This window comes from Cesiribacter sp. SM1, assembly GCF_020178975.1.
GTDB lineage: Bacteria > Bacteroidota > Bacteroidia > Cytophagales > Cyclobacteriaceae > Cesiribacter.
On sequence record NZ_JAHXBU010000092.1, the window covers coordinates 57,672 to 173,014 of the forward strand.

Below are 115,343 nucleotides of genomic sequence, written 5' to 3' on the forward strand. Positions count from 1 at the left end.
GTATTGTTTCGCATCAGGTAGAGCTGGTTGCTATTCCCGGCAAAGCCAACTACCAAATCGGCCTGTGATGAATTTAGCAGGGAGGAAAGCCGCTGTACATTACCAAACATATCATCGGCCGTGGCCGTGGCTACCCATGCATCGGCCCTGTCTTTACGCCCGCCTGCACTGGTGGGGTGATTGCTTCTGCCAAAATATAAACGGCTTCCATCAGGAGAAACCACCGGCTTCAATTCATTATACTTAGTATTAAGGCTGGTATCTGCAGAAAGCACCGGAGCTTTTTTACTTTGTGCCGGTGCACTCGTAGCCACCATTCCCACTGCCAGTGCAGCTAACCAGAATTTAGTATGTTTTGCTTTAAACAGCTTCATTTCATGTAAGATTGAACCCAAAAATAAACATATCCGGCATATCACGCCTTATTTTCCTTTATTAATGATTAAGGTGCCGGAATATTGTGAGGGGTGCAAAATCTGTTCCAGATAAAAAGTCTTTGCTTACTGATGGCTGATTCCCGAACTTTGGTTATTCACTATCAGCACATTCATGAAGTTTACCGGAACAAAATCATATATAGCAGGGCGCGATCTGCAGGTAGCGGTAGAGGCAGCCATTACCCTGCAAAAACCTTTACTGATAAAAGGGGAACCAGGCACCGGCAAAACACAGCTGGCTTATGAGATAGCAGCCGCGCTTGGCAAAAAACTTATCACCTGGAACATTAAATCTACCACCTCTGCGCAGCAGGGCCTTTATGAATATGATGCGATCAGCCGCCTGCGCGATGCGCAGCTGAACAGTGAGCGGGTGAGCGATATACGCCACTACATCCGTAAGGGTAAACTGTGGGAGGCATTTGTGGCAGATGATGCACCGGTGCTGCTCATCGACGAGATAGATAAAGCTGATCTTGAATTTCCCAACGATTTGCTGCAGGAGCTCGATAAAATGGAGTTTTACTGCTATGAGCTTGACGAAACCATTTGTGCCAGGCAAAGACCCATTGTAATCATTACTTCGAACAATGAAAAAGAGCTGCCGGACGCTTTCCTGCGCCGTTGCTTTTTCCATTATATCAGCTTTCCCGATGCTGATACCCTGCGCAAAATAGTGGAGGTACATTATCCTGCACAGGAGGAGCAGCTGATCAGCAAAGCCATTGCATTATTTATGGAGGTAAGGGAAAAGCGCCAGCTGAAAAAGCGCCCCTCAACCAGCGAGCTGATTGATTGGATAAAGCTGTTACTGGCCGGCAGCATTGGCACTGCAGAGCTGGAGCGTATAGATCTTCAGGAGCAGCTGCCTCCTTTTGCCGGTGCCCTGTTGAAAAATGAGCAGGATCTGCAGGCAATTCTTTTTGGTTCACGCCACCGTAACAGCTACTACTCCTGATGTTCATACAGTTTTTACTGGCCTTGAAGGAAGCCGGCCTGCCTGTTGGAACCAGGGAGTTGCTACACCTGCAGGATGCCCTGCAGCAGGGTGTGGTGCAGCATAGCACCAACGACTTCTATTTCCTGTGCCGCTGCCTGTTTGTAAAGCGGGAGCAGGAGCTTGATAAATTTGACCGCAGCTTTTCTGCTGCCTTTGGTAACTTAGCCTCCCTCCCCTTCGATCCTGTAGCCGCCATACCTCATGACTGGCTCCGAAAAAATCGGGAACTGTTAGTGGCACCCGATGAGGAAAGCAGCCAGTACCGGCAGGACTTGCTGGAGCAGCTTCAGGAGCGTTTTCAGGAATTGCTGAATGAGCAGAATGAAAGGCATGAAGGAGGCAACAAATGGATTGGTACCGGCGGCAAATCTGCATTTGGTGCCTGGGGCTATCACCAGCAGGGTTATCGCATAGGACAAACCGAAGGCCGGCATGGAAAGGCTGTAAAGGTGTGGGACCAGCGCCAGTTCAAGGCACTGGATGATAATCTTCAGCTTGATACCAGGCAGTTTCAGATGGCACTGCGCAGGTTAAGACTGCTAAGCCGTGAGGGAGCCCCGGATGTTTTTAGCATAGACGAAACTGTACGGCAGACGTGCCATAACGCAGGATTACTTAAAGAGGTGTACAGACCGGAACGAAGCAATGGCATAAGGCTGCTACTGCTGCTGGATGTAGGCGGCTCCATGGATGAATATGTATACCTCTGTGAACAGCTTTTTTCCGCTGCTAAACATGAATTTCAGCACCTGGAGTATTTTTATTTCCATAACTGCCTCTACGAAAAGATCTGGAAAGATCCCAGGCGACGACGTTATGACTACATCAGTACCCAAAGCTTATTCCATACCTACTCCCCTGCCTACCGGGTAATAGTTGTTGGTGATGCCAGTATGTCGCCTTACGAGCTATATTATAAAGGTGGCAGTGTAGAACATGCAAACGAGGAACCGGGTGCTGTATGGTTGCAGCGGCTACGGGAGCATTTTTCGCATACGGTATGGCTGAACCCGGTGCAGGAAAGAGAATGGTCGTATACAGAAACGATTGGAGAAATCAGCAAACTTTTTGAAGGGCATATGCACCCACTCACACTTAAAGGGCTGGAGGCAGCTGTTAAAGTGTTAAAGCAAAGATAACAGGCCCGTAAAATTGCCCAGTGAGCAAATGATGCAAATGAACAATTTAGTAAATTTGCACCCTTAACCGGAGTAAAGATGAAGTCGCATACCATGCTGACACCTGAAAACAAGCTGAAGAAGATTATCATTATAGGTGACAGGGTGCTGATACGCCCAAAGAAGGATAATGAACGTACAGAAAGTGGACTGTACCTGCCTCCAGGAGTGCAGGAGAAAGAGGTGGTTCGTACTGGTTGGGTTATGAAAACTGGTCCCGGATATGCCATTCCCTTTCCTGCCGACGGAGAAGACGAGCCCTGGAAAGAACCAGAAGAAAAAGTAAGCTATATACCCCTGCAGGCCCGTGTTGGCGACCTGGCCGTGTACCTGCAAAAAGGCAGTTATGAGGTGCTGATCAATGGCGAAAAGTACTTTATTGTGCCTCAGGCAAACATACTAATGCTGGAGCGCGAGGAAGATTTGTTTGATTAAATAGGTGCCCGGCACATCCAAAGCTGCTGTTTTAGCGTAAAGCTCAGTACTATGCTACTCCGCTATGCTAAAATAGCCCCTCTTACGATGGTTTTGATGTTGCTGGGGCTTTCTTCCTGTCTTTATACCGTTGAAGAAACGGCTTCATTCGACCTGCAGAACAATGGAGACACTGTTCAAGGTCCAGATTCAGGTATGCCTGCACCCGATTCAGATCCTTTTGTGGCACTGGTCGGCCAGCTGAACCACATAGGCTATTATCAGCAAAAGCAGGATTGTTCCTATCCTATCGAAAATGGCTTTTACTGCCTTATTCCACCAGTGGAAAACGCCATAAGCAAAAGAATTGAAGCTGTTAACAGTGATTTAGATTCCGGCAGCTCCTCTCTGGCTCCTGAACAGGAAATTACTGTTGTAAATATGGAGGGGCTCCTGGAAATTAAATCATGTTTTCTTCTGGCAGATTATGAAGTGGCAGCAAACACCTACCCCCGCGCAACCGTGGAGGAATGGACATTTGATGAGGAGCTTTCTGCAGAAAAGGTAGCCGAACAATTAAGCAGCTTAACTGAAGAAGAGTGGTACTACCTCTCTGAATCGAAGATCAGCTGGTGGAGAAAAAACCATAAACTCTATTTCATTTTCCCGGCAGGAAATCTGATGCTATCGGAAATAGCAAAGCTGCAGGAGAAAATGCAGGAGATTATGTAGTTTACAAAAATACCCGGGCATGGTCCTGGGTGAATTGCTTTAGCGTAATGGGCTTTCGGCCGGTAATTGACTCTACATCCTGTGTTATGTCGCTTCCCATGCTTTGTGCGTAGATCAGGTTTAGCTGCGACAGATCCTTTGCCAGCCAATCGGGCACACCTGCATGTAGAAGAGTTTCATAACTTTGCGCCGGGTCTACGGTAATCAGCTTAATATCACGATCAAGGGCCAGTTCAAGGGCATCTGCTACATCTTTCATACTCACTGCTTCAGAACCGGTAAGCACATAGGTTTTGCCAGCATGCCCCTCTTCCGTAAGTATTTTTGCTGAAACCGCTGCCACATCCCTGGCATCTATCGGAGCATAGCGTCCATCTTTGGTGAAGGAGTACAGCACACCGAAAGTTCGCACCTGGTTTACATAATTTAGCCAGTTTTGCATAATTGTATGTGGGTGCAGAAACGTCCATGAAAGGCCGCTGTTACGTATGTGTTCTTCGGTTTTGGCATGCATGCGCCCCAGCTGCAGGGGAGAGTCGGGATAAGTGCCCAGTGCAGATACCTTTACAATATGCTTAACGCCTGCCTGAATAGCGGCGTCTATGGCATTGCGCTGTAGTTCTACCTGCTGTTCTGAGGGTGTGCTTAGCAGGAATACTTTTTCCACACCCAGCATGGCTCTTTTCAGTGAATCAACATCACTCAAATCGCCCATGGCAACATTATAGCCCTTTTTTTGCAGCAGTAGGGCTTTTTCACTACTTCGAACCAATGCCCGAAAGCCTGCATTACGCTTCTGCAGCTCTTCCAGCAGGTGCCTACCTATGGTGCCTGTAGCACCAATTACCAGGATGTTAACGATAGTCATAAAAATTCAGTAAAGGTGAAAAAGGAATGATGTGCGTACACTAAGGAAAATTTAAAAAAAATTCCTGATTAATCACCTCATCAAAACACATATTATGTAATATGCAAGTGATCTGATTTACAGCTGTTGTTAAAAACAATTGCACCGTTCATATCTGTTATCTACAAAAAAGCGTAGACATTGAGGTTGAAAAAATTATCAATACTTGCCCAGCCTGATGATTCCACCTGCGGGCCAACCAGTTTACATGCTGTTTATAATTATTTTAAGTATGATTTAGGGCTGGATGAGGTAATCCGAAGCGTGAACTACCTTGAAGGAGGCGGTACACTTGCAGTTTTTCTCGGGCTTGATGCGCTAAGTAAAGGCTTTAGTGCCCGAATGCACACCTCTAACCTTACCATGTTCGACCCCAGCTGGCGGGAGCTGCCGAAGGAGGAGCTGCTGAAAAAGCTGGATGCCCAGCTGAAATACAAAAAAGGCAGGAAGTTTACGCTGGCAACTGCAGCTTACAAGCAGTTTTTGCTCAAGGGTGGCGAAATACATCTAGATATGCTCGATGAGTCGTTATTGAGGAGCTATCTTTCTAAAAACATTCCCATACTGGCCGGGCTTAGTGCTACCTACCTGTACCAGACTAAACGTGAATATGCCGACGAACAGGATCGGTCTATTTTTGATGATCTTAAAGGAGAACCAATGGGCCATTTTGTTGTTCTCACCAAGCTGGAGGGAGAATACCTGTGGGTGGCCGATCCATACAAAGAGAATCCCATATCCAGCACCAACTATTATAAAATCGAAACAAATCGGGTAATCAATGCCATTCACCTGGGTATTCTTACGTACGATGCCAATATCCTGATTGTATCGCCGAAGAATCTGATATGAAGAAAATAATTGTTACGAATACGCCAAACCTCTTTCAGATGGATCTGAATGAGATTGAAGTACTTACACCAAAAGCATACCTTACACAAGCTGAACTCAGTAAGCTGCAAAACACCAGGGTTTTTAACCTTTGCAACGACTATCGATACCAGTCTAAGGGTTACTATGTTTCCCTGCTTGCCGAAGCCAGGGGCCACAAACCCATACCAAGTGTAAAAAGCATACAGGACCTGAAGGCCCCTGCTTTAGTAAGAATTGTATCTGAAGAGCTGGATGATATTATCCAAAAGACGCTGAAGAACCTGAAATCAGAGGAGTTTACGCTGAGCATCTATTTCGGCCACAATGTTGCCAAGCAGTATGAAAAACTCTGTAGGGAGCTGCACCGCCAGTTTCAGGCACCCTTTTTAAGAGCCCGCTTTACCTATAATAAAAAGTGGCTGCTGCAAAGCATCAAGCCTATTTCTCTATCTGAAATACCGGAGGATCACCTGCCTTACGTGCAGGAGTTTGCTAAAAATTACTTTAGCAAAAAGCGTTATGAGAGCGTACGTAATACCCGCTACCTCTACGACCTGGCTATTCTGCACAATCCTGCAGAGCACTCGCCGCCATCAGATAAAAGGGCGCTGCAAAAGTTTGTGGAAGCTGCCGAAAAGAATGGTTTTTATGCAGAACTGATCACAAAGGAAGACTACGACCGGCTTGCCGAATTCGATGCCCTGTTCATCAGGGAAACCACTACAGTTAACCACCACACCTATCGCTTTGCCAGCCGCGCACAAACAGAAGGGCTGGTGGTGATGGATGATCCCAACTCAATTTTAAAATGCACCAATAAGGTGTACCTGGCAGAGTTGATGGAGCTAAATAAAATACCTACGCCCAAAACCCTGGTGGTACACGGCGAAAATAAGAAGGAGGTTGGTAAGAAGTTAGGTTTTCCCTGTGTACTCAAGTTGCCGGATTCTTCCTTTTCCCAGGGTGTAACAAAGGCAAAAGATGAGAAAGAGCTAAGCCAGCAGCTTAATAATATGCTTAACCAGTCGGAGCTGGTAATTGCGCAGGAGTTTTTACCAACAGATTTCGACTGGCGCGTTGGTGTGCTGGACGAGCAGGTATTGTACACCTGTAAGTACTACATGGCTAAAGGCCACTGGCAGATCTATAACTGGGAGGATAAAAAGGAAACCACAGGCAGGTATGAAACCCTCCATCCTTCTAAAGTGCCGCAACAGGTAATTGATGTGGCGCTTAAGGCTACCAAACTTATTGGTAACGGCCTGTATGGAGTAGATATAAAGGAATCTGGCGGAAAGGTTTATGTGATCGAAATCAATGACAACCCTAACCTTGATTCTGGTGTGGAAGATAAAGTACTGAAGGATGAGCTTTACGACCGCATCATGAAATCTTTTAAGAAACGAATCGAAAAGTTGCTCTCTTAACAATGGCTTACTCTCTGTTTGAAGTCTATGGTGTGGAAATGGAATACATGATTGTAGACCAAGCTACACTTTCGGTAAAAGCAGTGGCCGATGAGCTGCTTAGGAAAATGGCAGGCCAGTGGGTTGGTGACTACGAAAATGGCACCATCGACTGGTCTAACGAGCTGGTGAACCACGTGCTGGAAATTAAAACTCACAAGCCTGAAGCTTCCTTAAGTGGCCTTGATAATCACTTTCATACAAATATACAGGAGATAAACAGGCAACTGGAGAGTTTAGGTGCCATGCTCCTGCCCACCGGGGCACACCCGCTCATGGATCCCTTTACTGAAACACGGCTGTGGGAGCATGAGGCAAGCGAGATTTATAACCTGTACAATCGCATATTTGATTGCCGTGGGCATGGCTGGTCTAACCTGCAAAGCACACACATAAACCTGCCCTTTTCAGGTGATGAAGAGTTTAAAAAGCTGCATGCGGCTATCAGGCTGCTGCTGCCCATTATTCCTGCCCTTAGCGCCAGCACTCCTATTTTAGACGGTAAGTTTAGTGGCTACCTCGATACCAGGCTGGAGACCTACCGGCACAATCAGAAGAAAATTCCTGTAATTGCAGGCAAAGTAATTCCAGAGCGTGTTTTTTCTAAACAGGCTTATTATGAGCAGATCTTCAATCCAATCAGCAAAGCCATAGCGCCCTACGATACTGAAGGGGTATTAGACAAACATTTCCTTAACTCCCGCGGGGCAATTGCCCGCTTCGATCGGGGTGCCATCGAAATCAGGATCATAGACATACAGGAGTGCCCATTGGCAGATATTGCTATACTGTCAATCATCTGCGAATGCATAAAGGCCCTGGTGAACCAGCAGTGGGCTTCAATTGATGAACAAACAGCCTGGAGTGAAGATAGCCTTGCTGCCATTTTTCTGGAAGTAATCAGGAGTGGCGAAAATACTGTGATCAGTAACCAGCAGTACCTGCAACTTTTTGGCTTACAACAAACTTCTGCTCAGGCCAGGGAGCTTTGGCAACACCTGCTCGAAAAAGTTTCATCAGGCCTGGAGGCACCATACATAGCTGTTGTTGAAAAGCTTTTAAAGCAGGGCTCGCTGAGCTCGCGTATACTCTCCTCCCTGAACAAGGATTACAGGCCAGAAGCCATCCGGGAGGTATACAGGCAGTTAAGCCTTTGTCTGCAAAACAACCAGCTTTTTATATGAGTGTGCGTTGGGTAATTACCTGCGAACATGGTGGCAACGCTATTCCTGGTGCTTTTGCATCAATATTTTACGATGCAGAAGCACAACATGCCCTCAACTCCCACAGAGGCTGGGACCCCGGTGCACTGGAGCTGTTCAAAATCCTGGAGCCGTTGGCAGACTATTCCAATGCTGTTACTGTAAGCAGGTTACTGGTAGAGCTGAACCGGTCGCTGCATCATCCCAAGCTGTTCTCGAAATTTACAAAAGGGTTACAGGAACAGGAGCGTGCATTGATTATCGATAAATACTATACTCCCTACCGCAAAAATGTAGAAGCTGCTATCAAGCAATTTATAGGAGACGGGCATCAGGTCTATCACCTAAGCATACACAGCTTTACACCTGTACTGGAGGGCCAAGTTCGCAATGCTGATATAGGCTTACTCTACGACCCCTCCCGCCTGCAGGAAAGGGAATTGTGCAACCACTGGAAAAATATATTTCTTAGGCTTATCCCGGAGGTAAGAATTCGTTTTAACTACCCGTATAAGGGTACTGCAGATGGTTTTACAACTTACCTGCGTAAACAGTTTCCCGCTGACTATGCCGGCATAGAGTTTGAGCTAAACCAGGAATGGGCAAACGATCAGCAGGCTTACAACATTATTTACAGCTCAGTGAAAGAATTAAAGCAGCTTAATGAATAAGTGCAGGCTGCTTCATCTGACCAGTATTTGTGTGCGAGCTTCCTTTTTCGGGCAGAGTGAAGATAAACCTGCTGCCCATACCCTGCCTGCTTTCTGCCCATATCCTTCCGCCGCAGGCCTCTATAAATTCATGGCATAGCGCTAATCCCAGGCCGGAGCCCTTTTCATTAGAAGTACCCCTTTCCGGTGAATCCTGGAAAGTAACAAACAGCTTATCGAGCTTAGCTTTATTCATACCTATGCCGTTGTCGCTTACTTCTATCTGGTAATAGCCCCGTGCAAACCTGGCTGAAACAGTGATAGTACCACTGTTATTTGTGAATTTAACAGCATTTCCAATCAGGTTGCGCATAACCAGGTGCAGTATATCTGCATCTGCTACAATAATTGTATCAGGAAGTACCTTATTTTCAATGGTGATATTCTTGAAATTAGCCTGCGACCGGTACAGGATCAAAATTTCTTCAATGGTTTGGTAGAGGCTAATGGCAACAGGCTTAACCTCCAGTCCTTTCAGCTGGTTTCGGGTCCACAAAAGCACATTATCCAGCATGTGTACCTGCCACTTTACCTGCTGATTCAGCTCTTTTGAAAAATGCTGAAACTCCTGCTGGTCTATTTGTCTTTCGCGTAAGAGGGCAAGCAAACCCGAGATAGAGCTAAAGGGTTGCCTTAGGTCATGAGATAGTACAGAAAGCAATTTATCCTTTAGTTGGTTTAACCTGCTTAATTCCTCTTTTTGATGCTCAATTGATTCTTTTTGTGCGGTAATGTCATTGGTGCGTTCATTGATCAGGCTTTCCAGCTTTAGATTTTCCAGACGTAGCTGGCGTGTTCGCCAGAAGTAGAGCACTACCAGCAGCAACACAACCAGGCAGAGCATGGCCACTTTAAACCAGGGGTTTTCATAATAGTACGCTTCCTGTATTATTTTAAAAGCAGCCTCCTCCTTACTCCAGATACCATCTTCATTGGTTGCCCGCACTTTAAAGGTATAATCACCGGCTGGCAGGTTTGTATAATAGGCTACCCTTCTGTTTCCGGCTTCCTGCCATTCTTTATCAAAACCATCCAGCATATAGTAAAAGCTGGTTGCTTTAGGTGCGTAATAGTTGAAACCGGTATACTGAATTTCGTATTGTTTGGTGCCCGCAGCAAAGCGTACTTCACTGGCAAGGGGGTATTCATATTTATCACCGGTAACCCTTTCTATTTTAACCAGTGGACTGGTAGGGTTAGTACTGATCAGTTTTGGGTTAATAGCACTTACTCCATTTAGGGTAGCAAACCAGAATAACCCATCGGAAGACAGGCAGCTTCTGGAAACAGCAGCTATTTCACTGCTGCGCATGCCGTCGGCTGTGGTAAACTGTTTATAATTCCGGAACTGTGCATTTTTATTATCTGTCACAGATAATATTTCACTTCTTTTTACCACAAAAACACCCCTGTTTGTTGTTAGCCACAAATTATCCTGCTCATCATTTAGGATCTGGAAAATGGTATTGACAAACAGGCCCTGCTTTTCATTGATGTTGTGCCAGCTGTTGTTTTTGTATATGTGCAAACCATCGTTGCTGCCCACCCATATAATGCCCTCTTTGTCTTCCCAAACATCAAACAGCACATTGCTTGTTAATCCCTGTTCATAGCTGTGCTGGCTGAACGAAGTGCCATCGTAGTAATACAGGCCTTTACCGTTGGTAGCTACCCATAAATTACCTTTGGAATCAACAAAGAGAGAGAGAATAAATATACCATACAATTCATCCACCACCCTTACTTCTTCAGGTCTTTCCGGATTACTCACAAACAGGCCATTGCGGGTGCCAATCCAAAGCCTTCCCTCTTTGTCTTCTACTATTCTGCGTATTTTATCAGACGACAGGCCAGAACCTCTTTTAAAGGCCCGTTCAAATTTGTTTCCCTTTAGCCTGAATATTCCATCATTAGTACCCACCCACAGTACGCCTCTGGAATCCCTGAATATTTCCCGCACCCTGTTTGCTGCAGAATTATTATCCAGCCTGTAAACCTGTTCCACACCTTGTTTGAGGAAAGCCACTCCATCATTTGTGCCTACCCAAACGGCATCCTCTTCCGACCACACTACATTTACAACCTCATTGGGTAAGCCCTCTGCACGGGAGTAATTATTGAATTTACCATCTCTTAGGCGCAGCAAGCCTTTGTAATAGGAGCCTATCCACAGGCTGCCTTCGCCATCGGAGTATAACTGCTGTAACTCGTTTGAGCCGCCTTCAGTATCTGTCAGTAACCATTCAAAAGTATTTTTTTTATACCGCAACAGGCCTTCATTGGTCGTGAACCAAAGTGTACCGTAGGCATCCTGATGAATATCATTGATAAAAGCTGCGAACGTTTTACCAAATACAGGTACCTCGCGTATGCGGCCATGCTCCATGATATTGATGCCCTCTTCGGTACCAATCCACAAACGTCCTTTCTGGTCTTCAAAAATAGATCTGATGGAGTTGTTTGTCAGGCCATGGATGTTGGTGTAGTGCCGTAGCAAACCATTATGTAACTCCCAGAGTCCATCTCCCACCGTACCTATCCATAAGCTTCCTTTTGCATCATGGTAAAGGCTAAAAATATGCAGGTTATGCAGCCTGTTCAGCTCGGGGTACGCTACAAATACATCATCCCTGATCAGGCCCAATCCACCGCGCGTTCCCACCCAGATTTGCCCCTGCTCGTCCTCGGCAAAAGCTGTCACCGACTGGTTCGGAGAAAATTCATTCTCCTGGATAACAGTAAAAACCTCATCTCTCATTTTTACTACCCCACCCCCGTTGGTTGCAATCCAGAGGTTGCCTTTTACGTCTTCGTGTAAGTCGAAAAGGCTGTTGGTAGGTATCTGTGGGTAAAAGCGCTGAGTATAGTTTTTGAACTTGTAGCCATCGAAGCGCGATAAGCCATCGTAGGTTGCAAGCCAGAAGTAACCACTTTTTGATTTCAGGTGCGCCATCACAGAGTTACTTGGCAGGCCGTCTTCCATCTGCCAGTTGTCCAGTGTAAACTGGCTCAAAGCCTTGGCTGTATCCAGCGCCTGAACTTGTGGTGCCTGGTTGGCTACCAGGGTAAAAGGCAGGATAAGGAATAGTAACCAAATTTGGATAAAACACAGAAATGAAAAGTTTGCAAAGTATGCTTTCTGTAGATTTGCACTCATGTAGCAGGGATATCACTTACTAGTTTAAGTGAATTGAGGCAAAATATAAAACATAATTCTTCAATTTATGTTGCGTATTTCACAATGTGGGCAATTTAACAATACACTTAACATTTAAAGCAGTAGATATAATTGCTGGCCTTACTCCTGAAATTTAAACCACGCTACCCTTACGCTTACAAGCTATATTATGGGGCTTTTAAAACTAAAAAAAGGTGATAGCAATATATATAATTATTCCAATATCTTTTCAGGGTGCCTGATGCGTGAACCTGCTGGTTATGGCTAAGGCAACTGCTGCAAAACTTTTAGCCAGGCACAGTCAGCAAGGATATTTTTGATAATAAGCAGTGAATACGTAACAGGCGAGCTTGAGCAATCAAAAACAAGTTATCGATAGTGTAACTAGAGCTTGGGAGTCTGCGATTTGAAGTTGCCTGCATGAGTTAACGTTTCTCACAAGCTGTTGTGGGTGAGGATTAACTCCTTTGCCGCTGAATGATGAAGCGATCAGTCAGGTTGCTGACGATACTGATGATACTCAGCTGTTTCTTTCGAAGACTCTGTTTTTCTTCTGCTGATTTTGGCCGGCTTTTTCTGATTGTGCTGCCAGTATGCGCTTCCATATTTCTCCACATCATTGCCAATCAGGTCCTGCCACCAAATACGGATATCATGAAAAAATACACGCAAAATGCCACCTTCTATAAACCGCCGGCCAGAGGTACGCACAGGCGGATGGATAATGGCGAGCTTGCCATGCTCCTGCAGCTTTTTGCAAAAGTAAGCGGCTTCCATCAGCTGGCGTTCTGGCCAGCCCCCGCTAATGGTATAGGCCGTTCTGCGAACAAATATGCCCTGATCACCATAAAAGCGCCTTCTAAAGCGATAGCGAATCCTGTTAACATAGGTAACCAGGCTCAGTAAGGGAGATTTTTCAATAAAAGAAAATTCAAAAGCACCCCCCATTACCCTGTCGTTCAACAAAGCATTCGCAATGGCAATGTCATAATCCGGAGGCAGCAGTGTATCGGCATCTAAAAAAAGAAAAACATCTCCCTGTGCCAGACGGGCGCCCAGACGTAACGAAGCCCATTTTTTACCAAGCAGCATTGGGTTTGTAACAACCACAACAGATTTTTGCCTGATAATTTCAGTAGTGCCATCAGTAGATCCACAATCAATTACCAGAATTTCTATACCATGTTTTCCCGAAGCATGATTATGTGCAGCATTGAGTGTTTTCTGCAAATAGTCTTTTTCGTTACATGTAGGAATAATAATGCTGAGCTTCATGAGGGGGCATAATCCAACTCTTCTATACGACAGTTAAAACAAAGGGTTTGAAAAAATGTGTAAAAAACTACTTCAGCTACGGCAGGTCTGCATGCCAGTGAGTAATTGCTGAATATGGCTTTGTAGACTATATTTTTTTAAAAAAGGGTTATCAAAAAATAGATCTTCTGTGAGTTGCAGAGCTTAATCTTCTGCCGATGTTAAATGATCTTCTAAGAAGACCAGCAAGGGGTATTCACTGAAATAAGTAATTTGCTTGAATACACTTTTTTCGAAGAGGCGCTGTAAATAATTACGCTGATGGGTAAGCAGTACCAGCAAAGCGCCTCCTGTCTGCTGCATATATTCATCCAGTCCCTGGTATGGTTCATCATCCCAGTCGAACAGGTGAAAACGAAGCTTTTCATAACGCACATAACTGCGGATCATTTTTTCGTGCGCCAGCCACTTATCACGTGTGGTACTGGTCCCTTCTCCAACATATACAACATCTATACTGCTGTTAAAGGGGTGGAGAAGGGTAATCAGGCGCTGCAGACAATCCGGATCCTGCTGCTTCATGCGGCTGCCATACACAACTTTTGCAGGAACTTCAAAAGTAACACCTTCCGGTACGCAGAGCACAGGACAGGGCGATTGCTCAATAACCTTAACCGGATGATTACCATCCATAGCTTCTGTAATGTTATGGACACCATGTGAACCCATAACAATAAGAAAACTTTTTAAGATTGCTGCTTCTTCCAGTATAGTGCTGATGGTGCTGCCATGCCTGATCACCGCAGAGCAGCTTAGGCTTGGATCTGCCTCCCTTAATGTATCACACAAAGCACCCATTGACTGTTGCAGTGATTGCTGATAGGCATCAATTCCATCCAGATCGCCGTCGCCAAGTGCATCTTCGTACTCTTTTTTGGTAAATACATGCAAAAGCACCAGGTGTACCCTGTGAGCAGAAGCCAGTTTTGCTGCGGCTTCCAGTGCATTTAAGGTATCGGGCTTCAGATCAACAGGGCACAATATTATTTCCATATCAATATCCGGCTGTGCGATCAATTTTATTTAAAAGTGGTTTATTATGCAACATGCGCACATAGTTTTCAGCAACCTGCGGAATGGCTGCATCCGGGTTGGTTACACTAGCAATGTGTGGAGTAATGAACACCTTTGGATGATCCCAGAAGGGATGTTCTTTTGGCAATGGCTCCTGCCGGAAAACATCAAGGGTTGCGCCAGAGAGCAGGCCCTGGTCCAGTGCAGTGATCAGGTCTTCCTCTACCAGGTGGCTGCCACGGGCAACATTGATCAGGTAGGTGCCTTTCTTACACTTCCTGAAAAACTCAATATTCAGGTAGTCCCTGGTATTTTTGGTTAGCGGCAGCAGGCAAATGAGCATGTTTGTCTGCTGCAGAAATGTTTCCAGCTCATCTTCACCGGCATAGGTAGAGATCCCCATGATATCTTTTGGTGTGCGGCTATAACCCGAGACTTTAAAGCCAAGCCCTTTAAGCTTTAGTGCAATGTCTGTTCCCAGCTCTCCCAGACCCAGTATACCCGGCTGCAGTTCTACTTCCGGGGTTTCTGAATACCCCCAGCTATGTGTTTTTTGCAGTTCGTAGTAGTGGTACATCTGCTTGTGATAGTTGAGAACGGCAGCCAGGAGGTAGTTGCTCATACCACGGGTTAACTGTTCATCCACAATGCGTACGATGTGCCAGTGCAGGGGCAGGTGCTCATCTTTCAGGATGTGATCAACCCCCGCTCCCATAGAAGAAACTACTTTTAAATGCGGATAGGCATAAAGGCTCTCCTGCGGATGCTTCCAGGTTACGGCCATCAGCACCTTATCAGCGTTTTCCACCTCCGGCCATATTTCCACTTTTACATCTTCGCCCCTGGCTTTTAGTTCCTCTTCCAGTCGTTTCTGCCAGTAGGCTTTATTATTCTTGCTTGGTGCTATTATTACTAAACTCATAATTTGCTTTTGCCCTGCTTACCCAGGGATTATTTCGAATGCTAAAACGCCATGGCAATAAGGCATCTTCTTTTGCATAGGCAATTCCTACACGGGGCCCTGTTATTATATCCCGATCGGGAATGTTTAGGTTTTGATCTTCAAGCCATATTTTATTTCCCTGCAGATCCTCCCCGTAATGTTCGCGCTTAATGCCTAAGGCCTGGCACAATACGCCGGGGCCGGCAGTAAGCCTGTATTCCGGCTTATCCAGCCCTCTCCTAAGCATCATTTCTTCTATGCCCTCCGTAGGCTCTATGGCCCTTATCAATACTGCGTCTGCTTTGCCTTCTTCATTCGTTACTATGTTAAACAGATGGTGCATGCCGTATGTAAAGTAAACATAGGCCACCCCGCCCTGCCGGTACATGATCTCTGTTCGTTTTGTACGCCTGCCCAAATGGGCATGGCAGGCCCTGTCGGTACGGCCATTATAGGCTTCTGTTTCTACTATAATGCCGCCAGTGAGTATGTTATCGATCTTTGTAAACAGGTTCTTCCCCAGCAGCTCCCGGCTTATCTGTACCGGATCGGGACGTGTAAAAAAACTTTGTGGCAGTTTGCTCATGCACCCTTTCTTTTAGCAGGTATACGGCCCGTCCCCGGGCTAAGATTTTATCCTGGCCTTTGTGCTTCCCACTCATTTGTCAGCATGGCCTTTACACATATCACTAAGTAGTAAACCCGGCACCTGCTGAAATTAACCACTTTTTGCATTACATTCAGGTAGCTGGGTACATCAAACATAGTGGCAAGAAAATTGATGATAAAAGATCAAGATAACCTAAAATGAACTTAAATTGCCACTTTAAATCGTCACTTCTTTAACTTTTGTCTGATATGAAACACCCAGTTATGCGTTATGGCATGTTTATGTGCCTGATGTTCAGTGCATCTCTTGGCTTTGCACAATTAAAAATGCCACAGGCCAGCCCTGCAGAAAAAACCAGCACTACAATAGGGCTTACTGATGTTACCCTGGAATACGCCCGACCTGGTGTTAAAGGCCGTGAGCGTAACATCTTTGGTGGCCTCGTACCCTATGGTGAGGTTTGGCGTACAGGTGCCAATGCATCTACCAAAGTTACTTTTTCAGATAGTGTTAAAGTAAAAGGCCAGTGGCTGCCAGGCGGTACCTATGCCCTTTATACCATTCCCGGGCAGGATGAGTGGACGGTAATCTTTAACAAAAACCTGGGCCTCTGGGGTTCTATGGGGTATAAGCAGGAAGAAGATGCGCTAAGGGTAAAAGTTAAGCCTGTTAATATTGGTGAACCAGCCGAAACATTCACCATTAATTTCTCTGAGTTTACAAACAACACGGCCAACATGAATATTCTTTGGGATTTTACCAAAGTAAGTGTGCCGCTGGAAACTGAGGTTGACTCTAAAGTAATGGCGCAGATCAAGGAAACCATGTCGAAACCAGTAGAAAATGGTGGTACCTATTTCCAGGCAGCTAACTACTACTACCGCAATGGCAAAGACAAGCAGCAGGCCCTGCAGTGGGTAGACAAAGCCATTGAAAAAGAAGACCGCTACTACATTCACTACCTGCGTGCGCTTATTCTGGCTGACTTAAACAAAACTAAAGATGCTATTAAGGCTGCAGAACGCTCCAGAGAACTCGCCAAAAACGAAAATCCGGAGTACGTAAAGATGAATGAAGAACTGATTGCCCGTTTGGGAAAATCAGGCAGCACTAAAAAGAAATAAGGACAACTAAGTTTCAGATACAAATCCCCGACCAGCTAACTGGCCGGGGATTTATTTTTATCGACCACAAAGTTACAATAATCTACATTATGTTAATCTGAATAAACAGGCATGTTGCTTCTTATCCTGCCAGCTGCTCCTGTTGTAGAAAAGCAATGCAGTCAATGAGAAATAAACTATAGCAGCCCGAGGCTTGTTATAATGTAAATTGTCAGTATTTTTATGAAAATTGTCAGCTATGGGATTGCCTCTGTTTAAAAACCGCTCTTTAGATGAGCTAATACAGCTTAGCCGCGAAGGCCTGGATGCCCAGACCTTTGAGGAGATTGTAGAAAGGCTGCCGTTTAGCCTGCAGGAATGGGCACAATTTCTGGGCGTATCTGAACGCACCTTAATTCGGGTAAGAAAAGAAAATAAGTCATTGGGTACCTCTGCCTCTGATAAGGTAATCAGGATAACCCAGCTTTACCAGAAAGGTACCGATGTGTTCAGGGATGAGCAAAAGTTCTGCCAGTGGTTAAATGCCCGCATTATGGCTGTGGGCGGTGTAGCACCTAAAACACTGCTCGATACCAGCTTTGGTCTTGAACTCGTAAATGATACACTGGGTCAGATAGAGTTTGGTGTATTTGCATGATCCTCTACCGCTTTAGCCGCAAGGAATGGGGCGGAGATCTGTCCGGCAAAGGTGCCGAGCTCTATGGCGGCCGCTGGAACAGCAAGGGCATCCCAGCACTCTACTGCTCTGAAACCCGCGCCCTTGCCATTACCGAAATTATAGCCTATACCCCACCAGGTTTTATTCCGGAAGGTTATGTGCTGAATATTATAGAAGCTCCCAATGATGCGGCATTGCTCCATGAAATCAGTCCCGGGTTACTTCCGGATGGCTGGAACAGGTATCCGCATGGCAAAGAAACCAAAGCAGTGGGCGATGCCCTGCTAAAAGAACAAAAATACCTGATGCTAAAAGTGCCCTCTGCGCTGGTGCAGGATGAGCATAATTACCTGATAAATCCCCTGCATCAGGAATTCTCACAAATAAAGTTACTGGAGGTGCTGCCATTTAACTTTAATGAGCGCCTGTTCAAGTAAAGGGCGTTACATAAAAAAGCCCTCCTGAAAAAATATCCGGGAGGGTTATGAAAATTGCTGTTTCTTTCTCTATTCCACAATCAGCTTACCTGTCATGCCTTTCTCCTTGTGGTTATCTACAGGGCAGTAAATGGTGTAGGTACCTGGCTGATCAGGTGCTTTGAAACTTAGGCTTGCACTAGCCCCGGGCTCTACCGGGTTTTCCAGCTCCTGCTCACCATCAGGTAATTCAAATTCAATATTGTGGTTTTCATTACCCCTGTTAACAAGTGTAATTGTTAGTTGCTGGCCAGGGCTTACCCTTATCTCATTTGGCTTATACTCCATATTTTCTGCCACAACTTCAATGTTCCTGGCATTCTGGATATCGTCCTCCATATCTACTGCTTCTTCTGTCTGCACAAAGGTATCCTCATCCACATTATCCTGATTAGTTCCTGTTTCGCCGCAGGAAAAGAAGAGGCTTGCAGAGCATAGTACTGCTAAAACTGATATACTGATTTTCATAGCTGTAAATTGGTTGAATCTATAATCAATACTTCCTGTCTGGCAAATTTGTTCGATAATTGATTCGATACCTCTTAAAACAGAAAAGGAGCAAACCGACTGTTGCTCCTGCTTATTCATCAATTATTCAACCACCAGCGTACCCACCATACCACGGCCTCTGTGATTTTGCAGCGGGCTGTAAAAAGGGTATGTACCAGCTTTTTGAGGAGCCATAAATATCAGGCCTGCCCTTCTGCCCGGCGGCACTTCTGTTCTTAATTCCTGTTCACCATCGGGCAGTTCAAATTTAAGACTATAGGGTACATCTCCCCTGTTTAACAGGATAACCTGTATGCGCTCACCGGGCTTAACCTTTAGCTCACTGGGGCTAAACTGAAGGTTCTGCCCTACTATTTCGTATTTAGTAACGTCAGCTTCCTCTTCGTTGGCACCCAGGTTCTGTACCTGCTCCTGTTCCATTTCTTCCTGTACCTCCAGCTGGTCTGCAGCCGCTATTTCATTAGGAGTACGTTCAGTTGTGGAGGTGTTATCGCATGATATCAACAAAGCGCTCCATAGCATGGCGCCAGCTATATATTGAATAGTTTTCATGTTCTGATTATTGGTTACTTCTAAATATTACAAAAGGTCGTGCTGTTTTGTTTCCTGAATGGAAAAGGGCTATCTGCTTACTTTCTGCTACTAAATACTCCTGCCTGCTGGAAAATCCAGCTTAAGGCAATTACTAATATGCAGCTGAAGTTGTACCAGAGGTACTCTATGTCCCCAAAGAAATGTATAGCCAGTACCGTAGCTTCAGATATAAGCGCAGCGTAGAAAACTTTTGCACCTATGATGCGCCTGAAGAAAAAGCCCACCAGGAAAATACCCAGAATGGTGCCATAGAACAGGGAGCCTATAATATTGATAAACTCAATGAGGTTCTCGAACTGACGGGCCGTAAGTGCAAACAGCAACGCCAGTGCACCCCAGGCCAGGGTAAAACCTTTGGATGCCAGCAGATAGTGGTGATCACTCCCCTCCTGCCTGATTACCCTTTTATAAAAGTCCACCACAGAAGTAGAGGCCAGGGCATTTAATTCACCAGCCGAAGAAGACATGGCCGCTGAGAAAATCACGGCCAGTAACAAGCCAATAAGGCCATGCGGCAGGTAGTTCAATACAAAGGTTATGAATACATAATCGGCATCTTTCACATCAGTGTCGGGATTGGCGGTAGTAATCACATCCCTTACAGACTGACGAAGCGTTTTCTCCTCCTCCTGCAGTTGTTGTACCGGTTCCCAGCCCTCTTCGCCAGCGAGGGCAGCATCTATTGCCTCCCGCTTTTGCTCAAAAAGCCTGTTGAACTGCTGCTGATACTGGATCAGCTCCTGCTGTGCTTCTGCAGTCTGTACCTTCTGCAGATGGGGCTGATTATAATATACCGGTGGCTGGTAAAACTGGTAAAACACAAACACCATGGCACCAATAAAGAGGATGAGCAGCTGCATGGGTACTTTAACCAGGCCGTTCATGAGCAGGCCAAGGCGGCTCTCTGCTATCGATCGGCCGCCCAGGTAGCGCTGTACCTGGCTCTGGTCTGTACCAAAATAGCTCAGTGACAGAAAAAAGCCACCGAGCAGGCCGCTCCACAGCGTATAGCGGTTGCTGAGGTCAAAATCTGTATCGATCAGGTTAAGCTTACCCATATTTCCAGCCACAGCAACAGCATCTCTAACTCCTACGCCTTCTGGTAGCTTGGCCAGTAAAACCAGCAGTGCCACCACCATACCGCCCATCATTACGGCCATTTGCTGCTTTTGTGTCTGGCTAACTGCGCGGGTACCCCCTGATACGGTGTAGAGGATCACCAGCAACCCAATGATGAGGATGGTAAGGTTCAGGCTCCAGCCTAAAATAGTGCTTAGGATGATGGAAGGAGCATAAATGGTGATACCCGCTGCAAGCCCCCGCTGTATCAGAAACAGGAAAGCAGCCAGTAAACGGGTCTTCAGATCGAAGCGCTTTTCCAGAAACTCATAGGCAGTATACACCTTCAGGCGGTAATACAGCGGTATTACCCAGATACACAATACCACCATGGCCAGGGGCAGTCCAAAATAGAACTGTATAAAGCCCATTCCACTCTCATAGGCCTGACCAGGCGTAGACAGGAACGTAATAGCGCTGGCCTGGGTGGCCATTACGGAAAGTCCTATCGTCCACCACTTAAGGCTGTTGTCGCCCATCAGGTAAGACTCTATGTTCTGGCTTCCCCGTGTTTTATAAATACCGTAAGCAACAATGAATAGCAGCGTGCCAAGCAGCACCAACCAGTCCAGTAGGTTCATACACTTATTGCCAGTAAATCGTTAACCAATAATAGAGCACAATTTGCACCAGCAAAAAGCCCAGCACCAGCAGGTAGAGCGTACGCCATGGGTAACGATTTTTTTCAGTATCGGAAGAATCCGTCATAGCAGCTTTATTCGTAGCTTAAAGAAAGGAAAAAAGCCTGTCATGACCAATGTTTCCGGGTTAGAATAGCTGAGGAATGAACCTATCCTGCTCCTGGTTTTGTTTAAGAATAAAGAATTATCATGGCACAATCTAAACTGTTACTTCTGCTGGCAATGCTCATGATCAGCACGTTAGGCTCCTGCCAGTCGGGATCAAAAAATGAAAAACCTAAAGCCAAAGCCAGCATGACCTACAACATCAACAAATCAGAAGCAGAGTGGCGTAAAGCGTTAACGCCTGAACAATTTAAAGTTTTACGCCAAAAAGGTACGGAACGAGCCTTCTCAGGTAAGTACAATAAACACAAAGAAGAAGGTGTCTATACCTGTGCTGCCTGTGGCCAGGAGCTTTTCAGCTCTAAAACTAAATTTGACAGTGGCACCGGGTGGCCCAGCTACTTTAAGCCTATCAGCAAAGAAGCTGTAGCTGAAATAACAGATACTGAATATGGCATGGTACGTACTGAGGTGGTCTGCAGCAATTGTGGCGGACACCTGGGCCATGTGTTTAACGATGGTCCCAAGCCTACAGGCTTACGTTATTGCTTAAATTCCGTTTCCCTCGGTTTTGTTGAGAAGGAACAGTAATTACCTGCTGCCATAAGGCCAAATAAATAGTGTTAATAAGGGAGCAGCCATTTAGCTGCTCCTTTTTTGTTTGCTGAACCTACCGTAATCCGGTTACTAATCTTTTACCCATCGCTTAAAAACCTGATCCAGGTCATTCGCAGCTAATATCAAACTACTATCTTTGCCCCGATATGAAAGGGCAATTAACAATCATTGGCGGAGGTATTGTTGGCCTGGCTACAGGCCTGCAGCTGCTGCGCCGCAACCCGGGCCTGCAGCTACGGATACTGGAAAAAGAAAATATTCTTGCTGCTCACCAAACCGGGCACAACAGCGGGGTTATCCATTCGGGCATCTACTACAAACCCGGCAGCTTAAAAGCACTCAATTGCATAAGGGGCTACAATATGCTGCTGGAGTTTAGCCAGCAGGAGCAAATACCGCATGAGCTGTGCGGTAAAATTATTGTTGCAACCTCCCCCAAAGAACTGCCGCAACTTGATATGATCCTTCAGCGGGGTACTCAAAATGGGCTGCAGGGTTTAAGAAAGCTGCAAGAACAGGAGCTAAAAGAGCACGAACCCCATGTTGCAGGCATTGCCGGCATATTGGTGCCCCAGGCTGGTATTATAGACTATAAAACCGTTGCCAATAAATATGCTGAAAAGATACGTGAGGCCGGCGGTGAAATTCTGCTGAACCAGAAAGTTACCGGCATCCGGCCAAATGGTAAAAGCACCCGCATCACTACCACCACCGATGAGTTTGAAACACAGCTGCTCATCAACTGTGCTGGACTTTATTCTGATAAGGTGGCAAAAATGACAGGCCAAAAGGTAGATCTTCAGATTGTACCCTTCCGTGGCGAATACTACGAGGTAAAACCGGAAAAGCAGTACCTGGTGAAGAATCTAATCTATCCGGTGCCGGACCCTAACTTTCCCTTCCTGGGTGTACATTTTACCCGTATGATAGGCGGTGGTATAGAAGCTGGTCCTAATGCGGTGCTGGCTTTCCGCAGGGAAGGCTACAAAAAATCACATTTTCATCCGGGAGAGCTTTTCGAAACCTTATCCTGGCCGGGCTTTCGGAAAGTGGCAGGTAAATACTGGCGTACCGGTCTTGGAGAATACTACCGTTCCTTCTCCAAGGCAGCTTTCACCAAAGCCCTTCAGAAATTAATGCCTGAGATCCGGGAGCAGGACCTGATGCCGGGTGGTGCAGGCGTACGGGCACAGGCCTGTGACCGCAATGGTGGCCTTATCGACGATTTCCTGATCCTGGAAAGCAAAGGGGTGGTAAACGTATGCAATGCCCCCTCGCCCGCTGCCACCTCATCACTCTCTATAGGCTTAACCGTAGCAGAACTGGCGGAGAAACAGCTGGATTAATGGGCTATTGCTAATACAGTAATGTGCTGTCTATTCTGCTGCAGATGATCGTACTCTTTAGTTGTGCTTTTGATGTAAAAAGTAATACTAAAGCATCTGATATCTACAGATAACGATTAGCATATTGATTGCAGCGGGAAACCATCTGCACTCAGCACATTAAATCCTCTCCTCCATCCAGGCCACTGCCCTTTCTTCGGCCCAGGTAGGTTTATCCTTACCTTGCCAGAAGCCCACGTGGCCTCCGCGTTCGGGCATCTCCAGGTATACATAGGGATGACTGCTGGCAACTTCTACCGGAAAGCAGCTAAGGGGCAGCATAGGATCGTTAAGTGCATTTACCAGCAGTGTGGGTACTTTTATTCCAGGAATATACTGACCGGCACTAGCCTGTGCATAAAAATCGTCTGAATCTTTAAAGCCATGCAGCGGTGCTGTGTAGCAGGTGTCAAATTCAGCGAAGTCTTTTATTTCTTTGAAGCGGGTAAGATCAATGGGAAGGTCGGGCTGCTGCTCGAGCTTGGCCTGTAGCTTTTTGTACAGCTTGTCCATAAAGCGCCTGCGATATATGGTGTTATCCCAGCTGGACAATGCCCTGGAACTGCTGCCAAGATCACAGGGCACAGAAAACACTGCTGCACGGTAAATTTCTTCTGGTAAATCACGGCCGCCTTCACCCAGGTATTTTAAGGTTAAGCTCCCCCCCATGCTAAAGCCTACCATAGCAATGCGCTTATAGGCATATTTTGCCAGCACATGATTTACAACAGCCTCCACATCATCGGTAGCTCCATGGTGGTACATGCGGCGGGCAAGGTTCATTTCTCCGCTACAGCTGCGGCAGTTCCAGGCCAGCACATCCCAACCCTTCGCCAGAAAAGCCTTTGCCATTCCTTTGATATAAGGTCTGTCGGAACTGCCCTCCAGGCCATGCGAAAGAATAACCACATCCTTAGCACCATTCCTGATCCAGTCAAGGTCTAAAAAATCAGCATCAGGCGTCGGCAGTCGCTCCCGCTGGTATGGGGGCAGCGTTACTTTGCGCAATGTGCTGGGTATTATGGTCTCCAGGTGACGATTAAAAAGGTAGTATGGTGCTTTATAGGTAGAGGTTTCTAGTAATGGCATAATATGAATTTACACAAATGGTATGAGCTTAACAGTTAGGAAGCTTATTTTTGTTCAATGAGAATGATTATTCAGCTACTGCTTCTCTTATTGCTTCCGCAGCTCTTAAGCTTTTCCGCAGCTGCACAACAAGTACAGGTAATCGATAAAAACAGCCGTGCCTCTATCCCTGGTGTAACCATTTTAAATGAAAGCAAGAGCAGGGGTATACTTACCGATTCTGCAGGCATGGCAGACATCAGCCAGTTCTCTGGCGGAGCATCACTTATTTTTCGCCATTCTTCCTACCTGGAAAAAAGACTAAGCAGGAAAGAGATAGAGGCAATGAATGGCCTTGTTGAGTTGGTAGAAAATGTAGTTCAGATACAGGAGGTGGTGGTATCTGCCAACCGTTGGGAACAGCAGGAGGAGGAAGTCCCCAATGATATCATGTCCATCAGCGCCAGGGACATTGCTTTGCAAAACCCACAGACTACGGCAGATATGCTGCACCAGAGCGGTGAGGTGTTTGTGCAAAAAAGCCAGCAGGGCGGCGGCAGCCCTATGCTCAGGGGCTTTGCTGCCAACTCTGTGCTGCTGGTGGTAGATGGCGTGCGCATGAACAATGCCATTTACAGGAGCGGAAACCTGCAGAATATTATTACACTGGATGCCAACGTACTTGAGGGTGCCGAGGTAATCTTTGGGCCCGGCAGTGTTATGTACGGCAGCGATGCCCTGGGCGGGGTAATTGATTTTCATACCAAAAGTCCGCTGCTGAATACCGGCAGGGGTTTAAGGACAGAGGGCAGTGCCATGGCCCGCTATGCTACGGCTAACCAGGAAAAAACAGCGCATGCAGATGTATCGCTGGGCTTCAATAAAATTGCTGCCATTAGCAGTATCACGCTAAGTGACTTTGGTGATTTGCGTGCAGGTAAAAGGGGTATCGAGAATTTTCCAGCCTATTTTCTGCGCACTGAGTATGTTGAAAGGATCAGCGGTGAAGATGTGGTGTTACCAAATGCAGCACCTGAATTACAAATCGGCAGTGGCTATGAGCAGCTTAACCTTTTGCAAAAGATCCGCTATGCGCCAACAGAAAATGTAGACCTGCTCTATAGCTTTCATTACAGTACCTCCTCCAACATACCTCGTTACGACCGCCTAACGCAGCGAAGTGATGATGATGGCCGTAGCGGAGCCTTACGTTTTGCAGAATGGTATTATGGCCCACAGAAATGGATGATGCACAGCCTGCAATCTTCCTTCTATAAAGATCGGAAACTGTTTGAGCAGCTACGGCTAACTGCTGCCTACCAGCAGTACCAGGAGAGCCGGCACAGCCGCAGGGTGGGCCAGCACTGGCGGGAAAGTCAGCTGGAAGAAGTAGATGTGTTTACCCTTAATGCAGATTTTGATAAGCCCCTGCCGGGGAACTCAAGGCTTTTTTACGGAGCCGAGGCTGCCCTTAATTTTGTTAGCTCTACAGCCAGTGAACATCATATCCTTACCGGAGCACAAAACCCTATAGCACCCCGCTATGGGGATGGTGATAATGAAACACAATCTTTATCGGCCTATGGCAGTATTCAGCATTCCTTAAATGAGTACCTGATGCTCAATGCTGGTGCCCGTTATACCCATTTCCAGCTCCTGAGCAGCTTTAGTAACACATACTATAATTTTCCCTTTAAGGAAATCACCATCAATACCGGCGCCCTCAATGGAAACCTGGGGATTGCCTATGGAAAAGGAGCGCTTCGTTATGATTTTCTGATATCTACAGGCTTCAGAGCACCTAACATCGATGATGTTTCTAAAATATTTGATCCGGCACCAAATACCGTAACCGTACCTAACCCCTATCTGCGGCCCGAGTACAGCTACAATGCAGAAAGCACCATTGGCTGGGAAGGCCGCAGGTCCAGGTTTAGCCTTACTGCTTATGCCAGCCTGCTTAAAGATGCTATTGTACGCAGGCCCTTTCTCTTTAATGGAAGGGACTCGATCATGTACCAGGGGCAACAAAATGCAGTGGAGGCACTGGTAAATACAGGCAGGGGTACAGTTGCAGGGGCCAGCTTCAACATCAGGCATAAGCTTACCGATAAGCTGCTGCTAAGCTCTGTACTCACTTATACCTGGGGAGAAGACAGGGAGAGCGGCGAACGCCTGCGCCACATACCGCCCCTGTTCGGACAAAGCAGCCTTACCTATCAGCGCAAAACCTGGTCGGCTATTTTACAGTTGCGGTACAATGGAAGTATAAGCTGGCAGGATTTGCCCATGGAAGAGCAGAGCAAAGGAAATTTATATGCCCCGGAGGGTGCCAAAGCATGGATTGTTGCCGATATTAGGGCTAACTGGAAGCCTGTTCGCTTTCTGGAGCTAAGCAGCGGTCTTGAAAACATCCTGGATACTCATTACCGCACATACTCCAGTGGCATTAGTGCCGCAGGCCGCAATTTATACGTAAGCCTTAGAACCTACTTTTAATGCTATGAGTACTAACTACGCCGATTTACGCAAAGATTACACCCAGGCATCACTGGATGTTTCCGATACCCTGCCCAACCCTGTTGAGCAGTTTCAGAAGTGGTTTAAGGAGGCACAGGACGCCCAGGTGCTTGAGCCAAATGCCATGACCCTCAGTACTGTATCGGCAGAGGGGCGGCCTGTTGCCCGTATTGTGCTGGTAAAAGATGTTGATGAGCAGGGATTTACTTTTTTCACAAACTACGAAAGCCGTAAAGGCAAAGACCTGGAAAAGCACCCCTATGCTGCCCTAACCTTTTACTGGCCCGAGCTGGAAAGACAGGTGCGCATAGAGGGAGCAGTGGAAAAGGTAGATAAGGCTGTCAGTGAACAATATTTCAGCAGCCGCCCCAGGGGTAGCCAGATTGGCGCCTGGGCCTCACCACAGAGCCAGGAGATTCCAAACCGTGGCATACTGGAAACCCGCCAGCGCGATTTTGTAGAACGTTTTGATGGAGGCGATGTGCCCCTTCCCGGACATTGGGGTGGTTATGCCGTAAAGCCAGACCACATAGAATTCTGGCAGGGACGGGCAAGCCGCCTGCATGATCGTATTGTTTATCAGAAACAGGCCTCCGGAAGCTGGGAGCGTAAACGTCTGGCACCCTAAGTATCTAAAACACCCTAAAGAGAAAAGCCACTGCTAAGTAGCAGTGGCTTGTTTTTATAAGAGACTATCAAGACTTTTCAAACCTATTTGCCGGGTTACGGTAAAGCCTTCTCCATAATCAACGCCGATAGACTGGCCAAACTCACGGGCACGTGCTTCAACAAACTTCCAGAACTTTTCTGATGAAATAAAGGTCTGCGGCTCATCCCTGTCTGTCTCCGGGTTATAGAATTGTGATCCGAAGGCCCTGATGGAAGCCAGCTTACGTTCCCAGTGCGCAGATATGTCAATCACCACATCGGGCTGTATATAATTGCTCTGAATAAAATGCAGCAGCAAACGGGGCCTCCACTCCTGCTGTATTTCATTGTTCAGGCTAGTTTCTACCTTGCGCAGGCCGGCAATAAAAAATGCCTCCTTTACCAGTGCAGCGGCACGTCCATGGTCGGGGTGGCGGTCTGTCACAGCATTGGTAATAACCATTTCGGGCCGGTACTGCCTGATTTTTTGCACTACCTGTAAAATATGAGCACGATCTATCTGAAAGAATCCATCGGCCATTTCCAGATTTTCGCGTACGCTAATGCCCAGCAATTTTGCAGAAGCTGCTGCTTCTTCTTTACGCAGTTCTGCTGTGCCCCTGGTGCCCAGCTCCCCGCGGGTAAGGTCTATAAACCCAACTTTTTTACCGGCAGCAATTTCTGCTGCTACAGTACCACTGCAACATAGTTCAGCATCGTCGGGATGTGCAGTTATTACTAAAAGATCAAGCTTTTGCATCATAACACTAATGTACTCTCAGGCGCTGCCCTACCCGAAGCAGGGAGCTTTTGCCCATTCTATTCATACGCCTTAGCTGGCTTACAGACACACCGTATTTTCTCGAAATACGCGACAGTGTATCGCCGGAACGTACCCTATGGTAAACAACCTTCTGGGTTTCTGCCAGGTAGGAGAAGTTTGCAGAGGATATCATAATTGTTTCACTCTTCAGCGCATTCCGGTTAAAATCGTAGACATCTCCCGGATTAAGCGCAGAACCCATGTACCTTGTTTCGAAGTGAAGGTGAGGACCGGAGCTGCGGCCAGTGCTACCACCCAGGCCAATTACCTGCCCGGCTTTTACTTCATCGCCAACGTTTAGAATCTGTTTGCTAAGATGCCCGTAGAGTGTTTCAAGCCCGTTTTTGTGCCGCACCACAATGTATAAGCCATAGCCGCTGGGGTCATTCTTCCTGATCCTCACAATACCATCGAAAACTGACCTGACCGAATCTCCGGTGTTAAGGCCAATATCAGTACCATAGTGCCAGCGTGGCGAGCGGTAGCCAAAGTTTGAAGTTACCCGGATGTTCTCCAGCGGTGGCGACCAGTTTTCTCCCGGCGGAACGTACAACACCAGTGATACCGTATCCTTGAATTTACGGGCATCTATGTTGTAGGGGTTAATATTACGGCTATCCCACACAGCATAGTACTCATGCAGGGTAAACCATTCTTTATTGATCATGATCTGCTCCGATATTTCCACAAGGTTGGCAGAATCTGCCTCTATGCCTGTGGTATCTTCAGCAACCAATGATAATTCTTTTTTTAGATCCTTTGGCTGAAATGCAGGCAGTGGTGTTTGCCGGGGCTCTGGTTTTGCAGCTGGCTGGAGCGAAACGCTGTCTGCCTGCTCCATGTCAAAAGCAACTGTATCCGGTTTAGCAATAATCATTTCAGGTTCACGTACCCTGAAAATGTCTCTCAACACGCCCTTTTTGCGCTTTTGCGCCTCAGCCTCATGCCACCCCAACAGGTTGATGAACAAGATCAGGAATACTAGTCCTATTTGCTTCACTCTGCTACTGCAATTTCTTTGCTTGCCAAAAAGCGCTCTGCATCCAGAGCTGCCATACAACCCGTTCCGGCAGCGGTTACTGCCTGGCGGTACACAAAATCCTGTGCATCGCCAGCGGCAAATACGCCTTCAATATTTGTTTTGCTGGTACCGGGAACGGTCAGGATATATCCGCTCTCGTTCATATCCAGGTAGCCTTTAAAAATATCTGTGTTTGGTTTATGACCTATGGCCACAAAGAAACCCTGTGCTTTGATTTCTCTTTCTTCACTGGTAAGAATATTTCTCACCCTTACGGATTCCACCTCATCCTCTCCTATGATATCCACAGTTTCGGAGTTCCACAGTACCTCTATATTCTGGGTGTTAAGCACACGCTGCTGCATAATGCGCGAGGCACGCATCTCATCGCGGCGTACCAGGAGGTACACTTTTTTGCAGAGCTTGCTAAGGTAGGTTGCTTCTTCGGCTGCAGTATCTCCACCACCCACAACAACAACCTCCTGATTACGGAAAAAGAAGCCATCACATACGGCACAGGCCGAAACACCACGTCCGTTCAGGCGTTGCTCGCTGGGAAGGCCAAGCCATTTTGCAGAAGCACCGGTACAGATAATTACTGACTCGGCTGTGATTTCATGCTTGTCATCTATGACTACTTTATGCGGGTAGCCACTAAAATCAACTTTGGTCGCCAGACCGGTGCGGACATCAGTGCCAAAACGCTCTGCCTGCTCCTGAAAATCAATCATCATCTGGGGGCCATTGATCCCCTTCGGATAACCGGGAAAGTTTTCAACATCGTTGGTAATGGTAAGCTGGCCACCAGGCTGATCTCCCATATAGATTACGGGTGTCATGCCGGCGCGGGCTGCATATATGGCGGCTGTATAGCCTGCCGGTCCTGATCCCAGAATTAATAGTTTTATATGTTCCTGTGTCATGGCTGAATACTATACCTTTAACTACTTTTGAAGGGCAAAATTATAGTAAATAAACAAAAAAAGGCCTCTGATGAGACCTTTTTAAACAAATTTTAATTTTTCGGGCCAGGCCTGCGAGATTAACCCAGGTATGGTTTTAATGCTTTGCTGCGGCTGGTGTGGCGCAGGCGGCGTATTGCTTTTTCCTTGATCTGACGCACACGCTCGCGGGTAAGGTTAAACTTCTCCCCTATTTCTTCCAGCGTCATGCTGTGCTCGCCATTAAGGCCAAAATAAAGGGCAATAACATCTGCCTCACGCTGAGTAAGCGTAGAAAGTGCACGCTGTACCTCACGACGAAGAGAATCATTCATCAGCTCCGCATCGGGAGTTTCTTCCATGTCATTCTCCAGTACATCGAGCAGGCTGTTTTCTTCACCCTGAACAAAGGGAGCATCCATAGATACGTGGCGGCCGGAGATACGCATGGTGTCTACTACCTCGTTGGTAGAAACTTCAAGGCTTTCGGCTAATTCTTCTGGTGATGGCTCACGCTCAAATTTTTGCTCCAGCTCAGAAAAAGTCTTGGAGATTTTATTCAGTGAGCCTACACGGTTGAGGGGAAGACGAACAATACGGGACTGTTCTGCCAGGGCCTGCAGAATAGACTGACGAATCCACCATACGGCATAAGAAATAAATTTAAAGCCACGGGTTTCGTCAAAGCGCTGAGCGGCCTTGATCAATCCAAGATTACCTTCGTTAATAAGGTCTCCTAAAGAAAGCCCCTGGTTCTGGTACTGCTTGGCAACGGAAACTACGAAACGCAGGTTGGCTTTGGTTAATTTCTCCAGGGCCATCTGGTCGCCTGAGCGAATACGTTTCGCAAGCTCCACTTCCTCATCGGGTGTCAGCAAGTCTACCTTACCGATCTCCTGCAGATACTTGTCCAGCGACTGGCTTTCGCGGTTGGTAATCTGTTTGCTGATCTTAAGCTGTCTCATTCAGTAAAGTCTGGTTTATAAGCTAAAATTTTATAAGCTGGTACTAGGTGCACTGTTTGGGTAACAGCAGGGGCCAAAGCTAAAGTTCCGGCCCCTGTTGTATTTACCTCTATATTTTTTTCTACCTGCGGTTGTTGCGGTCAGATCTGTCGTCGCGCCTGTCATCACGGCGATCGTTTCTGCCTTCGCCACGGTCAGATCTTCTCTCACTTCTTTCTCCTCCTCCTTCGCTAGCACCTTCAGCACGCTCCGGCTTGGGAAGCAACACTTTTCTGGAGAGGCGGTATTTTCCTGTTTTGCGATCAATTTCGATAAGCTTAACAGTAATTTCTTCACCTTGTTCTAAAACACCCTCCATATTTTCCAGGCGCTCCCATTTAATTTCAGAAATATGGAGCAGACCATCTTTGCCAGGCATGAATTCTACAAAGGCACCAAATGGCATGATAGATTTTACTTTGCCTTCGTACACGCTGCCAACTTCCGGAACGGCTGCAATATTGCTCACACGCATGCGTGCAGACTCTACAGACTCGCCATCTGAACCAAAGATGCTTACGTGTCCCATATCATCTTTTTCTTCGATGATGATGGTAGCACCGGTTTCGCGCTGGATCTCCTGGATTACTTTACCGCCTGGTCCGATTACGGCACCAATCATATCCTTAGGAATGGTGAGTACCACAAAGCGAGGCGCATGCTGCTTGAATTCAGCACGTGGCTGTGCAAGCGTTTCCTTCATCTTGTTCAGGATGTGCAGGCGTCCTTCTTTTGCCTGAAGCAGTGCTTCGCGCAATACATCAAACGAAAGACCATCTACCTTAATATCCATCTGGCAGGCAGTGATACCTTCGGCAGTACCGGTTACTTTGAAGTCCATATCACCTAAATGGTCTTCATCTCCCAGAATATCGCTAAGAATTGCATAACGACCGGTTTCGGCATCTGAGATCATACCCATGGCAATACCCGAAACAGGTGCCTTGATCTGCACACCGGCATCCATCAGGGCCAGTGCACCGGCACAAACGGTAGCCATAGAAGAAGAACCATTACTCTCCAGGATGTCAGATACAATACGGATGGTATATGGGTTCTGGTCGTGGGCCGGAATTACGGCTTTAAGCGCACGCAGGGCCAGGTTGCCATGGCCTACTTCGCGACGGCCGGGGCCGCGGTTTGGTTTTACCTCACCGGTAGAGAAACCCGGGAAGTTGTAGTGCAGAATAAATTTATGTGAACCTACCTGCATGGCACTGTCGATGAGCTGCTCATCCAGCTTGGTACCCAGCGTAACGGTAGTAAGCGACTGGGTTTCGCCACGGGTAAATAATGCTGAACCGTGAGCGGCTGGCAGATAGTCTACTTCTGACCAGATAGGGCGAATTTCGTTATACTGGCGGCCATCCACACGTTTTTTTGCATCAAGGGTAAAATCACGTGAGGCCTTCCAGTGCATTGCACTAAAGTAGCGGTTGGCTACAAATTTATTAACGGTATGATCTTCAGGCAGGCTGTTGAAATACTCGTCCTTAATAGCCTTATATTTTTCTTTACGATCGTTTTTATTGTCAGAGATATCTGCAATAGCGTCGTAAATGCGCTTGTAGTAGGTATCGAACAGGTACTGGCGCAGTTCAGGATCATTATCCTCGTGGTTATACTCACGCTTCTGGGTTTTGCCAGCTTCCTGCATAAGTTCTACCTGTACCTGGCATTGTTGCTTAATGGCACGGTGAGCGGTGGCAATAGCCTCCAGCATTTCGTCTTCAGAAACTTCTTTAGACTCACCCTCAACCATCAGGATGTTATCGATGGTACCGGCAACGATCAGGTCCAGCTGAGCCTCGTCACGCTGCTGTGTGGTTGGGTTAACAAGATATTGTCCATCGAGCTTAATTACCCGAACCTCTGAGATAGGTCCGTTGAAAGGAATATCTGAAACTGCCAGTGCAGCAGAAGCAGCTAGAGCAGCAAGGGCATCAGGAAGGGCTTCTTTATCTGCCGAGATCAGGCTGATGTTGATCTGGGTATCGGCATGGTAATCGTCGGGGAACATCGGGCGGATGGCACGGTCAACCAGGCGGCTGATCAGGATCTCATGATCTGAAAGTCTGCCTTCGCGCTTAAGAAAGCCACCAGGAATGCGGCCGGCTGATGCAAATTTTTCCTGATAGTCTACAGAAAGGGGAAGAAAATCCACTTCGGCTTTGGCTTCTTTGTTGGAAACCACTGTAGCCAGCAACATGGTATTCCCCATGCGCACAACAACGGCGCCATCGGCTTGGCGGGCAAGTTTTCCGGTTTCGATTGTTATCTCGCGTCCATCTTCGAGCCGAAAAGACTTGGTGATAATATTAGATTGCATAGAATTTGACAAAATGAACTATAAATAAAAAAACGACAGAAGCGTTTTTTGTTTGATAAAAAAGGGGGGAATAAAAATGAATAAAAGAGGGTAGCCAGCGGCCCCCTCTTTTATTAATTGCTTATTTACGAAGATTAAGTTCTGCGAGAATAGCTCTGTAACGCTCAATGTCACGATCATGAAGATAGTTCAGGAGTCTTCTGCGCTTACCTACCAGCTTGAGCAGACCCAGACGGGTGCTGAAATCATGCTTGTGCTGCTTGAGGTGTTCTGTTAAATGATTGATGCGGTAAGAAAACAGGGCGATTTGTGACTCAGCTGAACCAGTATCGCTTTTTGCTCTCAACCGACCATGATTTTCAAACAGCTCTTGTTTTTTCTCTGTTGTTAAATACATGCTTAGTCGAATAAAATAATTAATTGAAAAAAACCGGAGGCAAAGTTAGGCAAATTTGCATTAATTTACAAGTTGTGCTTTTTAGTTACGTGGCCAGCGAAAGGTTCTCTTTAAAGCATCGGTCCTGCGTACTTTTTCGCCGATAGCACCACGGAATCGGGCTATGATAACACTGTAGAAATCTGACTCGAACAAACGTGCGTCGTTACGGGCCTGGCGCAAAAAGAACAGACCAAAGGGCAGCAACAGCAAGTTGGCCGACCATATGCCTAGTTCCGGGCTCACGATCCCCTCACGTGCCCACTTATCGCCAAACATAGTCAGTACATAATACACGATAAAAAAGGCAATAGACACTATAACTGGCACACCCAGGCCACCCCGCTTGATGATGGCACCCAGTGGTGCACCAATCAGGAACATCACAAGGCAGGCAACAGCCTGTGCTATTTTCTTATGAATTTCGATCTGCCACTGGTAAATGCTGCGCTGCAGTTCATCAGCACGCCCTCCATATACCTCGTAGTTATTTTTAACATAGCGTAGCTGGCCCACTGCAGATCTGTAAGCTTCCAGCTCCTTAGGCTTGTTCAGGCTGGCTTCTACCGGGTTCAGCAGGCTGGTGTCGGCCAGGCTTGGTTCCAGGCTTGCTACCTTTTTTGACTTGCCGGTAGCGGCGTTCATGGTATATTCAGAACCGGACTCTTCCAGGGTCATTACCTGGCTCCTGGTCATGAGGTTTTCCCGGGTGTATGGCAGCCCTCCGGAAATAGGTCCTGTAGAAGCAGAGTCGCCATACATCTCCCTCATTTTTACACGGTTTAGAGAGTCTACTACTTTATACTGCTCCTTTAAGTTTTCAGGAACTGTAACCCGTGTTTTGTTAATATAGGGGTTATAGTTTTGAACATTACTGTAGATGGTATAGCGCGCTTCTATGATCTTGTTCTCCATGGAGTCAATATCAGCCGATAACTGGTTGACATTCTTCATGATCTTATTTTCTGCAAAGTAATCCTGCGGAGTCTGGCTCATGCCAAAGGATTCCATGCTGAATATAAGCCTGGACTTGCTGAATTCGTTGCGCATAAATTCGGCCGGTTTTCCATTAGGCGTAAAGCCAGCCTGTTCGGGCTTTGGTTCTGAGTAGTTGATGCCGTTGTACAGCTCAAACATCAGGTAGCGGTCGTTTCCGAAGGTATACATACGGCCGCTGTCTGCCAGAATAACATCTGTGTTACCCCTGCCCTTTGTATGGTCGTAGATGATAAGGCCTTTCAGAGATACCTCATCCGGGTATTTCTTATTGACTTTAATGCTGTAATTGGGAATTCCGTTATAGAAGGTGCCTTCCTGCAGGGAGAGGGATGGTTTGGTTTGCCTGATGTCGTAAAGCAGGCTGAAAGCCTTCAGGTTTACCTTGGGTACAATACGGTCGTTGTTATAAAAGGCAAAGACTGTAAGAAAGATTGTAAAAATGAAAATAGGAAGCAGGGTGCGTACCAGCGAAATACCAGAGCTTTTGATGGCTGTTAGCTCAAAATGTTCGCCCAGGTTACCAAAGGTCATCAAGCTGGAGAGCAACACCGCAAGTGGCAGCGCAAGGGTGGTCATGGTAACGCTGAAAAAGAACAGCAGCTCCACATATACCCAGGGCTCCAGCCCTTTTCCAACTATTTCATCGAAATACTTGAGAAGGGTCTGCATCAGAAGAATGAACACAACCACCAGAAAGGTGAGGATAAAGGGCCCCAGGAACGCCTTTAGTATAAGTTTGTCGAGTTTTTTCATAAGGGCTTCTCTGCAAAGAAACGCAAAAATGATGCAGAAAATTTATTGAGCCCCCGTTTTTTCCTTAGCCGCCTACTAATTCACGTAAGTTACCCACCAGACTTTCCCAAATCTCGCTTAGTTCATCGTCCCCGGTATCTTCTGATGAACAATCACGGATGCGCAGAAATGTGGAGTCGGTGAAATCATTTTTCTCAAGAAAGAACTCCAGGTAATCAGGATCGTCATCTCCGTTGTCGTGGCCATTCTCGGGCAGGTATTCAAAGCGGATGTACTGGTCTCGCCTGGTTGCGGCTATTTTAGCTTTGTGAATTTCACCGTCAACATGAAAAATAAAGTTTTTATCATAGTCGATGGTAACATTATCGGCAAACCACTGGGCCAGCCCCCCTGCCGTATTCAGATAGGGGTATAAAATCCGCAGTGAAGCATTGATTTCATATTCGTTTTCGAAACAACTTTTAGCCATAGAAGGAAAAAATGATTTGTTGGCTGCTATGTGAATTATTGGCTGCACATCAATATAGGAAGTTTTGTTTTGTAGTGCAACAAATATTTTCGTTCCAGTCGTTGGTAAAATAAATTCAGGCTTTATATATTTGCACTCCCAATCAGAAACCCACAAGGGAATTTGATTAAAACCTCTGGCGAGGTAGCTCAGTCGGTTAGAGCGCAGGATTCATAACCCTGAGGTCACGAGTTCAACTCTCGTCCTCGCTACTTTACAAGCCTTGTAACAAATTTTGTTGCAAGGCTTTTCTTTTTAAAGCCCATCATCAGTACAAGACTGCTGCATCTTCAGATAAAATACTGATACTCCAGGACGATATTTTTGACGGACAGAGAGCTTCTCATTTCTATTTCATTTCCGGAACGTTCACATTTTTTACATGCTCTGCACAGGGGCATTTCAAACAAGAATCTTCAAGCCCGGTTAATCAATTTTGTAAGGTTAATTTTTTAAACTTCAAACAACCCAGCACATGCAACAACCTAATAATGATAACAAGAATAAGAACGTTAAGAAGTCATATCAAACCGGATGTATCATTGCAGTTGTGGTATTAGTCATTATTATGGCCATCTACCTTTTTGGGTTTATAGGAGGTGCCTAGTGGTAGTACCTGTTCCAGATGCCTGAACCATCATTAGCTCTGTTACAGCCCTATTTATGTATTGCTGTTTAGGACAGGGCAGGCATCTTTAACCAAAAGGGCGTTTCTCTAACGCTACTATCTTTCGTAGTATTTGTAGTTGGTGAGCAGGTAGTTGGCAAGAGCTATGCTAAAGCAGGAAACAAAATAACGGCGTGCATTTCGCTGTTTTAGCGCACCTGTTAGCCAGGGAAGCAGCAAAGCGGGCACAAAAGGGGTTTCAAGCTGTCCGTGTACCCGAAATGGCACCAGCGGCCTTATCGCCAGTGGCTGATTTGTAAAGACATTGAGTGCTCCCTGCATAATGCCAAATGTGTAGCAAAGGCTTCTGGCTGTTCCTTTTAGTCGGAATAAACTGGGGCAAGCATCTGCAAGCTAAAAAAGCCATAATCGATAGCTCCGTGTGCCTTAGGTCCTATAGGTTTTATGCTCATACTTTATTGTTTTCACTGAAAAACCACGAAAAGCATTATGCGGGTTTGTTTGTAGGGCTGGCCAGAAAAGCACCGGCGAAATTATCATTAGCGTATCAGCTGTAGAGAAAAAAGGCACATCCCCTGTCGGGAACCCAGCCGTTTGATAGCAGCCACCTGTTATCAAAGAATAATGGATCTATGGACAGGCCCTACCCCTGCTTCCACCATGAAAGCCAGTCTCCACTTTCAATTCTGCTAAAACCTTTGGGACTTAGCTTATACACATAAATCCACACCCCTTCCTCCTCCAGGTATAGCCTGTCATAGCTTTCGCCCTCATAAGCATCCAGTTCAGGCCATATCGAATCAGGTAATTCCACTACATCGCCGATGATCTTCCCTGATTTGTCATTTACCGCCAGCGGGTACCAGCCGGCGCTGTACAGGGAGTACCCCCTAAGCCACACTCCCTCTTTTAATACCGCTGCCCCTTTTAGCAGGTGGTGTGATACGCCGCCTTTGCGCAGGGTTCCATAAACGAATAGTTGGTGCATCTGCCAAATCTGCCTTATCTTTCCCGCAAGTTCAACTCCATACATGAAAAAACTGTTTATTTCCCTGCTGCTCCTGCCCGGAGCTCTTTTTACTGCCTGCACCTCTGTGCCGGAAAGCCAACAGCCACAACACGTAGATTACATGCTCACCAATGGTACTATTTACACAGTAGATAGTAGCTTTTCCGTTAGCGAAGCCATGGCGGTTAGCAATGGTGTTATTGTTGGCACTGGCACCACACAGGATATCAGCAGCCGTTTTAGTACCGACAGCCTGGTAGATCTGAAGGGTCAGGTGGTTTATCCCGGCTTTATTGATGCACATTGTCATTTTTACCGCTACGGACTGGGCCTGCAGTGGGCCGACCTTACCGGCACCAGCTCCTGGGAAGAGGTGCTGCAAAGGCTGGAGGAGCAGCGTCGCCAATATCCCAATACCGACTGGCTGCTGGGGCGCGGTTGGGATCAGAACGACTGGCCTGTTAAGGAGTTTCCAACAAGGGCCGATCTGGACAGACTCTTTCCCAACGTGCCTGTGCTGATTACGCGTGTAGATGGCCATGCCGCACTTGCAAACAGTAAAGCCCTGGTACTTTCTGGTGTAACCGCTGCCTCTAAGGTAGAAGGCGGCAGAGTGGTACTGCAAAATGGCAACCCAACCGGTCTGCTCATTGATAATGCCGTTGACCTTGTAAGTACAAAAATACCGGCTCCAGACCTGCAGGAACAAACTACTGCCCTGCTGGAGGCGCAACGAAAAGTATTTGCAGTAGGCTTAACCACCGTAGATGATGCCGGTCTGGATCTTTCTACCGTTAATCTCATTGATTCCTTACAGGGAGCGGGATCTCTGCAAATCCGGATCTACGCCATGCTGAATCCTACGGAAGAAAACATGCTGCGCTTTTTTGAATCTGGCCCACTGAAAAAGGATCGGCTGCATGTGAGCTCTTTTAAAATTTACAGCGATGGTGCCCTGGGTAGCCGTGGTGCCCTGCTGCTGAATCCTTATTCGGACGATCCGCATAACCATGGTCTGCTCTTAAGCCAGCCTTTTTATTTCGAGGAGATGGCTAAAAAACTCCATGCCAATGGTTTTCAAATGAACACCCACTGTATTGGTGATTCTGCCAACCGCCTGGTGCTGGATACCTATGCAGGTGTACTGGGTGAGCATAATGACCGCCGCTGGCGCATTGAGCATGCCCAGGTAGTAACCCGCGAAGACCAGCAGAAATATAGTCGTTACAACATCATTCCATCTGTGCAGCCTACGCATGCCACCTCCGATATGTACTGGGCTGGCGAGCGGCTGGGCCAGGAACGTGAACGTACCGCTTATGCCTATCAGGATTTGCTGAAGCAGGCCGGTTTGCTCGCCCTGGGAAGCGACTTCCCCATTGAAGATATCAACCCCCTCTATGGCTTTTATGCTGCCGTTGCCCGCCAGGATGAAAAGAGCTGGCCCGAAGGAGGTTACCAGGCAGAAAACAAGTTAAGCCGTGAAGAGGCTTTGAAGGGCATGACCATTTGGGCTGCATATTCAAACTTTGAGGAGCAGGAAAAAGGCAGTCTGGAAGCTGGTAAGGTAGCAGACTTTGTAGTGCTCGAAAAAGATATTATGAAAATACCTGTTAGGGAAACCCGCGATACCAGGGTACTGCATACCATTGTTGGAGGTAAAAAAGTTTATTAGAACAAGTAGTTGTCTTTTAGTAAGTTGTGATACTTTTCAGACAAAAGACTGAAAATATGTTTGCAGCTTAAGAGAAATACTATAGTTTTGCATCCGCTTCGGGAATAAAAATCCAGGGGCTTTGGCAAGATGGGGAGATTCCAGAGCGGCCAAATGGGACGGACTGTAAATCCGTTGTCTTACGACTTCGAAGGTTCGAATCCTTCTCTCCCCACTAAAAAAAGGACTACTCAACAGAGCAGTCCTTTTTTATTTTCATCAATCTGATATCTCTTTTTACTTTCTTTCAATCTTATAACCGGCATCCTGCACAGCCTGTAGCACCTGTTTTTCATCTACTTTATCTCCCTCTACTGTAAGAACTTTATCTTTGGTAGAAGTATCAACTTTCCATTGTTCAACAGAGTCTGCTTTTTGCAGGTAAGGGGTAACTTTTTGAATACAGCTACCACACATAATATTTGTTTTAAATTCTAGCTTTTTCATTTGTCATTCATTTATTAAATCGGGGGCCAGCATTCAAGCGTCTGGATCATTCATATTCCCGAATATTCTTTTCTGCTGACTTCAATATTCCGGAGCAAACCTGATACTTACTTCCTGAATCCTGGATCCTGATCTGTTTTTTACAACTTTACGTTTTTTAATCTAAGACTGTTGAGTACAACAGACACTGAGCTCAGGGCCATAGCGGCTCCTGCAATCATCGGATTCAGTAAAAAGCCCGTGAAGGGGTATAAAAGTCCGGCTGCAATGGGTATACCAATAAGGTTATAGATAAAGGCCCAGAACAGGTTTTCCCTGATAGTCCTGACTGTTTTTTTCGAGAGCGTAAAGGCTTTTGGAATGTGGTTAAGGTCTGAAGAAATGAGCGTCATTTTAGCCACATCCATGGCTATATCAGAACCTTTGCCCATGGCAATACTAACATCGGCCTGTGCCAGTGCCTGTGAGTCGTTTATACCATCGCCCACCATGGCCACTATCCTGCCCTGCTGCTGCAATTCTGTTATATATGCGGCTTTATCAGTTGGCAGAACTTCAGCTTTGAAATGCTCCAGTCCCACTTTTTTGGCTACAGCCGCGGCTGTGTTTTCATTATCGCCGGTAAGCATGTGCACCTCTATTCCCTGCGACTGGAGTTGTCTGATGGCCTCGGCAGATGTTTCCTTGATGGTATCTGCTATTGCCAGTATGCCTAAAACCTCCTGGCTGTTGGCAAAGTAAATAACTGTTTTTGCCGCCTTGCGTAACTGCTGTGCCTGCTCCTCAAGTCTGGCATTAAGCCCTATCCCCTGCTCCTGTATTAGTTTCAGGTTACCTGCAAAATACCTTTCTCTTCCGTAGCGTGCTGTGGCGCCTCTGCCGGTAATGCTCTCAAAGCCCGACACCAGCAAGGCATTAACTTCTTCTTCGTACAGGCTTTTTACAACTGCCTCTGCAAGCGGATGTTCTGAACGCTGTTCCAGCCCCAGTAAAATTTCCTTAAGCACGGGGGCTTCCTGCTCACGCAGCCACAGCCAGTCTGTTACCTGGGGCTTTCCCTGGGTAATGGTGCCTGTTTTGTCAAGAACTACTGCATTTACTTTGTATGAAGTTTCCAGGCTTTCGGCATCCTTGATCAGGATACCCTTTTCTGCTCCCTTACCTATACCTACCATAAGTGCTGTTGGAGTAGCCAGGCCAAGGGCACAAGGACAGGCAATCACCAGCACCGTTACCAGGGCAAGAATTGCCTGTGCCAGCGTACCACCTGCCAGCAGCCATGTAATAAAAGCCAGTACGGCAATGCTGATTACCACTGGAACGAATATGCCTGCAATTTTATCGGCCAGTTTTTGCACCGGGGCTTTGCTGCCCTGCGCCTGCTGAACCATTTGCACTATATTAGCCAGCATGGTATTGGCACCTACCTTTTCTGCCCTGAATACAAAGCTGCCTTTACCATTGATGGTACCAGCAAAAACGGATTCGCCCTCTTTCTTTTCAACCGGCAGAGGTTCGCCGCTAATCATGCTTTCATCTACAAATGAGCTGCCCTCTGTAACCTTGCCATCTACAGGAATTTTATCTCCCGGACGCACCAGTATACTGTGGCCTACTGCAACTTGCTCCAGTGGCACCTCCTGCTCCTTACCATCTACTAAAAGCCGAACTGTTTTGGGCTGCAGGCCCATTAGCTTTTTGATGGCAGAGGAGGTGTGGGCCTTAGCCCGCTCTTCCAGCAGTTTACCAAGTAAAATAAAAGCCACAATCACGGCTGCAGCCTCGTAGTACACATGCGGGTGTATGCCCTGGCGGTGCAGCACATGCGGAAAGAAGGTATTGAAGGCACTATAGGCAAAGGCAATCCCGGTACTTAAGGCTACCAGGGTATCCATATTTGCCCTGCCATGGCGCGCCTGCTTGAAGGCATTAACAAAGAAATTACGGCCAAAGAAGAATAATACGGGCGCAGTAAGTGCCAGCATTATGTAATTGGCATAAGGCATGTCCATGAGAAACATGCCAATGACTACAACAGGAACTGACAGCACTACAGACCAGATGGTTTTGTGGCGCAGTTCGGCCAGGTGTTCTGCACGTGCCTCTTCCTGCAGTTCCTCTCCTTTTTCTTCTTCAACAATCAGGTCGTAGCCAACATCCTGCACCGCTTTTTGCAGCTCCGGCAGGCTAATCTGTTGCGGGTCCCACTCTACCTGTACTTGTTGCGTGGCGTAGTTAACACCGGCTTTTATCACCCCTTTCTGCTCCAGCAGTGTAGATTCAACACTTGCCGCACAGCCGGCACAGGTCATGCCGGTAACGGGTAGTGTTTTTTTCTCCAGGGTATTTTGTGTTAGCGTTTCCATAATGAATGTACTCTTGTACTAAAAATCTATACACAAAGATACGGATGCAGGCTGCGGGGCGCTTTACACAATTTTGTAAAGGATGTATATGTTTTTGGAGAAGTGCTGTGAGGCTCCAGGTATGGAGTTTTAGGTGTGAGTGATAAGGTGTGGGTATCAAAATACCACTCCCTGCTGACTGCTTTCACGGAGCACAATTACCATAACTTATCTCAAACCATACAGGATTTTCTGCCAATCACTATTGCCCTATTCCATCAAGGGGTTTGCGTTTATCTTCACCAATTTTTTTGAAATGGCTTGGGGTAAGGCCGGTTATCTTTTTAAACTGCGAAGAGAGGTGATGAACACTGCTGTAGCCCAGTTTCCAGGCAATTTCGCTAAGGTTAAGCTCGTCGTATACCAACAGCTCTTTTACCTTCTCTATGCGTTGCATAATGATGTATTTCTCTATGGTGATCCCCTCCAGTGAAGAGAATAAATTGCTCAGGTAGTTGTAGTCCATGTGCAGTTCCTCTGCGATGAGATCTGAAAAATTCTCATGCCGGCGTTCATCACTGTGGTGAATTTCACGGATAACTACATTTTTGATCTTTTCAACCAGTGCTGCTTTCCGGTCGTCGAGCAGTTCAAAGCCATCCTGCTGCAGCACTTCTTTCAGCTGCTGCTTTTTCTCATCGCTGATTTCCTGTTTTACAACCATCTCACCCAGCTTAAGGCTCTCTACCTCCAGGCCCAGCTGTTCGGCATCTTCGCGCACCACTTTAATGCAGCGGTTGCAAACCATATTTTTAATGTGTAGGGTTGTTGACATATATATTCTGAACTTTAATGGATGATACTGGCTGCTGCCTGAGCCACTTCTATATATAAGTTAGAAGGTTTGGTTGGTACAAGGTATATTGTATCTGGAAAGCAGGATCGATTTTTTGATAAAAAATACAGGCTGCAGCGATACCCCACTGTACTACCTCATGCCGCTGGCCCGAAATCTCATAGCCCTTTAATACAAAGAACTCCACAACTTTCGCTGTGGAGTTCTTTTATACCGATACCTAAAAGTGATTTATTTAACTTTAGTTACAATGGCGGTGAAAGCCTCTGGGTGGTTCATGGCCAGGTCGGCCAGTACCTTACGGTTCAGGGTGATGTTAGCAGCTTTAAGGCTACCCATCAGTTGTGAGTAAGATAAACCGTTCAGGCGGGCACCAGCATTGATACGCTGAATCCAGATTTTGCGGTATTCGCGTTTTTTCTGCTTACGGTCGCGGTAAGCATAAGCCATACCACGCTCAACAGCGTTTTTGGCTACAGTCCATACATTTTTACGACGGCCAAAATAACCTTTGGCGGCCTTCAGGATTTTTTTTCTCCTGGCTTTAGATGCTACGTGATTTACTGATCTTGGCATAGTACGTGTTGTTTTCGGCTAGAGGCGCTTCCGGAGAAGCCTTGCGTGCAAAGCGCAACCCATAATCCCGGTAAAACTTGTGTTTAACCTTGTTATTTGAAATTTTATTAGATGTTAAGCAGGTCGCGTACGCGGTTCATGTCTGACTCGTGTACAAGGGCCATTTTAACCAGACCACGCTTACGCTTGGTTGATTTCTTGGTCAGGATGTGGTTTTTAAACGCATGCTTGCGCTTAACTTTACCAGTACCTGTTAGCTTAAAACGCTTCTTCGCTCCCGCGTTCGTTTTTACTTTAGGCATTGTTATATAATTTACAGTATCGGTTACTTCTTTTTAGGGGCAGCAGGCTTTGGTGTGAGCATCAGAAACATCCGCTTACCCTCCAGCTTTGGCAACTGCTCTACTTTGGCTAGTTCTTCCAGGGCCTGGGCAAACTTCAGCAGCAAAATCTCTCCCCGCTCTTTGAAAACAATGGTACGGCCTACAAAGTGAACATAAGCTTTGATCTTGGCGCCTTCCTCGAGGAATTTCTTGGCGTGATTCAGCTTAAATTCAAAATCGTGGTCGTCGGTATTAGGACCAAAGCGGATTTCCTTGATAACGGTTTTGGCCGCATTTGCCTTAATTTCCTTTTGTTTTTTCTTCTGCTCGTACTTGAACTTGGAGTAGTCAATAATACGGCATACAGGCGGATCGGCCTTGGCTGAAATTTCTACCAGGTCTAATCCCTGATCTTCGGCCATTTTAAGTGCCTGATCAATCCCGTACACGCCGGTTTCTACGTTTTCTCCAACTACCCGTACCTGGGAAGCTCTGATTTTGCGGTTAACTTTGTAGGGTTCTTCTTCGCGAACCCTAAAGTTAGTTCTAGTAGGTCTTCTGATGTTTACCTCCCTTATTTATGGTTGAACATAAACCATAACCGGTTACTGCAACTATACAGTAGCCGGATTTGGTCGCAAATATAACTTTTTTCAAATTCTTATAATGCCCTGCTTCGGTATTTTGTTTGGGATCAGCCCAAATAATCTTTGATTTCTCCTTTAAAACGATCAACAAACTCATCAAGGCTTACACTTCCCTGGTCGCCGGCTCCATGGCGGCGAATGGAAACCACGCCCTGCTCCTGCTCTTTTTCACCTACAATCAGCATGAAGGGTACCTTCTGCACTTCTGCATCACGGATCTTTCTGCCAATCTTTTCATCGCGGTGGTCAACAGAGGCAGTAATTTCCTGCTCCTGCAGTTGTTCCTTTACCTGGTTGGCATAATCGGCATATTTTTCGCTGATCGGTAGTATGGAGACCTGATCCGGCGACAGCCAGAGCGGGAAGTTACCGGCACAGTGCTCTATGAGTACAGCTACAAAACGCTCCATGGAGCCAAAAGGTGCCCGGTGGATCATTACCGGACGATGGCGCTGGTTGTCGGCACCTACATACTCCAGCTTAAAGCGCTCGGGCAGGTTGTAATCAACCTGTATAGTACCCAACTGCCAGCTGCGGCCCAGTGCATCACGCACCATAAAGTCGAGCTTGGGACCATAAAAGGCTGCCTCGCCCTGTACCTGTACCGTCTGCAGGCCGCGTTCGTCGGCTGCTTCAATGATATCGCGCTCTGCCCTGTCCCACAGCTCATCGCCGCCAATGTATTTCTGCTTGTTGTTTGGGTCACGCAAGCTTACCTGTGCAGTGTAGTTCTCGAAGCCCAGGGCCTTGAATACATACAATACCAGGTCAATCACCTTCTTGAACTCTTCTTTCACCTGGTCGGGGCGGCAGAAAATGTGTGCATCATCCTGTGTAAAGCCACGTACGCGGGTAAGGCCATGCAGCTCTCCGCTTTGTTCGTAACGATACACGGTACCAAACTCGGCCAGGCGAAGCGGCAGGTCTTTGTAGCTGCGCGGCTTTGCCTTATAGATCTCGCAGTGATGCGGGCAGTTCATGGGCTTCAGCAGAAACTCCTCACCTTCGTGCGGCGTGCGAATGGGCTGGAAGGAGTCTGCTCCGTACTTTTCGTAGTGGCCACTGGTAATGTAGAGTTCCTTATTACCAATGTGTGGGGTTACTACCTGCTCATAACCAGCTTTGCGTTGTGCGCGGCGCATAAACTGCTCCAGGCGCTCGCGCAGCATAGTACCTTTAGGTAACCAGAGCGGCAGGCCCATACCTACTTTTTCACTGAAGGTAAACAGCTCCAGCTCTTTTCCCAGCTTGCGGTGGTCGCGCTTTTTGGCTTCCTCTATCATTTTCAGGTACTCCTGTAGCTCCCCTGCTTTGGGGAAAGAAATACCGTAGATACGGGTAAGCTGTTTGCGTTTTTCATCGCCACGCCAGTAGGCGCCGGCTACGTTCAGCAGTTTTACTGCTTTGATGAAACCAGTATTGGGAATGTGCGGTCCGCGGCAAAGGTCGGTGAAGTTACCCTGCTTGTAGAAGGTAATGCTACCATCTTCAAGACCTTCCAGCAGCTCCAGCTTATACTCATCACCTTTTTCTTCAAAATATTTAACAGCATCTGCTTTGGCCATAGGCACGCGCGTAAACTCGCTCTTGCACTTTGCCAGCTCTGCCATCTTCTCTTCTATCCGGGCCAGATCTGCTTCACCCAGGGTTTTGTCACCCAGGTCAATATCATAATAAAACCCATTTTCGATGTTTGGACCAATGCCAAACTTAACGCCGGGATAAAGTTCTTCCAGCGCTTCTGCCAATAAGTGCGCACTAGAGTGCCAGAAAGCAGCTTTGCCTTCCGGATCGTTCCAGGTGAGCAGCTTCAGGGCTGCATCCTCCTCAATGGGACGGTGTGCATCCCAAACCTGTCCGTTCACAACTGCACCCAAAACGTTGCGGGCAAGGCCTTCGCTTATGCTTTTGGCCACATCTAAACCAGTGCTGCCTTTGGGATATCGTCGTACGCTGCCATCGGGCAGGGTGATGTTAATCTGTTCCATCTAAAAATTATTGTTCTACTGCTTTAGGCTTAACGGTATTGATTTCCGGTAAAGCCTGACGTTGTGCCTGCTGTTGCTTCCAGCGTTCAATACGCTCAAGTGTAATTTCTACTGACTGCAAGCCCTGCCGTGCCTCCTGGTAAGTGGTATCGATCAGTAAGGCATTGCGATATTGCTCGCGTGCTGTATAGTACTGGCGCTTTTTGTCATAGAGCTTGCCAAGCCAAAAGTAAGCCTCTTTGGAACGGCTGTCAAGTGCCAGGGTGCGGTTGATATAATATTCGGCAGAATCAGCCCTGTTTTGTTCCATCTGAAGTCTTGCAATAAGCAGCATCAGGTCTGGCTTTTCTCCTCTTTTGCGCTGGATATCAAGCAATACCACCTGGGCACTGTCGGGCCTGCCTGCTTCCAGTAAAATTTCTACTATCTGCATGGGCAGTTCCTCTTTCTCGGGCTGCAGGCTGGCACTCTTGCGCATATAGGCTAGTGCCTGCCTGTAGTTCTTTTCCTTGCGGTAAATATCAGAAAGTATTTCGTAAATCTCGGGCTGATTGCTAATATTTGGCAGGTTTTGCTCTAAATGAGCTTTTGCCCGGGCTGTATCGCCCTGCATCATGTAGAGCTTGCCTTTCTGAAAAACCAGCTGACTGTTGTGGGGCTCTGCCTCCAGCGCCTTGTTCAGAAAGTTCATTGCCTGTGCATAGCCACCCTGTTCGGCATGCACCTGCGTTAATATGGCAAGGGTGCTTGCAGTGCGGTCGCCTAACTGCCAGGCAACCTGTACAGATTCTTCTGCTCTTTTATGCTTTCCCGTTGCCAGAAACAACCTGGCCAGCTCCTTATGATACAAGGTATTGCTTGAATCGAGCTTAACAGCTCTTTTCAGGCTAAGGATGGCATTGTTTTTATTCCCGAGTGCCTCCAGGATACGCGCCTTCTGGTAATAACCGTCAGGATTATTAGGGTACTGGTCTATGGTTTCGCTTACAGCCTGTAAGGCATCCTGGTAATACTGAGAACTACTGGCCGGAACGGCATGAATCTTCTCCCCGGTTTCTTCCGGATTGCAGGAAATTGCTACAAATAATACAATTGCCAGCAGGCAATAATATTTATAAAGTCTGTTCATTACTATAAAAGTAACTAAGCATCATGTAAAGTTCTTAGTCTGCGGATAAAGTTTTACCGTGCAGCAGGTAAGATTCCTGCATTATTGTAACATCCGGAGACGTATATGGCAGGACTTGCTCTGTGTGCTTAAAGAGTCTGCTGCTTTTTAAGAAGCTTTGCATCCATTACAAAGGTACCGAAGGGCACAAGTGATGCAGCAAATGCCAGGAAAACCGTAACGATCGACCAGCGCATCTTTACTGCGGCCTCCAGTAAGGTTACTACATAAAGTACAAAAAGAAAACCATGTGCCCAGCCGGTATATTTTACAAGCATTGGCATGTCTGCACCATATTTCAGGGGCATGGCAACAAACAACAGTATTATAAACGACCAGCCCTCCAGCAGGGCTATGGTTCTGAAACGGCTAAGAGCAGAATCGAAGTATTTCATTTTATGTTCGCTGTATTTTCCTTTATCCAGACAATGATTTCCGGGGCTAAGTTCCCTAAAATTAGATGCCGGAACAAGTAGATTAAACGCTCATAACCACACTTTAATTATATTTCAGATACCTGGCTTTTACCCCTGCCGGTACAGCATCGGCAAGCATAAAAAAAACCGGGAGTGATCCCGGTTCTGTGTATGTTTTCCTAGTTTTCTTAGGCGATTGCCTCGTTCATGCTTGGCGTTTTACCAAAGCGCTGCAGTGTGTTGATGTGAGATTTCAGCGCATCCATGAAGGTGGGGTTTTCCATATAAGGTATGCCAAACTCTTCGGCTGTTTCTTTTACAATACCAGATATTGCAGGATAATGCACATGGCAAATCCTAGGAAATAAATGGTGCTCTACCTGGTAGTTCAGGCCACCAACATACCACGACAGCCATTTATTATGCCTGGAAAAGTTTACGGTTGTGTTCATCTGGTGTATGGCCCAGCTGTTTTCAATGGTGCCGTGCTCATCGGGAAGCGGATGGCTGGTGCCTTCTACAGTGTGAGCAAGCTGAAATACAACGGTGAGAATAAGACCGGCAGCAAAGTGCATGAGCAGGAATCCGCTGATCACATGGCTGAAAGGCAGTCCGAATACTAAAACCGGTACTACCAGCATAGCAATCAGGTATATTGCTTTCAGTAAAATAATTTTTGTAAGTATAACAGCATTTTGCCTGGGAGTATTCGTATTTACGCCATTTCTGGTATACTTGAAATACTGCACAAAATCTTTCGCAACCACCCAGTATAGCGTTAGCACACCATAGAACAAAAAGGCGTATGCATACTGCAGCCTGTGTACGCCTTTTACTTCAGTGTGGGGAGAAAAGCGCAGCACCAGTTTATCCTCTATATCATCGTCCATATGCACCACATTGGTGTAGGTATGGTGCAGTACATTATGTTGCAGTTTCCAGTTAAAAACGGCTCCCCCTAGTAGATTCAGAGAGTACCCTACCCATTCATTTACTTTTTTATTGGAAGAATAAGCACCGTGATTGGCATCGTGCATCACACTCATGCCAATGCCGGCAACACTGATGCCCATCAGAAGCCAAAGCCCCATAGACACCCAGAAACCCGGCTGAAGTGTAAGAAAGAGTGCAAAAGGCAGCAGATAGGCGATGAACAGTACGATGGTCTTCACTACCATGGTAGTGTTGGCATGTGAGGAAATATTATTCTGGATAAAATACTGGTCTACCCTCTGGCGAAGGGTAGCAAAAAAAATGTTTTTGTCTTTGTCTTTGGAAACAAACCTGATTTGTGATTTTCGTGTCATGTGTCTTTAGCTGAAATACCTAGTTGATCAGGAAATTTTTATAAGGATGCCGGATAGATACATTGCGTGTGTTAAGGCAGGCAAATAGATAATGTCAGGCAGAAGAACTTCTCTAAATCAGCCTAAATATAGTAAATAATATGTGGCTTAAGCAGATTACATAATATATTGATATATGGTTTCATTTTGAAATATTGTTTTAACAGATCCCTACAGATATTATTATAATTTGATTTTTACAAAATTGTTAAAACAGTTGATTATGTTGGCAATTATTTTTGATGTTTGATTTCTCCCGCAGAGCATTTAGCTATATAAGCGGCTTCCCTCCCACTGGATCAGTGCATTACAATTTATGCATGGAACAGCCCCGGCAGTAGCTATACCGTCTTCTGTTATCAACCAAAGAAAACCGGGCAGCAACGGTTATTAGAATCATTCAATTTAAGCTTCCGGTCTGAAAACCTGGAACAAATCTTTCGTAAATATAGTATACAACAACTCAGTAGAAATAGACTGGCTGTAAAGGTGTATCCTAAGCGCACCCTCCGGCCTCCCTGTCTTTGCCTGTATCCTGCTCATGCCTGTTATATATAGTATTGACAGAAGGAAATAACCCTATTTCTATTTAAGCAGTTAATAAGAAATACATATGACACTAACGGAAGAACATAAGAAGGAGGCAAATGCTTTCTATAAGGAAGCGCTCACTTTACTGAATGAAAGTGGGGCTCGGTATATGCTGGGCGGAGGTTTTGCCATGTTTCACTACACGGGTATTTACCGCGATACCAAAGACCTGGATGTGTTTTGCAAATCCAGCGAATACCCCAAGATCATGAAGCACTTCTCCGAACATGGGTACCGCACCGAATTAACAGATGTGCGCTGGCTGGCAAAAGTATTCAAAGGCGATAATTTTATAGATATCATCTTCGATACTGTTAATAATATTTGCACGGTAGACGACAGCTGGTATGAAAATGCCAGTGAAGGTGTGCTCTTTGATGTGCCTATTAAATACATACCGGCAGAGGAACTGCTGTGGTGTAAAATATATGTGCAGAACCGCGAACATTTCGATGGCGCCGATGTAAACCACATACTACTAAAATGGGGTGAAAAGCTGAACTGGAAGCGGGTCATGTTCCGGCTCGATCAGCACTGGCATTTGTTACTGGCCCAGTTTGTCATGTTCCAGTTTATCTATCCTGCAGATTATCACAGGATTATTCCGAAAGAATTATTTGAGGAGCTGATGGAAAGGGCACGACAGCAGTACGATTTGCCCCCTTCGCAGGAAAAGGTGTGTCGCGGGCCAATTATTGACCAGACCCAGTATGCGATTGATATCAAAGACTGGAATTATAAAGTTACCACCATTAAGACTGTTTAAACTCTCTATGGAAGAAGAAACCAAAAAAACACGCATAGCAGCCGTAGGCGATATTCACGTTAAAGAAACAGATTCAGGCAAATGGGTAGAATTTTTTAAGGAAGCTTCAAGAAAGGCAGATGTGTTGCTGCTTTGTGGCGACTTAACCAATACAGGCGATGAAGTGGAAGCCCAGGTACTGGCCGAAGAGCTGAAAGCCTGTACAATACCTGTGATTGGTGTGTTAGGCAATCATGATCATGAAAAGGGCCGTCACAAACTCATACGCCATACGCTGCAGAATGAAAATGTGCATATCCTGGATGGTGAAGCTTATGTGGTTGGCGATGTTGGTTTTGCTGGTGTAAAAGGCTTTGGAGGAGGCTTTGATAAATATATGCTTTCGATGTTTGGCGAAGGAGCCAATAAGGCCTTTGTGCAGGAGGCGGTAGAGGAAGCTTTACACCTGGAAAGAGCCCTCTCCCGCTTGGATAGCGAATACAATAATCTGAAAAAGATTGCCGTACTGCATTATTCGCCAGTTGTTGATACTGTAAGAGGGGAACCGGAAGTAATATTTCCATTCCTGGGCTCATCGCGCCTGGCAGAACCGCTGAACAGGAAACAGGTTATTGCAGCCTTTCACGGACATGCGCATATTGGCACCCTCGAGGGTCAGACCAACGGTGGTGTTAAGGTATTTAATGTTTCTAAACCTGTATTATTGAAAGCAGGCTATGAGACTCCTTTTTTTGTATTTGAAGTTTGATCTTCTATTTTGAAGAAATAATCTTTCAAACGACAACATGAATCATCTTGAATTTTTAAGGAGCTAGCATTCCTAATAGAAGTGGCCTCTGGAAATCTCCAGAGGCCACTTCTATTAGCAGTACAGTCTTTGCGAACGCAGCGAAGCGGAGTGCGGAGGCCGCCCCGTGGCAATCTGGCTTCTATGCGCGTAGATGCCAGATTGCCGCAGCGGCGGACCGTTTCGTCGTGCCTCCCGGGCCTCGGTGGTTCGCAAAAACTAGTACCTTAAAGCAAAAACAGCCTTGGAATAGCATCCAAGGCTGTTTTTGCTTAATTTATCCCAAATCAAAATTCGGGATGATTCATGTTTGTTTATAGAAGGTGAATCCTATTGTTTGTAAAGGTCTATGTTGTAAAACAAGGATACATTGATGGTAGGGTTTTGTTCATACTGGTATCCATTTGCCTTGCGGATTACCTGGTTCATATATCCGGCCTGCAGGTTGGCCAGAGGGCTAAACTGGTAGCCCAAGCCTATATAAATCCTGTTCTGCTGAAAATTGCTTACCATAAAATTGTTCTCCAGATTAATAAACAGCTCATCCCAGGCAGAAATAAACAACTGCTTTGCACCTTCTGCCGCTGTATGTAGCGGTAGCCTTGCAAATATGCGGTACCGAAAGCGCTGAGCATAACTGCTGCCACTTATTGTAGCCCTGCCTGCTAAATCATCCTGTATCTGTCCTATCCAGCGTTCTTCCAGCCGGTACCGGTGAGAAAGACCAACCTTACCGATTGAATGGCGCATGTGCAACTGCTGCCACAGCTGATTTTCCGGCACTATTGTTCTTAGTGGCTGTTCCCCGTAGGGAAAGCTCCTGATGTAGGTATAGCCAAAACCAAAATCCAGTGCAGGGGTAATCCGGTAGTTTATGGCAGGCCTTAGCAAAACCTGCTGCCAGTCCTTAAACACATCTGCTCTGCGTAAATGTAGTTCTGTCGTTAAGAACCACTTAGGGCTAAACCTGAATTCATTCATCAGCAGAAACCAGCTGTTGGTGCTGCTGGAAACTTCTTTTTGCTGCTGTGCCTGCGCCACTCCTGCTCCACACATCCCTATGAAAGCTACAGTTACAAGTACTCTTTTTAACATCTGTTTTTATTTTATTCTATGATTATAGAGGCTTCAGTTTCCCTGATTTTTGAATTCGCTAAATGCTGTAAACATTGAGGCTGTTGGCTGATACAAGTTTCTTCATCATTCAATGATTGTACAGGGAGTGATTACTGCGAATGGTTACCACCATATGATGAAAGCTTCGCTGCTTTTTTACCAATGTACAGCTATCGGTTACGTCCGTAAGCTTCGTGGCTGCTAACCCAATCGGCCGAAGAGATTGCTGCTGCCAGTGAAATTTCCCCTGCAGCTACTACACCTGCCACAATCTCTGCCAGCTTTCTGGCTTTGCCTTCGCCATAGCAGCCCATCAGCTCAAGGCACTCCCGCTGTGTTCCAAGACCGGTGCCACCGCCATAACTTGCCACAATGAGCGAGGGTAGCGTTACTGAGGCATACAGATCTCCGTTTGGCTTTACTTCTGCATGGGTAACACATGCTGATGATTCTGCAACATTGGCAACATCCTGCCCGGTGGCAATAAATAGTGCAGCAATTGCATTTACAGAATGCAGCCCATTATTGTTAGTGCCAGAAAGCATGGCTCCTATGTTGCCTACTGCACGATGATAATCCAGCTGCTGCGCCGTAACATGTAGTTCCCGTTCCAGTACTTCTTTTTTAAAGGTAATTTCGGCTGTTACACGTTTCCCCCTGCCAAGCAGGCTGTTGATCAGCGATGGTTTTTTATCGGTAGCCATGTTGGATTCCAGAAAAAAACGCTCGGGTTTGTAGGGACAATTTTCCAGAATCCACAAGCAGCCTTCATAAGCTGCTTTGGTTACCATATTTTGTCCGGCAGCATCGCCTGTGCGGAAGTTTAATCGCAGAAAAGCAAAATTGTTAGAGAGAAAGCTTTCCACAAGAATTAGCCTTGCAAAACGAGAGCTGGTACCAGCGTGCTGCTGTAACTCATCAAAATGATCATCCACCCAGTTTTTAAAGCTAAGGGCCAGACGGGCACTTGAGAAAGTAAAAGCAGGGGCACGCTGCATTACATCATCGGCTACAGTAGTGGTTACCCCTCCGCAAAGGTTTATTACCTTAATTCCCCTGTTGTACGATGCTACCAGCGTACCCTCGGTTGTTGCCAGTGGTACCAGGAACTCTCCACGTGCAAACTCACCATTGATTTTAACAGGGCCCGCAAGCCCTATGGGAACCTGGGCGGCGCCAATAAAATTCTCGCAGTTTCCCTGCACGCTTGCAGGGGCTATGCTGTGTTTGCCCAGTGCAGTTAGTTTTACGCCTGCATAGGCTTCTGCAAACTTTAGCCTTTTATCAATAATGGCTGGCCCGTAATCATTGCTTTCATCTCTGGGTATTTTTAAGCGCTCTTCCTGGCTATCGGTGCTGTTCACGCTATCCTTGAATTTTAAAAGTAGTTTACCAAAGGGATTAGCCATGAATTGTATCGCAAATTCAAGACTATCTCCTTCATTAACAGCTAGTAGTACTTCTACATTTAAAGTTTTCCTTAAAGGGAAGTCTACAGGATTGTTTTGACTGATCTCCGAAGGATTCAGGGGCTTTTCCCTGCCATCATGCAACATAATAACATCGAGGGACACAGCTTCACCATTGATGGTTACAGATTCAACGCTTGTTAAGGTGGCATTCATCAGGCGGTTTTTAAGGCTTAGCTTTAGTCCGTTGCCTGTTGCCTGTAAACTACCCCTTGTGTAGAGTGTAGCAATAATATGTTCGGGAATGAACCTGGTAAAAAACATCTGCAGTCAGGGGGAAATGTGAAATGTAAGTTCAGTTGGCTACGCCAACACTTATAATTACATACACACTAACGCTGCCTGAGCAAAATTGTCTAAAAATATTTAAAATTATGATCTCACTATAGATTAACGGTTTGTTTAATCTATAACTGATACTTGTTCAATATAGGGCTATACTCTGAAATAGGGCTACTTAAACTAATACATTAAGTCATGCATTGAAAGCCGAGCATTTATTTGGGCTGACTAAAAGCTGTAAAGACTTTAAACCCTTCGCTATTATTCACGTAGCTTAATAGGAATGGGATTAAATTGTTAAACTAATTTTTTAAGTTATGAAACACACACTTTTACTTACATTTGCTTTTTTGACTTTATCAATTGCCGCAAATGCACAGACTGAAATTAACACACCACAAGTAAAAGCACCTGTTGCCGGTGAGGCTATCTCACAGGGAAACTGGCTGCTGGGTGCCAACATTGGTAATCTTGGCTTCAATTTTAAAAGCGAGATGTTTCAGTTGGGTATAGAGCCAAAGGCAGGCTATTTTATCAGCGATAACGCAGTAATAGGCGTTCAGACATTATTAAACCTGGAGGTGTATGATGGCGGCGAAGCTTTTCATTACGGAGTTACCCCTTTTGTAAGATACTACTTTCCTGAAGGTGCCCGGGCATCTGGTCGCTGGTTTGGTGAAGCACTCATTGGCTTTGGCGGTAGTTCCACAGAAGACAGCGAGGAAGATGCTGCACTCTCCCACGTATGGGGTTTCAAAGGTGGCTATGCTCACTTTGTAGGCCAGAACGTAGCACTGGAAGGTGTATTAGGATATGTTCGTACCAATGCTGATTTTGATACCGGACATGGCATTACAGGATTGTCAGTAGGATTTGGCTTTAACATCTACCTGCCTGCAGGTAACAGAACAGTTACTGTAGGAGAATAAACACTTTTCTGATATATTCACTAAGCAAACCCTGACTGATCTGGTCGGGGTTTATTTTTTAAAGCGGCTTAAGATCAGCTTCAAATCTTCAGGTATCTCCATTGGCTGCAAAGGATCAACATTTGCTCCACCAGTGTTACCAGTAGGAATCACGCCTACAAACGACTTTACGCCTCCTACTAACAGGCGGAGCAGCTGCCCTCTTACTTCTGCCTTGCTTTTTATCCTGATGCCAAACTGAAGCATCTTCCAGTGAGCATAGGTATGTTCTGCAGGATATGCCTGTCCAAGAATGTGCGCCCGCTCCAGGTGATACCATGCCTTCGCCAGTCTGCCAGAGTGAAGTGCATTGGCTGCAAGCTCCAGTTCATGATCAAAATAGCGCTTCAGGCCTGCCGGAATCTGTAAATTAATCTTCATGAGGCTGTAGTATGAACTATTCAAAATTATGAAGTGGTTACTGAATGCTTTTTACATAATTCTTTGAACAGTGTACATGATTTGCTGGTACAGCTGAAAAACAAGTTAATTGAAACCACTTCATTATCGATGATAAACAGTTTAAAGTAATAGCTTAAATTAAAGCTTTATTATGTTGCTGTAAATTGTTATAATACAGATATATAACCTCTTTTATTTAAAGAACTACTTGAGCTATAATATTGCCTGAAAAGTGCAGACTGTATCCGAGAACAATCAGGTGAACGTGAGTTACGGATTAGCAACAGCCTCAATTCCTCCTGGATCGTCATCCCCCTGCAGGCGGGGATCTGTCAGCTAAAAACAGGAATGATGATTCTACCTGTAAAAGCAAATATCTCCCTCCTCAGGGGAATGACAGCTTGAATCTGATGCCAGAAGATGATAACAGCTAGAGTATCAGTGGCTTTCATCCTTAATGCACGTAAGGTTAAAAAAGAAGGGCTACAAACTCAATATTCTGTAGCCCTTGCCGGTGTTAATATGTAAGAGAATTTTAATTGTAATCTAGATTTACACTGCCGCCGGAGGTGGCCATTACAACCCGTACGCCGCCGCCATTGATGCTTCCTACAATCTTATCTTTTTCTACCTGGCCATCAAAATTGGTGAGTTGTGTATTCACTTTGTTTCCTTTCAGATCCAGATCCATCCCTACACCTTTAGGTACCACGGCATGAATACTGCCCCCGCTTGTTTTTAGGGTCAGCTGGCTATCCAGCTCCAGAATGTTAGCATTGATACTGCCACCGCTGGTACTTGCCTGCACCCTTCCGGCTACATCATTCAGTTTAATGCTGCCCCCTGAGGTACTTACATCCAGATCACCGGTAGCTCGCTCCAGGTTAATGGTACCGCCACTGGTTTTTGCCTGCAGCGCACCGCTAAACTGCTCTATGTTGATGCTTCCGCCTGAGGTTTTGGCTTCCATCTCTCCCTCTATGTTCACAATATTGAGGCTGCCGCCGCTGGTATGCACTTTCTGGCTACCGTTAACACCTGAAATTGAGATGGAGCCTCCGCTGGTGTCTAAATCACAGGCCATATCAGTAGGCACATAAACCCTGAAAGAAACACTGGTATTATTATTGCCAAACCAGCCGCTGCCTTTGCTTTTAGCTATGGCGTAAACTGTATTGGAAGATTTGCTGATGTTAAACTCATAGTTCTCTAATGCATCCTGCGCTTTAGCATCTGTAGAATCGATGCTCCTGCCCCTTACTTTTACATGCATTTCCACCCTTACCTTATCTCCCTCATGCCCCTCTACCGTTATGCTGCCCCCAGAGGTCTGTACCTCCAAACTACCTGGCTCGTTCATTGAAAACTCCCTGATCCAGTACGGTTCATTATGAAAATCATTGGTGGCAGCACAGGAGCTGCCAGCCAGCAAAAAAAATAGTATAAATGCCTGTAAAGGGTTGAATGAAAATTTCATAAGGCTAAAATAGGTTAATGGTGAACAGTTTAACCATTAGATGCCCCAAACATGGGGTTGGTTGCAGAGGGTCACTGAAAAAAATTTCACTTTATTTTATCCCTGGAAATAGCAGTTGCTAATGTATTGAAAATGAAAACGTTCTGCTGATAAACATCAACAGAACGTTATCTGTATATAATAGAACTTATAATTCAGGTATATTAAAACAAGTCGGAGCTTAAATACCTGTCACCCCTGTCACACACAATAAAAACGATCAGTCCCGACTCGAGTTCCTGCGCTAATTGATAGGCTGCATAAAGCGCGCCGCCACTGCTCATGCCAGCCATCACGGCTTCTTCTTTGGCCAGTCTGCGGGTCATTTCTACAGCATTCTGCTCACTAACATCCATAATGCGGTCTACCCGCTCTTTATCAAAAATCTTGGGCAGAAACTCCGGCGACCAGCGCCTGATCCCGGGAATGCAGGAGCCATCTGTTGGCTGCGTTCCTACAATCTGCACATCAGGATTTTGCTCTTTCAGGTAACGGGATACGCCCATGATGGTGCCGGTTGTGCCCATGGCGGAGACAAAATGTGTTACTTTGCCATCGGTATCACGCCATATTTCCGGGCCTGTAGTCTGGTAATGAGCCCAGTAGTTATCTGGATTTCCAAACTGGTTTAGCATTATGTAGCCCTGATTGCCCGACATCTCCTCTGCCAGCTCGCGTGAATACTCTATGGTACGTTCTGCAGGCGTAAGAATAACCTCTGCTCCATAGGCACTCATGGATCGCACACGTTCTGCTGTGGCATTATCAGGCATAATCAGCGTCATGTGCAGATCAAGGGCACGTGCAATCATGGCCAGTGCTATGCCTGTATTGCCGCTGGTAGCTTCTACCAGTTTATCTCCGCGCTTTACTTCCCCACGATCCATAGCACTTTTGATCATGTGGTAGGCTGCACGGTCTTTAACACTCCCGCCAGGATTCTGACCTTCAAGCTTTCCATATATCTTCACCCCTTTATTAGGAGAAAGGGTTTTCATTTCTACCAAGGGGGTATTACCTATTAAGTCTACGATTGTCATGCTGTTGCTTGCGCTTATAAAAATACTGCTGCTAATATAGGGCAGCTTTTAACATTCATTATTAAAAAGGGGTATCAGGCAAGTCTTTTCAGACTGATAGGCGTCTTTTTCTTTTTCTGCGGCAGCCTGATGCCATGCAGGTTCTGCTTTACAAAATCTTTGGGAAAACTTTCCACGCCCGGAAAACCAAGTTTTATGTCTTTGCCTTCATAAGGAATATAGCTGGTACCAAAAAGATAATCCCAGAGGCTAAGGCTAAGGCCAAAATTCACACCCTCCTGCCTGTCATGGGGCAGTTCATAGGCATGGTGCCAGATATGCATCTGGGGGTTATTAAATACATACTTCAGCACCCCAAGCTTAAGCCTGATGTTGGAATGGTTGAAATGACCCAACGCCAGGGTAAAAATATGGATGATGAAAAAGTCACGAAGGCCAATACCTATGAGTGCCAGCGGGATATACTCAAGGCTGCGGTATACAACATTTTCCATCCAGTGGTAGCGAAGGTGCGCAGCAAAGCCCATCTCTTCAACAGAGTGATGCACCTTATGAAACTCCCACAGCCTGGGTACCTTGTGCAGTAAACGGTGTATCCACCATTGTACAAAATCACGCACAACAAAGCCAAGCAGCAGATGTGCCCAGAGCGGCCAGCTCATTACCTCAAATGCCAGCAGGTTAGGAATGCCAATGGCAGCCAGTGCATTATTGAATACATGCACTACCACATTAGAGGCAGCATTGTAGATGATCAGTGAGAAAAGAAAAAAATTGAAGAACATGTAGAACACATCCAGCCAGAAATCTTTGCGAAACGGGGGCTGATCTTTTCGCCAGGGCCGAAGCCACTCAATTCCAAAAAAGAAACCTGAAATACCGACTAACCAGTAGAGGTAATTGTGCCACGAAGGATTACTGATCTCTTCCCAGAGATAGCCGCCGTAGCCAGCGTAGGAGTCGATGATCAGTTGTAGGTATTCCATCTTGCAATTGCTTAACAACGCAGCGCCGCTAAGCGTTTCTTTATCTTGTCTGAATATTTTCCAGTTCTATGACAGACAGCACCTCAAGAGAATCCTGCTTGTAAAGTTCAGCCAGCGTTTCCAGGGCTACTTTTTCATTTTTAGGTTTGTAGTTGATGTAATCCTGGAAAAGAATTCCGCCAACACGCCTGGGGTTCACTGCTTTTCTGAAACGTAGCCCGCCCCCTTCGGTATGATAGCTGTAGGCCAGGTAATCCATGGTGTTCGATTCTGTGTTAAACCAGTAAAGAAACTCGTCTTCAAAGTCCTGCCCACCCCCTTCTTCCGAAAAAGTAACTTTTACCAAGTGATAGTTACTGCCGGCTATTTCTGTTTCACCTAGGTATTCCTTTTGCACGGCTGCATCGTTAAGCCCAAAGGGCAGCATGGCAAAGTATATAACGGAGTTCACAGAATTGCTGTAGGCAGTTTTACGCTCCTCTGATACGTCAGCAGTTTCGCCATTCACAGTTCTGCTGAAACCCTCATTGTTCAGCTCATCTTTTACCTGCCCTGTACTGTCACTAAATTCACGCGTGTAAGTATAAGTGCCGCCATTGCGTGTGTAGGTGTAGTGGCGATCCCGGAAGTTGAAAGAAAGGGCTGCCTGTTCATATTGTTCCCCTCCATGCGTCTCTATGGCCATGTCTACAATTTGTTCAGCTCTGGTTCTTGTTTTACAGGATTGTATCCATAGCAACAAAAATACTATTGCCAGAATGAAAAGGAGATTACGCATAAAATAGGGAAATGCTGCCGCAAATTAATCAGGAGAAAACGCTATTCCAAAACTCGGCACTCTCTACCTGAAGTGCTGTATATGTCAGAACCATGCTTAAAACTTATTGAGGGCTTCTGCAAACAGCCGCAGGTCCTGGAAAAGCTCCTTAAGCTTTACGGGTGTATAATGAGCATTTAATCCACTCGGGTTAGGCAGTACCCACAGATGCGTATTTTCTATTGGCTCCTCCTGCAGTCCTACCCTAGCATCTGTTATGTTAAAAGCAGCTTTATACACTGTTAAACCAAGTATAGCCAATACTTTTGGCCGGTACTGCTTTACCTTTTGCTGCAGCTGTAGTGCGCCTGCTGCTATTTCTGCTTTGCTTAATTCTGCTGCAGCTGTGGTAGGTCTGTCTGCTACATTGGTAATACCGTAGCCACACTCCAGCAGCCGGTACTGCTCCTGGGGTTTCAGTACCTGGCTTGTAAAGCCTGCCCCATATAAGGCAGGCCAGAAACGGTTTCCCGGCCGTGCAAAATGATATCCGGTTGCAGCACTGTAAAGGCTGGGGTTAATACCACAAAAAAGTACCTTGAGGTTAGGTGCAATCAGGTCGGGCAGCAGTGTGTTTTCTGCTGCCTTGAGGGCTTCGGGTGTTGGTTTATGTATTTTATTGGATGCCAAGATTTCAGTAATATTTTTAGGCGGTCAGGGTAAAAGTTTAGAGCTTTCTCATGATAACCAGATGTTCCTGAAAGCTGTTTCCGCTCCTTCTGTTCCCTCAGTAACAGGCAAGGGCACTGTTAAAATTTTCCTTCCCTTTTACTCAATCGAAAACATTATATTTACGCTCTTTTTCAGCCGATGCAAAACATGAATTTAAGAAATTGTTTAACCATAAGCTTTCTCCTGATCTTACTTTCTGGCATAAACCCATCCCTGGCCCAGGTAAGCCAGGTAGTGCGAGGGCAGCTCTTGCAGGAGAGCACTGGCAGGCCTGTAAGCGGTGCTGAAGTAGTTCTTGAAAATGTTGACCAGCGTTACCAAACCGTATCTGATACAGCCGGAAACTTTGTATTGAACGAGGTGCAGCCAGGCCATTACCGCCTTCTGGTACAGCATGTAAATTATGCTGCTTACCTGGAACCAGAGCTGCTGGTAGAGGCCAGCAAAAGTATTTACAGAAGGGTGCAGCTGCAGGAAAGCATACGCGCACTGGAAGAGGTGGAGATTGCAGCAGCACTGCCTCCTGCCCCGCTCAACAAACGTGAGTTTACAATTGCGCAGACGCAACGTTACCCTGCTACATTTTTCGATCCTGCCCGGCTGGTGCTAAGCCAGCCGGGAGTTACACAATCTAACGACCAGGCCAATCACGTAGTGGTGCATGGATTATCACCTGTTGGTATACAGTGGCGGCTGGAGGGTTTGCCAATCCTAAACCCGAACCACCTGGGTAATGCCGGTACCCGCCGCGACAGAGCCTCTGCCAGCGGCGGAGGTGTGAACATGCTAAGCGGGCAGCTAATGGCTAATTCTTCGTTTCGGACTGGTGCCCTCTCCCCACGTTTTGGCAATGCAGTAACAGGTGTTTTCGATATCAATCTCCGCCCGGGCAATATGCAGGAGCGCGAGCATACGTTGCAGGCAAGCCTGCTTGGGATAGATCTTGCCACCGAGGGGCCTATCAGCAGGGGCAACAGCTCATATGTAGCTAACTATCGCTACTCAACGGTGGGCCTGCTGGGCCATATGGGTGTTGATTTTGGCGGTGAGGCAATTCAGTTCCAGGATCTTTCCGCAAGCCTGCATTTCGAAAATACCCCTGTAGGACAGGTAAACTTTTTCTTTTTAGGCGGCACCAACAGCAACAGGCGTGCTCCGCTTGATGATGAAGCCCTGTGGGAAGAGGACAAAGATCGCCAGAAAATTGACTACACTGCCCGGCTCGGTGCTGTAGGCATTACACAGGCTGCCACCCTGGGTCTCTCCTCAAAATGGCAAAATGGTGTTGCTTTTAGCGCGCAGGAGAATGAGAGAAGCGAATCCTGGACAGGCCCAAGCCAGCCTTTACAAAATCTGCTGAAAGATGAACACACTGCAATGCAGCTCAGTGCCTTTTCCAGACTGAATCACTTCTTCAGCAATTGGTTAAGGGGCGAAGCAGGGGTACAATTTATCAAACGCCATGCTGATGTTTTCTCAACCCCTTACACTATTGGTTTCGGCATGTTAGACAGAACCATCAGTTACAGTCTTACACAACCCTATCTGCAAGCAGAAATAGCCCTTTTACCAGAACTGGAGATGGAAACAGGCCTACGCATGTGTTACCTGAACAGGAGCAAACATTTGCAGCTAGAGCCCTTCGGCAGGCTCAGCTGGCAACCTAACTCCAGGCAAACCTGGCAGCTGAGCTACGGTACCCAAAGCCAGACCTATACCGATCAGCTGATGGCACATCAGTCTGAGCAGCCCCTCTCCTTAAGCGGACTTGTGAACAGCCACTACACAGGCCTGGGCTGGGGTTACCGGCTAAAACCTCACACAACCCTAACGGCTGAGCTTTTCTATCAAACACTAAAAAGGCTGCCCGCGAACAGCTCAGACCTAAGCTGGAACTATATGTCGGATCCATACTTCCTGGTTACAGGAGAAGGTAGTGCAGTTACATATGGTATTGATCTGAACCTGAACAGGAATTTTCACAATGGCTGGTATTACCAGCTCAGCACCTCCCTGTTTGATGCCAGCTACAGTGGTGTTGATGGTGAGAAACACTCCTCTCCCTTCAACAGCCAGTGGTCTGCCAGTTTAACAGGGGGTAAAGAATGGACCAAAGCTAAAAATGAGGGTGAACGTACGTGGGGAGCGCACCTGCGCCTGCACAGCAGAGGTGGTTATTGGTATACCCCCATTAATTTAGCTGAAAGTTTGCGTATGCAGGTAGAAGTTGAGGAGGCTGATGCACCTTTCAGCATGCAGCTGCCTACCTATTATACAGCAGATATTCGCATCAGCCACACCAGGCAAAAGCAGGGATATACCCGCATTTGGTCACTGGATATACAGAACCTGACCAACAACCGAAACCTGGGCTGGTACTACTTCGATTACCTGCAGCAGGATATCAATGCTGCAGAGCAGCTGGGCATTATACCCGTGCTGGCTTACCGGATACAGTTTTAGTTTTAGCCCTTGAGCGCCACCCAAAAAAGGCCGCTACAGATAATATAATTGCTACAATGAGAAGCCCGAACGATTCCCGGGCTTCTTCCATGCTCTGGGTTTTCATGGAAAGATCCTGCTGCTCCAGCTCCTGCTGTACCCACTCACCTATACCACCGGGATACATATACACTGCTCCGGCCAGGCAGGCAACAATTAGAATCAGCAGCACGGACATTGGATAGTGCCCACGTGCAGCCATGCCACACAATACAGCTGCTCCGCCATAAAGTGTCATCCAAAGCCAGGGATCGGGATCATTCCACTGCCAGAAAGCAAAAAGAACAAATAAAAGGCACCAGATCCCGAAGAAGATGCGGCGAAACCAAAGCATAGGTAATGGATTTAATAAGCGGAAGTTAAATTTTTATCACTGATAATTCAATGGTAAACATTGCTTTTGTTGAAGTGCGGGCTGTGGAATAGCTATTTTGCTAAACGTTTTCTAAGTGTAAGCATCAAACCATCCAGTTCCAGCTGCTTTAATTCCTCCGCCCCGATAATCTCTTTCAGCTCTTTGCCTTCGGCTACCATCACGGCAGGGTATTTTATTTTCAAACCTGGATAATAGCGCCTGAACTGATTCCGGTACAGAAACTCCACCGGGAACGATAAACCGGAGATATACTCCTTCCATTCATTTTTGATGGTAAAGGTGCCGTAGGTGATGGCACACAGGCTGCATTGGTATGTAGAGGGGCTAATGGCCTTGTGCAGAAAATCGAACACCTGGTGCTCCAGGCTGCTGTCGGCATTATATACAAATATTATTTTTTTATTTTCCATTTTCTTCACTGTAACCACTTCTTATAACATCAATCACCACTGCCAAACATCAATCGGTTGCGCAAACCTTATATACCTCTTCCCCCCAAAAAAAATAGGATTTCCCGAAGTATACCCCCTTTTAGAGACCTGTTCAATATCTCTTTTCAGCATGATTATTATCATTTTTTAGGGGACTGCCCTGCGCTTCTTTTGTGATACAAATTTAGTACCGCCCTGGCATTAAATCATCCTGCATATTAACAGTGAAATTTCGGGCAGGGCTATTGTACAGCATTGAAATAAAGTAATAATATATCATAAAGTATCATGGCAAAGGAGAAAAACAGGTGGCTAGTAGCTGCATCAGCCGTAGGGATTCATATCTCCATCGGTTCTGTTTATGCCTGGAGTGTCTACACCAAACCCCTGATCGATCAGTTTGGCTGGGAGCTGAAAGACACCCAGTTTACCTTTAGCCTTGCTATTTTCTTCCTGGGTATTTCGGCAGCATTCCTGGGACACTTCCTGGAAAAACACGGCCCTAGGAAATCTGGCTTATTAGCTGCTCTTTTCTTTGGGCTGGGCATTGTAGGCTCTGGTTTTGCCATTAAAATGGAATCGCTGCCCCTCCTATACCTATTTTATGGTGTTTTTGGTGGCATTGGGCTTGGGATTGGCTATATAACCCCAGTTTCTTCCCTGATCAAATGGTTCCCCGACCGGCGTGGTTTAGCCACAGGACTGGCCGTTATGGGGTTTGGGTTTGCAGCGCTTATCAGCAGCCCCATCATTGTAGCGCTCATTTCTGCTGTTGGTATTGCCAACACTTTCTTTATCATGGGCAGTGCCTACTTTCTGATCATCTTCAGCTCATCACATTACCTTGCCGCTCCCCCGGAGGGTTGGGTGCCTGCCGGTTTTAAGGCTGGCGCTGATGCCGGTAAAATTAAAATAAGCGAAGATTTAGCACAGCTAACAGCCAACGAAGCAATAAAGACCCCTCGGTTCTGGTACCTCTGGTTTATGTTCTTTATCAACATTACCTGTGGTATTGCACTCATTTCTGCTGCTTCGCCAATGGCCCAGGAATATGCAGGCTTTACAGCAATAGCTGCAGCTGCCATGGTAGGTTTTATGGGCTTGTTTAATGGTGCAGGCCGCATTGGCTGGGCTACACTTTCCGATCAAATAGGCAGGCCTAATATGTTCACTGTTTTTTTTGTAATACAAATTGCTGCCTTTTTACTGATACCGGCAGTAACAGATGCAATACTTTTCCAGGCACTGATCTTCACCATCATAAGCTGCTATGGCGGAGGCTTTGCAAGCATACCAGCTTTTATAGGAGATATATTCGGAACCAAGCAACTGGGTGCTATTCTGGGCTACATCCTTACTGCCTGGGCCGCTGCCGGAATGGCAGGACCACTCTTTGCTGCCTGGACCCGCTCTGTTACTCAAAATTATAATGGAACGCTATACTGCTTTGCTGCTTTGCTGGTGCTGGCACTTGCAGTCTCTTTCCTGATGAGGTGGGAAATCAAAAAGCTGAAATCAGCCAAAACTAAGGATGCCGGAAGCTTTAAGCCAACACTGGAGCTTGCCCGCCAGCACTAAAACAAGCTTCTGCATCATTAGAAAATTAAATCATTATCCTATACAAAGTACACAGTACTGTAAATCGAAAAGATCATGATAAATCTGGTAGAACAACACAATTTGTCATTCAAAAGGGGCACCTGGAATGACCGTATTGATGTGAAAGATTTTGTCAGAAGGTTTATCACCCCTTACTATGGTGATGCATCCTTCCTGACTCCGGCTACTGACAGAACAAAAGAACTGTGGCAAATATGCCTGCAGGCCATGAAGGAGGAGCGCCAGAATGGCGGATGCAGGGCAATTGATACTGAATCAATCTCCAGCGTTACCAGCCATGGACCTGGCTATATCAATAAAGAGCTTGAGGTTATTGTTGGTCTGCAAACAGATGAGCTGCTGAAACGTGCCATGAAGCCCTTTGGTGGTATCAGGGTGGTAGAAAATGCTGTTGCTGAAAAAGGACTGGATGTTTCTGCACGTGTTAAAAGGGTATTCAAATATGCAAAAGATCACAATACTGCTGTATTCTCTGCCTACGACCAGGAGATCAGGGAGTATCGCTCCAAAGGTATTTTAACAGGTTTGCCTGATAACTATGCCCGTGGACGCATTATTGGTGACTACCGCCGTCTTGCCCTCTACGGTGCCGACAGGCTGATTGCTGCAAAAGAAGCAGACAAGAAAGCTATTGAAGGTGAGCTTACAGAGCATCAGATCAGGCTTCGTGAAGAAGTAACAGACCAGATCATAGCACTGCAGGACATTAAAAAGCTTGGTGAACTGTATGGTTTAGACCTTAGCCGCCCTGCAGAAAATGCAAAAGAGGCCGTTCAGTGGGTGTATATGGCCTACCTGGCTGCCGTTAAGGAGCAGGATGGTGCCGCCATGTCGCTGGGTAACGTTTCTTCCTTTCTTGACATCTACATAGAAAGAGACCTGGCTGATGGGCTGATCGATGAATCTGAAGCACAGGAACTGATTGACCAGTTTGTGATGAAACTGCGCATGGTACGCCACCTGCGGCCTGCCGCTTACGACGAACTGTTTGGCGGTGACCCAACCTGGGTAACCGAAGCCATTGGCGGACAGCTGGAAGATGGCAGAACAAAGGTTACCAGAACCTCTTTCCGCTTCCTGCAGACGCTATACAACTTAGGTCCATCTCCGGAACCAAACCTTACAGTACTCTGGTCACAGGCACTCCCGGAAGGTTTCAAAAACTTCTGTGCCCGGGTGTCTATTGATACCTCCTCTATTCAGTACGAGAACGACGACCTGATGCGCGAGGTGCGCGGCTCTGATGACTATGGCATTGCCTGCTGTGTATCCTACCAGGAAATTGGTAAACGCATACAGTTCTTTGGTGCACGTGCCAACCTGCCCAAAGCCTTACTGATGGCGCTTAATGCTGGCCGTGAAGAAATAAGCGGCGCACAAATACTGGAAGACATTGCACCTGTAAGCGGGGCTTATCTCAATTACCACGAGGTAATGGAGAATTTTAAACAGGCCATGAAACAGGTAGCAAGGGTGTATGCCAAAACCATGAACATCATCCACTACATGCACGATAAGTATTATTATGAAAAGGCCCAGTTCGCTTTCATAGATACTGACCCGGGCATCGATATGGCCTATGGCGCTGCCGGTATATCCATTATTGCCGACTCACTTTCTGCCATCAAATATGCAAAAGTGCGCCCCATCAGAAACGAAGACGGACTGACTGTAGATTTTGCCATAGAAGGTGATTACCCTAAATTTGGTAATGATGATGACCGGGTGGATGAAATAGCCCGTACTGTAGCTCAGTTCTTTTTTACAGAGCTGAACAGGCACAAATGCTATAAAAATGCAGTGCCTACCCTATCGCTGCTTACCATTACCTCTAACGTAATGTATGGCAAAAAAACCGGTGCAACCCCCGATGGTCGGAAAGCTGGTGAGGCATTTGCTCCTGGTGCGAACCCTATGCATGGCCGTGATACGCATGGTGCTGTTGCATCGCTTAACTCTGTTGCCAAACTAGATTACCGTTACGCACAGGATGGTGTTTCCAACACCTTTTCTATTGTGCCTAAATCACTTGGCAGCAGCCCTGCAGATCAGGTGGAAAACCTGGTTGGCCTCCTGGATGGATACTTCAGTAAAAAAGCCCATCACCTGAATGTTAACGTGCTCAACAGGGATACCCTGCTGGATGCCTACAACCATCCGGAAAACTACCCGCAGCTTACCATCAGGGTATCAGGTTATGCGGTTAACTTTATCCGCCTGTCTAAAGCACATCAGCTGGAAGTAATTGGTAGAACCTTCCACGAGAGAATGTAAAATGTTTGGCCCACCTCCGGTGATTTTCTCAATCTGCTAACCATATTGAACATTGCCAGGGTGTGGGCCCTTTTATTACCATCATGATCACAACCAAACTGTTGGTGCAGCAGCATTCAAACCTACCAGAGGGAACAGACAGAAAGCGAAAGGCGCTGAGCAAATCAGCCCCTGATGAGCTGCGCATACACTCTATTGAGACTTTTGGAACACACGATGGTCCGGGAATACGCATGGTCGTATTTGTGCAGGGCTGCCAGTTTCAATGCCTCTACTGCGCCAACCCCGATACCATTGCAATCAAGGGTGGCGCCTTTATCAACATAGAGGAGCTCGTACAGCGTGCTATCCGGCAAAAGCCTTATTTTGGAAAAAAAGGGGGCGTAACCGTTTCGGGTGGTGAGCCGCTGTTACAAAGATCAACCCTCATCCCCCTGTTCAGGCGGCTCCATGCAGAAGGCATCAATACAGCCCTGGACTCAAACGGCAGGTTACTTGATACTGAAACAAAAGTGCTGCTGGAGGAAACAGACATACTGCTGCTGGATGTTAAACACATCAACGACGACTGGCACCACAAGCTTACCGGCGTATCCAACACTGGAACTCTAAAGGTGGCAGAATACAGAGAATCTACCGGCAAGCCTATGTGGTTGCGCTATGTGCTGGTTCCGGGCTGGTCTGATCAGGAAGAGTACCTGCATGAATTGGGTGCTCACTTCAAAGATTATACATGTATTGAGAAAATCGAGATTCAGCCGTACCACAAACTAGGCGTGCATAAATGGGAGGCACTTGGGATGCCCTATAAGCTGGAGGGTGTGGAACCACCCACTGCAGAGCAAATCGCTAAAACAGTCGCCATTTTCAGCCAGTATTTTCGCGAAGTAAAAGTGAATTGAATGGACTGATGTAAGTAGATGATCTTTGTTTTAACCTCCCCTATTCATTAGCTGTCTTTCAGTTATTAAGGTAAAAACTTTACACCGACAACACTCATTAAACCAAGCCTAAACAGTTTTAGAGAATTCTAAAGCTGTTTTTTTTTGATATTAGCCTTTGCTGAAATAAAAAGCTAACCCACAGCTGAAGCCAGGGCTAATCAAATAAAGGTGAGTTATGGATACTACCATTCCACTTAAGTTCTGCAAAATCCTTCCTGGTTGGCCCCCGCCTGCGCGGAGTTGACCGGTAGGGAGCACCTAACACTGATTCTAAATCAGATTTCACGTTCAGTGAGTATTAGATCTCCTAATTCAGAAAAATTAGTATTGATTCTGATGAAGCTGGTGAAAGCCCTGCATAAAATAGTACGCCGTTAACTGAATTCCTGCTTACATCAGCAAAAAAAACGGTAGCACTTAGGTTTTCACCAAGGTACTACCGCTTTCCGAACAGGATGTAAACAGATGTATGTATGAAAAGGTGTTATCAGTTGTTGATCAGTGCAGTATCAAACTGGGCTCCCTCCAGCATGTTTATCAACATGCCATTGTAGGCACCATAATATGCTGCGCCCAGTAAGGCTGTGTGCGGGTTTAAGATGATGTTTACAGGCACACCTTCCAGTAGCTCTCTCATGCGGCCTCTGGGAAAGAAATCAGGCATAAACCTTTCTTCCGTAAGGAGTGGCAGAATTTTCGGGGCAATACCTCCACCCAGGTAAAGGCCTCCCGTTGCTTTCATTTTCAGCACCAGGTTAGCAGACTCTTCCGCCAGGTAATGCACAAACAGGGTCATCGTTTCTCTGCAAATGTCACACTCTGTATTTAGCGCGGCCTTGCTGATTACGCCGGCAGGGTCTCCGGTTTTGATGTTTTCTGCCAGCCAGTCTGGTACCTCCCGATGCATAACATCGCGCAGAAAGAGAAATATATTGTAGATGCCCATGCCTGATACTACCCTCTCCCAGCTTACATGCCCGAACTGCTTTTGCAGATAACTGCACAAGGCAATATCAAGTTCTGAACGGGGGCTAAAGCTGGCATGGCCGCCTTCTGTTGGAAAAGGATGGTAATTTTCACCATCCCAGAACAAGCCTGCCTCACCAAGGCCGGTGCCTGCTGCTATGATAGCGGCATTTCCTTTTACCTGGGGTTTTCCTCCATGCAGGCAAATAAGGTCTTTAGGCTGTAGTGCTGCCAGTCCGTAGGCATTTGCCTCCAGGTCGTTGATCAGGAAAACATAAGGTATGCTGAGATAGCGGCGAATCTCCTCACCATCTACCATCCAGGCAAGGTTGGTGGTTTTTACCCTGCCGTTCAAAACAGGTCCGGCAATGCCAATGCACATTTTATCAGGTATTGCCTGATCGACCAGGAACAGCTTAATGATATCCAGCAGCGATTGATAATCCTTGGATTTATAGGTGCAGATTTTAAGGCTGGTAAAACATTCATCCTTTACCTCGAAAAGCTCAAGGATTGTTTTTGTACCACCTACGTCAGCTGCAAGTATCATTTGTCTTCTGTTGATCCAGGTAGCAACATGAGGAAAATAGATAGGTAATAACATTAAATCGTTGGTTAGTTGAGTTTAATATTCCCGGAGTACATACCATCGTAATTCAGCAGGATATACTCCCAAGGACAGAGCGGTGCCTAGACCCGGGCATTGTAGAGTTCCCGGGGCTGCAGCACTATTTTTTAACATTGGGTAAGGCCAGTAAGGGAACGTGGGTATTGACGGCCATTTTGCATGTGTTGCTTCTTTCCAGCAGGGCATCCCAGAAGCTGCACTTATGCGGTACCATCACCAGCAAATCAGCTTTAAACTCTTCTACCCCCCTGTCAATACCGCGTATTATATTATCTTCTCCCAGGTATTTATACTCGTGCTTTACATTAGAAAGCAGCGGATCCAGGTTAACAGAACCCAGCATTGTGTTATACCTACTGCCTTCATTATCCATGGAAACCGCACCCACTGGCACCAGTTCTTCTTCGGCTTTTTCTACATGCAGAACCTGAACGCGGGCATCAAAAGCTATTGCCAGCTCGTGCATAAGCTTTAGCCTGTTATTCGCTGCCAGTGATTTATAATCGCATGCAAACAGTATTTTTTCTATACCTGTGAAGCTGGCTTCTTCTGGCACCACCAATACAGGATATTTAGCATGACGAATAATGGTAGTGGTGCTGTTGCCAAATATCTTTCTGTCTTCAGAACTACCCCGCATGCCCATCACCACCAGGTCGGCATCCAGCAGCTCTACCAGCACATCCAGTTCTTCGGTGATGTAGGAGAAATTAGTTGACCAGCCAACCTGTATGTTGTACAAACAAGCTGTCTGTTCGGCAATTGCTTTTAAGCGTTCCCGGTTTTCAGCCAGGAATCTTCCTTTTCTTTCTGCCAGAAACAGCGCATTGGCTGCAGGAGCTGGTAGTTGAAAAGAATTGAACAATACAATTTTAGCCTGCCACTGCCTGGCTAAGGCAGCAGCATAAGCAAGAGCATTGCAGGAGGCTCTTGAATAATCAGTTGCAACAATTATAGTTTTCATGGCTCTCTATTCCATTTTTATACCACGAAACTAGCCACAGCACAGCCGCTTATCAATGATTGTTGTCTGCTGAAAACATGATATTGGTCAGCTAACATGGCTGGATGAACACAACAGCAGCATTAAGCAGGGAGCAAAAAAAAAGCCCTATCCTGCAGGATAAGGCTCTTATGAAAAACGATGCTGAATTTATTTCAACTCAGGGCATCCCTAATGCTAATTTCAGCTGAATTACCTCTTGAGGAGGGCAGCTTACACGAATGACTTAAGCAGGTCAATTTTGGAAGTGGCACGCATTTTTGCAAGTGCCTTTTCCTTTATCTGCCTTACGCGCTCTCTGGAGAGGCCAAGCTCTTCGCCAATATCTTCCATAGACATGCTGTATTCCATGTCTATACCAAAAAGTTTCTTCAGGATCTCCTGCTCACGATCAGAAAGGGTAGCCATTACACGCTCCAGTTCTGCACGCAAAGAGCCTCCCTGTACCAGGGCTGCATCTGTTTCAATGGCATCCGGGCTAATCATCACATCCAGCAGAGAGCCATCTCCATCTTCTCCGAAAGGTGCGTCGAGCGACGACTGCCTGATGGAGGCTTTTTTGGTACGCTGAATATCTTCTACATCAACCCCCATGAAATCTGCCAGTTCTTCGGGGGTTGGTTCACGCTCAAACTGCTGCTCCATGGCAGATACAGCTTTGCTGATCTTTGAAAGGTCGCCCAGTTTGTTGGAAGGCACCCTTACAATACGGGCATGGTCGTCCAGCGCCTTCATTATAGACTGGCGGATCCACCATACGGCGTAAGAAATAAATTTAAAACCTTTTGAGGCATCAAACAGCTGAGCTGCTCTGATTAACCCAACGTTACCTTCGTTGATCAGGTCGTTGAGTGGCATGGTACCATTGTGGTATTGTTTAGCAACAGACACCACAAAACGTAAGTTAGCCCTTACAAGCTTATCCAGCGCCAGCTGGTCGCCCAATTGAATTCTGCGGGCTAATTCTACTTCTTCATCCAGAGTCAACAGGCCTTCTTTGGAGATATCGTTAAAATACTTTTCAACGGTATTGCTGTCCCGGTTGGTGATCTGGTAGGTTATTTTTAACTGTCTCATCTCTTCAACTCTTCACAATATTCTTATACAATAGGTATTTTCCTTGAATAACAGTACAATGTCTTAACTGGAAAAGGCCGCTGGATCAAGAGAAATCTACTTCGAAAATTACAATATCCTGATTTGCAGAACCCCATTAACGCTGTCACTGAGGCTTATATTGCTGGCTTCTTATAATAAAGTATTATCGCCCAGTAAATTAAGATTTTGCACTGTAGTATATACAACTTCCATTCAAACAAAGTTCTCGCTCACCTAAATAAACCTATATGTTTTTTAAAGCAGGCAAATAGGAATTATACTAAATCATGATCAGATAAACCGGGCAAGATAAAGGGCCCCTGTTCTTTGTAGGCTGTTCTGCAGAATTGGCCTTTTCCGATATCAACTTATTAAGTAGTACTGTTATTTATATAAAAGGGTGTAACTGGCGCTGTAGTTTAATGACCGGGTTGTTCAGCCGTAAGATGATATGTCTGGTACCTGAATTGAATGAACCTCTTAACAGCTGACAGGGGTGTGATCGCACCACCCTGTATGTAAATGAGTCATCACTGAATTAAAGTTTAAACCCTGAGTAAAGCTTTCCGGCCTGCAAAGATAAACAGGCTTATGAGAATTTAAAGATGATTGCTGCTTTATAGAAAGATTTTCTACAGTTCGGTAGCAATTTTAAAACAAATGACCCTTGTGTGACGAGGGTAAAACTATATTTCAAGGAAAAGTAAATTTCTGGCTTCTACTTACACTTATACTCCGGTAGAAGGTTTGCGCCAATGCAGTTCTGTTGAACACAGCTAAAGTCTGGTTCAACATTCAGTAAAACCAAGGAAGGGTTATTGCTCGTAGAATTCGATAGGTAAATTATCTGGGTCAGAGATAAATGTGAATTTTTTACCTGTTATCTCGTCTACACGAACAGGCTCAGCTTCTATGTCCATCTTTTTCAGGATTTCAGTTGTCTGCTCCACATCATCAACCTCAAAAGCCAGGTGCCTTAAACCTGTTGCTTCAGGCCTGCTTACTCTGTGAGGTGGATCCGGGAATGAGAATAGTTCAAGAACATAGCTTCCATGAAGGGTAAGGTCAAGCTTGTAAGAATTTCTTTCCTCTCTGTAGGTTTCTTTTAAAATTTCAAAGCCTAATACATCCAGGTAAAATGCTTTAGACTTTTCATAGTCAGAACATATAATGGCAATATGATGTACGCGATTTAACTTTATCAATGCTGCTTAATTAAATTATAATGTGTGACTGCCGGCTGCGCCTCCTTATCTGTAGCAAGGCAAGCTAATATGCCTGCTGAACAGGAACAGCCAGTTTAATATTGCCGTTAATTTCGCAATAACTGCTGATCTATCGTTGTGTTAGCTCAAAAAAAAGAGGAGCCTTTGCTCCTCCTTTTTGTTCAGCTATGTTTTTCATCAATTAAAAGCGATCTGATATTTCGGCTTTGCCTGCCGGACGAAAATGGGTGGCCTGCTTGATTGTTTTTTCTTTACCATTCGGGTCCTCGTAAGTCCGCTCTTCCACTTCAACAGAAAGGATCTTGCCCTTCAGTTCTTTGGTGTTGAACTCTTCTTTCTCCACTCCTACAGCCTGTAGAAACGAAGCCAGGATTGGCTGCCCGGGTTCACTCAGGTAGAAGCGCTGGTTAACGAAACCATCTTCATTTTCGAGTCGGCAGTTGAAAAAAGGAACATCCTTATGCTCGCTTTTACCATCTTCAATTTCTGTTATCTTCACTGTATGTCTGCCATTATCTAAAAATGGCTTTTCATGTATGTTCACTTTCATAATATGATCAGCTTGGTTTATTAAGTTATACGGCAGTAAAAAAAGAGGGTTTGATGAAAACTAAATATTTTAGTAATTAATACTAATAAATTTAGTATCGTATTCATTGATCATTTAAATCAGCTGAACATCCCTTCTCCTGGCCTGTGCCGGAGAAATAAATAATCAACCTCATTATATGCAGACCGGATGTAAGGTAGATGTTCTGCTTTCATCTATTGATTTCCCAGATAAGGGCACTGTTCTGAAAATAAGACCTCCAATGGCTTATATATCAGATAAATAGGTCATATATCCAGTAGAAAAGCTGCACCAGCCAATGTAATATTGATCTCTATTTCAGCCCCTACTCCCATCAGGCATTTAAGTAACTTTACTCCTGCTGTACGCTTGCTACAGCTCATCCAATAATGAATAATCCTTATATTTCTCTGATACGCACTGCCTGGCAATTCGCCCGGCGTGAGCGAAAACGATTTGTGCTGGTGTACGCCATGTTTATAATGGCTTGCATTATGGTGGCCATGCACCCGCTGCTGTATGGCTGGTTTATCGATTCCCTGCAAAAAGAGGGTGTGGATGCCCTTGGTCATGCCTGGATCTTTGGTGCCGCTTACATAGGCCTCAAACTTCTGGAGTGGGCATTTCATGGTCCGGCCCGCGTGATGGAACGAAAGCTTGCCTTTAACTTAAGCCGAAATTTTCTGAATGAACGTTATCATCAGGTACTGCACCTGCCGGTGAAATGGCACCAGGACCACCACTCCGGCTCTACCATTAACCGGCTGCGTAAAGCCTATGAAGCACTAAAGGAATTCTTTCAGCATGGTTTCGTATACCTGCAGGTAATGGCCAAGCTTGTTTTTTCCCTGCTTGCGATGGTGTACTTCTCTCCCCTGTTTGGCGCAGTGGGTGTAGCAATCGGCATCTTTACCATCTGGGTAATTTTTCAGTTCGATAAACCTTTTGTAAAAGCACTGCATGAGCAGAATGAGCGTGAACATGCTGTATCCTCTACGCTTTTTGATAGCCTGTCAAACATCATTACAGTCATAACCCTGCGGCTTGAAAAGAGAATGCAGTCCAGTGTGCTTAAAAAGATCAAGCATGTTTACCCGCCCTTCAAAAAGCAGATAGTTGTAAATGAATGGAAATGGTTTACTGCTACCATGCTTGTAGCGCTCATATATGTGGTGGTTGTGGTTGGTTATGTGTACCAGCACTGGCAGCCTGGCGAAGCTTTTATGATTGGTGGCCTGGTGACCCTGCTGGCTTATGTAAACCAGTTTACCAGCGTGTTTTATGATGTGGCTTACCAGTATACTAAAATAGTGCAGCACAATGCCAATGTTGAGGCAGCCAAAAATATTGATGAGGCCTACCAGCAGCAGCACAGGCCAACGCTCGCAGATTCTCTGCCGGAGCACTGGAGGAGCCTTGAGATCAGTAAGCTTAGTTTCAGCCACCAGGCTGCCGCATTGGAGAAGCGCACAGGGCTGCATGAGCTGCAACTGCGCATAAGGCGGGGCGAACGTATAGCACTGATTGGTGAAAGTGGTAGTGGTAAAAGCACCCTCCTGGCACTTTTGCGTGGCCTGTACATGCCCGAATCTGGGGTGGTGGCTACAGCAGATGAAACCTCAGCTATCGATTTCAGCCATATTGCAAATACAGTAACCCTCTTTCCGCAGGAGCCTGAAATATTTGAAAACACCATTCGCTACAACATTACGCTTGGATTGCCTTTTACAGAGGAAGAGATCCGGCAGGTTTGTGAAACGGCTCATTTTTCAGACGTAGTCCTGAAGCTGCCCAATGGATTGGATTCCAGTATACAGGAAAAAGGTGTTAACCTCTCGGGTGGTCAGAAACAACGCCTTGCGCTTGCCAGGGGTATTCTGGCCGCCCGCAGTAGCCAGCTTGTACTGATGGATGAACCCACCAGCAGTGTAGACCCGCGCACCGAGCTCCAGCTGTACCAGAAATTGTTTGCAGCTTTTACAGACAAGGCGGTAATTTCTTCGCTGCACCGGCTACACCTGCTCCCGCTCTTCGATTATATATATGTACTGGAGGGTGGCCGTATTATAGAAGAAGGTACATTTGAGCTGCTCCGCCTCAACGGTACTCACTTTAAGGAGCTCTGGCAGCACCAGGCAGAAAAAGAAGCTGTTGTGGTAGGAAAATAGAAGTTGTGCTCCCCAGGACGTTAAAGCTTAGAAAAAAATCTTATTTACAATGAGGGTGCTCTTTCAAGCACCCTTTTTGTTTAGCATCATATTTTGAAAGCATGCAGTCTGCTGATATTTGTAACACCTGCCCGCTATAAAATCTAGCTTTCAAAACCTGAACATGTGGTATCTGCACTGTCTTCCTGCCTCATTATCAGCCGCTAAACCATAAGAACCAGGTGCTGTTGCTGCATTAACTAAAGATTAATAAAAGGTTAAAAAATAAACCTTTTAGCAAATGTTTCCATTTGTTATACGTATAGATGCCTGACAGTTTCGGTTGCTTATTGAAATTAAATGCATTCATTTGTAAATTAGCTTTAAATTTGAAGCTGGTCAGCTACTTATTTTTTGTTTTGAATTTTAAAGTGCACAGCATATGACACATGGATTATTGATCGACATGGATGGGGTAATTTATGGCGGAGACCGCCTGATACCCGGAGCCGATGACTTCATCAGAAAGCTCCTGAAAAAGAACATTCCATTCATGTTTATGACAAACAACAGCCAGCGCACTCCCCTGGAGGTTGTAAGAAAGCTGAAAAAGCTTGGCATTACAGTGAGTGAAAGTCACGTTTACACCAGCGCCATGGCAACAGGGCAGTTTCTGGCAAGTCAGGAGCCAAATGGTACCGTATATGTACTGGGTGAAGGCGGATTGCTCACCAGTTTGCATGAAAATGGCCTGGTGATGGTGGAAACCGATCCTGACTTTGTAGTTCTTGGGGAAGGAAGAAACTTTACCCTGGAAATGGTACAGCGTGCAGTGGATATGATCCTGGAAGGCGCCAAATTTATTACCACCAACCGCGACCCATCTCCCAAGAAAAAAGGCTGGAACAACCTTGGTATCGCGGCAACCACTGCCATGATTGAAGAAGCCACCGGCATCAGGGCTTTTGAAGTAGGCAAGCCCAGCCCGGTAATGATGCGTTCTGCCCGCAAAGCCCTGGGGCTGCAAACCGCCGAAACTACTGTTATTGGCGATACCATGTCTACAGACATCCAGGGTGGTGTGCAAATGGGCTACAAGACCATTCTGGTGCTATCGGGTGTTGCCAAAAAAGAAGAGCTGATGAAATTTGCCTTTAAGCCCGACCTGATTGTGAATTCTGTAAGTGAAATTGAGCTGCCTCTGAGCTGGTGGGGCGCCTCTAAGGAAACTAATCCTGTTCCGGCCATTGTTCATTAAGTAAAGGAGCCAGTCAGTAGTCTGTATTGCTTTATAGCAGTAACTGTACTGGTCAGCAGTGGTAATTCTCAATGTCTAAAGCTTAGCTGTTTCAGGTTAATGCAACAATTTAAACACACACAATCTTAAAAGCATTTTGAATTACTGCTAAAATTGCTAACTTGTGCAATCGATTGCGCAGTCACAGTCCTATTTACTTATGGCAAATAATATTTTAAAGATCCACCCCGATGATAATGTACTGGTTGCATTAACAGATCTGGCGACTGGAACACAGGTAGATTATAATGGTACAGCCATTACCCTAAAACAATTTGTGCCAGCCAAACATAAGTTTGCACAAGACCAGATTGAGCAGGGACAGCCCATCTATATGTATGGCATATTAGTAGGCAAGGCAATGAGTACCATACCATCGGGTGGCGTGCTTTCTACAGAGAATGTAAAGCACCAGGCCTCCTCCTTTGGCAGCAAAACCGAAACTTTCCAATGGCAGGCACCGGATGTATCTAAATGGAAAGACAGAACATTCATGGGCTACCACCGTCAGGATGGGCAGGTGGGTACAGCAAACTACTGGCTGGTGGTTCCACTGGTTTTTTGCGAAAACAGAAATGTAAATACCATCAAACAGGCTTTCCTCGAGGAGCTGGGTTTTGGTCAGCAGGACATGTACAAATCATACGTACACCAGATGGTAGAATTATACCAGTCTGGTAATACTGCAGCTATCGAACAGCTACCATTAAGTCCTGAAACATCAAATGGTCAAAGGCGCATTTTCGAAAACGTAGATGGCATCAAATTCTTAACCCACGAAGGTGGCTGTGGCGGTATCAGGCAGGATTCTGAAATGCTGTGTGCCCTGCTGGCCGGGTATATCCATAACCCGAATGTTGCCGGTGCCACTGTATTAAGCCTTGGTTGCCAGAATGCCCAGATCAGCATACTGGAAGAAAAATTAAAGGCCCTGAACCCATCCTTCTCAAAACCGCTCATCATCCTGGAACAGCAGCAGGAAGGTACCGAGCAGGAGCTGCTCGCCAGGGCCATCCGCAGAACGTTCCTCGGCCTTGTGGAAGCAGATAAGCAAAAACGCCAGCCTGCTCCTTTAAGCAAACTGGTCATTGGGCTGGAATGCGGTGGTTCCGATGGCTTCTCAGGTATTTCTGCAAACCCATCGGTAGGTCATGCTTCTGATCTGCTGGTTGCACTGGGTGGCAAATCCATTCTTTCTGAATTTCCTGAATTGTGCGGGGTTGAGCAGGAATTAATTAACCGCTGTGTAGATGATACCACTGCCGATCGCTTTGTTTCCCTGATGCGTGCCTATGCCAGTGCTGCAGAAGCTGTAGGCTCCGGTTTTGATATGAACCCCAGCCCGGGCAACATCAAGGATGGTTTGATTACCGATGCCATCAAATCTGCCGGTGCGGCCAAAAAAGGCGGAACCTCACCGGTGGTAGATGTACTGGATTATGCAGAATATGTTACTAAGCCAGGCCTTAACCTGCTGTGCACACCCGGTAATGATGTGGAAAGCACTACAGCCATGGCTGGCTCTGGCGCCAACATCATTCTGTTTACCACTGGCCTGGGTACACCAACAGGTAATCCTGTTGCGCCCGTTCTTAAGATTTCCTCAAATTCACGGCTGGCACAACGAATGCCCGATATTATTGATATCGATACAGGACCTGTTATTGCAGGAGAAAAGTCCATCGAAGAAATGGGTGAACATATTCTTGAACACATCATAGAGGTTGCCAGTGGCAACATCAAGTCTAAAGCTACCCAACTGGGGCAGGATGACTTTATCCCCTGGAAAAGAGGAGTATCGCTGTAAATAACCAAAAAGAGAACCGGGAGCCAACTGCTCCCGGTATTCTTCAGCACTTACTGTCCTGAGAACGCAGAATTAACTTTTAAGACAGAAAATTTACAGTCACCCCCTTTATATTGATGGTTATTCGCTGTTTTACCATTATACTTCGTTAAATTATACCATCAGTACTAAAGTTGTAGTTGTAATATAACATGGTATTTCCCCGGAACTGCTGCTGGTTCGTCTGCCTGGGTTTACTAATGCCATTTTCTTGATCGATTGTTTTGCATAAAGTGCTACCCCGATGAAAAAAAAGCAAACTGGTATTCGTGATCTTGCCCGTGCCTTGAATGTATCACCATCAACCGTCTCCAAGGCATTGAATGGTGTAACACAAATCAAGCCGCAAACAAGGCGGGCTGTAGAAGAAATGGCAAGGCGCATGAACTACCAGCCTAACCAGATCGCCCAGAACCTTCGCAACAATAAAACCAATATCCTGGGGGTGATTGTGCCCAACCTGGTAAGCCATTTTTTTGCCGCCACCATCAGTGGTATCCAGGATGTAGCTGCACGGGAGGGTTATAACATCATTATCTGCCAGTCGAATGAATCCTTCGAGAAAGAAGCGAAACTGGTTCAAACACTTATTGCCAGCCGGGTAGATGGCCTGATGATGTCCTTTTCCAGGGAGACCAGCAGCTATGATCATCTACAGCAGGTTTTTTCCAAAAAAATTCCCCTTGTGTTGTTCGACAGGGTTTGCGACGAAATTTCTGCCTCCAAAGTAACGGTAGATGACCACGACGGTGCCTTCAATGCAACCGAACATCTTATAGAAAAAGGATACCGGCGCATTGCGCATGTTTCCGGACCAGAACACCTTCTGATCAGCAGGAGCAGGCTTGCCGGTTATATCGATGCGCATAAGAAACATTCGCTTCCTATAGACGAAACTCTTATCTGCCACACCAATATGCTGGGCAACGAGGTGGCTGAAAAAACCCATAGCCTGCTGAACGGATCTAATCCACCGGAAGCAATCTTTTGCATCAATGATGTTGTGGCAACATTCGTGATGATGGTAATTAAAGAGAGAGGGATGAAAATTCCTGATGATATTGCGCTTGTTGGCTTCACCAACATACCCGAGGCGGCCCTGCTGGAGCCATCTCTGACTACTATATCGCAACCTGCCTATAAAATGGGCGAAATTTCTGCCACAAATCTGCTGAACCAGATAGAGCAGCCCGATAATTTTGAGCCCAAACAAATCGTACTTAAAACTGACCTGGTTGCCCGTCAGTCTACTGCTGTGAGTAAACTACAGCGTGTCTGATCCAGAGTTCAATTGGGCATTCATTCTTGTTTTCAGGTACAATTATGTGTTTATCTGTAGCTCTGGGGTTTTAGTGCAAGGGTTTGAATAATCAGCGCAAGCTCCTATCCTGCCCTCTTTTCAATGTTCCTGCTTGATACTGGTCTCATTGCATAGGCTTTAAACTTTTTCTTTTCAGCTTGAACGCTGCTGTAGACGATACTGCAGGGGTGAATTTTTATGACTTTGCAGTTCGATGATTTGCACAGCTGCTAATCAAGATAAGCACTGCAGCCTCTTTCAGAGGTGATATAATTGGTAGACCAGGCATTCTTCTAAACCTGCAATTTATATTGTCCAGAATAATATTCATATACAGGACAGGGCAGGACAAACGATTGCATACATTTTTATATATTGAAAAGCGTTACCAAACCCGAACAATATATTTTACATGTTCAGCAAGAAGAATTTTTTCAAAAAGCTTGATTCTGTTAATGAATATGAGCGCCAGCCAATACCAGGCAATAAACTAAAAGGCTGGAAAAGCTTTGTTGGAATGTACGCCGGAGAGCACACCGCAGGAACAGAGTTCGTAATCGGTCCTCTATTCGTAGCCCATGGTGCCAGCGCACCGGACCTTATCTTTGGCCTGCTGTTAGGCAATATACTGGCTGTTCTTAGCTGGGCTTTTTTTACTGCACGTGTATCTGTTAAAACACGTATTACCCTTTACTATCAGCTTGAGAAAATTGCCGGCAAGCGCTTCTCTCTGCTTTACAACCTCATCAATGCACTGATGTTCTGCTTCCTGGCAGGCTCTATGATCGCCGTTTCTGCTACTGCCATTGGCATCCCCTTCGATCTGGCCATGCCTTCCCTGCACGACGTTTTGCCGAGCAGCATTGGCTGGGTGGTGACGGTGCTGATTGTAGGCATTGTTACTACCGTGGTAGCCATGTTTGGTTTTGAGCAGGTATCGCGCTTTGCCAATGTAGCTGCCCCCTGGATGATCATGGTGTTCATAGCAGCAGCCATCGGTGTTTTACCCCAGCTGGGCATTAATTCACTGGCCGATTTCTGGCCGGTTGCAGAAACAAAGATCTGGAATGGAGTACCCCTGGAAGGACAAAGCAAATTTACCTTCTGGCATATCATGTTCTTTGCCTGGTTCTGTAACATGGCCATGCACATAGGCATGGCAGATATGTCTATCTTACGCTATGCTAAAAAATGGCAGTACGGTTTTTCTTCTGCTACAGGTGTGTTCCTTGGGCATTACATTGCCTGGATTGCTTCGGGTATCCTGTACTCGCTTTTCCTGATAGAGTCTAACAACAGTACAGAATTTGCCCCGGGTCCTATCGCCTACCGGGCTGCCGGTATTGCCGGTGCTCTTTGCGTGGTAATAGCCGGCTGGACAACTGCGAATCCTACTCTATACCGTGCCGGACTGGCCATTCAATCCATCAACCCCAAATGGAAAACCTGGAAGGTTACCCTTTTTGTTGGTGGACTTACTACGCTTGCTGCTTGTTTCCCGGCCCTGGTAATGCAGCTGCTCGAGTTTGTAGCACTATACGGGCTGATATTAATGCCACTGGGTGCAATCATTTATATGGATGTAATGGTGTTTCCTAAAATTGGCCTGCAGGATAATTATGCCATGCGCACCAACAGCTCCTTTAACTGGTCGGTAGCCCTTACCTGGGGATTAACGCTTGGCCTTTGCCTGATCTTAAACCTGATGTTCAATATTGATATTTTCTTCCTGGGCCTGCCGGGCTGGTTTGCAGCAGTGTTCATCTACATTGTAGCCAGCAAGTTATTCCAGAAGCACACTCATCTGCAAAATGAGCTGAAGTCCAATCAGTCCGATAAACCCGAAACCCTACTGGTATCATGAAAAAAATACTTTTTTTACTCTCCATCGTTTGCCTGCTGCTTACCCTGCTGCCCTCATTCATGGTTTATGCAGGCCTTATATCACTGCAGCTGAACAAAACCCTGATGCTGGTTGGAACAATGGGCTGGTTTCTGCTGGCTGCCTTGAAGATGAATGCTGCACAGCATCAGCCTTCCTGAACAGCGTAATACAGGAAGAATAACAGCTGCTAATTTCCCTGTATTAAATAACAGGGATTATGTGAATTGCTTAAAGATTTCACCCCCGACACCGGGGCTGTGGTCATTGCTGCGCGGCGGCATAACAGGGATTATTATTTAAGGCAAAAACAGTATTTTTTATTAAAAATAAGTTGCCGGAGAACAGGACAGAGCATGATAAAGAAGTTTTCTGCTTACGCTAATATTGTTACATAGCTTCTTAGTTCTCCCCTGCTGGCACTGGAAAGACTGCAACAACCAAGTGCCATAAGAGCAAAGAAGACAGTGATTATCCTAGTATTTATAGCAATTGAAAATGGGCTGAATGCACATCTTCTATTATGCCTGGAACAATAAAACATAAGAACCTGAGATGGAACAATTATTAACTAAGCCGAGCTTCAGCCACGTAAGCTACCTATGGGACGAGCAGGCGGCAGCAAAGCTTGCCGGAGATGAAGTAGGCCTCCTGATCTACCGCTCCAATCTATTAGGAGCTGATTTGCGCCTGACCAATTATGGCGGTGGCAACACCTCCTGCAAAACCACAGCCAAAGATCCTTTAACGGGCAGGCAAACAGAGGTGATGTGGGTGAAGGGCTCCGGCGGAGATTTAGGCACCCTCAAGCGAAGCGGCCTGGCTGCTTTGTATGTAGAGCGCCTGCGCAGCCTTACCAACGTCTACCGCGGCATACAGCACGAAGATGAGATGGTGGAGCTGTTCAACCACTGCATTTTTGATCTTTCCTCCAAAGCCCCTTCCATCGATACACCACTGCATGGTTTTCTGCCCTTCCGCCACATCGACCACCTGCACCCCGATGCTGCCATAGCCATTGCAGCCGCTAAAGATGGCAAAGCCATCACCAGAGAACTCTTTGGCGGCTCTATTGGCTGGGTAGACTGGCAGCGGCCAGGTTTCGATCTTGGCCTGAAGCTTCGTGAGTGCCTGGAGGAGAATCCCGGCATCAGGGGTATTATGCTCGGCTCCCACGGCCTTTTTACCTGGGGTGCCACCTCTTACGACAGCTACATCAACACTTTAGAAGTAATAGAGCGTTGTGCTGAATATATAGAAGAAAACACCGGCAAAAAAGGCCCTGTATTTGGCGGCGCTAAACTGGAGAGCCTGCCAGAAACAAACAGGAAGAAACAAGCTGCAGCACTGGCCCCGGTGCTAAGGGGTTTCTGCTCCAGTGAGCGGCACATGATTGGCCACTTTACCGATGATGAACGCGTGCTGCAGTTTATCAACTCCCAGGACCTGGAGCGATTAGCGCCTATGGGCACCTCCTGTCCTGATCACTTCCTGCGCACCAAGATCAGTCCACTGGTACTGGAGATGGCCCCGGATGCAGATCTTTCTGATGTGGAAGCGATCAAGCAAAAGCTGGCCCCTGCCTTTGAAGAGTACCGCCAGATGTACCGGGAGTACTACCAATACTGTAAGCACCCCAACAGCCCTGCGATCAGAGATTCCAACCCGGTGATCATTCTTTATCCGGGTGTGGGCATGTTCTCTTTTGCCAAAGACAAGCAGACAGCCCGTGTGGCAGCAGAGTTCTATACCAATGCCATCAATGTAATGAGAGGGGCCGAAGCCATCTCCCAATATACCTCTCTGCCCCGCCAGGAAGCCTTCAACATCGAATACTGGCTGCTGGAAGAGGCAAAGCTGCAGCGCATGCCAAAACCTAAAGCTCTTTCCGGTAAAATAGCCCTGGTAACAGGCAGTGCCGGAGGCATCGGCAAGGCTATTGCCAAAAGATTCATAGCAGAAGGAGCTGTGGTTGTCTTCAACGACAATGACCAGCAGCGCATGCAGCAGGCATCAGAAGACCTGAAGGGGGAATACAGCCGGGACCAGTATGCTACAGCCCTTCTAGATGTTACCAGTGCTGACCAGATCAAGGCAGCCTATGATGTGGCAGCCCTTGCTTTTGGTGGTGTTGACATCGTGGTAAACTGCGCGGGTCTTTCCATCTCAAAACCCATAGAAGAACATACAGAGAAGGACTGGGACCTTTTATACGATGTACTGGTAAAAGGACAGTTCTTAGTAACACAGGCAGGCGTAGAGATCATGCGCAAGCAGAACCTGGGTGGTGATGTGCTGAACATCGTCAGCAAGAATGCTTTAGTATCTGGACCCAACAATGCCGGCTATGGCTCTGCCAAGGCAGCACAATTGCACCTAAGCAGGCTCAATGCCGCAGAGCTGGGCAAGGATAAGATAAGGGTTAACGTGGTGAACCCTGATGCGGTGATCTCCGACAGCAAGATCTGGGAAGGCGGATGGGCACAGGGCAGGGCAAAAGCATACGGTGTTACCGTAGAAGAGCTACCGGCCTTCTACGCCAAACGCACCCTGCTGAACGAGATCATCCTGCCCGAAGACATCGCCGCAGCCTGCTTTGCCTTTGTTGGCGGAGAGCTGCATAAATCTACCGGCAATGTACTCAATGTAGATGGTGGTGTGGCCATGGCCTTTGTCAGGTGATGACAAGACAAGAGACAATAGACAAAAGATCATAGATCGGCAGCTGCTTATCCACAAGCTCTGGCTTTAGGAGCAAAGGAACAGCTGCTGTTAAAAGCATAAAGAAAGGTTGGTTTTCTTTATTTAAGGTTGGTTGGTTTAACAAAGAGGTGGCCAGTGGTTTGGCCATCTCTTTTTTCCCTTTCCCCTCAACTTCAATAGGCATGAGAATAGAAAAATATCATATCGATGAGCATAATCATCAGCTACTCTTACAGCACCAGCGCAGGCTCAACTGCCTCTCCCAGGAGTATGCACCCATAGAAGGTGTGCTGCAGAAGCTGCTGGACTTCCAGGTGGCCATTCCAAGCTGGGCCCTCGGCACCGGCGGTACCCGCTTTGGCAGGTTTTCGGGTAAAGGAGAACCCCGCAGCCTGGAGGAAAAAATAGAAGATGTAGGCCTTTTGCATCAGCTTAACCGCTCCAGCGGTGCCATCTCCCTGCACATCCCCTGGGATATTCCTACCAATGTAGCCCAAATCAAAGCCCTGGCAGATGAGCATGGGCTGATCTTTGATGCGGTGAACTCCAACACCTTCCAGGATCAGAAAGGACAAAACTACAGCTACAAATGGGGATCCATGCAGCATGTAGATAAAAGGGTACGGCAGCAGGCTGTGGAGCATAACCTGGAGGTAATCGAGTGGGGCAAAGCGTTAGGTTCTGACTCCCTTACTGTGTGGCTGGCTGATGGTTCTTCTTTCCCGGGCCAGCTCAACTTCAGAAGAGCCTTTGAAAATACACTGGAGAGCCTGCAGCAGGTATATGCTGCCCTGCCCGATCACTGGAAAATGTACGTAGAGTATAAAGCCTATGAGCCTAACTTCTACTCCACCACCGTAGGCGACTGGGGCCAGTCGCTGCTTTATGCTACTAAACTGGGACCCAAAGCCTATACGCTGGTAGACCTGGGCCACCACCTGCCCAATGCCAACATCGAGCAGATCGTCTCTCTCCTTCTGATGGAAGGAAAACTTGGCGGTTTCCATTTCAACGACTCCAAGTATGGAGATGATGACCTGACCACCGGCTGCTTGAAGCCCTACCAGCTCTTCCTCATCTTCAATGAACTGGTGGAAGGCATGGATGCGCGTGGTATGAACCATGCCAGGGACCTTGGCTGGATGATCGATGCCTCCCATAACCTCAAGGACCCCCTGGAGGACCTGCTGCAATCAGTAGAAGCCATTATGATCGCCTATGCACAGGCGCTGCTGGTGGATAGAAAAGCCCTGGAAGAAGCCCAGCAGAACAATGATGTGGCCGCAGCACAGGAGCTGCTGCAGGGGGTGTTCAGAACAGATGTGCGGCCCCTGGTGGCAGAGGCAAGATTAAGAGCGGGCGGTGCCCTGCAGCCCCTGCAGCTCTACCGCAGCCTGGGGCTTAGGGAGCAGCTTGTAGGGCAGAGAGGAAGCAAAACAGTAGCCAGCGGATTATAGCATGTCCAAAGCAGTTATCGCCATTTTTGATGTAGGCAAAACAAACAAGAAGCTCTTTCTCTTCGATGAGGAGTACGAGATCGTCTATGAAAAGTCTGCCCGCTTTGCAGAAACAGTAGATGAGGATGGATACCCCTGCGAGAACCTGGAGTCACTGCGCCTGTCTGTCTTTGATTCCCTGATGGAGGTTTTCCGCCTGAAGGAGTTTTCTATCAAAGCCATTAACTTCAGCAGCTATGGGGCAAGTCTGGTGTACCTGGATGAAGGGGGGAAAGCCCTGACACCCCTTTACAACTACCTCAAGCCTTACCCACAGCAGCTGCATGAGCAGTTTTACACTACATGGGGAGGAGAAGATGCATTCTCCAAGTGCACCGCTTCGCCGGTATTGGGCAGCCTTAATGCTGGCCTGCAGCTCTACCGCATCAAACAGGAGAAGCCGGAGCTTTTTGAAAAAATAAAATGGGCGCTGCACTTTCCACAGTACCTAAGTCAGCTCATCACGGGCAGCTGCTATTCAGATCTTACCAGCATTGGCTGCCATACGGGCTTGTGGGACTTTGAAAAGCAGCAGTACCATCCCTGGGTGAAAGCAGAAGGCCTTGCAGCAAAGCTGGCACCCATTGCCCCTTATGACCACACCGTGCCCAGCTGTTTTCCGGGGGCTACTATCCTTACCGGCATTGGTCTGCACGACAGCTCTGCGGCCCTGATCCCCTACCTGGAGAGCTTCCACGAGCCTTTTGTGCTTATCTCCACGGGCACCTGGTGCATCAGCCTGAATCCTTTCAACCAGCAGCCCCTAACTGTAGCCGAGCTTGCAAACGATTGCCTCTGCTACCTGGACTACAAAGGCAGACCAGTAAAAGCCTCCAGGCTCTTTGCAGGCATGGAGCACGAGCAGCAGGTGAAAAGAATTGCCGCCCACTTCAACCAGGGCAGCGCCCGCTTCCGCAGCCTCCACTTCGATGCTGCTTTAGCAGCTAAGCTGCAGGGGCAGGATGCTTTAGAGGCTGAAGATCAGCAGGATGAAAAGCCGGATCTGACAAAGTTTGGCAAAAGAGAGCTTTCAGCTTTTGCTTCTTCTGAAGAAGCTTATCACCGGCTGATCATGGATCTGGTCAGGGAGCAGGTTAAATCTACCCAACTGGTGTTGAAAAAGAGCCCGGTAAAGCGTATCTTCCTGGACGGAGGCTTTAGTAAGAACAGTGTGTACATGAACCTATTGGCCAGTGCTTTTCCCAATATAGAAGTCTATGCCGCTTCCATGGCACAGGCTACCGCTGCCGGCACCGCCCTGGCCATTCATAAAAGCTGGAACACCAAACCAATGCCCACCGACATCATCAAACTTAAATTCTACACCCCTACCCAAAAGGCCCTGGTATGACCATTGGACTATTTGTGCCTTGCTATATCGATCAATTCTACCCACAGGTTGCCATTGCCTCACTTCAGCTACTCGAGAAGCTGGGCGTAGGGGTTGAGTACCCGCTAAAACAAAGCTGCTGCGGACAGCCCATGGCAAATGCAGGTTTTGAGCACCTCACCGGTGGCTGTAACGAAAACTTTATCCGCAATTTCTCTTCCTACGATTATGTGGTATCACCCTCCGGAAGCTGTGTGCTGCATGTTAAAGAACATCTCCATTCTGATAAAAACGAAGCTAAGGCAGCAGCCCTAAGAGCAAAGGTATGGGAGCTCACAGAGTTCCTGACAGATGTGCTAGAGGTAAGGGAGTTGCAGGCTAGCTTTCCCCATAAAGTAGGACTGCACCAGAGCTGCCACGGTTTAAGAGGCTTGTGCCTGGCGCAGATGAGCGAACTGATGGCCGCTCCTTACTCCAAGCCGGAAAGTCTGCTGAAATTAGTAAAGGGACTGGAGCTTGTGCCCCTGCAGCGTCGCGATGAATGCTGTGGCTTTGGTGGTACTTTCGCCGTTACAGAAGAAGCCGTTTCTGTAAGAATGGGCCTCGACAGGGTTCGTGATCATCAGAATGCCGGTGCCGAATTTGTAACCGCTGCCGATATGTCGTGCCTGATGCACCTGGAGGGCATCCTGAAAAGACAAAATAGTAAGGTAAAGGTGCTGCACATTGCCGAAATACTGAATGCCCAGGTATGAAAAACAAGCAGCATGTTCGAAATCTTAAACAACAATCTTTAGACATTAGCAAAGTACAGCACCAACACCAGCGCATGAGCAGCCATAAAACACATGCAGATTTAGCAGAACAGTTCAACAAGGCACCGGAAAGAGTTGCCTGGCACGACGACACCCTCTGGTTTGTACGCCAGAAGCGTGATAATGCAGCCAGGGGTGTGGAAGACTGGGAAATACTGCGTGAAACTGCCTCAAAGATCAAAGAAAATGTACTCTCCCGCCTGGATGACTACCTGATGGAATTTGAAGCAAGGGCATTGGAAAACGGTATTCAGGTGCACTGGGCCAAAGATGCTGCTGAACATAATGCCATTGTATATTCAATCTTCCAGAAGCATGGCGTGGAGCGGGCGGTTAAGAGCAAGTCCATGCTCACCGAAGAATGTCACCTGAACGACTACCTCCAGCAGCAGGGAGTGGAAATCATAGATTCTGACCTTGGAGAACGCATAGTGCAACTGGCGGAAGAACCGCCCAGCCATATTGTACTACCGGCCATCCATAAAAAGAAAGAAGAAGTAGGCGAGCTTTTTCACCGCCACCTGGGCTCTGCCAAAGGCGAAAAAGATGCAAAGGTGCTTACCGAAACAGCCCGTCAGCACCTGCGGGAGGTATTCCTGAGCAGGAAAATAGCCCTGACCGGCGTAAACTTTGCCATTGCCGAAACAGGTGAATTTGTGGTGTGTACCAACGAAGGCAATGCCGACATGGGCGCACACCTGGCAGACGTACATATTGCCTGTATGGGTATTGAGAAAATCATTCCTAAACGGGAGCACCTGGGGGTGTTTTTAAGATTGCTGGCCCGCAGTGCCACAGGGCAGCCCATCACCACCTACTCCAGCCATTTTAAAAAGCCAAGAAAGGGACAGGAAATGCACCTGGTGCTGGTCGATAACGGCAGGAGCAGCCGGCTGGGGGAAGAAAGCTTCAGAAACTCTTTGAAGTGCATTCGCTGCGGCGCCTGCATGAACACCTGCCCGGTATACCGCCGAAGCGGCGGCCATAGCTATCATACGGCTATTGCAGGACCTATAGGTTCTATTCTGGCGCCAAATATGGATAGAAAGCAGTTTGCAGACCTGCCCTTTGCCTCTACCCTTTGTGGTTCCTGCACCCATGTGTGCCCGGTAAAGATCAACATCCATGAGCAGCTGTACCAATGGCGCCAGGTGCTGGTGCAGGAAGGGCATGTTGACAAGGGCAAACAGCTAAGCATGCAGGCCATGAAGGTAGTGCTCTCTTCTCCCGCCCTTTTCAAGCTGTCTGGTAAAGCTGGCAGAAAGGTGATGAGCCTGGCTCCTTTTGCCCTTAACCACCGGCTAAACCCCTGGTACAAACAAAGAGAAATGCCTAAGGTGCCCACCAGCTCTTTTGAAGAATGGTACCGCAAAAACAGGAAAAAAGATGAGTAGCAGCAGAAACTATATCCTATCTACCCTTACTAAAAACAAACCAGCACGCTCCCCTCTGCCCGAGCTACCGCTTGTATCTGCAGCAGGCCTGGATCTGGAGGAAAAGTTTAGCAAAACAGCCATCAGCATTGGCAGCAGTGTGCATAGGGTAAAGGATTATGGGCAGATCGAAGTAATTCTGAAAGAACAGTTCCCTTCCCTTAAACAAGTAGTCTCCAGGATCGGGGAAGCAGGGCTTTTTGCAGATCAGCAGCAGAACCTTACGGAAGATCCACACGCGCTGGAGGCAGTGGATCTGGCTATCCTGAAGGGGCAATTTGCTGTGGCGGAAAACAGCGCCATCTGGATAGAAGAAAATGGAATGGGAACCCGGGTACTCCCCTTTATCTGCCAGCACCTGGCCATTGTCATTCATCAGAAACAAATTGTAGCAAGCATGCACCAGGCCTATGATCTGATTGGTGATAGAGACTACGGCTATGGTGTCTTTATTGCCGGCCCCTCCAAAACTGCCGATATTGAACAGTCACTGGTGCTTGGCGCCCACGGCCCCAGGAGCTTACATGTGTTTATTTTAGCCGAAGAAGCAGAAAAAGTTAATCAATAAGCCCATTCAGCCCCTGTTCTGCCTTTTGAAATTAGGAAATATTAATTAGCTTGTGCAATCGATTGCGCGATGTAGTTGCCAAAAACTATGCGCAGATGCATGAACATTTTTTTCTCTCCTGACATGAAATTTCAGAGTTTTTATGATGCCATCCAGATTGATGATCTTTCTGCAACACCAAAATACCTGCAGCTTGCGAACTCAATCATCAGTGCTATTGAAGATGGAATACTCAAAAAAGATGAACTGCTGCCCTCCATCAACGAAATTAGCTTTGAGTATGAAGTATCGCGGGATACAGCCGAAAAAGGCTACAAATATTTAAAAGAGCTGGGGGTGCTGAATTCCTTTCCCAGGAAAGGATATTTTGTGGCCAATACCGATTTCAGGCAGTCGCTGAAGGTTTTTCTGCTCTTTAATAAGCTTAGTGCCCACAAAAAGATTGTTTATGATGCCTTTGCCGATGCTTTGGGTGATCATGCCCTCATAGATTTTTACATCTACAACAACGACTACAGCCTCTTTAAAAAACTACTCAATAACAAAAAGGAAGATTACTCCCACTATGTGATCATCCCACATTTTCTGGAAGGGGGCGAAAAAGCACCGGAGCTGATCAATGCCCTACCAAAAGAAAAGCTGGTGCTGCTGGATAAGCAGCTGCCAGGTATAGAAGGAGAATACGCTGCGGTTTATGAAAATTTTGAAAGGGACATATTTTCTGCACTGGAAGAAGCAAGAGAGCAGCTAAGAAAATACCAGAGCATCAAGCTTATTTTTCCGGAAAACAGCTATTACCCCGTAGAGATTGTAAAGGGCTTTAAGAAGTTCTGCACCAAATACAATTTCGACTGGAAGGTACTAAGCGATATATCGGAGGAGCCTATTCGCAAAGGTGAGGTTTACATAAATGTAATGGAAGATGACCTGATTCCGCTGGTGGAGCGCACCATTGAATTAAACCTGAAGGTGGGCAGCGAAGTAGGCATTATCTCCTACAACGAAACACCTTTCAAGCGAATTATCCTGAACGGTATCACCACTATTTCTACAGATTTTAGAAAACTTGGCGCCATCGCTGCACGCCTTGTCCTGGAGAATTCTAAGGAACATATTGAAGCACCGTTCAGGCTAAAATTAAGAAATTCATTATGAGCAGCCAGAACTGGAACTGTCTGTATTGATCAGTAATATTTCTACCTCGTTTTTCAAAGCTGGCAAACAAGCCGCCATAAATTATTAACGCATGACTAAAACTTGTTTTTACGCCTCCGGCCTGATGTATTTGGGAGCAATGCTCCTCTCCTGCCAGCCATCGCAGGAGGAAAAGCAGCAAACGCTCATTGTTACCAACAAGTCTGATATAGCACTGGCTGACAAAGCAGTATCTGTTGGGAGAAGCAGCCTTAACAACATACCGGAAGGAGAATTTTATCCCCTTCTGGTAACGGAAACAGGTGATACACTGGCTTCGCAAACAGATGACCTGGATGGAGACGGGCAATGGGACGAGCTGTTTTTTGTAACCAGCCTGCCTGCGGGAGCAAAGCAGCAAGTCATGCTCCATTGGGTAAGCAGCCAGCCATCCTACACCCCCAGGACCAGTGTTCGCTTTGGCAAGCGCAGTTCCAAAGACACACCCGTTCAGCCTAAAACCATAGATACCCTCAATGCCAATGCCCTGCCCAAGAGCATTGGCTACCAGCCCTACCAGACCGATGGCCCCAGCTGGGAGAACGACAAAGTTGGCTTCCGCCACTACTTTGATGGCCGCAATGCCAAAGATCTTTTTGGTAAAAGAACATCAGATATTTCGCCTGAAAATGTAGGCATCAATGCCGAAGGAGCTGTTGAAGATAACTATCATGTAATGGCACCATGGGGACGGGATGTGCTCGCAGTTGGTAATTCTGTAGGCATTGGCGGCATTGCCCTGCAGGCAGGTGTTAGTCTTTTACGGCTTGGAGTAACGGTAGATGATAGTGTTAACAACATTGAAAGATCTGTTTTCAATATCGTTGCAGAAGGACCAGTACGTTCCATCATGGATTTTAAGTATCAGAACTGGCAGGCAGGCAGCCAAAGCTACAATGTGCATGAACGTACCAGCATCTGGCCCGGAATGTATGCATTTAAAAACAGTGTGCAGATTGAGGGCCTGCAGGGGAACGAAAAGCTGCTGGTAGGCCTGGTAAACAGCCGCACCGATCAGTCGCTAAAAGAGATTATTGTAGATGATGAGTGGGTGGTACTGATGACGCATGATAAGCAAACGTACGAGAAAGACTGGTGGTTAGGTCTGGCCCTTATTCTCCCCAGAAGTGCATACCAGGGTTATATAGAGGCACCAAAAGAAGGCCCCCTTTCTACCTCCTATTTAGCAAAGCTGGATGTCAGCAACAACCAGCCGGTGGATTATTACGCTGTATCGGCCTGGGAGCTAAGTGATCCGCAGTTCAGCGATTCTACCTATTTCAGGAACTATGTTCAGGATCTTACAAAACAGTTAGCTGCTCCTGTAGAGGTACAGGTAGAGTAAAATGTGAAGCGTTTATTATCGCTACAGACCTCTCTGAAATGAGAGGTTTTTTTATACATAACTACCTGCCATACCGGACAGCACAGGACAGCACTCTGTTGTAATTAAATTATTTTGAAAAGTATTAGGCTGCATGTAAAAATGCTGCGCTGATGACCACAACAGAATAAAACAGAAAGATAATCAAGGCAGATTTTTTGATTGCTGATCCTATTTTTTAGTACTGCCTTTTTCAAAGAAACTAGACTCTTAGCATATATGAACTTAGCACTAAACTACATCGGCAATGTAATCAGGCAAAAAAACTTTATATCGCCACCCGCTTTAAAAAAGTACGGAATATGTGTGGCTGTAGCAGCCTTTACTGTTTCTAACGCCTTTGGGCAAACGCAGCCAAAGCCAGCTAAGCTAACAGATACCAATACGCCGCTGCATGCCATGCAGCCCGATTACCCGACCCCTTACGGTCAGACTTCAGTCCAGGACATTACACAGGTGCTCACACGGGTGCATGGCTACCTGGAATCGAGTACACCTGCCCGTCTGATTGATCCCAAAACCGGTGCTGAAATAAAGAACTACAAAAAGCCAGGGGCAGATGCTGTGCTGGAGCAGGGAGATTTCAGGCTAACAAGCTATGAATGGGGTGTTACCTATGCGGGCATGCTGCAGGCAGGAGAAGCAACCGGCGATCCGCGTTTTACCGAATACGCCGGCAAGCGACTCGATTTTCTTGCTAACCTGGCTCCTTATTATCGTGATGAGATAAAGAAAAAGCCCGATCTGCAAACGCCGCTGCGCCAGGTACTGCAGCCTCATGCACTTGATGATGCTGGTGCCATGTGTGCGGCCATGATCAAAGCAAGCAGGTATGGGGTTGTAAAAGCAGATGTTAAGCCGCTGATCGATAACTACATCGATTACATCAGCAATAAAGAATTCAGACTACCCGATGGTACCCTTGCCCGTAACCGGCCCCTGCCCAACACCATCTGGCTCGACGACCTCTTTATGGCCGTACCAGCACTGGCACAAATGGGTAAGCTAACCGGTGAGCGTGCTTATTATGATGATGCCGTTAAGCAGGTGCTGCAGTTCTCCGAACGGATGTTCAATAAAGAAAAAGGCTTGTACATGCACGGCTGGGTACAGGACATGGACCCACACCCTCAGTTTCACTGGGCAAGGGCCAATGGATGGGCCCTGATGACACTGGTTGAGCTGCTGGAAGTTCTGCCGCAGGATCATCCGGGATATCAGCCCGTATTGGCACAACTAAGGGCACATGTAAAAGGACTGGCACAATACCAGGCTGGTGAAGGTTTCTGGCATCAGCTGATTGATCGCAACAACTCTTACCTGGAAACCTCAGCCACCGCCATCTATACTTACTCTATTGCCCGTGCCATTAACCGTGGCTGGGTAGATAAGCAGGCCTATGGCCCTATGGTGTTACTGGCCTGGAATGCAGTGGCTACCAAAGTAAATGAAAAAGGACAGGTGGAAGGTACCTGCGTTGGCACTGGTATGGGCTTCGATCCTGCTTTTTACTACTACCGCCCCATTAGTCCCTATGCTGCCCATGGCTATGGCCCTGTACTGCTGGCAGGAGCAGAAATGATTCACTTTCTGAAAGGCAATCAGTTCGAAATGAACGACAGCTCCGTACAGTTCTCCAGCCGGAAACTATAAGAACAGCTATTAGCTGTAGTAATCTATCAAAAAAACATGTATAATCCCATATTTCATTTAGGGCTAGCTATACAAAGAAAAGGCTCTGGATAATATTCCAGAGCGTTATTTCTATTCTGAAAACAGTATTTGCGAGGAGGCACGACGAATGGGACCGCTGACGCGGCAACATGACATCAACGTGCAAAAAGCTATATTGCGGCGGGGCTGTCCCCGCATTTGTTTCGCAGCGTTCGCAAATACTGCACTGCTAACAAAAATGGCCTCTGGAGATCTCCAAAGGCCATTTTTGTTAGGAATATCTTGCCTTTCAAAAGTTGAGGATGAATCAAGTTCATTGTAAGATTTTATAGAATTTGAGATGACTATACTTGCATAGAATACAGTTATTGATCATTCCCACCTTTGTTTGCTATTTCATCTTCATGATTTCCGTACCGGCAAGCAAAAAGCAACCAAGGCCGTAATCTTCGAAATCAGGTTTGCTGGTGTAGGTAACAGGCTGGCCGTCTTTTGGCTCTTTCCCTGTCCCCTGCACATAGCCCAGGAAGCCGTTGGGATGAACAGCATCTTTAGTCATGGCATTCCAGGCTTTGGCTATCACAGGGGTATAGGTATCTGCATCCAGCATACCCTTGTTTACACCCCAGGCCATGCCGTAAGCAAAGAGGGCTGTACCGGTGGTTTCTTTTCCGCCAAAGTGATTAGGATCGTGCAGGCTTACATTCCAGAAACCATCCTCCCGCTGTAGGGGAACCAGGGCCTTCATCATGGCAAGGTAATCCTGCTCGTACTGCTCACGGTGTGGTGCATCTTCCGGAATTATTTCCAGCACCCTTACCAATGCAGCCACAACCCAGCCATTCCCTCTCGACCAATAGGTGTCTTCGCCATTAGGAGCTGCATAGGGTGGTACAAAATCCGCATCTCTCCACCACAGTCCGTCTTCCGGGTTATAAAGCCCTTTGCCGCCTATCTGATTTCTGGTGGTGCTGTAAAGATCCCACATCTTTTCGTAATAGCGCTGGTCTTTGGTAAGCACTCCCAGCTGGGCAAAGGCTGGCATTGCCATTTGTATGGCATCAATCCAGTCCCAGTCATCAGCTTTATCGCTGTTCACCATATTATCGATAGAGGCTTTGATAGACTTTATCCGCTCTGGCTTGGGATCTATCATGTAAAGCTCTATATAGGTCTGTCCGGCAGTCTGATAATCTGCATGGCGTATCTGGTCACCTCCTGTAAGGCCCCAGTTATGCTTTTCGCCCCATTCTACCGCGTAGTCGTAATAGCGTTGCTGCGGATCTGCCCTGTGCAGTGCCATCAGACCTTCGTAATACACCCCGCGGGTCCAGATGTTACTGGGGCGGGTTTTATTTGTTACTATTTCTTTACCTGGGTCGGGCCATTTCTGCATAAAATAATCATTGGCCAGTGTGAGTGTTTTAAGGATTTGCTCCTTTTTAGGAAGTCTGGCAGAAGGACTTTTCGTAGCACATGCTACTACTGACAGTCCTAAAAGTAAAAAGACCCAGAATAGTGATTTTTGAATAACCATATCTTGCTTTTGCTATATCTTAAAGATCAGGATAATGCCTTTCGGGTGCAACACCTGGCTTTTATCGCCAGATGAGCTTTTTAGGAAAAAAAACTGCATACGCTACTAAAAAGGGCATGCACTGCTGTTGATGCGATCTGCTCCTTATCCAGAACAAATTTCAGTTAAGGAGCTGGTGCCACTAATCAAATATACTATGCAAAGCCCTGTCTCCTATCCTGCACTATCCTGTGGCTCTGCATATCGCTCCATCCTTTACCTTTCGGCAAAGGTTTCTCCCTGCCATTCGTCTGTCCGGAAAGGAGAGGCAGGCAGGCCTGCTCCATTGTACAGGTTAGGCGCCGGAATACGTTTCCAGCCAAAGCGAACCGCTACCGGATTGGCTATGCTGTCGCTCCAGACTACCACCTTCTTTCCTTCAATTCTTGCCTGTGCAGGTACAAAATTCTGATCTGCACCGGCAATGGTAAATTCTTTCAGGGCACCGTCCTTAGCAACCAAACCTCCCTCTGTGTGACTAAACTTCAGGATTATTTTATCCTTCTTCACCTTCATGGATTTATAAACGGGACCACTGTAGCTAAGCTTTTGGCCATAGTCTTTTGCCAGTGCCCACAGGGCCAGCCGCTCTCCTACCACCTGCTTGTTTTGGGGGTGAATATCCAGAGAATCGCCGGCATCTGTTAGTACAGCCATACCAGTTTTGGGAACAGACAGCATGGTGAGCAGCTGTGCTTCCCTTATTTCCGGACGCTGGCTGCGATGCGGGGCTATCTGTGCAAAGTAAAAGGGGAACTCCTGGTTCCAGTCCTGTCGCCAGTTGCTGATCATGGCCGGAAAAAGCTTGCGATACTGATAGGCTCTGTCGGCATTAGATTCCCCCTGGTACCAGATAGCTCCCTTGATCGTGTAAGGGATCAGGGGTGCAATCATGGCATTGTATAGCTTGTAGGGCGATTTATTATGATTAGGGCCAATAGGTTCCCGTGGAGCGCCGCCGGGCTTTTCTCCCCTGCTCCGTTTTTCTTCTGCTTCTTTTTGCCAGCTGGCCAGTGCCAGTTTGTGTGCTTCCATTGCTTCAGGGTATTTCTCCAGCGCCTCCTGGTAACGGGTCAGGATAGGAACAAAATCAGCATCTGATTCCAGTATTTCTTTTCTGGTCCAGCTTTCGGCGGGTGTGCCACCCCAGGAGGTGTTGATCAAGCCAATGGGAAGGCCGGTCTTTTGGTGGAGCTCCCTGGCAAAAAAATAGGCCACAGCCGAAAAATCTCCTACCGTTTGGGGGCTACTCACCTCCCAGCTGCCTTCCACATCTTGTTGTGGGGTATCTGCCACCTTACGGGCTACGGTAAACATACGGATAGCCGGATAGGTAGCACCGGAGATTTCCTGCTCATAATTAACCACACCGGTAGCCCAGCCAGAGTTTTCTATAGGCGCCACAGGAAAATGCATATTACTCTGGCCTGAGCATAACCAAACCTCTCCCAGCAGTACCTCATTGATGATGATAGTGTTATTACCTTTAAAAGTAAGGGTGTAGAGCCCTCCTGCTTTAGCTGTTTTAATGTTTGTTTTCCAGTTGCCCTCGCTATCTGCAGTAACTGTTACCGTCTCCGCAGGATTCCAGCTTCCCTGGATCACGACTGTTTCTCCTGGCGATGCCCAGCCCCAGAGTGCTACTGCCTTCTGCTGCTGGAGCACCATGTTGTCGGCAAAAAGTGCAGGCAGTTTTACATCGGCAAAAAGAGACAGGCTGAAGAATGACAGAAAAAAAATGATGCCTGTGGCTAATTGTAATTTTCGGGATTTCACGCTTATACTGCTTTTCTGATACTTAAGTAAGGGTACAAAATAATAAATTCAGGCAGAGTATCTGTCCTGCTTTGCAGGCTAACAGATATAACCATAGCTGTTTTATAATATCGATCAAATCGGCTAAAGAAAGAACCTGCACAAAATGCACAGGCTCTTTACAGCATTGATTATGAGGATATTATTACTGCTATTCATGGTAATGCTAGGCTTTCAAAAAATCACGATCAGTTTTTAATGAGCTTATACTGCTCCTTACTGCCTTCTGCGTTTATGTTGATGATGTAAAAGCCAGGCTGCAGATTTGTGCCCGTTGATAGTTCATCTTCGGCCTTACCCTGCAGTACAACACGGCCCAGCTGATCTATGATGGCATAGGCAAAAATACCCTGCCTGCGGATTGAAAAATTTGTGGTAGCAGGGTTTGGATATACTGTTGTATTGGTATGTTGTTGGCTGGAATGTGTTTCGGCTGTAAAAGCAATACGCGCTGCCGCACTTACAGGTGTAAGGCTGAATTGCTGATGCGCACCACTGGCATAGCTAAACTGCTTTACATTTGCGCCACTTGCTGTAGAGGCATCTTCTACGCTTACCGATAATCCGGTAGCTCTGTTAACTATGTTATAGAAGCCATTTTCTAGCCTCACAAATGCCCATTGCTGGTTAGCACCTCCACTATTGGACCACTGAAGGATGTTGGCGCCCTCGGCATTGGCAGATTGTGCTTTCACACCCAATGCCTGTTCGCAGGCCATATTGGTGATGCTATAGTAACCATCACCCATGCTGCTTAGCTGCCATTGCTGTTGTGTGCTATTGTTTCCCGCCTGCTGTACCAGGTTGCTGTTGCCACTGTTAGCAGTGCAGCCCTTGTTTACATCAAGCACCAGTGCACTATGCAGGGCTGTGATGGTGTAGGTGCCATCGAGTGGTACAGGCGTAGCTTCAGCTCCGTTTGAGTTTGTAATAGCAACAGGATCTGTTATTTTAATCCAGTACCAGTAGGTAGTACCATTTACAACATCCGTATCAGAATAACTTCTGTCGCTATCCCTTAGAGAGGCTATCCTTGTTCTGCCGGATGGGTTAGCATCTGTATCCCGAAATACTTCCAATGCTGTGATATCTTCAATGTTTTCTACCGTCCAGCTGAGGTCTATGTACCTGTCGCCTCCAGAGGCAGTAAGCACAACAGTTTTAGGAGGAGGTGGTGGGGTGGTGCCTTCCGGAGTTACTTCTACCCCATCAGATCCATGTGCTTTGCCATCTACATCAATCACTTTGAGCCAGTACCAGTAGGTTGTTCCGTTGGTAACCGTAGGATCGGTAAAGCTGGTGGCAGCGGCATTAACAATGCCAACCCTGCCCCTGCCACTGGGATTTGAGTCTGTATCGCGAAAAATTTCTATCTGCTGAATATTCACATGCTGAATAGACCAGACAAGATCTACCTGCCCATCGCCAGCGGTGGCTGCAAGTTCTACAATAGCCGGTGGCGGTGGTAGCGATACCCCCTCCGGAGTTGCACTAGCTGCTGCTGAGTTTACAACCACGCCATTAGCGTCATATCCCTTGATCCAGTAGTAATAAGTAGTGCCATTCGTAAGACCTTCATCTACATGAGCTTTTACAGTGCCTGATAGGGAGGCAACACGCACACGGCCTGATGGATTGGGGTCTGTATCCCTATAAACCTCCAGTCGGGCAAGCGTATAGTTGAGCGTTGACCAGCCCAGGAACACTTTGCCATCTCCTGCACCGGCAGTCAGGAAGATAGCTGGTGTAGCCGGACCTGTATTATCTGCCAGTGTAATAGAGGGTGTGGGGGGTGGAGCCATTTCTTCGCCCACATAAAAGCTGGTGTGGGGTGGTTGGTTGTAGGCAACATTCTGCCATGCTACCGATACCCTATACTGCGGATCGTGCATAAAGGTGTAGAAGCGGTGCGTGGTGGGAATGGTGGTGGTGAAAATCAGCAGCTCACTGTTGTTGCTGTGCCGGTAAACCACCTCCTCGCGCCAGTCGCCCAGGATATCTGCACTTAAACCAGGGTTGGCTTTGGTTCCATTGTTTCTTTCTGCCCCAAAATCATGGGCTGATAATAACCGCTCCTGCGTACTGCTGGTGTAGTTCCATCTATCAATGGTGGTACCATCCAGGAGCTCGCGTTGCAGATCGCCATCCCACCAGCTACCAAAATTCATGCTGCCGGGCCTGGTGGCAGAAATCTGCTGACCCTTCACATCGTATAGTGCACCTGCAGCACCCCATGCCTCATAGCCTTTGTAGCGGGGATCAATATCAGCCGTCATGGCACGACCTACATCCCTATCGGAAGGAACACCCCATAGCTGCTCACCAGTGCGGGCATCTCGCATCCAAAGGCCATTCCCCTGGTATTGCGCCGGCGATTCATGTGCTGTCCAGGACTCAAGACCTGGTCTATCAGGATCAAAATCTCCTACATGCTGTGCATCACCATGGCCCAGGCCGGTGCTGTATAAGCCGGTGCCATTATCATCAACAGCCATAGAGCCATACATAACTTCATCTTTACCATCGCCATCCACATCATTGATGCTTAAGCTGTGGTTTCCCTGGCTGGCATAGGCACTATTGCCGTCTGCATTAGAATCGAACATCCAGCGTTGGGTAAGCTGACCATTGCGCCAGTCCCAGGCCACCAATACTGCCCTGGTGTAATAACCGCGCGCCATCAGCAGGCTTGGGCGTTGACCATCGAAATAACCTACACCTGCCAGAAATCGATCTACCCGGTTGCCGTAGTCGTCGCCCCAGCCAGGTACATTACCCCTGGCGGGTATATAATCTGTAGTAGCCATGGCAGCGCCCGTTTCACCATTGAAAATGGTCAGGTATTCCGGGCCGTGCAGGATGTACCCGCCATCATTTCGGTAATCTACTTCCGGATTGCCTATTACAGTACCCGCACCATCTTTGGTACCGTCAGCTGTTTTTACTGCCAGCTCTGCCTTACCATCACCATCCAGATCATACACAATAAACTGGCTGTAGTGAGCACCCGCTCGTATGTTTTTACCCAGGTCGATGCGCCACAGATGTGTACCGTTCAGTTTATAGGCATCCAGGTAAACATTACCGGTGAAGCCCGCCTGTGAGTTGTCTTTCGCATTGGAAGGATCCCATTTTACAATTATTTCATATTCACCGTCACCATCCAGATCGCCCACACTGCAGTCGTTGGGGCTGTAGGTGTAACTTACACCATCTGGTGTGGTACCACCAGCAGGCCGCTGCAGGGGAAGGCTTAGGTGGGAGTTCGTCCACACAGCTGCAGCCGCAGAAGCAGCCTCTTCTGTGTTGTTTATTACCGGACGTACGCTGTAGCTTTCATTCGCTGTTGTTTGATCAACATAGTTGGTAGCAGCTGTAATGGGAGCACTATTCAGTTTTGTTTCACCCCTGTAGAGGTTAAAGGCAATATCTGCGGGGTCTGTTCCTAAAACACGCCAGCTAACGAACACTTCAGAAGGGCTGGTACGAACGGCAACCACTCCCCTGCCCAGGCTCTCCATGGTGCGTTGTGCTAGTGCCGTGGCTGGCAGTATCAGTAAAACTGCAAAAAAGAGGTAAAGCCTGTTGTTCAAGGGCGGGATTAGCTTTGTTGCTCCTTTACTACTCCTGTGAGCGTGGCTGCATAAGTTGCTGCCATATTCAGGATTAAGTAATGATGTTGTTTGTAAATGTTCCTTCATTGAATATAATGAATAGCGGTAAAAAAAGCTGGTATTTTGTATGTGGAGGTACAAGGCCCATAGGCTTGCCTGCATTTTTTAATGCTTGAGGCAGTCCCAAAAAAATCAGCCGGCGAAAGGAAGATGAGGGCATAAAAATCCCCTGGTGCCTAAGAAATTGACTCCTTTGGCTCCTCTGCTTACTTATAACTTTTCCCATAAACAACAGCTGCAGGAGTTGCTGTTCCGGAATAAGATAATTGTTCTATAAGGTAATTTAAAGCTGCTCCATAACGATTTATAGTAACGAATGCGGAAGCGCAATCGATTGTATCCAAGTTATTGAAGCATTATTCTTTCTCTATCCTGTACTGTCCTGTTGCAGAGAAAGAAATGGTCTATTTCTTTTTTTAGACAGCTAAAATGTTGTTTGCCGGGAATGAACGATGTGAAGCTGCAGGCATGAAAGTCCTATCGATCAAAGTCAATCTTGCTGACCCATGGAATATTAGTTACTCAGCTATTTCTTTAGGCAGTTGGTGAGTGGTTTCAGCTTTAGTTGCATGATGCCTTCTGCAGCCAGACGGGCAACTTCACGGGCACCGGGTTCACGCAAATGGGTGTTATCCTGCAGGCCATCGGGGTATTTGGGGTGCTCGCCCGGTTCCAGCCACATAAAGGACTGTTTGGAGGCTTCTTCCCCTAAATCAGCGATGTACTTGCTGGTGGCTGCATTCAGGTCAATAAGGGGTACCCGCAATTTGCGGGCAACCAGGCGGGTGAGGTCAGGGTATACACCCAGTCCATTCACCACATGACCGGTACTATCAAAGCGGCGCATGCTGATCGAGGTCAGCAGTACAGGGTTTGCTTTCTTTTCTCTTACTTCCTCTACAAAAAGGATCAGGTTTCGCTCATAATCTTCAGGTGAGGTGTAACGCTCCGGTTTGTTTGATCCATCATTATGCCCAAACTGGACGAAAACCCAATCCCCTTTCTCCACCTCTTCCAGCAGCGACTGCCAGCGGCCTTCTGCAATAAATGATTTGGTGCTTCTGCCGCCAATTGCTTTGTTCACCACGCGTACGTCGCTGCAAAACAACTCCTGAAAATACTGTCCCCATCCACGCATAGGGGTCTCCTCTTCTTTATAGGTCTGCATGGTAGAATCCCCTGCCAGAAAAATGGTCACCTCTTTTTTAGTCTCAAATGCTACAGTGGTAAGGCAGATGAACAGGATGATAGTGGCTGTGTATCTCTTTATCATAGTTCCGGGTTAGATATAATCAAATTAAGTATTTGAGGCTAAACCTGCGTACTGATTTGAAAAAAGAATTCCCCGCCAGAGGCGAGGGATTCTTTGATGATTCTGTAAACTAAAGGAATCTCTGCTACTGATCTTTCAGATCAGAATAATTCGTTTTTTACCGGCAGGTTGTATTGTACCGGCGAGGTATTCTCGGTTTGCTGAAGTCCGAAATAGAAATATAGTGTGCGCTTGATGGGACCTTTCAGCCGGTTGAGTTCACCTGCTGGGCCAAGTGCTTTGGTGTTGGCGCTAATCCTAAGCGCCAGTTTGGTACCCAGTGGCGGTATATTATCCAGGAAGGAGATGTTACCCGCAGGCAGCTCCGGATGCGCTTTGATTCCGGGCAGACCCCAGAAATCAAAGCGGCGTACAAAGAGGTTTTCATCCGGGCTGGCTACCAGGAACTTTCCTTCTACGGTATTGAATTCCATCCAGGTAACATCAGCAAAATAGCCTTTGAACTCGGGGTATATCCAGGGAGAGCTGCCGGTTTGGGTATCGTTGTACAGGTTTTCCCATACATTATGCAATACCCCCTGCATTCTGTTTTTCCAGACCCGATAAGGACCTTTACCTAACCATTTGGCGCCTATTACAAAATTTTCGGGATAGGTAAAGCTGATGCCGCTAAACGGGTGCTCACCCTCCAGTTTGTATTCATACTCCAGCCCCAGCCAGCCACTGCCCCACATTTTCCAGCGGGCATACTTCATGTCGCCGCTATAGCTGAATTCCACCACCTGGCTATCCCCTTCCCTGTATTGCTTTACCCCTGTTACCTGGGCGTTACCACCAACCAGAACAGGGCCATCGCCAAAAGAAAGCGGGTAGCTTGATTTATTTTTAAGTGCCTGGATCTTACCATCCTTTTTGTTGAACACAACTGATATCTCACCTCCTGATAAGGTAATAGTTGAATCTGTTTCAGCCAGTTCTGCTGCTTTTTTACTTTCCGTTGTTACAATGCCCTTCAGCAGCTCCTGGTTAGATTTAATATTCCATGACCAGGTATAAACCAGCTTCCCGGCCGGATCATAGGCAGAAAGCAGCAGCAGGTCATGGGCTTTCCAGTCGGCGGGGAGGTTTAGCTGAAGGCTTCCTGTAGCACCTGCAGCAATGGCCGGGCCTGCTCCCTTTCCTTTCTTCAGGATATTATAGCCGGCAAATACCTCTCCGGGCTTCCGGTAGTTGGCCAGCTCCCACTGAAACATGCACTGGTCGAGCCCTGTAAAATGATAGCGGTTTTCAACTTCAATCGCACCGTTAAACTGGGCTGGCAGCTCCTGCATAGAGATCTTAACTGGCGAAAACACTTCACGAACAGCCCAGAAGCTGCCTTCTTTTTCACGGTGCGGGCCGAGCAGACCATCAGGAGCATTTACGCCATTTACGTCTATTACCCCATTCATATCGGTACGTACCAGACCTTCATCTACCAGCGCCCAAAGGAAACCACCCCCGGAGCGTTTGGCATTCCAGTGCAGCTCCCAGAAGTCGTGCAGGGAAGTACCCCCGCCTCCATCGTTCTGGGCATGCAGAAACTCTGTTGGCATGTAAATGAGCGAATCACTGAGAATTCTCTGGCTGCTGTAGTAGTCTTCGTAATGGTTGCAGTCTATGCCATTGTAGGCATTGCCCGGCCTGTGGTGGGCATGGATCACAGGCCTGTTGGAGTGGTCGTAAAGGGCATAGTCATCCGAAAGTTCGTGGTTGTGGCCTCCTTCATTGCCGTTGCTCCAGAAGATTACGGAAGGATGATTGGCATCACGGATTACCATTTCTCGCACCAGTTTTGCCCCTGCCTCTGTACCATAGGCGGTTTGCCAGCCGGCCAGTTCATCCAGCACATAGAGCCCCAGTGAATCGCAAAGGCTAAGAAAGCTTTTGTCTGGCGGGTAGTGTGCACACCTAACAGCATTCATATTCATTTCCTTCATCAGCTGCACATCCATCAGGTCAATTTCCTTACTTACCGAACGGCCGGTTTCCGGCCACCACACATGGCGGTTCACGCCCTTCATTTTTATCTGCTGCCCATTCAGGTATATACCATCTCCTTTTCTGATCTCAATGGTACGGAAGCCGAACTTATCTGAAGTCTGGTATACTGTTTTGCTGCCTTCCCTGATATAAGCAGTTAGCTTGTAGAGGTTAGGTGCTTCTGCCGACCACAGCTTGGGCGACTGCACTGTGGCTTTTAAATTTACCAGGGTGTCTGCTGATGATAGCCTGGCAGTGCTCCTGCCAACTACCCTGCCTGCGGCATCAGTGATCTCCGCTATTACCTCCTGCTTTTGCTGTGGATTTTGCAGGTGCACGTTCACAGAAAAGCTTCCGTCAGCCCTGGCATCGATTGCAGTGTGGCTAATATGCGTTTGCGGATAGGCCTCCAGGTAAACCGGACGGAAAATTCCCCCTAACACCCAGTAATCGGCCAGGCGCTCTGCATTGTTAACGGTAGGTTCGGATGACATTTTACTTACCGTTACCTCCAGCAGATTTTCACCACCAACAATCAGTTTATCACTGATGTTGTACTTAAACCGGTAGAATGCACCCTGGTGAATAGGACCGGCTGGTTTCTCATTGATCTTCACTTCCGTATCTGTCATGGAGCCCTCAAAAACCAGGTACACTTCTTTACCTTTCCAGCTTTTAGGTACCGTAAAGCGGTGTTTATACAGCCCCTTTTCGTCGGCAAATCGAAAGTTTTTGCCGTAGGTTACATAATCACGACCATAGTTGTAGGTACCAAAGCCCTGTTGCTCCCAGTGCGAAGGCACCTGGATGGTGGTCCAGTAACCACTATTACGACCACCGGTGCAGAAAAACTCCCATGGCACTGTGTTTTTATGATCGGTACCGGAGAGGTACTGTAGCTGGCGCTCGTTTGCTGGCTGTGCAAAAGCCTGAAGACTTAGCAATAGTAAAAGCAGTAAGAGGTGTTTTGGTGCTGGCATTGATGGATGTTCTATAGGCCTGAATCCATCAGGCTGATGTTACAGGGCTCAATATATAAAGTGTGTGTACTACACCTGTCCTGCCCTGTCCCGCATTGGAAACAGCAACAGTAGTTCTTTGGATCTTTAACTATAAATATATAGAGCAGGAATATAATTTACCTAAATCTGTATTTTCAGGACAGAACAGGATAGTAAGCCTTCAGGAGGAGCATATCTTTGAAAACACCTGCAATCGTGTGCACTGTGGCTACGGTTGTATTTATGAATCTGATCTATCTATAAATGATGAAGACCAACAGTTTTTTTTTAGTATTCCTCTTCCTGATGCTCTCATTTTCCGGCATGGCACAATCAGGTGTGGGTAATGTCACTTCTTCCCTGGAGCGGGATCAGAACCTTTTCAGCCTATCTGCTGAAAATGCCGATGTGCAGCTTGAGTTTGCTACGGCAGATATGGTCAGGATCAGGACCAGCTGGAACAGAAGCTTTGAAGATAACGAACCTTATATGGTAAGCAGGTACAGCTGGGCTCCTGTTGCCGTACAGCTTACTGAAGATGAAGAAAAATTTCTGTTGAGCACAGCCAGGTTAAACATCAGGATACAGAAAGCCCCCTTTAGCCTGGAAATCACAAATCAGCAGGGCGATGTGTTACTCTCAGAACAAGCAGAGGGTGTTGCTGGTGGTGCATATAAAAATGGAGAGGTAGTTGGAAGCTTAAAAAAAATGGCTCCTGATGAGCATTTCTTTGGCTTTGGGGAGCGCATGGATTTTGTAGATCAGCGGGGCAAAGAACTGGCACTGAATGTAGGCAGAGGCGAAGGTATGCCACATATTACAGGCGCATATAACATACTGGAAGCTAATTATGCACCGGTGCCGTTTTTCATGAGCACCAGGGGCTATGGTATATTTTTGCACAATCCTTATGCTACCCGCTGGGATATGGGCCACACACAGGCCAACACTTACAGCTTTGAAGCAGCGGGTGGCGAACTAGACTACTATTTTATTTATGGCCCTGATTTCCCCCAGATCCTTAACCTGTACACAGATTTAACAGGTAAATCTCCGTTGCTGCCCCGCTTTGCCCATGGCTTGCATGTAGGCACCTACAGTGGCGGCACCTGGGGGCACGAAGCCCTAACCTCTACCCAATATGTGGTAGCACTGGCACGCAGGTTCAGGGAAATGGGTATTCCGGTAGATGTATTTCACCTGGACTCTACCTGGCGTATGTTTGGCGAAAATGGCGGCAAGGGTGCCACTACCTTTGAATGGCGGGAAACCTTTAAGAACCCCAAGGCAATGTTCGATAGCCTTTATGCCATGAACATGAACATGGTTGGCCTGCATGTGCGTCCGCGCTTTGACAATGGCAAAACCCTACGGCTGCTGGATGGTGCCAGATCTCATGGATTTGTATACCCGGAAGAAAGCAATCCTGGAGAATTTGTTAACTTCTTCGATGAAAAAGCCACCGACTGGTGGTGGGAAAATGGTGTAATGAAGGTTGCCTCCTTAGGTGCCCGTTTCTTAAAAACCGACGAAGGCAGTGCTTTTGGCCGCAAAGCCAACGAAAGCGATAAAGTTGGCCCTACAGGAGCAGATGCAGAGCGCCTGCACAATATTTTTCCTATCGCCTATGCAAAAGCACCCTACGAGCGCTTCAGCAAGCACAATGGCATGCGTGGCATGAACCACACCCGAGAGGGTTATGCGGGCATTCAGCGGTACCCTTTCATCTGGGCAGGCGACTGGCCAAGTGAATGGCAGTACTTTGCTCCTGTCATCAGGGCGGGTATCAACATAGGTTTATCTGGTGTAGGCTACTGGTCGCACAACATGGGAGGCTTTGAGCATGATGCCGATCCGGAATTATATATACGCTGGGTGCAGTTTGGTATGTTCAGTCCGGTAGCCCATGTTTTTGGGATGGACCACCCCGGCTACAAGGAGCCCTGGAACTATGGAGAGCAGGCCCTTGAGAATTTCACTAAGTATGACCGGTTGCGCTACAGGCTTATCCCCTACCTCTACAGCAATGCGTATGTGCAGCATACAACAGGCATGCCTATTATGCGGGCGCTGGTGCTGGAGCATCAGCAGGATGTAAACACCTATTCCATAGATGATGAATACCTCTTTGGCAGCGATATGCTGGTTGCCCCCGTAACCACAAAAGGCGCCCAGACAAGGGTAGTATACCTGCCGGAAGGAGAATGGTACCACTACTGGAGCGGCAAAGCCTTTAGCGGCCGGAAATACCACAGTGTACTTACCCCGCTTGACGAGCTGCCCCTGTTTGTGAAAGCAGGAGCCATAATACCCATGCAGGACGAAGTGCAGTATGATAACCGGCAAAACTGGGGCGATCTTACACTGGAGATTTTTCCCGGAGGCAGCGATACACTCGCCCTTTATGAAGATGATGGACTAAGCGAAAAGTACAGAGAAGGCTTTTACAGTGTTACAAATGTAATTTCCAGTGTTACAGATAAAGACAGGCAGATACAGCTTGAGAAAAGCAGCGGAAATTACCAGGCCCCCAAGCGTAACTACATCCTGAAAATTCACCACGCGCAGGCCCCTGCAAGCCTGCAGCTAAGCCTCAACGGTAAGAAAAAGAAAATAAAGCAAACAGACCAGAGCAGTTTAACTACTGCCGGTGCCAGTGGATGGTACTACGATGCGGAAAATAAACTCCTCTGGATAAAAAGTGCCAAAGCAGCAAATGAGGCACTATCAATCGTGGTTTCTAATTAAAGTTAAGGGAACAATGACCGCAGCTTTGCATAGAGCTGCGGCCTTTTTTTTAGCGCAATAACAGGGCTTTCTGCTACTTGCCATTTGAACAGTAAAGCATGATTTTCTACTCAGATCATACATGACAGCTCTGTTCCTTTTCCAGGTGTTTAGGAGATAAATTCAGCTTATGCCATATCAAAATATATGGCTAAAAACCTCATGTTCCTGCATTTGTACTGACTGCAGGACTTTTCTGAAATTATCTTATATCAGACAGGATAGAACAGGATAGGCATGTATGGGCAATGCAGTAAGTTTAGTGTATGACAGACAATCAAAACCTTACACCAACGCACAAACCATTTTTAACATGAAGAAAAAATTACATTACGCTAAGTATGTTTTTTGGGCTCTTCCTTTCATAGGGCTTCCCAGCCTGGCACAAGCTGAGGCAGTACCAACGAAGGCAGGCAAAAGCATACTGCCGCAACAAAATTCCGCTAACCAGGAAATAACAGATGCTGTGGTTATGGTTTCGGCCAGTACTTACACAAGTGTAAAGGCAGATGCAATAACCGTAAGAGGCAGGGTAGTTGGTGAAGACGGTGCAGGTTTGCCTGGTGTAACCATCAGGGTAAAAGATAGTACCCAGGGTACAGTAACAGATATGGACGGTAATTATTCCATCTCTGTTCCTTCTGAAGGATCAGTTCTTGTCTTCTCTTTTGTTGGCTATGTTACGCAATCGATTGCTGTCAAAAATCAGACCACAATTAATGTCTCTATGCAGCCCGATGTGGAGGCACTGGAAGAAGTAGTGGTAGTTGGTTATGGTACTCAGAAGAAAAGCGATATTACCGGTTCCATTTCTCAGGTAACCGAAGAGCAGATTAAGGCCATACCCGTACAAAATGCCCTGCAGGGTATCCAGGGTCGTGCGGCAGGTATCGACATTGCCTCTAATGCCAGGCCGGGTGAAGTGGGTAGCATTCGTATCCGTGGTAACAGGTCTATTTCAGGTGGAAATGAACCCTTATATGTAGTAGACGGTGTTCCGCTGCAATCCGGAGGTATAGAGTCCTTCAACCCCAATGATATTGCCTCTATCGAGGTACTTAAAGATGCATCTGCGGCTGCAATTTATGGCTCCAGGGGTGCCAATGGTGTTGTGCTGATCTCTACCAAAAGAGGTCGCCCCGGTAAGTCAGAAATTTCCTATGACGGTTCTGTGATCATAGAAAAGATAAACGACCTGGCACCTAATTTCAATGCAGCAGAATACGCAAATTACCGCAGAGATGCTGCAAGGGCAGTAACAGGAGCAAATGCCTACACCACCCCTTTCCCTAACCCAACAGATGACTTCAGATATTTTGGTACTGATCCAAATGCATGGGAAACCATAGCAGCGGGATATACCTGGGTTGATAAGGATAACCTGATTCCACAAATGCGCCCAACCACGCCCGAAGAGCAGGCTTTATGGGGCGTTGAGGAGGTTCCTGTATATGATCCTTCCAGGCTGGCAACCACCAACTGGACCGATTATGTGGAGCAGACTGGTATTACCCACAACCATAATATCAGTGCCAGAATGGGTACAGATAAGATCACCGCCTATATTTCAGGAGGCTTTCTGAACCAGCAGGGCACAGAAATTGGTCAGGATTACAGTAGATATACTGGTATTGTAAGCATTGAGGCTAAACCTGTAGACTGGATCACTGTGGGAGGTACTATAAATGCGGCATATGGCATCCAAAATTATGGCTATTCAGCAGGTGGTTCGCGTGGCTCACGCACGCTGTATGAAGCCGCAAAAGGTCAGCTTCCATTTGCAGTTCCCTATGATGCAGAAGGCAACTATATTTATAACCCCGGCGCTCACCCCAACATCATCAACCCTATTCGTGATGGTGAGCTTGTAATCAACGAAAGAACAAACCTTAGAGCGTTTGGCAGTTTCTTTGGAGAAATAAAGCTGATGGAGGGACTTAGGTACCGCGGTGTATTTGGCCCGGACATCAGAAACTACCGCAATGGACAGTTCCAGGACGAAAGGTCGAGCTTAAGAGGTGGTGGTGCTCCCTCATCTATCAACTATGCCCGATACCAGCAAAACCAGAATACCTCCTGGACCATGGAGAACCTGCTTTATTATGATAAAACACTTGGTGAAAACCATAACCTGGGCATAACGCTGTTGCAAAGTTCCAGCATGTGGAAAAATGAATCTTCTGACATGACTGCAACTGATGTACCCTATAACAGCCAGCTTTGGTACAATCTGGGTTCTACAAACAGGGGTGCGCTGGATGGCTGGGGATCAGGCTATGTTAAAAATACCCTGCTCTCTTATATGGGCCGTGTTAACTATTCTTTCAGAGATAAGTATTTACTTACCGCTACCGGCCGCTGGGATGGTGCTTCTGTACTTGCTGATGGTCATAAATGGTCATTCTTCCCCTCTTTAGCTTTAGGCTGGAAGTTAGACCAGGAGGAGTTTTTCCAAAACATCAGTGTGCTGGATGAATTTAAGCTTCGTGCAGGGGTAGGCACCACCGGTAACCAGGCAGTACCTGCTTATTCAACACAGGGACCACTTGTACGTCTCCCCTACATATTTGGCAGCACCCCGGCCTCTGGCTATGTTACGGGTAACCCTAAAGGAGCCTCCAACGAACAGGGATCTTTACCAAACAAAGCCCTGGGATGGGAAAATACCCAACAATGGAACATTGGTTTGGATTTTGGCCTATTCAAACGCAGAATTGCGGGTTCAATCGATTACTACGTTGCCAATACCACCGATCTGCTGCTCAACAAAAAGCCTCTTTCTGTAACAGGCTACAGCAATATTACCACCAACATTGGTAAAACCCAGAACAGAGGTATAGAGCTGGCCCTGAATACCATTAACATAGATGGCAGTGACTTTAAATGGTATACTGATATTACTTTCTCCCGCAACAGAAGTGAAATTGTTGAGCTGGTGAATGGAGAAGAAGATCTGCCAAACAATGGCTGGTTTATCGGACAGCCGCTGGGGGTTTTCTACGACTATAAAAAAATTGGTATCTGGCAGCAGTCTGATGCCGATGTAATGGCACAGTTCAATGCAAACGGTGCCACTTATGTAGCCGGCGATATTCGGGTGGAAGATGTAAACGGCGACTTTAAAATAGATCCTAACGAAGACAGGCAGATCATAGGTACAACCGTTCCAAAATGGACAGGCGGTATGGCTAATACTTTCAGCTATAAAAATCTGGAACTATCTGCCTTTGTATATGCCCGCTGGGGCTACCTGGTACAAGGCGGCGCTGTTGATATGTCGGGTCAGTTTGCTTCCAGAAGAATTGATTACTGGACTCCAAATAACCCAACCAACGAATATCCTAGAGCCAATTACCTGAATGGCGGTCAGCCAATCCATTACAGCTCCATGAATTACCAGGATGGTTCATTTGTGAAAGTCAGGTATATATCTCTTGCTTATGTATTGCCGCAGTCTCTTATAGAGCGTGCCAGCATGAGCAACTTTAAAATCTATGCACAGCTTCTGAATCCTTTCCTGTATTCCAAAACAGATTTTCTGGATCCTGACTCCAGCTATCAGCTTGGTGGAGCCAACCCTAGTGCTTCTTCAATTTCGACCAGAAGTCTTGTGTTCGGTCTTAATGTATCATTCTAAGGTTTAATGGAAATTATATGACAATGAAAAAAATATTATTCTCTATATTCTTCTGTGCCGGATCTATGTATTCATGCTCCGATTTCCTGGAAGAGGAAATGGTTTCTACCTTAACACAAAGCAGGTTTGAAACCCAGGAAGGTATTGAAGACCTTGTAAACGGCGCTTACGAAGGCCTGCGCTTCCACCATAATTATGAATGGGCTTATACGCTTACCAATTATGGTACCGATGAGTTTACAAACGGAGGTGGCCTCGACCATGTGATCTGGAACACCTATGTAGCCACACTGGATTCCAGAGAAACCAGAAACCTGGCTCCTCTCTGGGATAATATGTATGCACAGATTAACCTGCATAACATTGGTATCAGGAACATACCCACCGCCCTGGCCGGTGAATTAAATACAGAGCTGAGAAACACCCGCCTGGGTGAACTGCACTTTCTGCGCGGATTCAATTATCTTCAGCTTGTAGGTCAGTTTGGTGGTGTGCCCATTACGCTGGAACCGGTAGAAGCAGATGTTGCTGATTTTCCAAGATCCTCTGCCGGTGAAGTTTTTAAGGTGATCATCAGCGATCTGAGAAAAGCAGCCGAACTACTGCCATCTACCCCCGCCCAGCAGGGGCGCATCACCAAACATGCAGCACATCACTTCCTGGCAAAGGCGTACCTGTTCCGGGCCAGTGAGCTAAATGCCGAGTTTACCGAATCTGCAGACCTTGACAGTGCCGCTTATTTTGCCGAAGAGGTAATCAGCAATTCTCCACATATGCTGGCTACTGATTTTCATGACCTGTTCAATTACACAGCTGTGAACGGACCAAATGAAAGCAACCCTGAAATTATACTGGCTTCCCAGTTCGATAACAACCAGGCACTCCTGGGTCGCTATGGCAACCAAACTCATATGTACTTTCTGTCGGTATACAACAACAAACCAGGTATGGTGCGTGATCTGGAAAACGGACGTGAATTTCAGCGCTTGAAGCCTACTGATTATGCACTTGATATCTATGACAGGGTGAATGATTCACGCTTCTACAAAAGCTTCAAAACAGCTTACAAAGCAGTTAACTCCAACGGGGTACCTAAATGGACTGCTGCTAATGCACCTAATCCGGCGCTAATCGATTTGCCAAAGTTTGGACCTGGTGATACCTCTATTGTTTATATTGTAAACTCACCAGATGATGATCGCTTCACTCCTGCCTACAAAGATCAGTTTGCCCCGCTGATGCTGGTGCGTTATGCCAGAAATGCAAATGGAGAAATAGTAACAGACTGGAACCTGAGTACCTTCCCTTCCCTGTCAAAGTATCTTGATCCGTTCCGGAATGGTTTTAACGATGCCAGGGGAACCCGCGACGGTATTCTGGCCCGCCTGGGAGAAACCTACCTGATTGCTGCAGAAGCATGGGGGCGCAAAGGAGACTATGGCAAAGCGCTTACCTATATCAACGCACTCAGACAAAGAGCTGCTTATAAAGATGGAGAATTCCGCAATAATGTATATTACCTGGCTGAGCAGGTGCCTTACGGAGAATCATCCAGTACAGTAGATGCTTTGCTGGCAACAGAAGAAGCTTTTACCAGTGGAACTGCCGAGGCTGCTGAAGAGCTCTACCCGGCAGGTGTATCATCTAAGCCAGAAATGTTCGTGCACTTTATCCTGAATGAACGCGCACGCGAACTAATGGGTGAATTCCACAGATG

94 protein-coding genes and 2 tRNA genes (2 of these 96 cut by a window edge) are annotated in these 115,343 nt (G+C 46.8%); 43 read left to right on the forward strand and 53 right to left on the reverse strand.

The features are described 5' to 3' along the window. Window positions 1-374 carry the 5' portion of an OmpA family protein gene (locus KWJ01_RS20045; RefSeq protein WP_224998896.1) on the reverse strand. Its footprint begins 1,255 nt before the window's first position, so the window shows 374 of its 1,629 coding nt (coding positions 1-374); its start codon is at window positions 372-374; its stop codon lies beyond the left edge, outside the window. 175 nt (window positions 375-549) lie between these two features. Between KWJ01_RS20045 and KWJ01_RS20050 the strand changes: the two genes are divergently transcribed. The 4 genes from KWJ01_RS20050 to KWJ01_RS20065 all read left to right on the forward strand — a co-directional run bounded on the left by KWJ01_RS20050 (window position 550) and on the right by KWJ01_RS20065 (window position 3,761). Beyond that, on the forward strand, window positions 550-1,395 hold the full coding sequence (locus tag KWJ01_RS20050) for a MoxR family ATPase (protein WP_224998897.1): 846 nt from the start codon (window positions 550-552) through the stop codon (window positions 1,393-1,395). Further along, window positions 1,395-2,576 carry a VWA domain-containing protein gene (locus KWJ01_RS20055; protein ID WP_224998898.1) on the forward strand — a complete coding sequence of 394 codons (1,182 nt, stop codon included), beginning with the start codon at window positions 1,395-1,397 and terminating at the stop codon, window positions 2,574-2,576. Before KWJ01_RS20050 ends, KWJ01_RS20055 begins: the two co-directional genes overlap by 1 nt. Before the next feature lie 78 nt (window positions 2,577-2,654). Then, window positions 2,655-3,050 (forward strand): co-chaperone GroES family protein, encoded by a 396-nt coding sequence (locus KWJ01_RS20060; RefSeq protein ID WP_224998899.1) that lies wholly within the window; start codon window positions 2,655-2,657, stop codon window positions 3,048-3,050. A 51-nt stretch (window positions 3,051-3,101) separates the two neighbouring features. Next, window positions 3,102-3,761, forward strand: coding sequence for a hypothetical protein (locus tag KWJ01_RS20065; RefSeq protein WP_224998900.1), 660 nt, complete (start codon window positions 3,102-3,104; stop codon window positions 3,759-3,761). A 1-nt stretch (window position 3,762) separates the two neighbouring features. Here the strand turns inward: KWJ01_RS20065 and KWJ01_RS20070 are convergent, their stop codons facing one another. Next, window positions 3,763-4,629 carry an SDR family oxidoreductase gene (locus KWJ01_RS20070; RefSeq protein WP_224998901.1) on the reverse strand — a complete coding sequence of 289 codons (867 nt, stop codon included), beginning with the start codon at window positions 4,627-4,629 and terminating at the stop codon, window positions 3,763-3,765. Between the two features lie 186 nt (window positions 4,630-4,815). Between KWJ01_RS20070 and KWJ01_RS20075 the strand changes: the two genes are divergently transcribed. Genes KWJ01_RS20075 through KWJ01_RS20090 form a run of 4 tightly spaced genes read left to right on the forward strand, consistent with a single transcriptional unit; the run spans window position 4,816 to window position 8,880 of the window. Then, window positions 4,816-5,520, forward strand: a complete 705-nt coding sequence (locus KWJ01_RS20075) for a hypothetical protein (protein ID WP_224998902.1) — start codon at window positions 4,816-4,818, stop codon at window positions 5,518-5,520. Next, window positions 5,517-6,968, forward strand: coding sequence for a RimK family protein (locus tag KWJ01_RS20080; RefSeq protein ID WP_224998903.1), 1,452 nt, complete (start codon window positions 5,517-5,519; stop codon window positions 6,966-6,968). Before KWJ01_RS20075 ends, KWJ01_RS20080 begins: the two co-directional genes overlap by 4 nt. 2 nt (window positions 6,969-6,970) lie before the next feature. Continuing rightward, a complete protein-coding gene (locus KWJ01_RS20085; protein ID WP_224998904.1) occupies window positions 6,971-8,191 on the forward strand; it encodes a glutamate-cysteine ligase family protein in 1,221 nt (406 codons plus the stop codon). After that, window positions 8,188-8,880, forward strand: a complete 693-nt coding sequence (locus KWJ01_RS20090; protein WP_224998905.1) for an N-formylglutamate amidohydrolase — start codon at window positions 8,188-8,190, stop codon at window positions 8,878-8,880. The genes KWJ01_RS20085 and KWJ01_RS20090 overlap by 4 nt, the downstream gene beginning before the upstream one ends. Here the strand turns inward: KWJ01_RS20090 and KWJ01_RS20095 are convergent. From KWJ01_RS20095 to KWJ01_RS20115, 5 genes are all read right to left on the reverse strand, one after another. Next, complete coding sequence (locus tag KWJ01_RS20095) at window positions 8,870-12,076, reverse strand: sensor histidine kinase (RefSeq protein ID WP_224998906.1); 3,207 nt, start codon at window positions 12,074-12,076, stop codon at window positions 8,870-8,872. The two genes, KWJ01_RS20090 and KWJ01_RS20095, sit on opposite strands and share 11 nt — an antisense overlap. A gap of 510 nt (window positions 12,077-12,586) precedes the next feature. Beyond that, the gene (locus tag KWJ01_RS20100) at window positions 12,587-13,372 is read right to left on the reverse strand and encodes a glycosyltransferase (protein WP_224998907.1); all 786 of its coding nucleotides are present in this window, start codon (window positions 13,370-13,372) and stop codon (window positions 12,587-12,589) included. A gap of 183 nt (window positions 13,373-13,555) precedes the next feature. After that, a complete protein-coding gene (locus KWJ01_RS20105; protein WP_224998908.1) occupies window positions 13,556-14,404 on the reverse strand; it encodes a universal stress protein in 849 nt (282 codons plus the stop codon). Window position 14,405: 1 nt separating this feature from the next. After that, window positions 14,406-15,347 (reverse strand): glyoxylate/hydroxypyruvate reductase A, encoded by a 942-nt coding sequence (locus KWJ01_RS20110; RefSeq protein ID WP_224998909.1) that lies wholly within the window; start codon window positions 15,345-15,347, stop codon window positions 14,406-14,408. Next, window positions 15,313-15,954, reverse strand: a complete 642-nt coding sequence (locus tag KWJ01_RS20115; RefSeq protein ID WP_224998910.1) for a DNA-3-methyladenine glycosylase — start codon at window positions 15,952-15,954, stop codon at window positions 15,313-15,315. Before KWJ01_RS20115 ends, KWJ01_RS20110 begins: the two co-directional genes overlap by 35 nt. 272 nt (window positions 15,955-16,226) lie before the next feature. Here KWJ01_RS20115 and KWJ01_RS20120 point away from each other — a divergent pair, with 272 nt between their 5' ends. The 3 genes from KWJ01_RS20120 (at window position 16,227) to KWJ01_RS20130 (ending at window position 18,197) form a co-directional block, all read left to right on the forward strand. Continuing rightward, window positions 16,227-17,102 (forward strand): DUF2911 domain-containing protein, encoded by an 876-nt coding sequence (locus KWJ01_RS20120; RefSeq protein WP_224998911.1) that lies wholly within the window; start codon window positions 16,227-16,229, stop codon window positions 17,100-17,102. A gap of 238 nt (window positions 17,103-17,340) precedes the next feature. Beyond that, a complete protein-coding gene (locus tag KWJ01_RS20125) occupies window positions 17,341-17,739 on the forward strand; it encodes an antitoxin Xre-like helix-turn-helix domain-containing protein (RefSeq protein WP_224998912.1) in 399 nt (132 codons plus the stop codon). Continuing rightward, the gene (locus KWJ01_RS20130; RefSeq protein ID WP_224998913.1) at window positions 17,736-18,197 is read left to right on the forward strand and encodes an RES family NAD+ phosphorylase; all 462 of its coding nucleotides are present in this window, start codon (window positions 17,736-17,738) and stop codon (window positions 18,195-18,197) included. The genes KWJ01_RS20125 and KWJ01_RS20130 overlap by 4 nt, the downstream gene beginning before the upstream one ends. Before the next feature lie 69 nt (window positions 18,198-18,266). Here the strand turns inward: KWJ01_RS20130 and KWJ01_RS20135 are convergent, their stop codons facing one another. From KWJ01_RS20135 to KWJ01_RS28090, 4 genes are all read right to left on the reverse strand, one after another. Further along, a complete protein-coding gene (locus tag KWJ01_RS20135) occupies window positions 18,267-18,704 on the reverse strand; it encodes a cupredoxin domain-containing protein (RefSeq protein WP_224998914.1) in 438 nt (145 codons plus the stop codon). Window positions 18,705-18,827: 123 nt separating this feature from the next. Further along, window positions 18,828-19,298, reverse strand: coding sequence for a cupredoxin domain-containing protein (locus tag KWJ01_RS20140; RefSeq protein ID WP_224998915.1), 471 nt, complete (start codon window positions 19,296-19,298; stop codon window positions 18,828-18,830). Between the two features lie 77 nt (window positions 19,299-19,375). After that, the gene (locus KWJ01_RS20145; RefSeq protein WP_224998916.1) at window positions 19,376-21,040 is read right to left on the reverse strand and encodes a sodium:solute symporter; all 1,665 of its coding nucleotides are present in this window, start codon (window positions 21,038-21,040) and stop codon (window positions 19,376-19,378) included. 4 nt (window positions 21,041-21,044) lie between these two features. After that, the gene (locus KWJ01_RS28090) at window positions 21,045-21,167 is read right to left on the reverse strand and encodes a hypothetical protein (protein ID WP_255651153.1); all 123 of its coding nucleotides are present in this window, start codon (window positions 21,165-21,167) and stop codon (window positions 21,045-21,047) included. A 122-nt stretch (window positions 21,168-21,289) separates the two neighbouring features. Here KWJ01_RS28090 and msrB point away from each other — a divergent pair, with 122 nt between their 5' ends. Both msrB and lhgO read left to right on the forward strand, forming a co-directional pair. Continuing rightward, window positions 21,290-21,796, forward strand: coding sequence for a peptide-methionine (R)-S-oxide reductase MsrB (gene msrB / locus KWJ01_RS20150; protein WP_224998917.1), 507 nt, complete (start codon window positions 21,290-21,292; stop codon window positions 21,794-21,796). A 173-nt stretch (window positions 21,797-21,969) separates the two neighbouring features. Beyond that, window positions 21,970-23,169 (forward strand): L-2-hydroxyglutarate oxidase, encoded by a 1,200-nt coding sequence (gene lhgO, locus KWJ01_RS20155; RefSeq protein ID WP_224998918.1) that lies wholly within the window; start codon window positions 21,970-21,972, stop codon window positions 23,167-23,169. Between the two features lie 159 nt (window positions 23,170-23,328). On the opposite strand, the gene KWJ01_RS20160 is transcribed toward lhgO, so the two are convergent. Beyond that, the gene (locus KWJ01_RS20160; protein WP_224998919.1) at window positions 23,329-24,297 is read right to left on the reverse strand and encodes a YheT family hydrolase; all 969 of its coding nucleotides are present in this window, start codon (window positions 24,295-24,297) and stop codon (window positions 23,329-23,331) included. Window positions 24,298-24,354: 57 nt separating this feature from the next. Between KWJ01_RS20160 and KWJ01_RS20165 the strand changes: the two genes are divergently transcribed. Together KWJ01_RS20165 and pdxH are read left to right on the forward strand one after the other, a co-directional pair. Next, window positions 24,355-26,775, forward strand: coding sequence for a TonB-dependent receptor domain-containing protein (locus KWJ01_RS20165; protein ID WP_224998920.1), 2,421 nt, complete (start codon window positions 24,355-24,357; stop codon window positions 26,773-26,775). A 4-nt stretch (window positions 26,776-26,779) separates the two neighbouring features. Further along, window positions 26,780-27,424, forward strand: a complete 645-nt coding sequence (gene pdxH / locus KWJ01_RS20170) for a pyridoxamine 5'-phosphate oxidase (protein ID WP_224998921.1) — start codon at window positions 26,780-26,782, stop codon at window positions 27,422-27,424. A gap of 54 nt (window positions 27,425-27,478) precedes the next feature. Here pdxH and bshB1 read toward each other — a convergent pair whose 3' ends face one another. The 8 genes from bshB1 to KWJ01_RS20210 all read right to left on the reverse strand — a co-directional run bounded on the left by bshB1 (window position 27,479) and on the right by KWJ01_RS20210 (window position 36,219). After that, the gene (bshB1, locus tag KWJ01_RS20175) at window positions 27,479-28,207 is read right to left on the reverse strand and encodes a bacillithiol biosynthesis deacetylase BshB1 (protein WP_224998922.1); all 729 of its coding nucleotides are present in this window, start codon (window positions 28,205-28,207) and stop codon (window positions 27,479-27,481) included. A gap of 4 nt (window positions 28,208-28,211) precedes the next feature. Beyond that, window positions 28,212-29,267 carry a peptidoglycan DD-metalloendopeptidase family protein gene (locus tag KWJ01_RS20180; protein ID WP_224998923.1) on the reverse strand — a complete coding sequence of 352 codons (1,056 nt, stop codon included), beginning with the start codon at window positions 29,265-29,267 and terminating at the stop codon, window positions 28,212-28,214. Next, window positions 29,264-30,211 carry a thioredoxin-disulfide reductase gene (gene trxB / locus KWJ01_RS20185; protein ID WP_224998924.1) on the reverse strand — a complete coding sequence of 316 codons (948 nt, stop codon included), beginning with the start codon at window positions 30,209-30,211 and terminating at the stop codon, window positions 29,264-29,266. Before trxB ends, KWJ01_RS20180 begins: the two co-directional genes overlap by 4 nt. A gap of 119 nt (window positions 30,212-30,330) precedes the next feature. Next, window positions 30,331-31,194, reverse strand: coding sequence for an RNA polymerase sigma factor RpoD/SigA (locus KWJ01_RS20190; RefSeq protein ID WP_061984322.1), 864 nt, complete (start codon window positions 31,192-31,194; stop codon window positions 30,331-30,333). Window positions 31,195-31,315: 121 nt separating this feature from the next. Beyond that, window positions 31,316-33,562 carry a polyribonucleotide nucleotidyltransferase gene (pnp, locus tag KWJ01_RS20195; RefSeq protein WP_224998925.1) on the reverse strand — a complete coding sequence of 749 codons (2,247 nt, stop codon included), beginning with the start codon at window positions 33,560-33,562 and terminating at the stop codon, window positions 31,316-31,318. 121 nt (window positions 33,563-33,683) lie between these two features. Then, on the reverse strand, window positions 33,684-33,959 hold the full coding sequence (rpsO, locus tag KWJ01_RS20200; protein WP_224998926.1) for a 30S ribosomal protein S15: 276 nt from the start codon (window positions 33,957-33,959) through the stop codon (window positions 33,684-33,686). Window positions 33,960-34,040: 81 nt separating this feature from the next. Next, window positions 34,041-35,750, reverse strand: coding sequence for an LptF/LptG family permease (locus KWJ01_RS20205; protein ID WP_224998927.1), 1,710 nt, complete (start codon window positions 35,748-35,750; stop codon window positions 34,041-34,043). A 64-nt stretch (window positions 35,751-35,814) separates the two neighbouring features. Then, on the reverse strand, window positions 35,815-36,219 hold the full coding sequence (locus KWJ01_RS20210; protein ID WP_224998928.1) for an START-like domain-containing protein: 405 nt from the start codon (window positions 36,217-36,219) through the stop codon (window positions 35,815-35,817). Between the two features lie 177 nt (window positions 36,220-36,396). Here KWJ01_RS20210 and KWJ01_RS20215 point away from each other — a divergent pair. Continuing rightward, window positions 36,397-36,470, forward strand: a tRNA-Met gene (locus tag KWJ01_RS20215). Window positions 36,471-36,982: 512 nt separating this feature from the next. On the opposite strand, the gene KWJ01_RS20220 is transcribed toward KWJ01_RS20215, so the two are convergent. Continuing rightward, complete coding sequence (locus KWJ01_RS20220; RefSeq protein WP_224998929.1) at window positions 36,983-37,207, reverse strand: hypothetical protein; 225 nt, start codon at window positions 37,205-37,207, stop codon at window positions 36,983-36,985. Between the two features lie 322 nt (window positions 37,208-37,529). Continuing rightward, window positions 37,530-37,874, reverse strand: a complete 345-nt coding sequence (locus KWJ01_RS20225) for a gamma-glutamylcyclotransferase (RefSeq protein ID WP_224998930.1) — start codon at window positions 37,872-37,874, stop codon at window positions 37,530-37,532. A gap of 43 nt (window positions 37,875-37,917) precedes the next feature. Here KWJ01_RS20225 and KWJ01_RS20230 point away from each other — a divergent pair, with 43 nt between their 5' ends. Both KWJ01_RS20230 and KWJ01_RS20235 read left to right on the forward strand, forming a co-directional pair. Beyond that, complete coding sequence (locus KWJ01_RS20230; protein ID WP_224998931.1) at window positions 37,918-39,570, forward strand: amidohydrolase; 1,653 nt, start codon at window positions 37,918-37,920, stop codon at window positions 39,568-39,570. Window positions 39,571-39,701: 131 nt separating this feature from the next. After that, window positions 39,702-39,784, forward strand: a tRNA-Tyr gene (locus tag KWJ01_RS20235). A 62-nt stretch (window positions 39,785-39,846) separates the two neighbouring features. On the opposite strand, the gene KWJ01_RS20240 is transcribed toward KWJ01_RS20235, so the two are convergent. From KWJ01_RS20240 to KWJ01_RS20285, 10 genes are all read right to left on the reverse strand, one after another. Then, complete coding sequence (locus tag KWJ01_RS20240) at window positions 39,847-40,056, reverse strand: heavy-metal-associated domain-containing protein (RefSeq protein ID WP_224998932.1); 210 nt, start codon at window positions 40,054-40,056, stop codon at window positions 39,847-39,849. A gap of 140 nt (window positions 40,057-40,196) precedes the next feature. Continuing rightward, complete coding sequence (locus KWJ01_RS20245) at window positions 40,197-42,422, reverse strand: cation-translocating P-type ATPase (protein WP_224998933.1); 2,226 nt, start codon at window positions 42,420-42,422, stop codon at window positions 40,197-40,199. Window positions 42,423-42,663: 241 nt separating this feature from the next. Then, window positions 42,664-43,236: a helix-turn-helix transcriptional regulator gene (locus KWJ01_RS20250; RefSeq protein ID WP_224998934.1), complete on the reverse strand. Its 573-nt coding sequence runs from the start codon at window positions 43,234-43,236 to the stop codon at window positions 42,664-42,666. Window positions 43,237-43,488: 252 nt separating this feature from the next. Continuing rightward, window positions 43,489-43,833 carry a 50S ribosomal protein L20 gene (rplT, locus tag KWJ01_RS20255; protein WP_224998935.1) on the reverse strand — a complete coding sequence of 115 codons (345 nt, stop codon included), beginning with the start codon at window positions 43,831-43,833 and terminating at the stop codon, window positions 43,489-43,491. A 107-nt stretch (window positions 43,834-43,940) separates the two neighbouring features. Further along, window positions 43,941-44,135, reverse strand: coding sequence for a 50S ribosomal protein L35 (gene rpmI, locus KWJ01_RS20260; protein WP_224998936.1), 195 nt, complete (start codon window positions 44,133-44,135; stop codon window positions 43,941-43,943). Window positions 44,136-44,158: 23 nt separating this feature from the next. Next, window positions 44,159-44,719, reverse strand: coding sequence for a translation initiation factor IF-3 (gene infC / locus KWJ01_RS20265; RefSeq protein ID WP_224999255.1), 561 nt, complete (start codon window positions 44,717-44,719; stop codon window positions 44,159-44,161). 131 nt (window positions 44,720-44,850) lie between these two features. Further along, complete coding sequence (thrS, locus tag KWJ01_RS20270) at window positions 44,851-46,791, reverse strand: threonine--tRNA ligase (RefSeq protein WP_224998937.1); 1,941 nt, start codon at window positions 46,789-46,791, stop codon at window positions 44,851-44,853. Window positions 46,792-46,798: 7 nt separating this feature from the next. Beyond that, window positions 46,799-47,920: a tetratricopeptide repeat protein gene (locus KWJ01_RS20275; protein ID WP_224998938.1), complete on the reverse strand. Its 1,122-nt coding sequence runs from the start codon at window positions 47,918-47,920 to the stop codon at window positions 46,799-46,801. Window positions 47,921-48,048: 128 nt separating this feature from the next. Continuing rightward, window positions 48,049-48,354, reverse strand: coding sequence for a DUF3817 domain-containing protein (locus KWJ01_RS20280; RefSeq protein ID WP_224998939.1), 306 nt, complete (start codon window positions 48,352-48,354; stop codon window positions 48,049-48,051). A gap of 209 nt (window positions 48,355-48,563) precedes the next feature. Then, window positions 48,564-49,682, reverse strand: coding sequence for an acyl-CoA desaturase (locus KWJ01_RS20285; protein WP_224998940.1), 1,119 nt, complete (start codon window positions 49,680-49,682; stop codon window positions 48,564-48,566). Between the two features lie 652 nt (window positions 49,683-50,334). On the opposite strand from KWJ01_RS20285, the gene KWJ01_RS20290 reads away from it, so the two are divergent. Continuing rightward, on the forward strand, window positions 50,335-51,078 hold the full coding sequence (locus KWJ01_RS20290; protein ID WP_224998941.1) for a nucleotidyltransferase: 744 nt from the start codon (window positions 50,335-50,337) through the stop codon (window positions 51,076-51,078). 7 nt (window positions 51,079-51,085) lie between these two features. Beyond that, the gene (locus KWJ01_RS20295) at window positions 51,086-51,826 is read left to right on the forward strand and encodes a metallophosphoesterase (RefSeq protein WP_224998942.1); all 741 of its coding nucleotides are present in this window, start codon (window positions 51,086-51,088) and stop codon (window positions 51,824-51,826) included. 369 nt (window positions 51,827-52,195) lie between these two features. On the opposite strand, the gene KWJ01_RS20300 is transcribed toward KWJ01_RS20295, so the two are convergent. Both KWJ01_RS20300 and KWJ01_RS20305 read right to left on the reverse strand, forming a co-directional pair. Next, window positions 52,196-52,960: a DUF2490 domain-containing protein gene (locus KWJ01_RS20300; protein ID WP_224998943.1), complete on the reverse strand. Its 765-nt coding sequence runs from the start codon at window positions 52,958-52,960 to the stop codon at window positions 52,196-52,198. A gap of 191 nt (window positions 52,961-53,151) precedes the next feature. Continuing rightward, window positions 53,152-54,714 (reverse strand): hydroxymethylglutaryl-CoA reductase, encoded by a 1,563-nt coding sequence (locus tag KWJ01_RS20305; protein WP_224998944.1) that lies wholly within the window; start codon window positions 54,712-54,714, stop codon window positions 53,152-53,154. A gap of 335 nt (window positions 54,715-55,049) precedes the next feature. On the opposite strand from KWJ01_RS20305, the gene KWJ01_RS20310 reads away from it, so the two are divergent. Then, entirely contained in the window at window positions 55,050-55,661 is a 612-nt protein-coding gene (locus KWJ01_RS20310; protein ID WP_224998945.1) for a hypothetical protein, read from the forward strand. 51 nt (window positions 55,662-55,712) lie between these two features. Here KWJ01_RS20310 and KWJ01_RS20315 read toward each other — a convergent pair whose 3' ends face one another. The 6 genes from KWJ01_RS20315 to mug all read right to left on the reverse strand — a co-directional run bounded on the left by KWJ01_RS20315 (window position 55,713) and on the right by mug (window position 61,091). Beyond that, the gene (locus KWJ01_RS20315) at window positions 55,713-56,081 is read right to left on the reverse strand and encodes a DUF3703 domain-containing protein (protein WP_224998946.1); all 369 of its coding nucleotides are present in this window, start codon (window positions 56,079-56,081) and stop codon (window positions 55,713-55,715) included. 556 nt (window positions 56,082-56,637) lie between these two features. Continuing rightward, on the reverse strand, window positions 56,638-57,579 hold the full coding sequence (locus tag KWJ01_RS20320) for a DUF4097 domain-containing protein (protein ID WP_224998947.1): 942 nt from the start codon (window positions 57,577-57,579) through the stop codon (window positions 56,638-56,640). Window positions 57,580-57,782: 203 nt separating this feature from the next. Further along, window positions 57,783-58,658, reverse strand: coding sequence for a cysteine synthase CysM (gene cysM / locus KWJ01_RS20325; RefSeq protein ID WP_224998948.1), 876 nt, complete (start codon window positions 58,656-58,658; stop codon window positions 57,783-57,785). A 74-nt stretch (window positions 58,659-58,732) separates the two neighbouring features. Next, complete coding sequence (locus tag KWJ01_RS20330; protein WP_224998949.1) at window positions 58,733-59,644, reverse strand: sterol desaturase family protein; 912 nt, start codon at window positions 59,642-59,644, stop codon at window positions 58,733-58,735. A gap of 40 nt (window positions 59,645-59,684) precedes the next feature. Then, complete coding sequence (locus KWJ01_RS20335; RefSeq protein WP_224998950.1) at window positions 59,685-60,422, reverse strand: DUF6503 family protein; 738 nt, start codon at window positions 60,420-60,422, stop codon at window positions 59,685-59,687. A 96-nt stretch (window positions 60,423-60,518) separates the two neighbouring features. Further along, window positions 60,519-61,091: a G/U mismatch-specific DNA glycosylase gene (mug, locus tag KWJ01_RS20340; protein ID WP_224998951.1), complete on the reverse strand. Its 573-nt coding sequence runs from the start codon at window positions 61,089-61,091 to the stop codon at window positions 60,519-60,521. A 189-nt stretch (window positions 61,092-61,280) separates the two neighbouring features. Here mug and KWJ01_RS20345 point away from each other — a divergent pair, with 189 nt between their 5' ends. Further along, window positions 61,281-63,596 carry a TonB-dependent receptor gene (locus KWJ01_RS20345; RefSeq protein ID WP_224998952.1) on the forward strand — a complete coding sequence of 772 codons (2,316 nt, stop codon included), beginning with the start codon at window positions 61,281-61,283 and terminating at the stop codon, window positions 63,594-63,596. Here KWJ01_RS20345 and KWJ01_RS20350 read toward each other — a convergent pair. Beyond that, on the reverse strand, window positions 63,562-63,969 hold the full coding sequence (locus KWJ01_RS20350; RefSeq protein ID WP_224998953.1) for a transmembrane 220 family protein: 408 nt from the start codon (window positions 63,967-63,969) through the stop codon (window positions 63,562-63,564). The genes KWJ01_RS20345 and KWJ01_RS20350 overlap by 35 nt on opposite strands. Before the next feature lie 92 nt (window positions 63,970-64,061). Next, complete coding sequence (locus KWJ01_RS20355; protein ID WP_224998954.1) at window positions 64,062-64,421, reverse strand: hypothetical protein; 360 nt, start codon at window positions 64,419-64,421, stop codon at window positions 64,062-64,064. A 309-nt stretch (window positions 64,422-64,730) separates the two neighbouring features. Here KWJ01_RS20355 and KWJ01_RS20360 point away from each other — a divergent pair, with 309 nt between their 5' ends. The 3 genes from KWJ01_RS20360 (at window position 64,731) to pflA (ending at window position 69,238) form a co-directional block, all read left to right on the forward strand. Then, complete coding sequence (locus tag KWJ01_RS20360; RefSeq protein ID WP_224998955.1) at window positions 64,731-66,020, forward strand: OFA family MFS transporter; 1,290 nt, start codon at window positions 64,731-64,733, stop codon at window positions 66,018-66,020. 75 nt (window positions 66,021-66,095) lie between these two features. Further along, a complete protein-coding gene (gene pflB, locus KWJ01_RS20365) occupies window positions 66,096-68,336 on the forward strand; it encodes a formate C-acetyltransferase (RefSeq protein WP_224998956.1) in 2,241 nt (746 codons plus the stop codon). Between the two features lie 83 nt (window positions 68,337-68,419). Next, window positions 68,420-69,238: a pyruvate formate-lyase-activating protein gene (pflA, locus tag KWJ01_RS20370; protein WP_224998957.1), complete on the forward strand. Its 819-nt coding sequence runs from the start codon at window positions 68,420-68,422 to the stop codon at window positions 69,236-69,238. Between the two features lie 529 nt (window positions 69,239-69,767). Here the strand turns inward: pflA and glk are convergent. From glk to KWJ01_RS20395, 5 genes are all read right to left on the reverse strand, one after another. After that, the gene (glk, locus tag KWJ01_RS20375; protein WP_224998958.1) at window positions 69,768-70,850 is read right to left on the reverse strand and encodes a glucokinase; all 1,083 of its coding nucleotides are present in this window, start codon (window positions 70,848-70,850) and stop codon (window positions 69,768-69,770) included. Between the two features lie 124 nt (window positions 70,851-70,974). Next, window positions 70,975-71,838, reverse strand: a complete 864-nt coding sequence (locus KWJ01_RS20380) for a universal stress protein (protein ID WP_224998959.1) — start codon at window positions 71,836-71,838, stop codon at window positions 70,975-70,977. A 252-nt stretch (window positions 71,839-72,090) separates the two neighbouring features. Next, on the reverse strand, window positions 72,091-72,954 hold the full coding sequence (locus KWJ01_RS20385) for an RNA polymerase sigma factor RpoD/SigA (RefSeq protein ID WP_224998960.1): 864 nt from the start codon (window positions 72,952-72,954) through the stop codon (window positions 72,091-72,093). A gap of 836 nt (window positions 72,955-73,790) precedes the next feature. After that, window positions 73,791-74,180 carry a VOC family protein gene (locus KWJ01_RS20390; RefSeq protein WP_224998961.1) on the reverse strand — a complete coding sequence of 130 codons (390 nt, stop codon included), beginning with the start codon at window positions 74,178-74,180 and terminating at the stop codon, window positions 73,791-73,793. 202 nt (window positions 74,181-74,382) lie between these two features. Then, window positions 74,383-74,751: a hypothetical protein gene (locus KWJ01_RS20395; protein ID WP_224998962.1), complete on the reverse strand. Its 369-nt coding sequence runs from the start codon at window positions 74,749-74,751 to the stop codon at window positions 74,383-74,385. Between the two features lie 410 nt (window positions 74,752-75,161). Between KWJ01_RS20395 and KWJ01_RS20400 the strand changes: the two genes are divergently transcribed. The 7 genes from KWJ01_RS20400 to KWJ01_RS20430 all read left to right on the forward strand — a co-directional run bounded on the left by KWJ01_RS20400 (window position 75,162) and on the right by KWJ01_RS20430 (window position 85,926). Further along, on the forward strand, window positions 75,162-76,940 hold the full coding sequence (locus KWJ01_RS20400) for an ABC transporter ATP-binding protein (RefSeq protein WP_224998963.1): 1,779 nt from the start codon (window positions 75,162-75,164) through the stop codon (window positions 76,938-76,940). A 421-nt stretch (window positions 76,941-77,361) separates the two neighbouring features. Continuing rightward, window positions 77,362-78,177 carry an HAD-IIA family hydrolase gene (locus KWJ01_RS20405; protein WP_224998964.1) on the forward strand — a complete coding sequence of 272 codons (816 nt, stop codon included), beginning with the start codon at window positions 77,362-77,364 and terminating at the stop codon, window positions 78,175-78,177. A gap of 199 nt (window positions 78,178-78,376) precedes the next feature. Then, window positions 78,377-80,023 (forward strand): UxaA family hydrolase, encoded by a 1,647-nt coding sequence (locus KWJ01_RS20410; protein ID WP_224998965.1) that lies wholly within the window; start codon window positions 78,377-78,379, stop codon window positions 80,021-80,023. 283 nt (window positions 80,024-80,306) lie between these two features. After that, window positions 80,307-81,341 carry a LacI family DNA-binding transcriptional regulator gene (locus tag KWJ01_RS20415; protein WP_224998966.1) on the forward strand — a complete coding sequence of 345 codons (1,035 nt, stop codon included), beginning with the start codon at window positions 80,307-80,309 and terminating at the stop codon, window positions 81,339-81,341. Window positions 81,342-81,774: 433 nt separating this feature from the next. Further along, entirely contained in the window at window positions 81,775-83,226 is a 1,452-nt protein-coding gene (locus tag KWJ01_RS20420) for a cytosine permease (protein ID WP_224998967.1), read from the forward strand. Continuing rightward, window positions 83,223-83,405, forward strand: a complete 183-nt coding sequence (locus KWJ01_RS20425; protein ID WP_224998968.1) for a hypothetical protein — start codon at window positions 83,223-83,225, stop codon at window positions 83,403-83,405. Before KWJ01_RS20420 ends, KWJ01_RS20425 begins: the two co-directional genes overlap by 4 nt. A gap of 394 nt (window positions 83,406-83,799) precedes the next feature. Then, window positions 83,800-85,926 (forward strand): bifunctional aldolase/short-chain dehydrogenase, encoded by a 2,127-nt coding sequence (locus KWJ01_RS20430; protein ID WP_224998969.1) that lies wholly within the window; start codon window positions 83,800-83,802, stop codon window positions 85,924-85,926. On the opposite strand, the gene KWJ01_RS20435 is transcribed toward KWJ01_RS20430, so the two are convergent. Further along, a complete protein-coding gene (locus tag KWJ01_RS20435; protein ID WP_224998970.1) occupies window positions 85,919-86,131 on the reverse strand; it encodes a hypothetical protein in 213 nt (70 codons plus the stop codon). The genes KWJ01_RS20430 and KWJ01_RS20435 overlap by 8 nt on opposite strands. Between KWJ01_RS20435 and KWJ01_RS20440 the strand changes: the two genes are divergently transcribed. From KWJ01_RS20440 to KWJ01_RS20475, 8 genes are all read left to right on the forward strand, one after another. Continuing rightward, the gene (locus KWJ01_RS20440) at window positions 86,130-87,404 is read left to right on the forward strand and encodes a TIM barrel protein (RefSeq protein ID WP_224998971.1); all 1,275 of its coding nucleotides are present in this window, start codon (window positions 86,130-86,132) and stop codon (window positions 87,402-87,404) included. The genes KWJ01_RS20435 and KWJ01_RS20440 overlap by 2 nt on opposite strands. Window position 87,405: 1 nt before the next feature. After that, window positions 87,406-88,794, forward strand: a complete 1,389-nt coding sequence (locus tag KWJ01_RS20445) for an FGGY-family carbohydrate kinase (RefSeq protein WP_224998972.1) — start codon at window positions 87,406-87,408, stop codon at window positions 88,792-88,794. Continuing rightward, entirely contained in the window at window positions 88,791-89,528 is a 738-nt protein-coding gene (locus KWJ01_RS20450) for a (Fe-S)-binding protein (RefSeq protein WP_224998973.1), read from the forward strand. Before KWJ01_RS20445 ends, KWJ01_RS20450 begins: the two co-directional genes overlap by 4 nt. 74 nt (window positions 89,529-89,602) lie before the next feature. Continuing rightward, window positions 89,603-90,982 carry a lactate utilization protein B gene (locus KWJ01_RS20455; RefSeq protein WP_224998974.1) on the forward strand — a complete coding sequence of 460 codons (1,380 nt, stop codon included), beginning with the start codon at window positions 89,603-89,605 and terminating at the stop codon, window positions 90,980-90,982. After that, entirely contained in the window at window positions 90,975-91,589 is a 615-nt protein-coding gene (locus KWJ01_RS20460; RefSeq protein ID WP_224998975.1) for an LUD domain-containing protein, read from the forward strand. Before KWJ01_RS20455 ends, KWJ01_RS20460 begins: the two co-directional genes overlap by 8 nt. Before the next feature lie 123 nt (window positions 91,590-91,712). Then, window positions 91,713-92,744, forward strand: coding sequence for a GntR family transcriptional regulator (locus KWJ01_RS20465; RefSeq protein ID WP_224998976.1), 1,032 nt, complete (start codon window positions 91,713-91,715; stop codon window positions 92,742-92,744). 91 nt (window positions 92,745-92,835) lie between these two features. Then, window positions 92,836-94,128 (forward strand): DUF4861 domain-containing protein, encoded by a 1,293-nt coding sequence (locus tag KWJ01_RS20470; protein WP_224998977.1) that lies wholly within the window; start codon window positions 92,836-92,838, stop codon window positions 94,126-94,128. A gap of 258 nt (window positions 94,129-94,386) precedes the next feature. Beyond that, window positions 94,387-95,820, forward strand: a complete 1,434-nt coding sequence (locus KWJ01_RS20475) for a glycoside hydrolase family 105 protein (RefSeq protein WP_224998978.1) — start codon at window positions 94,387-94,389, stop codon at window positions 95,818-95,820. Between the two features lie 412 nt (window positions 95,821-96,232). Here the strand turns inward: KWJ01_RS20475 and KWJ01_RS20480 are convergent, their stop codons facing one another. The 5 genes from KWJ01_RS20480 to KWJ01_RS20505 form a co-directional block, all read right to left on the reverse strand. Next, window positions 96,233-97,378, reverse strand: a complete 1,146-nt coding sequence (locus KWJ01_RS20480; protein ID WP_224998979.1) for a glycoside hydrolase family 88 protein — start codon at window positions 97,376-97,378, stop codon at window positions 96,233-96,235. Between the two features lie 255 nt (window positions 97,379-97,633). Next, window positions 97,634-99,193 carry a sialate O-acetylesterase gene (locus tag KWJ01_RS20485; protein WP_224998980.1) on the reverse strand — a complete coding sequence of 520 codons (1,560 nt, stop codon included), beginning with the start codon at window positions 99,191-99,193 and terminating at the stop codon, window positions 97,634-97,636. 227 nt (window positions 99,194-99,420) lie between these two features. Beyond that, window positions 99,421-102,825: an RICIN domain-containing protein gene (locus KWJ01_RS28140; protein ID WP_304502774.1), complete on the reverse strand. Its 3,405-nt coding sequence runs from the start codon at window positions 102,823-102,825 to the stop codon at window positions 99,421-99,423. Window positions 102,826-103,432: 607 nt separating this feature from the next. After that, entirely contained in the window at window positions 103,433-104,179 is a 747-nt protein-coding gene (locus KWJ01_RS20500) for a rhamnogalacturonan acetylesterase (RefSeq protein ID WP_224998981.1), read from the reverse strand. A 140-nt stretch (window positions 104,180-104,319) separates the two neighbouring features. Next, window positions 104,320-107,181 (reverse strand): glycoside hydrolase family 2 protein, encoded by a 2,862-nt coding sequence (locus KWJ01_RS20505; protein ID WP_224998982.1) that lies wholly within the window; start codon window positions 107,179-107,181, stop codon window positions 104,320-104,322. A gap of 285 nt (window positions 107,182-107,466) precedes the next feature. On the opposite strand from KWJ01_RS20505, the gene KWJ01_RS20510 reads away from it, so the two are divergent. The 3 genes from KWJ01_RS20510 to KWJ01_RS20520 form a co-directional block, all read left to right on the forward strand. Continuing rightward, window positions 107,467-109,950, forward strand: coding sequence for a glycoside hydrolase family 31 protein (locus tag KWJ01_RS20510; RefSeq protein WP_224998983.1), 2,484 nt, complete (start codon window positions 107,467-107,469; stop codon window positions 109,948-109,950). Window positions 109,951-110,302: 352 nt separating this feature from the next. Next, the gene (locus KWJ01_RS20515; protein WP_224998984.1) at window positions 110,303-113,626 is read left to right on the forward strand and encodes a TonB-dependent receptor; all 3,324 of its coding nucleotides are present in this window, start codon (window positions 110,303-110,305) and stop codon (window positions 113,624-113,626) included. A 23-nt stretch (window positions 113,627-113,649) separates the two neighbouring features. Then, window positions 113,650-115,343 carry the 5' portion of a RagB/SusD family nutrient uptake outer membrane protein gene (locus KWJ01_RS20520; protein WP_224998985.1) on the forward strand. Its footprint extends 187 nt past the window's final position, so only the first 1,694 of its 1,881 coding nucleotides appear in the window; it begins with the start codon at window positions 113,650-113,652; the stop codon falls past the right edge of the window.

Coding starts and splice junctions, on each gene's coding strand:
- KWJ01_RS20050 (WP_224998897.1), top strand. CDS start 550: ATGAAGTTTACCGGAACAAAATCATATATAGCAGGGCGCGATCTGCAG.
- KWJ01_RS20055 (WP_224998898.1), top strand. CDS start 1,395: ATGTTCATACAGTTTTTACTGGCCTTGAAGGAAGCCGGCCTGCCTGTT.
- KWJ01_RS20060 (WP_224998899.1), top strand. CDS start 2,655: ATGAAGTCGCATACCATGCTGACACCTGAAAACAAGCTGAAGAAGATT.
- KWJ01_RS20065 (WP_224998900.1), top strand. CDS start 3,102: ATGCTACTCCGCTATGCTAAAATAGCCCCTCTTACGATGGTTTTGATG.
- KWJ01_RS20070 (WP_224998901.1), bottom strand. CDS start 4,629: ATGACTATCGTTAACATCCTGGTAATTGGTGCTACAGGCACCATAGGT.
- KWJ01_RS20080 (WP_224998903.1), top strand. CDS start 5,517: ATGAAGAAAATAATTGTTACGAATACGCCAAACCTCTTTCAGATGGAT.
- KWJ01_RS20085 (WP_224998904.1), top strand. CDS start 6,971: ATGGCTTACTCTCTGTTTGAAGTCTATGGTGTGGAAATGGAATACATG.
- KWJ01_RS20090 (WP_224998905.1), top strand. CDS start 8,188: ATGAGTGTGCGTTGGGTAATTACCTGCGAACATGGTGGCAACGCTATT.
- KWJ01_RS20095 (WP_224998906.1), bottom strand. CDS start 12,076: ATGAGTGCAAATCTACAGAAAGCATACTTTGCAAACTTTTCATTTCTG.
- KWJ01_RS20100 (WP_224998907.1), bottom strand. CDS start 13,372: ATGAAGCTCAGCATTATTATTCCTACATGTAACGAAAAAGACTATTTG.
- KWJ01_RS20105 (WP_224998908.1), bottom strand. CDS start 14,404: ATGGAAATAATATTGTGCCCTGTTGATCTGAAGCCCGATACCTTAAAT.
- KWJ01_RS20110 (WP_224998909.1), bottom strand. CDS start 15,347: ATGAGTTTAGTAATAATAGCACCAAGCAAGAATAATAAAGCCTACTGG.
- KWJ01_RS20115 (WP_224998910.1), bottom strand. CDS start 15,954: ATGAGCAAACTGCCACAAAGTTTTTTTACACGTCCCGATCCGGTACAG.
- KWJ01_RS20120 (WP_224998911.1), top strand. CDS start 16,227: ATGAAACACCCAGTTATGCGTTATGGCATGTTTATGTGCCTGATGTTC.
- KWJ01_RS20125 (WP_224998912.1), top strand. CDS start 17,341: ATGGGATTGCCTCTGTTTAAAAACCGCTCTTTAGATGAGCTAATACAG.
- KWJ01_RS20130 (WP_224998913.1), top strand. CDS start 17,736: ATGATCCTCTACCGCTTTAGCCGCAAGGAATGGGGCGGAGATCTGTCC.
- KWJ01_RS20135 (WP_224998914.1), bottom strand. CDS start 18,704: ATGAAAATCAGTATATCAGTTTTAGCAGTACTATGCTCTGCAAGCCTC.
- KWJ01_RS20140 (WP_224998915.1), bottom strand. CDS start 19,298: ATGAAAACTATTCAATATATAGCTGGCGCCATGCTATGGAGCGCTTTG.
- KWJ01_RS20145 (WP_224998916.1), bottom strand. CDS start 21,040: ATGAACCTACTGGACTGGTTGGTGCTGCTTGGCACGCTGCTATTCATT.
- KWJ01_RS28090 (WP_255651153.1), bottom strand. CDS start 21,167: ATGACGGATTCTTCCGATACTGAAAAAAATCGTTACCCATGGCGTACG.
- msrB (WP_224998917.1), top strand. CDS start 21,290: ATGGCACAATCTAAACTGTTACTTCTGCTGGCAATGCTCATGATCAGC.
- lhgO (WP_224998918.1), top strand. CDS start 21,970: ATGAAAGGGCAATTAACAATCATTGGCGGAGGTATTGTTGGCCTGGCT.
- KWJ01_RS20160 (WP_224998919.1), bottom strand. CDS start 24,297: ATGCCATTACTAGAAACCTCTACCTATAAAGCACCATACTACCTTTTT.
- KWJ01_RS20165 (WP_224998920.1), top strand. CDS start 24,355: ATGAGAATGATTATTCAGCTACTGCTTCTCTTATTGCTTCCGCAGCTC.
- pdxH (WP_224998921.1), top strand. CDS start 26,780: ATGAGTACTAACTACGCCGATTTACGCAAAGATTACACCCAGGCATCA.
- bshB1 (WP_224998922.1), bottom strand. CDS start 28,207: ATGATGCAAAAGCTTGATCTTTTAGTAATAACTGCACATCCCGACGAT.
- trxB (WP_224998924.1), bottom strand. CDS start 30,211: ATGACACAGGAACATATAAAACTATTAATTCTGGGATCAGGACCGGCA.
- KWJ01_RS20190 (WP_061984322.1), bottom strand. CDS start 31,194: ATGAGACAGCTTAAGATCAGCAAACAGATTACCAACCGCGAAAGCCAG.
- pnp (WP_224998925.1), bottom strand. CDS start 33,562: ATGCAATCTAATATTATCACCAAGTCTTTTCGGCTCGAAGATGGACGC.
- rpsO (WP_224998926.1), bottom strand. CDS start 33,959: ATGTATTTAACAACAGAGAAAAAACAAGAGCTGTTTGAAAATCATGGT.
- KWJ01_RS20205 (WP_224998927.1), bottom strand. CDS start 35,750: ATGAAAAAACTCGACAAACTTATACTAAAGGCGTTCCTGGGGCCCTTT.
- KWJ01_RS20210 (WP_224998928.1), bottom strand. CDS start 36,219: ATGGCTAAAAGTTGTTTCGAAAACGAATATGAAATCAATGCTTCACTG.
- KWJ01_RS20220 (WP_224998929.1), bottom strand. CDS start 37,207: ATGCAGGGAGCACTCAATGTCTTTACAAATCAGCCACTGGCGATAAGG.
- KWJ01_RS20225 (WP_224998930.1), bottom strand. CDS start 37,874: ATGCACCAACTATTCGTTTATGGAACCCTGCGCAAAGGCGGCGTATCA.
- KWJ01_RS20230 (WP_224998931.1), top strand. CDS start 37,918: ATGAAAAAACTGTTTATTTCCCTGCTGCTCCTGCCCGGAGCTCTTTTT.
- KWJ01_RS20240 (WP_224998932.1), bottom strand. CDS start 40,056: ATGAAAAAGCTAGAATTTAAAACAAATATTATGTGTGGTAGCTGTATT.
- KWJ01_RS20245 (WP_224998933.1), bottom strand. CDS start 42,422: ATGGAAACGCTAACACAAAATACCCTGGAGAAAAAAACACTACCCGTT.
- KWJ01_RS20250 (WP_224998934.1), bottom strand. CDS start 43,236: ATGTCAACAACCCTACACATTAAAAATATGGTTTGCAACCGCTGCATT.
- rplT (WP_224998935.1), bottom strand. CDS start 43,833: ATGCCAAGATCAGTAAATCACGTAGCATCTAAAGCCAGGAGAAAAAAA.
- rpmI (WP_224998936.1), bottom strand. CDS start 44,135: ATGCCTAAAGTAAAAACGAACGCGGGAGCGAAGAAGCGTTTTAAGCTA.
- thrS (WP_224998937.1), bottom strand. CDS start 46,791: ATGGAACAGATTAACATCACCCTGCCCGATGGCAGCGTACGACGATAT.
- KWJ01_RS20275 (WP_224998938.1), bottom strand. CDS start 47,920: ATGAACAGACTTTATAAATATTATTGCCTGCTGGCAATTGTATTATTT.
- KWJ01_RS20280 (WP_224998939.1), bottom strand. CDS start 48,354: ATGAAATACTTCGATTCTGCTCTTAGCCGTTTCAGAACCATAGCCCTG.
- KWJ01_RS20285 (WP_224998940.1), bottom strand. CDS start 49,682: ATGACACGAAAATCACAAATCAGGTTTGTTTCCAAAGACAAAGACAAA.
- KWJ01_RS20290 (WP_224998941.1), top strand. CDS start 50,335: ATGACACTAACGGAAGAACATAAGAAGGAGGCAAATGCTTTCTATAAG.
- KWJ01_RS20295 (WP_224998942.1), top strand. CDS start 51,086: ATGGAAGAAGAAACCAAAAAAACACGCATAGCAGCCGTAGGCGATATT.
- KWJ01_RS20300 (WP_224998943.1), bottom strand. CDS start 52,960: ATGTTAAAAAGAGTACTTGTAACTGTAGCTTTCATAGGGATGTGTGGA.
- KWJ01_RS20305 (WP_224998944.1), bottom strand. CDS start 54,714: ATGTTTTTTACCAGGTTCATTCCCGAACATATTATTGCTACACTCTAC.
- KWJ01_RS20310 (WP_224998945.1), top strand. CDS start 55,050: ATGAAACACACACTTTTACTTACATTTGCTTTTTTGACTTTATCAATT.
- KWJ01_RS20315 (WP_224998946.1), bottom strand. CDS start 56,081: ATGAAGATTAATTTACAGATTCCGGCAGGCCTGAAGCGCTATTTTGAT.
- KWJ01_RS20320 (WP_224998947.1), bottom strand. CDS start 57,579: ATGAAATTTTCATTCAACCCTTTACAGGCATTTATACTATTTTTTTTG.
- cysM (WP_224998948.1), bottom strand. CDS start 58,658: ATGACAATCGTAGACTTAATAGGTAATACCCCCTTGGTAGAAATGAAA.
- KWJ01_RS20330 (WP_224998949.1), bottom strand. CDS start 59,644: ATGGAATACCTACAACTGATCATCGACTCCTACGCTGGCTACGGCGGC.
- KWJ01_RS20335 (WP_224998950.1), bottom strand. CDS start 60,422: ATGCGTAATCTCCTTTTCATTCTGGCAATAGTATTTTTGTTGCTATGG.
- KWJ01_RS20345 (WP_224998952.1), top strand. CDS start 61,281: ATGAATTTAAGAAATTGTTTAACCATAAGCTTTCTCCTGATCTTACTT.
- KWJ01_RS20350 (WP_224998953.1), bottom strand. CDS start 63,969: ATGCTTTGGTTTCGCCGCATCTTCTTCGGGATCTGGTGCCTTTTATTT.
- KWJ01_RS20355 (WP_224998954.1), bottom strand. CDS start 64,421: ATGGAAAATAAAAAAATAATATTTGTATATAATGCCGACAGCAGCCTG.
- KWJ01_RS20360 (WP_224998955.1), top strand. CDS start 64,731: ATGGCAAAGGAGAAAAACAGGTGGCTAGTAGCTGCATCAGCCGTAGGG.
- pflB (WP_224998956.1), top strand. CDS start 66,096: ATGATAAATCTGGTAGAACAACACAATTTGTCATTCAAAAGGGGCACC.
- pflA (WP_224998957.1), top strand. CDS start 68,420: ATGATCACAACCAAACTGTTGGTGCAGCAGCATTCAAACCTACCAGAG.
- glk (WP_224998958.1), bottom strand. CDS start 70,850: ATGTTATTACCTATCTATTTTCCTCATGTTGCTACCTGGATCAACAGA.
- KWJ01_RS20380 (WP_224998959.1), bottom strand. CDS start 71,838: ATGAAAACTATAATTGTTGCAACTGATTATTCAAGAGCCTCCTGCAAT.
- KWJ01_RS20385 (WP_224998960.1), bottom strand. CDS start 72,954: ATGAGACAGTTAAAAATAACCTACCAGATCACCAACCGGGACAGCAAT.
- KWJ01_RS20395 (WP_224998962.1), bottom strand. CDS start 74,751: ATGAAAGTGAACATACATGAAAAGCCATTTTTAGATAATGGCAGACAT.
- KWJ01_RS20400 (WP_224998963.1), top strand. CDS start 75,162: ATGAATAATCCTTATATTTCTCTGATACGCACTGCCTGGCAATTCGCC.
- KWJ01_RS20405 (WP_224998964.1), top strand. CDS start 77,362: ATGACACATGGATTATTGATCGACATGGATGGGGTAATTTATGGCGGA.
- KWJ01_RS20410 (WP_224998965.1), top strand. CDS start 78,377: ATGGCAAATAATATTTTAAAGATCCACCCCGATGATAATGTACTGGTT.
- KWJ01_RS20415 (WP_224998966.1), top strand. CDS start 80,307: ATGAAAAAAAAGCAAACTGGTATTCGTGATCTTGCCCGTGCCTTGAAT.
- KWJ01_RS20420 (WP_224998967.1), top strand. CDS start 81,775: ATGTTCAGCAAGAAGAATTTTTTCAAAAAGCTTGATTCTGTTAATGAA.
- KWJ01_RS20425 (WP_224998968.1), top strand. CDS start 83,223: ATGAAAAAAATACTTTTTTTACTCTCCATCGTTTGCCTGCTGCTTACC.
- KWJ01_RS20430 (WP_224998969.1), top strand. CDS start 83,800: ATGGAACAATTATTAACTAAGCCGAGCTTCAGCCACGTAAGCTACCTA.
- KWJ01_RS20440 (WP_224998971.1), top strand. CDS start 86,130: ATGAGAATAGAAAAATATCATATCGATGAGCATAATCATCAGCTACTC.
- KWJ01_RS20435 (WP_224998970.1), bottom strand. CDS start 86,131: ATGCCTATTGAAGTTGAGGGGAAAGGGAAAAAAGAGATGGCCAAACCA.
- KWJ01_RS20445 (WP_224998972.1), top strand. CDS start 87,406: ATGTCCAAAGCAGTTATCGCCATTTTTGATGTAGGCAAAACAAACAAG.
- KWJ01_RS20450 (WP_224998973.1), top strand. CDS start 88,791: ATGACCATTGGACTATTTGTGCCTTGCTATATCGATCAATTCTACCCA.
- KWJ01_RS20455 (WP_224998974.1), top strand. CDS start 89,603: ATGAGCAGCCATAAAACACATGCAGATTTAGCAGAACAGTTCAACAAG.
- KWJ01_RS20460 (WP_224998975.1), top strand. CDS start 90,975: ATGAGTAGCAGCAGAAACTATATCCTATCTACCCTTACTAAAAACAAA.
- KWJ01_RS20465 (WP_224998976.1), top strand. CDS start 91,713: ATGAAATTTCAGAGTTTTTATGATGCCATCCAGATTGATGATCTTTCT.
- KWJ01_RS20470 (WP_224998977.1), top strand. CDS start 92,836: ATGACTAAAACTTGTTTTTACGCCTCCGGCCTGATGTATTTGGGAGCA.
- KWJ01_RS20475 (WP_224998978.1), top strand. CDS start 94,387: ATGAACTTAGCACTAAACTACATCGGCAATGTAATCAGGCAAAAAAAC.
- KWJ01_RS20480 (WP_224998979.1), bottom strand. CDS start 97,378: ATGGTTATTCAAAAATCACTATTCTGGGTCTTTTTACTTTTAGGACTG.
- KWJ01_RS20500 (WP_224998981.1), bottom strand. CDS start 104,179: ATGATAAAGAGATACACAGCCACTATCATCCTGTTCATCTGCCTTACC.
- KWJ01_RS20505 (WP_224998982.1), bottom strand. CDS start 107,181: ATGCCAGCACCAAAACACCTCTTACTGCTTTTACTATTGCTAAGTCTT.
- KWJ01_RS20510 (WP_224998983.1), top strand. CDS start 107,467: ATGATGAAGACCAACAGTTTTTTTTTAGTATTCCTCTTCCTGATGCTC.
- KWJ01_RS20515 (WP_224998984.1), top strand. CDS start 110,303: ATGAAGAAAAAATTACATTACGCTAAGTATGTTTTTTGGGCTCTTCCT.